A 112,293-nucleotide genomic window follows, 5' to 3' on the forward strand; every position below is an offset into this window, starting at 1 on the left:
GTCGTTGCCGCAACAAACCGCCGACGGGGGTGACGGCGACGTTGGCCGTGATCAGCATCAGCTTGTCGCCCACGGAAACCCCCAGGCTTTCGGCAAGGGATTGACCGAGCACGATGCCGAAGGAACCCGGGGTGAGATCGGTGAGTTTGCCGGCGACCATGTGTCGGCCGATATCGGTGACGGCATCTTCTTCTTTGGGTTCGATGCCGCGCACGATGGCGCCGGAGACGTTCGGCGGGGCGGAGAGCATGGCTTCGGCCTGGATGTAGGGGGCCGAGGCAACGACGTGCGGTTCGTGGGCAACGCGTTGTGCCAGACCCTGCCAGTCCTGCAGCGCCTGGCCGTTTTCGCTGATGGTGGCGTGGGCCGTCATGCCCAGGATGCGGTGACGCAATTCGTCCTGAAACCCGTTCATGACGGAAATCACCACGATCAGCGCGGTCACGCCCAGGGTGATACCGATAATGGACGTGGCCGAGATAAAGGAAACAAACCGGTTGCGGCGTTTGGCGCGGGTGTAGCGGAGGCCGATCAGCCACTCGAAGGATCGAAACATGAAGTCGTCCGAAATGATGAAGGGGGCAGAACAATCCCGCGCAGTTTAGCAGTCCCGCGTGGGATGTGGCCGTCCCGTTTTAGAAATGCCGCTCGGCGGGATACACTTTTTCCGCCGATCGGCTTATCCTAGGTAAAATACGGGCGCAGCGGGATTTTTTTGTTGCGTAACGGTAATCGGCGGATGCGGTGGTGCGTCTGCACGCGGCCAAAGTGCGAATCTGTTTTTCGAAACTTGTCTCAGGAGCTTTTGTTATGGATCAACGAATCACTGCTCGTCCTATGCTTCCTCGGTGGTTGATGGCGACCGCACTTGCTGCTGCTGCCGTGGCGACCGCGCCGTTTGCAATGGCGCAGGGCCACGTCGATACGCCGGATGTTCAGGTCATGTCTCCCTATATCAACACCGCCAAACCCGGGAGCAAGGACTATGTCCATGGCATGAGCATGGCCCAGGTGACCAAGCGGTTCGGCAAGCCGCAGAAAAAGCTGGCGCCCGTACCGGCCAAGGGGGACAAGTTGCATCCGCCGATCACGCGCTGGGTCTATCCGGAGTTCACCGTGTATTTCGAGCGCCATACGGCGCTGCATCTGGTGCGTCACCATCCGGTCCCCAAAAAATAATCCGGGCAAATCCCTCTGAGAAACAGCCCAGGGTTTTTCCCAGGGTTTTTCCCAGGGAATTGATCGGGGAATCGATCGGGGAATCGATCTCGGAAAGTACCCTGAGACTTCCGCGAGCCGTGCGGGTGTTTCGGAGCAGGAAGGCGCGTGGGCCGTGTTGTCGACGGGGTTTCTCTCTATATGAACCAGGAGTGATGTCATGACAGCCAATGTGGGAATGATTGATAAGGCCTTGCGGATTATCGTGGGCATCGTGCTGATCGCGCTGGCGGCCACGCACGTGATCGGCTGGTGGGGGTACATCGGTATCGTGCCGTTGCTGACCGGGCTGTTCAACTTCTGTCCGGCCTACCTGTTGATCGGTATGAACACCAAGGGCAAGGATACGCCCGCCGAATAAACCGGATTTTCTCCGTTTTTTCTTTTGGGGCGACGATTGACGAACATTGTGCGCATGCCGCTGGCCGGGTTCCGGTCGGCGGTTTTTTTATGGGCCCTGACGATCAGTGCGTCAGGATCTGCCGCAGACTACCAGTTTGCGGCGTTGCCGCTGGTGGTCGACGAGGCCAGCGGGCTGACCGCTTCCCTGCGTCATCCCGGCGTGTACTGGACCCATGACGACAACATCAACCTGCCGGCTTCCTCGCGGCGCAGCGATCCCCTGCTGTTCGCGATCGACGGGCAGGGTAACCTTAAGTCCACGCTGAACCTCGCGCCCGTCCGCCAACGGGATTGGGAGGCGATCACCAGTGGCGAGATCGACGGTCAGCCTACTTTGATCGTCGGGGATATCGGCGACAATCGGAACAGCTGGCCGGATTATCGCCTCTGGTTCGTGCCTGAGCCGGCGGTATTGGGCGGCACGCAGAACGCCGATCCCACGGCCCTGATCCGTTTCCGATACCCCGATCAGGTGCCGGCTCCGAAACGGCAGGGCGGATGGAGCGGCGGCCACGATGCCGAGTCGCTCGTTCTCGACAGTCAGGACAGGCAGCTCCTGCTGCTGACCAAGCGGGAACATCCGGCACGCTTCTTCACGATACCGCTGAGCGCGCGGCATCCGGTGACGAACGGCGAGCGGCTCAGCGTGCAGGATCGTCATACGCCAGTCGTGACTGCACGGTTCATCGGGTTTCTGCCCACGTTGCCCGCCCCGGATCTGTTGGCTTGGCTCTTCCATCCGGTGGTCGGTGCCTATGCCGATCAGCCCACCGACATGACCCTGAGTGACGATGGGCGTCTGCTGGCGGTGCTCACCTATGGCGCGGTGTATTTTTTCGAACGTAAACCGGGCATGGATTGGCAGGGGGCGCTCGCCAAACCTGTGGACAGCATCGGCCTGCCGCTGATCGATCAGTGGGAAGGGATCAGTTTCAGCCGGGATCAGCGGCAACTGTTGATCGTGCGCGAGGGGACGGGCGAACGGACCCTGATGCGGTTGGACGTGCCGACCACACTGCGTGCCCGGTAGTCCCCCGGACGGGGCGCTTCAGTGCGCGGCGATATTCCAGATGGCCAGCCCCACGGTGTACAGTCCGAAACCGGTGACGGCCGTGCCCGCGATCCAGCGAACCCACGGCTTGCGGGTGAAGGCGGAGAGCTGGGCGGCAAAAGCGCCCATCAGAAGCAGGTTCGGCAGGGTGCCCAGACCGAACCCCAGCATCAGCAGCGCACCCTGCGCGGCGCTGCCCGCCGAGAGTGCCCAGATCAGCACGCTGTAGACGAGGCCGCAGGGCAGCCAGCCCCAGACGAAGCCGAGCAGCAGCGCCTGCCGGGGGGAGCGGACGGGCATCAGTTTCCGGCCGAGGGGTTCGATGTGGCGCCACAGGCGCGAACCCACCCGCTCGATACGCGTCAGGCCGAACCACCAGCCACCGACGTAGAGGCCCATCAGCACCATGAACAGGCCGGCAACGATCAGCAGATAGAGCTGGGCGTGCTGCAGCGGGATGAGCGAAAGCCCGAACGCGCCGATGAGTCCGGCGATCGCCCCCGCCAGGGTGTAGGAAGTGATGCGGGCCAGATTGTAGGCGAGCAGATAGGGCATCAGCTGCCGCGCCGTCGCACGCTTGTCCGCCGGCAGGCCGAAGGTGAGGGCGCCGACGATGCCGCCGCACATGCCGATGCAATGTACGCCGCCGAAGAATCCGACCAACAAGGCCGCCCAGAAAGTCATGTCGTTTGGCATGCTATCCCCATGCGTGGAAACTGGATCGAACGCGCGATCGGGTACGGGTATCCTCAGACCGGCGCGCTTCCGGTATCGGTTCGACGTCTGGTCCGCGGGATCGTTCCTGTGACCGGCACGCTCCGGTACATCCCTGGGTGTCCTTGTGGATGGACTTGATTCTCCCGGGCGGTTCGCCAACACTGCCCGGCATGAACGACCGATCGCCCCACCCCGAGTCCCCATCGGACATCCCCAAGCCGCCCGAAGGGCCCGGGGCGCAGACGCCCGACCCGAAAAACCCCGAGGATGTTACCGCTTTTTTGCGGGCGCATCTCGATCAATTGCCCCTGAGCGATGTCCCCCGGCTGGCCCGGCGGCTGGCGGGATTCGAGCGGAGCCTGCGTGCGGGAGACGGCGGAAAGGGTCAACGTGACCCGGCGCATCCTGGTCGGAATGGTCCCGGCAAGGCAGGGCGAGCGCCCCGAACTCCGGATACCCTGGCGACGCTGGTGGATGCCTTCGAGGCGTCGGCCGCGCTGGTGACGGCGCGCCGGGGGCATGACCTGAAATTCGACTATCCGGACGATCTCCCCGTCAGCGGCGAACGCACGAAGATCATGGATCTGCTGCGCGCCCATCCGGTGGTGATCGTGGCCGGGGAAACCGGCTCGGGCAAGACCACGCAGTTGCCGAAGATGCTGCTGGAGCTGGGGTACGGCCTGCGCGGACAGGTCGGCCATACCCAGCCCCGGCGGATCGCGGCGCGCAACGTCGCCAGTCGTTTGGCCGAGGAGTTGGGTTCGGCGGGAGCGCAGGCCGTCGGCTACAAGGTGCGTTTCTCCGATCAGACGCAGCCGACGAGCCGGGTCGCCGTGATGACCGACGGCATCCTGCTGGCCGAGATCAATCGCGATCCCGATCTGCTGCGCTACGACGCCCTGATCATCGACGAGGCGCACGAACGCAGTCTGAACATCGACTTTCTGCTCGGGATCCTGCGTCAGTTGATCGAACGCCGGCCCGATTTCCGGCTGGTGATCACCTCCGCGACGATCGATACGGCCCGATTCGCACAGCATTTCGCCCGGCTCGACCCCGCCACGGGCAGCCTGCTGCCAGCGCCCGTCGTGCCGGTGTCGGGGCGCAGCTATCCGGTCGAGATCCGTTATCGGCCCCTGGATGCGTCCCGACAGGGCGACGACGCGGGTGACGGGGATGCGGCCGGGGAGGAACGCGATCTGCCGGCCGCCGTGGTGGCGGCGGTGGACGAACTGATCGTCGAGGGACTGGGCGATATCCTGGTGTTCCTGCCCGGCGAGCGCGAGATCCGCGATTGTGCCCAGCGACTTTCCCGGCACGGCCTGCGCCATACCGAGATCCTGCCGCTGTACGCCCGGCTGTCCACGGCGGAGCAGCAGCGGGTTTTCGCGCCGCACACGGGACGCCGGGTCGTGCTGACCACGAACGTGGCGGAAACCTCCCTGACCGTGCCGGGTATCCATTACGTGATCGACTCCGGTCTGGCGCGCATCGCCCGTTACAGCCCTCGTTCCCGGGTGCAGAAACTGGCGGTCGAGGCCATTTCCCAGGCCTCGGCCAAGCAGCGGGCCGGGCGCTGCGGGCGCATTGCGCCGGGGATTTGCATCCGCCTGTACGATGAGGCGGACTTCACCGGGCGACCGGCCTTCACCAATCCGGAAATCCTGCGTACCAATCTCGCTTCCGTGGTGTTGCGCCTGATCGACCTGAAGCTGGGCGAGCCGGAGCATTTCCCTTTCATCGAACCGCCCGATTCGCGCCAGCTGGCAGCGGCGCGGCGACTGCTGTTCGAGTTGCACGGGCTCGATGGCGAACAGCGCATTACGACACTGGGACGGCGTCTGGCACGGTTGCCCGTCGATCCCACGCTCGCTCGGATGGTGCTGGCGGCCCTGTCGCTGGGCGATGCCGTGGCCGTCGATACCCTGATCGTGGTGGCGTTCCTGTCGATCCAGGATCCGCGCGAGCGACCGGCCGATCATGCCCAGGCCGCCGATCAGGCGCAGCAGGCGTTTCGGGTGGCCGATTCGGATTTCGCCGCCGTGTTGTCCCTGTGGCATGCCTGGCATCAGGTGGTGCGGCACGAATCGCAACGCCAGCGCCGGGCATGGGCCAAGCGGCATTTCCTGTCCTACAATCGTCTGCTCGAATGGCACGATCTCTTCGGCCAACTGCGGCAGATCGTCGATGAGCTGAACCAGCGCGCGCTACCCGACGCGCAGCCCGTGCCGGGGCCCGGTGTCGAGCTTGCCGAGTCGGACAAGTCCGGCTGGCAGACCCGCCTCGACCAGTTGCACCAGGCGATTCTGCCCGGCCTGCTGGCCCAGATCGGCATGCGTGACGAGGCGCAGCGGGCGGATCGGACGGAGAAGGCCGACCAGCGCGGTCAGAAGAAACGCACGCCCACCGTGTATATCGGGGCAAACAACCGCCGTTTCATGCTGTTTCCCGGTTCCGGGGTCGCCAAGCTGTCGCCCAAGTGGGTCATGAGTGCCGAGATCGTCGAGACCACCCGTGTGTATGCGCGGATGGTCGCGGCGATCAACCCGCGCTGGATCGAGCCTCTGGCGGGGCATCTCACGACCCGGGAACACAGCGAGCCGCAATGGGATCAGCGCGGCGGACGCGTGATGGCTTTCGAGACCGTGAAGCTGTTCGGTCTGCCGATTGTCACCAAACGGCGGATCGACTTCGGACGGATCGATCCGCTGTTGGCGCGGGAGATCTTCATTCGTTCCGCGCTGGTGGAGGGTGCGTTCGAGAGTAATCTGCGCTTCTGGCGGGACAATCAGGCATTGATCTCCGAAATTCGTGAGCTGGAGGCGCGCACGCGGCGACCGGACCTGCTGATCGACGATCAGGTCATCTTCGATTTCTACGCCAGCCATCTGCCGGCGGACGTGCATGACACCGCCGGCCTCGTACGCTGGCTGAAGGAAGTGGGCCCCTCGCAACCGACCGCCCTGTGCATGACGCGCGACGACGTGCTCAAGCGCGAGCCCGACCAGCACGATCCCAAGGGCTTCCCCGACCGCCTGCAGATGGGCGCCTTCAGTCTGCCGCTGCATTACCACTTCGCGCCGGGCAGCGACGACGACGGGGTGACGTTGCGCCTGCCGCTGGCCGCCCTCAACCAGATCGACGCCGCACGGGCCAGTCATCTCATTCCCGGCTTGCGGCGGGAAAAGATCGAGGCGCTGATCCGTGGTCTGCCCAAGGCGGATCGGCGGCATTTCGTGCCCGCACCCGAGTTTGCGGCCGCCGTCAACGAACGGATTGCCGTGGAGCAGGGCGATCTGATCGGGCAGCTGGCGACGGAGTTGCATCGCATGACCGGGCATCGCGTCGATCCCGAACTGTTCGACGAACGCAAGCTGCTGTCACACCTGCGGATGCGGTTCGCGGTGGTCAACGATGCGGGCGAGGAGCTGGATGCCGACCGGGATCTGACGGTGCTGGTCGCTCGCCACCAGGCGGCGGCGCAACAGGCCTTTGCCCAGCGGACGCGCCACCGGCTGGAGCGTGACGACCTGACGGACTGGTCGCTGGGCGATCTGCCCGAGCAGCTCACCGTCGAGCAGCAGGGGGCGCAGTTGCAGGCCTACCCGGCGCTGGTCGATGCCGGGGATCACGTCCGCGTGGCGCTGCTTGACGACGCGGAGCGGGCGCTGGCGGCGCACCGGGCCGGCGTGACGCGGCTCCTGATGCTCGCCTTGCCGGAGCAGGTCCGGCACCTGATGCAATACCTCAAGCAGGAGCGGGCGCTCGATCCGGCGCGTCTGCAGTACAGTCAGTTGAGTCATCGCCGCCCGCTGCCGGAACAGGGGCTAGTCCTGCCGAATCGGCGGGATGTGGCCTTCGATACGGAAATCGTGGCCCGCGCGGTGGCCGGACTGGCCGTCGACGACCGTCCACCGGTTCGGGATGCGTCCGGGTTCGCCGAACGGGTCGAATGGCTCCGGCCGCGGCTGGATGAGGCGGTGCGCCAACTGGCCGAGCAGTTGCGCGGCCTGTTTGCCCAGCATCAGGCGCTGCGGGCCCGACTCAAGGGTCGGTTGCCGCTGTCGCAGATCGAGGCGGCGCGGGAGGTGGCAGAACAGTTCGATGCGCTGATCTATCCCGGATTCATCTGGTATACGCCCCAGAGCTTGTTCGGCCAGTTGCCCCGCTACCTGACGGCGGCGGAGAAGCGCCTGGAGAAGATCGACCGGCATCCCGAACGGGATCGGATGCTTCGGGTGCAGTTCATGCCATTGTGCAGCCGGGTCCTAGCGCGGATCGGTCAGTCGACGGACGATCCGGCCGAGTTCCTGGCCTTGTGCCGGTTGCAGGAGCAACTCGAGGAGTGGCGCGTCGCCACGTTCGCCCAGGAGTTGGCACGAAAGGGTGCACCGGCCGCGCCGGAGATCGAGCAGAGTCTGAAACGATTCTAGGCATGCAGTCGGGCGGGTGTCTGCTGGTATGATCGGGTGGCTTTCGGCCTGAAGAGTCGGTTCCATCCAGGGCGTTCGCGCAGGGCGCCGGGACACGAAAGGAAGGGGTAATACCATGAAAACGTTTGCGTGCACGCACTGTGGTCAGCCTGTCTTTTTCGAGAATGTCTATTGCGAATCCTGCAATAGTCCCTTGGGTTTCGATCCCGGTGATCAGACGCTCCGGGCATTCGAGATCCAGCCTGACGGTATCTGGCGGCCATTGGGGCCGGATGCCGATCGGCGTTACCGTCCGTGCCGCAATTACCATGAGGCGCAGGTCTGCAACTGGATGGTCCGGGATTCGGACGATACGGTCTACTGTCGGAGCTGTCGCTATACGGCGGTGATTCCGCAGCTCGATAGGCCCGAGAACCGACGGTACTGGTTCCTGCTGGAATCCGCAAAGCGTCGATTGATTTACGCGCTGGACCAACTGGGGTTGCCGATTCCGGGCCGGGACGAGGATCCACAGCGGGGGCTGGCCTTTCGATTCCTGGCCGATCAGCGTTCGGATCATCGCGTGGTCACCGGTCACGACGCGGGGTTGATCACCGTCAATATCGTCGAAGCGGACGATGCCGAACGTGAAGCGATCCGGACCCGGCTGAACGAACCCTATCGGACGCTGCTGGGGCACTTCCGGCATGAGATCGGCCACTTCTACTGGGAATTGCTGATTGCCGATGGCCCCCGTCTCGACGAGTTCCGGGCACTGTTCGGCGATGAGCGCGCGGATTACCAGGCTGCTTTGAACCGGTACTATCAGTCACCCCCACCGGAGGATTGGTCGCGTTCGTACATCAGTGCGTATGCGACGATGCACCCCTGGGAGGACTGGGCCGAAACCTGGGCGCATTACATGCATATCGTCGACGCGCTCGGCACGGCCCGGAATTGGGGCGTGCGTATTCATCGCGCGGCCGGCCGGTTCGATGACTGGGTGGATCTGGAAGGGGATGTCGGGGACTTCCGCACGGACATCATTCGTGTCTGGCTCCCTTTGAGTCAGTTTCTCAACAGCATGAACCGGAGCCTCGGGCAGAAGGACAGTTATCCCTTCGTGATCCCGGACGGCGTGATCCAGAAGCTGGTGTTCATCCATCAGGTGGTCCAGGATGCCCGCGAGACTGCCGGGTAGCCCTGAATGCGGACAGCACGCGTCGTCAGGCGGGACGACGGTAGCCGCCCCGAACGCCTGAGGGCGAGAGAACGCATTGCAGCAGATTGAGTTGTCGCGACCGGAACGCACCCGCGCAGGACAGCAGGTAGTAGCGCCACATCCGCTCGAACGTGTCGCCATACTCGGATCGGTATTTCGGCCAGGCTTGCGTGAAATTGTCGTGCCAGGCCATGAGCGTGCGATCGTAGTCGGTGCCGAAGTTATGCACGTCCTCGATCACGAACCGACCTTCCGTTGCTTCGGCAATCTGGCGGAACGACGGGGTCTCGCCGTTGGGAAAGATGTACTTGTCGATCCAGGGGTCGGGTGCGCTGTTCGAGCTGTCGCCGGTGATCGTATGAAGCAGGAACAGTCCGTCCGGCTTGAGGCAGCGGCGGGCCACATCCATGTAGCGGGCGTAGTTCTTGCGACCGACATGCTCGAACATGCCGACGGACACAATGTGATCGAAGGATTCGTGCAGATCCCGATAATCCTGCAGCCGGAATTCGACCGGCAGTCCGGCACACAGCCGCCGCCCGTATTCGGCCTGTTCCTTCGAGATGGTGACGCCGACGCAACTGACTCCATAACGTTCGGCAGCGAAGCGCATGAAGCTGCCCCAGCCGCAACCGATATCCAGGATGCGTTGACCCGGTTGGAGATCCAGCTTGCGACAGATCAGATCCAGCTTGGCTTCCTGGGCTTCGTCCAGCGTCGTCACGCCCGTCGCCCAGTAGCCGCAGGTATAGGTCATACGCGCGTCGAGCATGTCGCGATAGAAATCATTGCCCAGATCGTAGTGACGCTGACCGACGGCCCAGGCGCGCACCGGGCTCTGTCGGTTGAGGAGCCGTGCGGCGATCGCGTGCCGGATCAGCGACCAGGAGCGGCCTACGGCCGGATTCGTATCCAGGTGTGCCCGCATGACTCGCTCGATGAACTGGTCGACCGCAGGAATGTCGACCCAACCGGCCATGTAGCTTTCGCCCAGCCCCAGATTGCCGAAACCGAGAATCCGGCCGGGCGCCCGGGGATCCCGAATGTGCAGATCCCAGGGCCGCAGACCATTGATCCGGACGTCGGCCAGGGCCAGCAGGTCGGCGAGCATGGTCTGTACTCGTGACGAATCGCTGCGTGTCGTGTCTCGCCCGTTCGTGTCGTTCCGCTCACTATTCTCCATGGCGGACACCGATTGCTTTGCCATGCGCGCCCTCTCTTCGTGAAATTCGGGCGGTTCAGACCGGCAAAGTCCGGTACGCCCGATCACCGGCGAATTCGTCGATGCGATGGATGGTATCGATGGGTCGTCAGAACGTCCGGTATCCGGGTGAGCCGGCCGATCGTTTCGTCTGCTACCTATAGCGCGTTCCCGATCATCATGCAACCTATTGGTCGACTGGGGTTTTCGCAGTAATCCTCGCCGTCCGCCATGAGGTAACATGGCTCGATCGGATCACGAGGATGACATCGTGCATACGGAGGAAAGCTTTCAATGAACCTGGGTTCGCTCATCCGCCAGCGGGGCTTCGGGATCGCGTTCGCGCTGTTGGCGTTGCCCGCCGTCGCCCCTGCCGACGCGCCCTTGTCCACCTTGACTCGGGAGGCCCCCGCCATGACGCATGAGGTGCGTGCAGTACCCATTCCCCAGTCCGCTGCCGCGGCGCGATCCCTGGTTGCCTGGCCGGGACTGCCGGCAGCGGAGCAACCTGCCGTGAACGCGGCGGAGGCCCATGCCCGCAAAAACCCCCTGGCCGGGGGCGATCCACATACCCGCTGGCTGGATGCAGCTGGCAAGCCGTTATTCACCAATCGACTGATTCTGAGTCCGTCGCCGTACCTGCTCGAACATGCCCACAACCCCGTCGATTGGCACCCCTGGGGACCGGCCGCGCTGGCAGCCGCCAAGGCTCAGAACAAGCCGTTGTTCATTTCGATCGGCTATGCGAGCTGTCACTGGTGTCATGTCATGGCGCAGGAGAGCTTCGAGTCCCCCGACGTGGCGCGCGTGCTGAACCAGTCGTTCATCCCCGTGAAGGTCGATCGACAGCAGAACCCGGAGCTCGACAGTCGATACCAGATCGCGGTGGCCATCGTCGGCGGCGGCCAGACCGGTTGGCCCGCGAGCATCTATACCCTGCCCGATGGCCGACCGTTCTTCGCGACGCTCTATCAGCCAGAACCCCAGTTTCTTGCCACCCTGAATCAGGTCGCCAAGGTATGGGCGACGCGTCCTGCGGCCGTGGCGCAGGATGCCGACAAGCTCACCGGCCTGATGCGGCGTGTGCTGGATCAGCAGGCGCAGGCCCAGACACTGGATGCGTCCTTGATCGCACGAACGGCGCAGGATCTGATGCAGCAGATCGATCCGTTCGAGGGGGGCTTCGGCGATGGCGTGAAATTCCCCGATACCGCCCGCCTGATGTTCCTGCTGGACCAACTGGGCCATGGGACCTTGCCGCCCGACCAATTGGCGTCGCTGCGCGATAGTCTGAATTTGACCCTTGAGCACATGCGGCGCGGCGGTATCTACGATCAGCTGGGCGGTGGCTTTTTTCGATACAGCACGACCCCCGACTGGCGCGTGCCCCATTTCGAGAAGATGGCCTACGATCAGGCGGAGCTGGCCCGGACCTATCTGCGTGCCGGTCTGGTCCTTGGGCGGCACGACTACTGGCAGACGGCCGAGGATACGCTGGATTTCGTGTTGGCGCACATGCGCGCACCCGATGGCGGCTTCATCGCGGCCCTGGATGCCGACAGCGCCTTGCCGACGGGCTCGGCTGCGTCGATCGGCAACCAGGACGCCCCGGGCCCATTGCACGAAGGCGCGTTCTATACCTGGCGTCCGAGCGAGATCGAGGCGGTGCTTTCCCCGGCTGATGCGCGCCTGGCGATGGCCTACTGGCGGATCTCCCCGTCCGGGGATATCGAGGGCATGAGCGTGCCGCATCGTGCCAGCGCCGCGGATGAGGCGCTACTCGCCAAATTTCACCATCTGAGCCCGGCGGCGTTGTCGGAGAAAATGGCCACCCTTCGGGAACGGCTGAATCACATTCGGGCGCGTCGACCGGCCCCGCGCCAGGACGGCAATCGGATTGCCAGCTGGAATGGTCTGCTGATTCGGGCGCTGGCCGACGGGGGGCGGTTGTTGGGTCAGCCTCGGTTCGTTCATGCCGCCGCCGCGGCCGCGCGTTTCGTCGATCGCAAGATGCGCTTGCCGGATGGTGGCCTGGCGCACAGCTTCAACCGCGGGGTGGCGAGTGGTGTGGCCAATCTGGCCGATCATGCCGATTATGCGTTGGGCCTGATTGCACTGTATGACGCCACGGGGGATCGGACCTGGCTGAAGCAGGCGGAAGTCCAGGCCACCCGCATCCGGCAGAATTTCGCCGCCCCGGCCGGCGGATATGTCGACCAGCCAACGACGTCGTCCGCGGCGGGGGTGGTGCAGGATCTTCCCGTCCGTCCCTACGAGGACAGCCCGGAGCCCGCCGGCAATGTCCAGGCGTTGCGTCTGTTCATGGCACTGACCCGCCGCGGGAGCACCGCTGTGGATTCGGAACTGGCCGAGGGGCTTATTGCGGCGTTTTCGGGGCTCGTCGCCCGCGATCCGCAGGCATCGACGGGGATGCTGGCCGCATTGACCGGCGAGCGGATGGGCGCCATCGACACGCAGGCCTATGGGGCGCATGGCGGTTTTCATGCCCAGATCCATCGTCGGGATCGCGGGCAGTTCGATGTGGACCTGGTTTTCGCGCCGGGCTGGCATATCAATGCGCATGAAACCCGGGGCGATCTGATCGCCACCCGCTTGACGGCCGTATCCCCCCTGAAGCTGGCCCTGGTGGATTACCCGGTCGGCAAGACCATGCGGCTGGCATTCAGCGACGCGCCACTGAATCTCTATCTGGGCAAAACCCGGATCAGCGGCGTCGTTCCGCCGGATGCGCTGGCGTTCCCGCAGCGGGTTCGACTGGATTACCAGGCCTGCAACGACGAAATCTGTCTGGCACCGACTCAGGTGACGCTCTGGCTGCCGCCCGTGCACTGAGGTATATCTGTCTGAACGAGGCGGCTTTCGGCCGCAGGAGGGGGAGATGAGCAGGATTCGGGTATTCCGGGCGGCGATGACGTACGGCGCGTTGCCCCTGTTGGTCGTTTTCGTCGCCGGGGCGCATGCGGAGCAGGCCACCATCTACCAATGCAAGGACAAGAACGGGACAGTGGTCTTTTCAGGCACGCCCTGTAGTCCGGATGCCCAACCGCGCGTGATCGAGGCGCCGAACGCCGGAACCGGAGGTGCTTCGGCGCGGCAGGGGATCGACGATCTGGCCAAGCAGTACGATGCGCGCCAGGCGCAGGCCCGCAAGGAAGCGGCGGAAACCGCGCGTGCCGAGCGCGAAGCACGGGCGGCAGAAGCGGCGCAGGCTGATCGGGCTTCGCCGCCGCCCGTCATCCAGAACGATTATTACTATGGGTCTGGCTATGGCACTGGCTATGGCGGCTATCCGTTCCCGGGCGGGTATCCCGGTGTTGCGCGCGGTGGATTGGGCGGCTCGATCGACAGCAGGGGGCAATGGTCGGTTGGCGGTTACTGGGGGGATGGCTTTCCCCGCGGTGCGCACGACCGCGACCACGATCGGCGATCACCGGCGCCCCCCTATCGCCCACCGGAGAGCCCCGGTATCTCGGGCCGGTTTCCCGGGGGCATCCCGGGCATGCGTCAGTAACGCGCGAATCCGCGCAATCAGACCTCGGTCGGGGCGAAAGGGGCCAGCAGTGCCGCAAGGTCGGCGAGTTCCGGCGTGCCGTCGAGGGCGCGTTGCAGGTGCCGCCAGGTCAATGGCAGATCGTTCAGATAGCCGTGCTTGCCGTCGCGAAAACTCAGGCGCGCAAAAATCCCCAGCACCTTCAGGTGCCGCTGAACCGCCACCCAGGCGAAGTCTTTCCGAAATTCAACCAAGTTCCCAGTTTGACGCAGGGTATCGGGAAGAGCGGCCCAGAATCGCGCCTGCATGGTTTGAACCGTCTCTTCCGGCCAGTCGATGTAGCTGTCCCGCAGTAGGGAAACGAGGTCGTAGGCCAGCGGACCGCGGACCGCGTCCTGGAAGTCGATGACCGTCAGCCGGTCCGGCTGCACCATGAGATTCCGGCTGTGATAGTCGCGATGAACGAACACCTGGGGCATCGCGGTCAGGCGGTCGCAGATACGATTTCGAATAGCCGACCATTGCGTCAGCAATTCGTCCGATAGCACCTGCTGCTTGTAGTGTCGGAGATACCAGTCCGGGAGCAGGTCCATCTCCCGGGCCAGCCGAGCGGCATCGAAGCGCGGCAGACCGTCGGTATCGGCGCCCGCCAGTTCGGGCAACAGGTCGACGGCCGTCGCGAGTTTGCCGATAACCTGTTCGGCCGTCTGGCCATGGCGCCAGCGGAACAATGTCTCGTCGCCCAGGTCTTCCAGAAGTAGGAACCCCTCTGTCGTGTTCCGTCCATAGAGTGCGGGCACCGGGATGCCGATCCGTGTCAGCCGTTCCAGCACGTCGATGAACGGCAGGGTGTCCTCGCCGGGCGGTGGCGCATCCATGACAATGCGGGTCTCGCCGGTTTTCAGCCGAGTGCGCCAGTAGCGTCGCCCGCTGGCGTCACTGGAGACGAGCACCGGCGGCGTGTGTGCGTCCGGCAATGTCCGGGTAAGAAATTCGGCCAGGGCCGGATACCGGGGATCGTTGAGTAGGGCGGTTTGAGGCATGGTTTGGACGCGGTTCCTGAAGACAGGCCGCTAGCATACCGGTCTCCGTCCCGCGTGGGGAGATACGCGGCACAATCATCAGGAGCGTGCATGAAGCGGGTGTTGGGTATAAAATAACTAATACGCATATAAAATTTAGGAGGGGTTATGACGATCTTCAGACAGCTTTTTGATGATGCCACCTCGACATTCACCTATCTCATCGCCGACGAGCAAACAGGCTCGGCGCTGTTGATCGATCCGGTCCATGAGCAGTTCGACCGGGATCGGCTCGTGCTCGAGGAACTGGGGTTGACCTTGAAGTATGTGCTGGAAACCCATGTTCACGCGGATCACATTACCGGTGGCGGGCGGCTGCGGCACGAGCTCGGGGCCGAGTTCATCGTTGGCGCGGGCACGGGGTTGACCTGTGCCGACCGGCTGATCGCCGATGGCGAGACGCTCTCGATGGACGGAATCACGATCCAGGCCTTCGCGACACCGGGGCATACGGACGGGTGTACCAGTTATCTCTGGCAGGATCGTCTGTTCACGGGCGATACGATTCTGATCAATGCCTGCGGGCGTACGGATTTTCAGCAGGGTTCCGCGGAAAATCTTTATCGCAGTATCCACCGGTTGCTCGCACTGCCCGATGAAACACTGATCTATCCCGGCCATGACTACAACGGGCATCGTGTCAGCTGCGTGGGTCAGGAGAAGGCGATCAACCCCTACGTTGCGGGGATCGATCAACCGGCCTTCGTGGCGAAGATGGCGGCGCTGAACCTGCCCAAGCCGCGCCGGATCGACGTGGCCGTTCCGGCCAACAGCCTCTGTGGCGGAGCCGATGTGGCCCGCGGCGAAGGCGAGACGGAGACGGCGCCCGCCAAGGCATCCTGATTGGTGAATCCCCTGAACCCGTCCCCGTGGCGGGACGACGACGGGGTGTCGCGGATTCCCCCGGCTCGCTATTTGTTGCATGATGCGGGGCGATGTCGGAAGGAGTCCCCGATACCGGTCGGAAACCCGGGGGTCGGGTGAGCACCGATGGGCCGGAATGTCGGCCCGTTTTCTTTTTCAGACCGTCCCTGCGACGGTTTTTGCTTTTTGGATTGGGTGATGATTCGTCTGTTTGTCCTGTTCTTGGGGTTGCTGGTATTTCGGACGGGGCCTGCCGACATGCCGCCCGGCTGGCGGCCCGTGGCCGTTGCCGCCGGATGGTTCCTGGGGGTGGGGTTGCTGCTGGGGCTGAGCAGCGACACGGCGCAGACGGATTTGTCGGGTGCGCTGGGCGACAGCCTGCTGGACAGTGCGCTGGATCTCGTCGTGCTCGCCGCCTACTCCTTCCTGTGGGCGCAGTTGCGTCGCCATCCGTTGCGACTGCCCCAGATGCTGACGGCCCTGTTCGGTGCGCTGGGCATGTTGGGGCTGCCCTTTATTCCGCTGATGATGTGGATGCCCACCGACATGGCCGATCCGGCCAGTTTCGGTGCCTGGGGCTGGTTGATCATGGGGCTCTTCCTGTGGAATCTCGTGGTGGTGGGTCAGATCTATCGCCATACCCTCGGCCTGAGTGCCGGCGTCGGCGTACTCCTGGCACTGGGATATTTCGTGGTCAGCGCGGCGGTCTCCTTCGGGCTGTCCTATGCGTTTCCGGGTATCGACGGATGAGCCCTGCACAGGATGCAGTGTGCGGTGGATGAACAAGGGGATCGGGGCGACATGAAGAAAATTCACATTCTGGGTATCGCGGGCACCTTCATGGGGTCGTTGGCCCAATTGGCCCGCCAGATGGGGTACGCGGTCAGCGGGCGCGATCATGCGATCTACCCGCCGATGAGCGATCAGCTCGCGCAGGCCGGAATCCCGGTCGAAACCGATATGGACGCACCTCTGCCCGAAGATGCGGAAATCATCGTCGGTAACGTGATGCGCCGGGACATGCCGGTGATCGACCAGTTGCTGAGCGGCTTCTACCGTTATCGTTCCGGACCCCAATGGCTGGGGGAGGAACTGCTGCGGGATCGGTTCGTGCTGGCCGTGGCCGGGACGCACGGGAAAACGACGACCAGTGCCCTGCTGGCCTGGATTTTGGAGTCGGCCGGTATGGCACCCGGATTCCTGATCGGCGGGGTGCCGGCCAATTTCGGCGTGAGCGCTCGTCTGGGCGAGACGCCGTTTTTCGTCATCGAGGCGGATGAGTACGACACCGCATTTTTCGACAAGCGCTCGAAATTCCTGCATTACCGGCCGCGCGGGGTCATCCTGAACAATCTCGAGTTCGACCATGCCGATATCTTTCCGGACCTCGCGGCGATCGAGCGGCAGTTCGCGCATTTCCTGCGACTGGTGCCCAATCGGGGGCTGGTGGTGATGGCTGACGACACGCCGGCCCTGGAGCGGGTGGTGGCGCAGGGCTGCTGGTCCCCCATCGAGCGATTCGGTTCGGGAACATCGGCCGCCCCCTGGCGTGTCGATGGGCGGGGGATCTGGCTGGATGGCCAGCAGCTCGGCGATTTCCCGCCTAATATCTTGGGGCGACACAACCGGATGAACGCGTTGGCGGCGCTGGCGCTGGCCCGCTTTGCAGGCGTGCCGCCCGAGCAGGGCCTGGCGGCATTGGCGACGTTCACCGGTGTGGCGCGGCGGTTGCAGAATCGCGGCACCGAGGCGGGCGTGACCGTCTACGACGATTTCGCCCACCATCCGACGGCCATCATCGAGACGATCGCCGCCCTGCGCGAGCAATTGTCCGACCGTGCGGGGCAGGGCCGATTGATCGTGGTGGTGGATCCGCGTTCGAACACCATGCGCGCCGGCGTGCATGCCGAGGTGCTGGCGGACGCGCTCGAGGGCGCGGATCTCGTGGTGTTTCACAGCCCGGAGAATCTGCCATGGTCGCCATCGCACGCCCTGGCGGCACTGGGGGGGCGGGCTCGTTTCCCGTCGACGGTCGATGCAGTGTTGACGACCGTGATGTCGTTGATTCGACCGGGTGACGTGGTGCTGGTGATGAGCAACGGGAGTTTTGACGGGCTGCACCAGCGCCTGCTCGATGCGTTGGCGGCAACCGGGCCCGTTTGATAGGCGGCGGGTGAGCGACCCCGCGAGCGATAGACCGGAAAGAGAGGAGATTCTGTGCGCATGACCGAAACTCAGACCTTGCCGTTATTCCCTTTGCATACGGTATTGTTCCCCGAGGGTTATCTGCCGTTACGCATTTTCGAGACGCGTTATATCGACATGGTGCGGCAGAGTTTGCGAGAATCCCAACCCTTTGGCGTCGTGCTCCTGAAGCAGGGCGGCGAGGTGCTGCAGTGCGAAACGGATCTGGATACCACCGAATTCAATGCGCTGGGCACCATGGCCCGCATCGTGGATACCGATCTGGCCGCCGACGGCATGCTGCACATCGAGACGCGCGGACTGCGCCGTTTTCGGGTCGAGCGATTCTGGATGGCGCGCGATGGCCTGATCATGGGCGAGGTCGATCCCCTGTCGCCGGCCGTCGTTCCGGAGGCCGCGGTGGAGCAGCTTCCGCGCCTGACGGCATTTCTCGAGCGGATCATGAGCGATCGGGATCCACATCGTGCCGAGCCGCGGTTCGATGATCCCGTGTGGGTGATCTATCGACTGCTCGAACGACTGCCGATCAAGCTGGAGGATCGGCAACGCGTGCTGGCTACCGATCAGTTAGATCTGACGGTGCGCCATCTTTCTGCCATGATTTCCGCTTTGGAATGACGACCCAGGGTCGAATCTGGCCCGATACTGGAGATATTTGATGACCGTTCAAGAAGCAACTTTCGACACGATCGACAGCTTGATTACCCAAAACGAGATTTTGATCGTGGATTTCTGGGCGCCGTGGTGCGGTCCGTGTCAGTCATTCGCGCCGATTTTCGAACAGGCGGCGGAAGCCCACCCGGATGTTACCTTCGTCAAGGCGAATACCGAGGCGGAGCAGCAGCTGGCGGCCTATTTCCAGATTCGCTCGATTCCCACCCTGATGGTGTTCCGTCAGCAGATTCTGCTGTTCAACCAGGCCGGTGCCCTGCCGCGTCAGGCCTTGGATGAACTGATCGGCAAGGTCAAGGCGCTGGACATGGACGTCGTGCGCCAGGAGATCGCCAAGGCCGAGGCGGGCGATCAGGCCGCGCAATAACGATCTCAGGAAATCCGGTTCACGACGGGCCCGCGCCCGGTGACGATCGAGTGGCGCCCGTTATCGGACGGGGCCGGGATGTGTTCAGATGATTAGCGTACTTCTGCAAATGGCGGCAACGATCGCCATGGGCTTGTTGTGGCGACGTTTCGAGTTTGGTGGCTGGTCCGCCGAGCGCGCACGCGGCGCCCTGACGACGTCCGTATACTATTTCTTTCTGCCGGCGCTCGTGCTGGCGGTACTTTGGCGTGCCCCGCTGGGCGTAGATACCGTGAAGATCTCGTTGTCTGCGGCCACCGGGATATTGGTGTCGATGGCCGCCATGGTTCTGGTCGGGCGCATGATGACCCTGTCGCGCCCGTTGTTCGGCGCGCTGCTGCTCGCGGCCAGCTTCCCGAATGCGACCTACATGGGCCTGCCATTGCTCGCCAGCCTGTTCGGCGATCCGGGCAAGGCGATCGCGATCCAGTACGACCTCTTCGCCAGCACGCCGCTGTTGCTGTCCCTTGGTATCCTGCTGGCGGCGCGGTTCGGCAACCACAACGAGCAGATCCATCCGGTGAAATCCCTGTTGCGGGTGCCCCCGCTCTGGGCGGCGCTGCTGGGTTCTCTGCTGAATCTGACCGGCGTACCGCAGCCGGACTGGGCGGCGGCATTCCTGGATCGAATCGGCGGGGCCGTGGTGCCCATCATGCTCGTGGCGCTGGGGATGAGCCTGCGTCTGGCGACGCTGATGCCGCGGCATCTGCGCACGGTCAGTCCCGCATTGGCGATTCAGCTGCTTTTGATGCCCACCGCCGTGCTGGGGATGACCACGCTGCTGGGGCTCACCGGCGACCTGAAGATGGCGGTGGTCCTGGAAGGCGCGACGCCGGTGATGGTGCTCGGTCTGGTGCTCTGCGACCGATTCGGTCTGGATACCGAGGCCTATGCCACCACGGCGACCGCATCCACCCTTCTGGCCTTGGTGACCCTGCCGCTATGGCATTACCTGCTCGCATGACAAAATGAGCGGATACGGGGTGGGCGGCCCGCGGTGTCGCCGTGCCCAAGGCTTTAGTCAAATCGCGTATTGATGAGGATTTCACAGGCATGTTGATTGAACAAAACGCCGTTGTCAGGATGCGTTACGTTCTGACGGACGACGATGGGGCGGTGATTGACGATACCGCCGAACGCGGATTCGAATACATTCATGGTCATGGCAATCTGATCCCCGCCCTGGAGGCAGCTTTGGCCGGCAAGGCCGAGGGCGACCGACTCGAGGTGACCATCGAGCCGGAGGATGCTTATGGTCTTCATGACGAAACGGCTGTCCTGACGGTGCCGCGATCCCGCTTCGCGCCGGAGGTCGTGCTGGTTGAAGGCAACATGGTGGAAACCCTGGGGCCCGAGGGGCGCATCGAAATGATGATTCTCAAGATCGACGGCGACGAGATCACGGTCGATCTGAATCATCCGCTGGCGGGGTTGCGTCTGCATTTCGCCATCGAGGTGGGTCCGATACGCATGGGGCATCCGGATGAGATCAAGCATGGCCGCGTGCACCCCGGCGGTCACCATCTGATGGTGGGCGACTCGACCTACATGGGCGACTGGGAAGGGGACGAGGGCGGCCGTGGCTGAGGCGCCTTTGCCGCACATCCATCTGACCTTCGGTCGTGTGGCGTCGCGTTACGTCGACGTGCGCATGACCCTGCCGTCCAATCCGCAGGGGTGGCGGCTGAGTCTGCCTGCCTGGATCCCCGGCAGCTATCTGATCCGTGACTTCGCCAAGAATCTGGTGGGGATGGTTGCCGAAACGCGCGATGGTGCCCCGTTGCCCATCACGCCGCTCGATCAGCAGACCTGGCAGTTGCCGGGATGCGACGAGCCGGCAATCGTGACCTACGCCGTCTATTGCGCGGATTTTTCCGTGCGGACGGCGCATGCGGATAGCGATCATGTCTTTTTCAACGGCAGCAGTCTCTTCCTGCGCGCCCATGGGCTCGAACAGCAGTCACACCAACTGACACTGGATTTGTCGACGCTGCCGGACACCTGGCGGGTGGCGACGGCGATGCCTGCCGATCCGCAGGTCCCGGGCGGTTACCGTGCCGATGACTATGAGGCGCTGATCGACTATCCCTTCGAAATCGGCGAATTTGAGGAGGTTGCCTTCGAGGCGGGCGGCGTGCCGCATCGGATGGTGTTCTCCAATCCGCTGCCGGGCACGGATTTCGCGCGAATCGCCCGGGACGTCGCCCGAATTTGCGCCGTCGAGATCGATCTGTTCGATGGTGCACCGTTCGATGGGTATCTGTTCCTGGTGGCACTCGATGGGCAGGGCTTCGGCGGACTGGAGCACCGGGACTCCACCGCGCTGATTTTTCCCCGCGAGGATCTGCCGATGCGCGGCGAATCCGCGGTCAGCCCCGGCTACCAGCGGTTCCTGAGTCTCTGTGCGCACGAGTATTTCCATAGTTGGCACGTGAAGCGGATCCGTCCCGCCGCATTCGAGAACCTGCCGTTGGCTGGTCCCGCGCACACCCGTCTATTGTGGGTGTTCGAGGGCTTCACGAGTTACTTCGATGACTGGCTGGTGCGTCGGGCCGGCTTGATCGACGAGGCTCAATATCTGTCTGCCCTGGCCCAGACCGTCAATCGGGCGGTGCGCGGCAAGGGCTGGCAACGACAGACGCTCGAGGATTCCAGCTTTTATGCCTGGACTCGGTTCTACCAGCAGGATGAAAACGCGGTCAATGCGATCGTGAGCTACTACACTCGCGGCGCGATGGTGGCTCTGATGCTCGATCTGATCCTGCGCAAGGCGGGGCGTTCATTGGCGACGGTCATGCAGCGGCTCTGGCAGTCCCATGGCGCGGTGGGATTGCCGGAAGGCGCAGCCATCGAACGGCTGATCGAATCGGTGGGCGGTCTTCCGCTCGGCGAATTCTTTGCCGATGCCTTGCGGGGGACGGTACCCCTCGATTTCGTTCCGCTGCTTGCCGAGTTCGGTGTCCGCGCGGAGGCGGTGGCCGAGCCGCCGTTTTCCGTCGTCGATTTCGGCGCGGTCGTTGGGGGTGACGATCCTCGCGTGGCCCGTGTTCAGATTGTTTTCGAGGATCGTCCTGCCGCTCAGGCAGGATTGGCGGCGGGGGACGAGATCGTTGCGCTCGACGGCTATGCCATCAACGGCGCCGGATGGCAGAAGCGACTTGATCGCTATCGGGCGGGCGATTGGGTCTCGGTGACAGGCTTCCGTCAGGGGCGGCTCCGACAATGGCGCGTGTCGCTGGGCGCGTCGGTCCTGAATCAGTGGCGCCTGTCACCCTCTGCTGATTCCGGCACGGCAGCCGTCACACGCAGGTCGACCTGGTTAGCGGTGGCTGATCACGTCGTCGGGCGAGACGAATGATGGCGTATTCATCTGTGGCCCTGTCTCAGGGGGCGGATTCATTGATGGCATGGGCGGATGCGCAGGGCGGACGTGTGGTTTCGCTGGCCGAGGTCGATTCGACCAGTGATTATCTGCGTGCGTATTGGCCGACGTTTCAACGCGATGGCGCCGCCTGGGCCGTGTGCCTGGCCGATCGTCAGACGGCCGGTCGAGGTCGGCAGGGGCATGCCTGGCTGAGTGCACCCGGGGCGGGACTCTGGTGTTCGTTGGCGGTGCCGGTCGTTCCCCGGGTCGACATGGCAGGCGATGCCACGCCGCCCTTGAGCCTGGTCCTGGCCGCTGCCCTGATCGACGTGTTACGCGACGCCGGATTTCCCGTGATGTTGAAGTGGCCAAACGACCTGTGGCTTTCCGAGCGGAAGGTGGGTGGGCTGCTGATCGAGCAGTTGGGCGTCTCGCGGGCGCGGTATTGGTTGGCGGGTATCGGCATCAACTGGCAAGCGCCGGCCGCGCTGCCGCCGGACAAAACCGGTGGCAGCGTCGAGGCGGCGGGTCTGTTTGATGCGCTTCCGGCGATGGGCGTGCTTCCGAATGATTCAACCGGCTTGCGGGCCGAGTTGACCGACCGGCTCTGTCGACGCGCGCTGGAAACGATCCGGGCGCCGGATTGCTGGTCCGATTGGATGTGTCGTGCGGATACCTACAGTGTGCTGTCGGGGCGACGGGTGCAGGTGTGGCAGGACGGCTCGCCTCAGTCGAGCGGTTTCGCGGAACGCATCGAGCCGGACGGCACGCTGATGATTAATACCGATGCTGGCGCAACGCGCGTCGGCGGATCGGCTAGTGTGAGATTGCTCATTTGAAATGCTATGTGGACGCGGGGAACTCCCGGATCAAGTGGCGGGTCGGCCCCCAGGGCGACGTGCACACCCTGGACTGGGCGCAAGCCGAGGAATGGGCCACGCGACTGATGGACACCTTGGCTGCGGAGGGCGGGGTGCTCAAGCGGGTGGTCGTTGCTGCCGTCGCACCTCCGGCGCGTTGTGCGTTGATCAAATCCCAGCTGGCGGCGGCCTTGCCCGATGTTTCCGTGCAATGGCTGAGGAGCCGGGCCCGCTGTTGCGGCGTCCGGCTTGGCTATCCGGATCCGGGGCAGTTCGGTGTGGATCGGTTTTGCGCGCTGGTGGCAGCAAGGGCGCGGCATCCGGATCAGGCAGTGCTCGTGATCAATGCAGGTACGGCAGTGACCATGGACTATATGAATGCGTCGGGTGACCACGCCGGGGGCATGATCATGCCCTCAATGTATGCCATGGAAGTCGGGTTGACGGCGTTGGCCCCGAACTTGGGGCCGTTCTTTGCAGATGATCGGGCGTCTGGCACGGGGGGCGTGAAAAAGAAGGCGTCGAAAACTGCGAAACCCGATAACTCCGGGGAGGTCGGTTATCTGGCCGTCGATACGCATTCCGCGCTCGTGCTCGGGGCGAGATGGATGATGGCGGCCGCCGTCAATCAGATGGCCGCGGCACTCATGGAGGACGCATCGACGCCGGCGTTCCGTATTCTGATTGGCGGCGGCGGTGGGGATGACTTGCAGTCGATGCTGGGCATGCCGGCGATGCATGTGCCGGATCTGGTCCTCGAGGGTATTGTCCTCGCAGCACGACAACAGCGATAAAACAGGTTGCCAATCGATCGCGCCTGCGATTAGAATGCGCGCCCATTGCCGCTTTAGCTCAGTTGGTAGAGCAACCGCCTTGTAAGCGGTAGGTCGTCAGTTCGAATCCGACAAGCGGCACCAGATTGGGCATGCACGGCATGGCTAAGACGCAATTGGCACCAAAAGTGCAGATGATGTGGGTATTAGGTTGACACATCCACGCAACTCGGGAAAAATTGCGCGTTCTCGGTAGGGTACCCAAGCGGTCAACGGGAGCAGACTGTAAATCTGCCGGCTCAGCCTTCGAAGGTTCGAATCCTTCCCCTACCACCAATTTCGTCACAGCGGACCAGGTCCGGTGAGGCAAAAGGTTTGCGAGTGTAGTTCAATGGTAGAACCTCAGCCTTCCAAGCTGATGGCGTGGGTTCGATTCCCATCACTCGCTCCAAATTGAAAATTCGCTCATGTAGCTCAGCTGGTAGAGCACGTCCTTGGTAAGGACGAGGTCAGCGGTTCGATTCCGCTCATGAGCTCCAAATCCTTGGGCTGTTAACTTTGACTGGTGTTGGTGGAGGAAGTCATGGCAAAAGAGAAGTTTGAACGTACCAAACCACACGTGAACGTGGGTACGATTGGCCACGTGGATCACGGCAAGACGACGCTGACTGCGGCGATCACCAAGGTGATGGCGGAGACGTTTGGCGGCGGCTCGGCAATGGCTTTCGACCAGATCGACAAGGCGCCGGAAGAGAAGGCGCGTGGTATCACGATCTCCACCTCCCACGTTGAATACGAGTCCGCGACCCGTCACTACGCCCACGTTGACTGCCCGGGCCACGCTGACTATGTGAAGAACATGATCACCGGTGCCGCCCAGATGGACGGCGCGATCCTGGTTTGCTCCGCTGCTGACGGCCCGATGCCGCAGACCCGTGAGCACATCCTGCTGTCCCGTCAGGTCGGCGTACCCTACATCGTCGTGTTCCTGAACAAGGCCGACATGGTTGACGATCCGGAACTGCTGGAACTGGTCGAGATGGAAATCCGCGACCTGCTGAGCCAGTACGAATTCCCGGGCGACGACACCCCGATCATCACCGGTTCCGCCCTGAAGGCGCTGGAAGGCGACCAGAGCGAAATCGGCGCCCCGTCGGTCGTTCGTCTGGTCGAGGCGATGGACTCCTACATCCCCGAGCCGGAGCGTGCCGTTGACGGTACCTTCCTGATGCCGGTGGAAGACGTATTCTCCATCTCCGGCCGTGGCACCGTGGTGACCGGTCGTGTCGAGCGCGGCATCATCAAGGTAGGCGAAGAAATCGAAATCGTCGGTATCCGCGACACCCAGAAGACCACCGTGACCGGCGTCGAAATGTTCCGCAAGCTGCTCGACCAGGGCCAGGCTGGCGACAACGTCGGTATCCTCCTGCGCGGCACCAAGCGTGACGACGTCGAGCGTGGTCAGGTACTGTGCAAGCCGGGCAGCATCAAGCCGCACACCAAGTTCGAAGCTGAGGTGTACATCCTGAGCAAGGACGAAGGTGGTCGTCATACGCCGTTCTTCAACGGCTACCGTCCGCAGTTCTACTTCCGTACCACGGACGTGACCGGTTCCTGCGTGCTGCCGGAAGGTACCGAGATGGTCATGCCGGGCGACAACGTTGCGATGACGGTCAGCCTGATCGCTCCGATCGCGATGGAAGACGGTCTGCGTTTCGCGATTCGCGAAGGTGGCCGTACCGTCGGCGCCGGTGTCGTTTCCAAAATCATCGAGTAACAACGTCACCGTTGTCAAAAGGCGCGAAGTCGTGTAGACTTCGCGCTCTTTTTTCATCCGTGGTGAAAAAATTTTAGGTCAGTAGCTCAATTGGCAGAGCGACGGTCTCCAAAACCGTAGGTTGGGGGTTCGATTCCCTCCTGGCCTGCCATACATGCTGGCGGGTGGTCAAGTTATCAACCCGCTGGCGTTCAAGCAGTCGGTATCGATCACCAGGTCGATTCAATATGGGTCACAGCAATGTCGGAAAAAGCGGTAGAGCCGTCCTCGTCGTCAGGGTTGGAGTCGGTCAAGATCGGCCTCACGATTGTCCTGTTGATTGGGGGTGTGGCTGCGTTTTACCTCTTGGGTAAGGAGCCGTTGTTCGTGCGCGTCGCGGCCTTGGTTGCGGCATTGCTGATTGCGACCGGTGTGCTGTACACCACCAGTGTGGGCAAGACGATCTGGCAGTTCGCCTTCGACTCTCGTGTTGAAGTGCGCAAGATGGTCTGGCCTTCGCGTCAGGAAACAACGCAGACCACGCTGGTGGTCGTGCTGCTGATCGTGGTGATCGGTCTGTTTTTGTGGGGCGTGGATTCGCTTCTGGCCTGGATTGTTCGCAGTATTGCGGGCTGAGGAATGACTGATGGCGATGCGATGGTATGTCGTTCAAGCGTTTTCGCAATTTGAGAACAGCGTCAAGAAGGCCCTGGAAGAGCGCATCGAGCGCGAAGGGCTCCAGTCGCAGTTCGGTGAGATTCTGGTTCCATCCGAAGAGGTGGTTGAAGTTCGTGATGGTGTCAAGCGCAAGTCCGAGCGGAAGTTCTATCCCGGTTACGTGCTCGTTCAGATCGACATGACCGATGAGGCGTGGCACCTGGTGAATTCCGTGCCGCGCGTGCTGGGCTTCGTGGGTGATTCCGGCGGCAAGCCGACGCCGATCAGCAGTCGAGAGGCCGATGCGATCATGGCGCGTGTCAAGGACTCCACCGACAAGCCGAAGCCGAAGACGCTGTTCGATGTGGGTGAAATGGTTCGCGTCTGCGACGGCCCGTTCAACGACTTCACGGGCGTGGTTGAGGAAGTGAACTACGAAAAGAGTCGCCTGCACGTGGCGGTCAGTATTTTTGGGCGTTCGACTCCGGTCGAGCTCGGATTCGATCAGGTCGCCAAGACCTGAGTATTAAACATGGGGAGCCGGTTGGCCTGGTCCGCCGGCGCATGCACCCATTTGAGAGGTAGCTATGGCTAAGAAAGTTACAGGTTATATCAAGCTGCAGGTCAAGGCCGGTCAGGCCAACCCCTCGCCGCCAATCGGTCCGGCCCTCGGTCAGAAGGGCGTGAACATCATGGCGTTCTGTAAGGAATTCAATGCGGCGACGCAAACCCTCGAGCAGGGTGCGCCAATCCCCGTTGTGATCACCGTCTACGCCGACAAGTCGTTCACCTTCGTCATGAAGACGCCGCCGGTCAGCTTCCTGCTGAAGAAAACCGCTGGCATCAAATCCGGCAGTGCCGTGCCGAACAAGACCAAGGTGGGTCAGCTGACCCGTCAGCAGTTGGAAGATATCGCCAAGATCAAAGAGCCCGATTTGACGGCGAAGGATCTGGATGCCGCTGTGCGCACCATCGCAGGTAGCGCACGCAGCATGGGCTTGACCGTGGAGGGTGTGTAAATGGCTCGTTTAACCAAGCGTCAAAAGGCCATTGCGGCCAAGGTCAAGCCGAATCATGCCTATCCGGCTACCGAGGCTTTCGAGCTGCTGAAAGAAGTTTCCAGCGTGAAATTTGTCGAATCTGTTGACGTCGCCGTTCAGCTCGGCGTCGATCCGCGTCGCTCCGATCAAATGGTCCGTGGTGCGACCGTGCTGCCGCACGGTACTGGCAAGTCCGTGCGTGTCGCCGTATTCGCCCAGGGCGCCAATGCCGAAGCAGCGACCGCTGCCGGTGCCGATATCGTCGGGTTCGAAGATCTGGCAGCCGAAATCAAGCAGGGGCGTATGGACTTTGACGTCGTCATCGCATCACCTGATGCGATGCGTGTCGTCGGTCAGCTCGGCCAGGTGTTGGGTCCGCGCGGCCTGATGCCGAACCCGAAGGTGGGTACGGTTGCTGTCGACGTGGCCGGTGCCGTTCGCAACGCGAAAGCAGGTCAGGTCCGTTACCGCACGGAAAAGGGCGGCATCATCCACTGCACGATCGGCAAGGTGGATTTCACCCCCGAAAACCTGATCGGCAACCTGAACGCACTGCTGGCAGACCTGAACAAGGCCAAGCCGTCTGCTGCGAAGGGTATCTACATGCAGCGCGTTAGCGTGTCGAGCACGATGGGCCCCGGCCTGATGCTCGATATGAGCACCCTGTCTGCATAAATGAAGAATTGGCCCGCTTGTTTGCGGGCAACCGACTTTGGACTGCCGTCCGGCGCTTAGGCAAAGGAACGGTGGCGTCAAAGACCGTCGGCGTCAGACCTGATCTGACTTAAAACAAGAGCCGACGCAGACGGATCCAGTCCGCTAATTTTAGTCTGACTGACCGTACTTCCGGGCAACTCTTCGGAGTTGCATTTGGTCTTGGGGCTCTGGCCCCTTTTGCAACCGTTAGGAATGACACGTGGCACTGACAATTAATCAAAAGCAGTTGATTGTTGCTGAAGTGACCGAGGTCGCTGGCAAGGCTTTGTCGGCAATCGGCGCGGAGTACAGTGGTTTGACGGTCGCCCAGATGACAGCCATGCGTGTGAAGGCACGTGAAAGTGGTGTTTATCTGCGCGTCATCAAGAACACACTGGCCCGTCGTGCGATGGCCGAAACCAGCTTCGCCTGCATGTCCGAGGCCCTTACGGGCCCGTTGGTTCTGGCGTTTTCGATGGATGATCCCGGCGCAGCTGCACGGCTGATGAGTGATTTTTCCAAAGAGTACGCCAAGCTCGACATCAAGGTAATTGCCTTGGGCGGCAAACTCGTTCCTGTTTCTGAGATCTCACGCGTGGCGAGCCTGCCGACGCGGGAAGAGGCGCTGGCGCAACTTCTCTCCGTCATGCAGGCACCGGTCACCAAGCTGGCCCGTACCCTCAACGAGGTGCCGGGCAAGCTGGTGCGCACCGTCGCGGCCGTTCGCGATCAGAAGCAAGCAGCTTAATCTTTCTTTACACCCGTTTACAGGATTCAAAAAATGGCAATTTCAAAAGACGATATTCTCGACGCGATCTCCAACATGACCGTCATGGAAGTGGTTGATCTGATCTCCGCAATGGAAGAAAAGTTCGGCGTTTCCGCTGCTGCTGCCGTTGCAGTAGCCGCTGGCCCGGCTGCCGGCCCCGCTGCCGCTGCTGCGGAAGAAAAGACTGAATTCGACGTCGTCATGACCTCATTCGGCGCCAACAAGGTTGCCGTGATCAAGGCGGTTCGCGAACTGACCGGTCTGGGTCTGAAAGAAGCGAAGGACATGGTTGAAGGCGCGCCGGCAACCATCAAGGAAGGTGTTAGCCAAGCTGATGCCGACACCATGAAGAAGAAACTGGAAGAAGCAGGCGCTGCGGTCGAGATCAAGTGATTTTGACCAAGCGTTGAAGCTTGAGTTGGATTGGCTGGCAGCGAAGGCTGCTGGCCTTTCTTTGTTGGTTTTTTCTGAAGTGATTGTCCCGGCCGGATATTTGGACTGGCACTTCAGAAATGACCATGGGGCGATCGTCACGATTGCCTGAACTTTCCCCCGCTGAGCGTTCATGGGCGCAGCGCAATTCAGTTTGTTCCGACGAGGAAGGCAGATGAGCTATTCATTCACTGAAAAGAAGCGAATCCGCAAGGAATTCGGCAACCGTGCCGATATCCTACCGGTACCGTACCTGCTGGCAACACAGGTTGAGTCATATAAGTCGTTTTTGCAAGATGGCGTGCCTGCAAAAGCGCGGGCCAACGCAGGTTTGCATGCAGCGCTGAGCTCGGTCTTCCCGATTCGCAGCCATTCCGGCAACGCCGAAATCGCGTATGTGGATTATCACTTCGGTGAGCCTGCCTTCGACGTGCGCGAATGTCAGATCCGTGGTCTGAGCTATGGTGCGCCGCTGCGCGTCAAGCTGCGTCTGGTCATCTACGATCGCGACGCACCGGCCGGTTCCAAGGTTGTCAAGGACATTCGCGAACAGGACGTCTATCTCGGCGAGATCCCGTTGATGACCGAAAGCGGTACCTTCGTGATCAACGGCACCGAGCGGGTCATCGTTTCCCAATTGCACCGTTCCCCGGGCGTGTTCTTTGATCACGACAAGGGCAAGACCTCCAGCTCGAAGAAGATCCTGTTCTCCGCGCGCATCATTCCCTACCGCGGCTCCTGGTTGGATTTCGAATTCGACCAGAAGGACATCCTGTACGCGCGTATCGACCGTCGCCGGAAGATTCCTGCGTCGATCATCCTGCGTGCGCTGGGCTACACCAACGAGGAGATGCTGGACATCTTCTTCGACCACGACGAATTCCACGTGGATGCGGATGGCGGTCTGGCGCTCAAGCTGGTGGCCGATCGCCTGAAAGGTACCGATGCGGCCTTCGATATCGACATCAATGGCGAAAACCTGATCAAGACGGGCAAGCGCATCACCGCGCGCCACGTCCGCGAACTGGTGAAGGCTGAGATCGAGTCCCTCCCAGTGCCGATCGAGTTCATCCAGGGGCGGGTGCTCGCCAAGGATGTTGTCGACACGTCGACGGGTGAGTTGCTGGCACGCGCCAACGATGAACTGACGACCGAGCTCATCGTCAGTTTCGCGAAGGCCGGCGTCACCGAATTCAAGACCCTGTACTTCAACGATGTCGATCGCGGCCCGTTCATGTCGCTGACGCTGCGCGCCGATCCGTCGACCACCCCGCTGGAAGCGATGGTCGAGATCTACAAGATGATGCGTCCCGGCGAGCCGCCGACAAAGGACGCCGCTGAAGCGCTGTTCTACGGCCTGTTCTTCACCGAAGACCGTTACGACCTCTCCGACGTCGGTCGGATGAAGTTCAACCGTCGGATCGAGCGCGGCAGCGACGTCGGTAGCGGTGTGCTATACGACGCGAAGTACTTCGCGATGCTGGCCGAGTCGGGCAACGAAGTCGCTCAGTCTCTGTTGAAAGAGCAGGGCGATGTGTCCGATATCCTGGACGTCATGAAGACCCTCATCGACATCCGTAACGGCAACGGCAAGACCGACGACATCGACCACCTGGGCAACCGCCGGATCCGTTCCGTGGGTGAAATGACGGAAAACGTCTTCCGCATCGGTCTCGTCCGCGTCGAGCGCGCCGTCAAGGAGCGCCTGACCCAGGCCGAGTCCGAAGGCCTCGCGCCTCAGGATCTGATCAACGCCAAGCCGGTTGCGGCCGCGATCAAGGAGTTCTTCGGTTCCAGCCAGCTCTCCCAGTTCATGGACCAGAACAACCCGCTGTCCGAGATCACGCACAAGCGTCGTATTTCCGCACTGGGTCCGGGTGGTTTGACTCGCGAACGCGCTGGCTTCGAGGTGCGAGACGTACATACCACGCACTATGGCCGCGTCTGCCCGATCGAAACGCCGGAAGGTCCGAACATCGGTCTGATCAACTCCCTGGCAACCTATGCACGCACGAACAGCTACGGCTTCCTCGATACGCCGTACCGCAAGGTGACCGACGGTGTGGTTTCCTCCGAGGTCGACTGGTTGTCCGCCTACGAGGAAGAGAAGTACACCATTGCCCAGGCGAATGCGCCGCTGGACGAGGAAGGCCGTCTGCAGGGCGACCTGATCTCCGTGCGCCGCGCCGGTGAATTCATGCTCGCCAACCCGGCCGAGATCCAGTACATGGACGTCTCGCCGAAGCAGATCGTGTCCATCGCGGCCTCGATCATTCCGTTCCTGGAACACGATGACGCCAACCGCGCCCTGATGGGTTCGAACATGCAGCGTCAGGCCGTGCCGACCCTGCGTGCTGACAAGCCGTTGGTGGGCACCGGGATGGAACGCGTCGTGGCGACCGATTCCGGTTCCTGCGTGGTCGCTCGTCGTGGCGGCGTGGTGGACCGCGTCGACGCGTCCCGCGTTGTTGTCCGCGTCAATGCCGAGGAAGCGAGCCAGGGCGACGTCGGTGTGGATATCTACAACCTGACCAAGTACACCCGTTCGAACCAGAACACCTGCATCAACCAGACCCCGCTGGTGAAGGCCGGCGACGTGATTGCCAAGGGCGACGTGCTGGCCGACGGTCCGTCCGTCGACATGGGCGAACTGGCGCTGGGTCAGAACATCCTCTGTGCGTTCATGCCGTGGAACGGCTACAACTTCGAGGATTCGATCCTGCTGTCCGAACGTGTCGTGCGGGAAGATCGTCTCACCACGATCCACATCGAGGAACTCAACTGCGTCGCTCGTGATACCAAGCTGGGTGCCGAGGAAATCACCGCCGATATTCCGAATGTGGCTGAAAGCCTGCTGAACAAGCTCGACATGGCCGGTGTCGTCCACGTGGGTGCGGAAGTGCGTCCGGGCGACATCCTGGTCGGCAAGGTCACGCCGAAGGGTGAGACCCAGCTGACGCCGGAAGAGAAGCTGCTGCGCGCCATCTTCGGTGAGAAGGCCTCCGACGTGAAGGACACCTCCCTGCGCGTGCCGCCGGGGATGGAAGGTACTGTCATCGACGTCCGCGTGTTCACGCGGGATGGTATCGAGAAGGACAGCCGTGCGCGTGCCATCGAGGAAGCCGATCTCGAAGCCGTCCGCAAGGATCTCAAGGATCGCATGCGGATCATCGAAGACGACATCTTCGCTCGTGTGAAGACCCTGTTGGTCGGCCAGACGGCGGCCGGCGGTCCCGGCGTGAAGGCTGGCAGCAAGATCACTGCGGCCCAGCTGGAGAAACTGGAACCGGCAAAGTGGCTCGAAATCCGCGTGGATGACGAATCCGCTGCCCAGGCGATGGAAGAGTACGGTGCCCAGCTGGCCCAGGCGCATGCCGACATTGACAAGCGCTTCGAGGATAAGAAGAAGAAAATCCAGCAGGGCGACGACCTGGCACCGGGCGTGCTCAAGATGGTCAAGGTCTATGTGGCCGTCAAGCGTCGGATCCAGCCGGGCGACAAGCTCGCCGGCCGTCACGGGAACAAGGGTGTGGTCTCAATGATCGTCCCCGAGGAAGACATGCCGTACATGGAAAATGGTCAGCCGGTGGACATCTGTCTGAACCCGCTGGGCGTACCGTCGCGGATGAACATCGGTCAGATCCTCGAAACCCATCTGGGCTTCGCCGCTCGTGGCCTGGGTCTGAAGATCGAGGAGATGCTGAAACTCGAACGCGAAAAGGCACTGGTCGAGCTGCGTGCCTTCCTGGACAAGGTCTATAACCATAAGGGTGAAAAGCGCGTCGATCTCGATGCCCTGACCGACGACGAGATGATCGAACTGGGTCGTAACCTGAAGAAGGGCGTGCCCATGGCGACGCCGGTATTCGACGGCGCCGTCGAGGACGAAATCAAGCAGATGCTGGAACTCGCCGGCCTGCCGACGTCCGGCCAGGTGCAGCTGTATGACGGCCGCACCGGTGAGCCGTTCGAGCGGACCACGACGGTGGGCTACATGTACATGCTGAAGTTGAACCACCTCGTGGACGACAAGATGCACGCCCGTTCCACCGGTCCGTACTCCCTCGTTACCCAGCAGCCGCTGGGCGGCAAGGCGCAGTTCGGTGGTCAGCGTTTCGGGGAGATGGAAGTGTGGGCGCTGGAAGCCTATGGCGCAGCCTACACCCTTCAGGAAATGCTCACCGTCAAGTCCGACGACGTGAACGGCCGGAACAAGATGTACAAGAACATCGTCGACGGCGATCTGAAGATGGATGCGGGCATGCCCGAATCCTTCAACGTGTTGCTCAAGGAAATCCGTTCGCTCGCCATCAACATCGAACTGGAACAGGGCAAAGAATAATCACGGGCCGGGGTGGCAGCCCCGGCGGTCGCGTGTCCGTACTTTAAGGCAGGTAGTGCTTAATGAAAGAATTGCTCAATCTGATGAATCGCGAAGTGACCGACGAAGATTTCGATGGTATTCGTATCTCGTTGGCATCCCCGGAAATGATCCGCTCATGGTCGTATGGCGAGGTCAAGAAGCCGGAGACCATCAATTACCGGACCTTCAAGCCCGAGCGGGATGGTCTGTTCTGCGCGAAGATCTTCGGTCCCGTGCGGGACTACGAATGCTTGTGCGGCAAGTACAAGCGTCTGAAGCACCGTGGTGTCGTCTGCGAGAAATGCGGCGTCGAAGTGACTCTGTCCAAGGTGCGCCGCGAGCGCATGGGGCATATCGAGCTGGCGTGCCCTGTGGCACATATCTGGTATCTGAAGTCGCTGCCCTCGCGGATCGGCTTGCTGCTGGACATGACGCTGCGCGATATCGAGCGCGTTCTGTACTTCGAAGCCTTCATCATCACCGATCCCGGCATGACCCCGCTGAACAAGGGTGATCTGCTGACCGACGAGATGTATATCGACGCGCTCGAGCAGTATGGCGACGAATTCGAGGCCGACATGGGCGCCGAAGCCATCCAGAAGCTGTTGAAGGACATCGATCTCGATCAGCAGATTCTCGGCCTGCGCGACGAACTGGCCGAAACCGGTTCCGAAACCAAGATCAAGCGAATTTCCAAGCGCCTGAAGCTGTTGGAGGCTTTCAAGGAGTCCGGTAACCGTCCCGAGTGGATGGTGCTCACCCAGTTGCCGGTGCTGCCGCCGGATCTGCGTCCGCTGGTACCGCTCGATGGTGGCCGTTTCGCGACGTCGGATCTGAACGATCTGTACCGCCGTGTGATCAACCGGAACAACCGACTGAAGCGTCTGCTGGAAATCAACGCGCCGGACATCATCCTGCGCAACGAAAAGCGGATGCTGCAGGAGTCCGTCGACTCGCTGCTGGACAACGGCCGTCGCGGTCGTGCCGTCACCGGCACCAACAAGCGTCCGCTGAAATCCCTGGCCGACATGATCAAGGGCAAGCAGGGCCGCTTCCGTCAGAACCTGCTCGGTAAGCGGGTGGACTACTCCGGTCGTTCCGTGATCGTGGTTGGTCCCGCCCTGCGTCTGCACCAGTGCGGTCTGCCCAAGAAGATGGCGCTCGAGCTGTTCAAGCCGTTCATCTTCGGCAAGCTGCACCGTCGCGGCCTGGCGACCACGATCAAGGCTGCCAAGAAGCTCGTCGAGCGTGAAGGTCCGGAAGTCTGGGACGTTCTGGAAGAGGTGATTCGCGAACATCCGGTGCTGCTGAACCGTGCGCCGACCCTGCACCGTCTGGGTATCCAGGCGTTCGAGCCGATCCTCATCGAAGGTAAGGCGATTCAGCTGCACCCGCTGGTGTGTTCCGCGTACAACGCCGACTTCGACGGTGACCAGATGGCCGTTCACGTGCCGCTGTCCCTGGAAGCCCAGGCCGAAGCCCGTGCGCTGATGATGTCCACCAACAACGTACTGTCGCCCGCCAACGGCGACCCGGTGATCGTGCCGTCCCAGGATATCGTCCTCGGTATCTATTACATGACGCGCTCGAAGATCAACGGTCGTGGCGAAGGGATGGTGTTCGCGGATCTGGACGAAGTCCAGCGTGCGTACGACAACCATCAGGTCGAGCTGGGTGCGCAGATCAAGGTGCGCGTGAACGACTGGGTGCGGTTCGATGACGGCACGGCCGAGGCCAAGCGCCACATCGTCGAAACCACCGTCGGCCGCGCGTTGCTGTATCGCACCCTGCCGCAAGGCGTTCCGTTCGAGCAGATCAACAAGGACATGGGCAAGAAGGCCATTTCCGCGCTGCTGAACTATATCTACCGCAAGCTCGGCCTGAAGGACACCGTTCTCTTCGCCGACCAGTTGATGTACACCGGTTTCCGGTATGCGACGCGTTCCGGTATCTCGATCTGCTCCGATGACATGCTGGTGCCGCCGTCCAAGCCGACGGAGCTGGCCAAGGCCGAATCCGAGGTGAAGGAGATCCAGGATCAGTACGCTCAGGGTCTCGTGACCGAGAAGGAGCGCTACAACAAGGTCGTCGATATCTGGTCTCGCGCCAACGACGCGATCTCCCGCGCGATGATGGAGCAGCTCGGCAGCGAGCAGGTGGTCAACCGCGAAGGCGAAACCGTCAAGCAGAGTTCCTTCAACGCGATCTTCATGATGGCCGACTCCGGTGCGCGGGGTTCCGCTGCCCAGATCCGTCAGCTTGCGGGTATGCGCGGCCTGATGTCCAAGCCGGACGGCTCGATCATCGAAACGCCCATCACCGCAAACTTCCGTGAGGGTTTGAACGTACTCCAGTACTTCATCTCCACCCACGGTGCGCGTAAGGGTCTGGCCGATACGGCACTCAAGACCGCGAACTCCGGTTACCTGACCCGTCGTCTCGTCGACGTGGCCCAGGATCTCGTGATCACGATGGACGATTGCGGTACCACCGCACCGGGCATCAAGGTCACGGCGGTGATTGAAGGCGGTGACGTCGTGCAGGGTATCGGCGCGCGAATTCTGGGTCGTACCACGTCTCAGGACGTGCTGATGCCGGGTTCGGACGAAGTGCTGGTGCCGGCCAACACGGTTATCAACGAATTCATGGTATCCCGCATCGAGGATTCGGGTGTCGATGAGGTCTGGGTTCGCTCCACCATTTCCTGCGAAGCCCGTCACGGCATCTGCGCCATGTGCTATGGCCGGGATCTGGCGCGCGGCAACGTCGTCAACATCGGCGAATCCGTCGGCGTCATGGCGGCGCAGTCCATCGGTGAACCGGGTACCCAGCTCACCATGCGTACCTTCCACATCGGTGGTGCGGCATCGCGTTCCGCGGCGGCCAGTTCCGTTCAGAACAAGCAGCCGGGTACGGTGCGTCTGCACAACCTGAAGACGGTTGTGAACCGGGACAACGACCTCGTGGCCGTTACCCGTTCGGGCGAACTCGGCATGGTCGATGACCAGGGTCGTGAGCGCGAGCGGTATAAGGTTCCCTACGGCGCCGTGATTCGGGTGAAGGAAGGCGACAAGATCGCTCAGGGTACGACCCTGGCGACCTGGGATCCGCACACCCACCCCGTCGTGAGCGAGATGAAGGGCCAGGCACGCTTCTCCGATTTCGTGGACGGTCTGTCCGTGAAGTCGGAAACCGACGAAATCACCGGCTTGACTTCGCAGGTGGTCATCGATCCGAAGCACCGCAGCAGTTCCGCCGCCAAGGATCTGCGCCCGGCGATTGCGCTGGTGGACGACGACGGTCAGCCGATCTGCCTCGTTGGTACCGATATTCCGGCGTTCTACGTACTGCCGGCCGAAGCGATCATCGGTATCGAGGATGGCGCGACCGTCCAGGTGGGTGACGTCATCGCGCGTATCCCGCAGGAATCCTCCAAGACGCGCGACATCACCGGTGGTCTGCCGCGTGTTGCCGACCTGTTCGAAGCACGGAAACCCAAGGAGCCCGCGATTCTGGCCGAGTACACCGGTACGATCAGCTTCGGCAAGGAAACCAAGGGCAAGCAGCGTCTGGTCATCACCGACGAGCACGGCGAAGCCCATGAGGAACTGATTCCGAAGTATCGCGTGATCAACGTGTTCGAAGGCGAGCACGTAGCGCGCGGCGAAGTGATCGCCGACGGCGAGCTGACCCCGCACGATATCCTGCGCCTGCGCGGGGTACCGGATCTGGCGGCCTACATCATCAAGGAGATCCAGGACGTCTACCGCCTGCAGGGCGTCATGATCAACGACAAGCACATCGAGGTGATCGTTCGCCAGATGCTGCGCAAGGTCGAGATCACCGAACCCGGCGATTCCGGATATCTCCGTGGCGATCAGGTCGACAAGGCCCGACTCCTCGAGGAGAACCGTCAGCTGGAGCAGGCGGGCAAGTTCCCGGCGAAGTACGAGCCGATGCTGCTGGGTATCACCAAGGCATCGCTGGTAACCGAATCCTTCATCTCGGCGGCTTCGTTCCAGGAAACAACCCGCGTATTGACCGATTCGTCGACCCGGGGTGCGCGCGATGAACTGCGCGGCCTGAAGGAGAACGTCATTGTGGGTCGCCTGATCCCGGCGGGTACCGGTCTGGCGCATCATCAGGATCGCCGTCGTCGTCGCAACAGCACCCTTGAATCGGCGAATGCGCTGTTCATGGATGCCGATGCTCAGGACGCCGGCGTGGATGAAGGAGAAAGCGTGGCATGACCGTGATCTGTTCGAATTGACAGCATTACGGACACTGCTTTAGAATCACTGCCCTTTGCGACGGGTTCCAGCCCGTCGCGCTAGTTTTTGGTCGGAGAAGACATAACCATGGCTACTGTTAATCAGCTCGTGCGCAAGCCGCGCAAGCGACTGGTCGAAAAGACTAAAGTACCTGCACTCGAAGGCTGTCCGCAGCGTCGTGGTGTATGTACGCGTGTGTATACCACCACCCCGAAGAAGCCGAACTCTGCGCTACGTAAGGTAGCCCGTGTTCGCCTGACCTCCGGTTACGAAGTGACCGGTTACATCGGTGGTGAAGGCCACAACCTCCAGGAGCACTCCGTGGTCCTGATCCGTGGCGGTCGTGTCAAGGATTTGCCCGGTGTGCGTTATCACGTCGTCCGCGGCAGCCTGGATACCCAGGGTGTCGAGAAGCGCCGTCAGGGTCGCTCGAAGTATGGCGCTAAGCGTCCCAAAGCTAAATAAACGGTTGGATTAGAAATGCCTAGAAGAAGAGAAGTACCGAAGCGCGAGATTTTGCCTGACCCGAAATACGGCAATGTCACTGTCGCTAAGTTCATCAACATGATCATGTTGAGCGGGAAGAAGTCTGTCGCCGAGTCCATTCTGTACGGCGCGATGGCTATCGCTGAAGAAAAAGGCAAGGGTCACCCGGTCGAGCTCGTCGAGCGCGCCCTGGAGAACGTTGCACCGGCGGTTGAGGTTAAGTCCCGCCGAGTAGGCGGCGCCAACTACCAGGTGCCGGTCGAGGTTCGTGCCGTTCGCCGCTCGTCGCTGGCCATGCGCTGGCTGATTGATGCGGCCCGCAAGCGTGGTGAAAAAACCATGGCTGCAAAATTGGCAGGCGAGCTGATGGATGCGGCTGAAAGCCGTGGTTCAGCAGTCAAGAAGCGTGAAGATACACACCGTATGGCCGAAGCTAACAAAGCATTCGCCCATTTCCGCTGGTAATTTAAGAGGTAAAACCCTGTGGCCAGAACGACTCCGCTCGAGCGTTACCGCAATTTCGGCATCATGGCGCATATTGACGCCGGCAAGACGACCACGACCGAACGTATCCTGTTCTATACCGGCGTTTCCCACAAGATTGGTGAAGTGCATGATGGCGCAGCCACCATGGACTGGATGGAGCAGGAGCAGGAGCGTGGCATCACGATCACGTCCGCTGCGACAACCGCCTTCTGGGGTGGTATGGATCAGCAGTTCGAACCCCATCGCTTCAACATCATTGATACCCCCGGTCACGTGGACTTCACCATTGAAGTAGAACGTTCACTGCGTGTATTGGATGGTGCCGTGTTCGTCCTTTGTGCGGTCGGCGGCGTTCAGCCCCAGTCCGAAACCGTATGGCGTCAGGCCAACAAATACCATGTCCCGCGCTTGGCATTCGTCAACAAGATGGATCGTCAGGGTGCGGACTTCTACCGCGTGATGGACCAGCTGAAGAAGCGCCTGGGTGCCAACCCGGTCCCGGTTGTTCTGCCTATCGGTGCGGAAGACGGTTTCGAAGGCGTGATTGATCTGCTGCGCATGAAGGCCATCTACTGGAACACCGAAGACATGGGCATGACCTATGACGCGCGTGATATTCCGGCAGAGCTGGCTGACAAGGCGGCGACTTATCGCGAGCAGATGATGGAAGCGGCGGCAGAAGCCTCTGAAGAGTCCATGGAAAAGTACCTGGAAACAGGAGAGCTTTCCGATGACGAAATCAAGGAAGGTCTGCGTCTGCGTACGCTGCGCAACGAGATCATTCCGGCGCTCTGCGGTACGGCCTTCAAGAACAAGGGCGTGCAGAAGATGCTGGATGCGGTAATCGACTTCCTGCCGTCGCCGACCGAAGTTCCGGACATCAAGGGTGAGTTGCCCGATGGCACGGCATCCGCGCGTAAGACGGGTGATGATCAGCCGTTCTCGGCGCTGGCGTTCAAGATCATGACGGATCCTTTCGTGGGTTCTTTGACCTTCTTCCGCGTGTATTCCGGTGTTGTCAATGCCGGCGACTCGGTGTTGAACTCCACCAAAGATGGCAAGGAGCGCATCGGTCGTATTCTGCAGATGCATGCGAACTCCCGTGAGGAGATCAAGGAAGTTCGTGCGGGCGACATCGCCGCGGCTGTTGGCCTGAAGAACGTGATTACCGGGGATACGCTGTGCGACCCGAGTAACCCGATCGTCCTCGAGCGTATGGTGTTCCCGGAGCCTGTGATCTCCGTTGCCGTCGAGCCGAAGACCAAGGGTGACCAGGAAAAGATGGGTATGGCGCTGGGGCGTCTGGCTCAGGAAGATCCGTCATTCCGTGTCTTCACCGATGAAGAATCCGGTCAGACCATCATCGCCGGTATGGGTGAGCTTCACCTCGAGATCCTCGTTGACCGGATGCGTCGCGAGTTCAAGGTAGAGGCCAACATCGGCAAGCCCCAGGTGGCTTACCGTGAAACCATCCGCGGCACTGTGGAACAGGATGGCAAGTTCGTTCGTCAGTCCGGTGGTCGCGGCCAGTACGGTCACGTCAAGATTCGCATCGAACCCCTGGAAGAGGGCGGTGGATACGAGTTCGTCAACGCGATCGTCGGCGGTGTCGTTCCCCGAGAGTACATCCCGGCCGTGGACAAGGGTATCCAGGAGCAGATCAAGAACGGCGTCATTGCCGGCTTCCCAGTGCTTGATGTCAAGGTGACCCTGTTCGATGGTTCGTACCACGAGGTCGACTCGAACGAAATGGCGTTCAAGATCGCCGGCAGCATGGCCTTCAAGGAAGGTGCGGTTAAGGCGAGTCCGGTTCTGTTGGAGCCGATGATGAAGGTTGAGGTGGAAACCCCCGAAGATTATATGGGTGACGTCATCGGTGACTTGAACCGTCGTCGCGGCTTGATCCAGGGTATGGATGACACCTCCGGTGGTGGCAAGCAGATCAAGGCCGAAGTGCCGCTGTCCGAAATGTTCGGTTACGCAACCGATCTTCGCTCCGCGACCCAGGGCCGTGCGACCTACTCCATGGAGTTCGCCCGTTATGCCGAAGCGCCGAAGAACATTGCTGATGCGGTGATCAAGGGCTTGAACGCCTAATTTGGTTCAGTTGATTCTTTAACAGTTTTTTGAGGTTTTTATCATGGCAAAAGAGAAGTTTGAACGTACCAAACCACACGTGAACGTGGGTACGATTGGCCACGTGGATCACGGCAAGACGACGCTGACTGCGGCGATCACCAAGGTGATGGCGGAGACGTTTGGCGGCGGTTCGGCAATGGCTTTCGACCAGATCGACAAGGCGCCGGAAGAGAAGGCGCGTGGTATCACGATCTCCACCTCCCACGTTGAATACGAGTCCGCGACCCGTCACTACGCCCACGTTGACTGCCCGGGCCACGCCGACTACGTCAAGAACATGATCACCGGTGCCGCCCAGATGGACGGCGCGATCCTGGTATGCTCCGCTGCCGACGGCCCGATGCCGCAGACCCGTGAGCACATCCTGCTGTCCCGTCAGGTCGGCGTACCCTACATCGTCGTATTCCTGAACAAGGCCGACATGGTTGACGATCCGGAACTGCTGGAACTGGTCGAGATGGAAATCCGCGACCTGCTGAGCCAGTACGAATTCCCGGGCGACGACACCCCGATCATCACCGGTTCCGCCCTGAAGGCGCTGGAAGGCGACCAGAGCGAAATCGGCGCCCCGTCAGTCGTTCGTCTGGTCGAGGCGATGGACTCCTACATCCCCGAGCCGGAGCGTGCCGTTGACGGTACCTTCCTGATGCCGGTGGAAGACGTATTCTCCATCTCCGGTCGTGGCACCGTGGTGACCGGTCGTGTCGAGCGCGGCATCATCAAGGTGGGCGAGGAAATCGAAATCGTCGGTATCCGCGACACCCAGAAGACCACCGTGACCGGCGTCGAAATGTTCCGCAAGCTGCTCGACCAGGGTCAGGCTGGCGACAACGTCGGTATCCTCCTGCGCGGCACCAAGCGTGACGACGTCGAGCGTGGTCAGGTCCTGTGCAAGCCGGGCAGCATCAAGCCGCACACCAAGTTCGAAGCTGAGGTGTACATCCTGAGCAAGGACGAAGGTGGTCGTCATACGCCGTTCTTCAACGGCTACCGTCCGCAGTTCTACTTCCGTACCACGGACGTGACCGGTTCCTGCGTACTGCCGGAAGGCACCGAGATGGTCATGCCGGGCGACAACGTTGCGATGACGGTCAGCCTGATCGCGCCGATCGCGATGGAAGATGGTCTGCGTTTCGCGATTCGCGAAGGTGGCCGTACCGTCGGCGCCGGTGTCGTTTCCAAAATCATCGAGTAAAGATTCATGGCTTCACAAACTATCCGTATTCGTCTGAAGAGCTTCGATCACCGTTTGATCGACCGCTCTGCGGCTGAAATTGTAGAAACTGCCCGTCGCTCTGGCGCGCGGGTCAAGGGTCCCATTCCGTTGCCGAGCCGCAAGGAGCGTTTCACCGTTCTGGTTTCTCCGCACGTGAACAAGGATGCGCGTGACCAGTACGAGCTGCGTACCCACAAGCGTGTTCTGGACATCGTCGATCCGACCGATCGGACCGTCGATCTGCTGATGCAACTTGATCTGGCTGCCGGGGTGGATGTTCAGATTCGTCTGAATTGATCGGTTTCCAAATAGGGCTTTACGTCTTATTGGAATCCTGATAAATTAATGACCCTTTTCAGCCCGGTGCTGTTGCATCGGGCTGGTTTTTTAGGCGATCCGGTCAATCGTAATCGGCGCCTTGTATAAATCTAGAGGTATAACCATGTCATTAGGTGTTGTCGGTCGTAAGGTCGGCATGACCCGCGTATTTGACGATTCCGGCGTTTCCGTGCCGGTGACCGTCATCGAGGTCGAGCCGAATCGTGTGACTCAGGTCAAGACTCCTGAGGTGGATGGCTACACAGCCATTCAGGTAACTACGGGCGCTCGCCGTGCGAGTCGCGTCACCAAGGCGATGGCTGGGCATTATGCCAAGGCCGAGACCACGGCGGGTCGCCTGTCCACCGAATTCCGTCTGACGGATGAAGTTGCTGCTGGCTTCCAGCCGGGCGCAGAGATCACGGTTGCCATCTTCGATGGCGTGCCGATGGTCGACGTGGCCGGTCAGAGCAAGGGTAAGGGCTTCGCCGGTACGGTCAAGCGTCACAACTTCCGCACCCAGGACGCGACGCACGGTAACTCCCGTTCCCACCGTGTTCCTGGCTCCATCGGTCAAAACCAGACCCCGGGTCGCGTTTTCCCGGGCAAGAAGATGGCGGGTCACATGGGTGATGAGCGTGTGTCTTCCCTGGGTTTGAAGGTTGTGCGCGTCGATGTCGAGCGTGGCCTCATCCTGGTGAAGGGCGTCGTACCCGGCTCCACCGGCGGCGACGTCATCGTCCGTCCTTCCGTAAAGATTAAATCCTGAGGCGCGACATGGAACTACATGTAAAAGACGGCGCTGCGGTCAGCGTTTCAGAGCAAGTTTTTGACCGCTCATATAACGAAGGTCTGATTCATCAGGCGATTGTTGCTTTCATGGCCGGCTCTCGTGCCGGCACCAAGCGTCAGTTGACGCGCTCCGAGGTTTCCGGTGGCGGCAAAAAGCCCTGGAACCAGAAAGGTACCGGCCGCTCCCGTCACGGGACCACCCGCTCGCCGATCTGGCGTACCGGTGGCGTGACGTTTGCTGCGCGTCCGCGCAACTTCGAGCAGAAGATCAACCGCAAGGCCTATCGTGTTGCCATGGCTTCGATCTTCTCCGAGTTGATTCGCCAGGAGCGCTTGACGATCGTTGATGCGCTCTCCGTGTCTGCGCCCAAGACGCGCGAAGTCATTGCCCTGCTGAAGTCCGTGGGTGTGCCTGAGGGGCGCACGCTGCTGGTCACCGAGGCGTTTGACGAGCATTTGTTCCTTGGTTCTCGCAACGTGATTGAGCTGGGCTACCTGACGGCGTCGACCCTCGACCCCGTTAGCCTGGTTGGTGCCAATCACGTCGTGATGACCCGTGGTGCGTTGAAGATGGTTGAGGAGTGGTTGTCATGATGCAGGAAAAACTGTTCGACGTGCTTCGCGCGCCGCTGGTCACCGAAAAGACCGCGCGCGCCAACGAAGTGAACCAGTACGTATTCCGCGTGGCGACGACGGCAGACAAGGCCGAGATCAAGGCGGCCGTCGAGAAGCTGTTCGGCGTCAGCGTCAAGGCTGTGCAGGTCGCCAACGTGGCGGGCAAGACCCGTCGCTTCCGTGGCGTCCCCGGTCGTCGCGCTGACTGGAAAAAAGCCTACGTCACATTGGCTGAAGGCCAGGTCATCGACCTGGGTCAGGCAGGCTGAGAAGGGTAACTATCATGGCATTGAAAATCGCAAAACCAACTTCTCCCGGCCGCCGGGGTGTGATCGAAATCGATCGCTCTCACCTGTACAAGGGCGAGCCCTATGCGGCGCTGCTCGAGAAGAAGTCCAATACCGGCGGTCGTAACAACCTCGGTCGAATCACGACCCGCCACGTTGGCGGTGGTCACAAGCAGCATTACCGGATGGTCGATTTCAAGCGGACGAAGGATGGTGTACCTGCCACCGTCGAGCGCATTGAATACGATCCGAACCGTACCGCTCACATCGCACTGATCGTCTATGCGGATGGCGAGCGTTCCTACATCATCGCCCCGCGTGGCGTGGTCCCGGGGCAGGTCGTTCAGTCCGGTATCGATGCACCGATTCGTCCAGGCAACACCCTGCCGATTCGCAACATCCCGATCGGTAGCACGATCCATGCGGTCGAGCTTAAGCCGGGTAAGGGTGCGCAAATGGCCCGCAGTGCGGGCGCGTCCGTTCAACTGGTCGCGCGTGAGGGGGCCTATGCCACCGTGCGTCTGCGTTCCGGCGAAATGCGCAAGGTGCTCGGCGAGTGCCGCGCGACCCTGGGTGAAGTGAGCAACCACGAACACAGCCTGCGCTCTCTGGGTAAGGCCGGTGCCAAGCGTTGGCGCGGCATCCGCCCGACCGTTCGCGGTGTGGTCATGAACCCGGTCGACCACCCGCATGGTGGTGGTGAGGGTCGTACCTCCGGTGGTCGCCATCCGGTGACGCCGTGGGGCGTGCCGACCAAGGGCTACAAGACGCGTACCAACAAGCGTACGGACAAGTTCATTGTTCGTCGTCGTGCCAAGAAATAATTCAAGAGGGTAAACAAGGTGCCACGTTCACTTAAGAAAGGTCCATTCGTGGACCATCACTTGCTGAAAAAGGTGGAAGAGGCTGTCGCGGCCAATAACCGTCGGCCCATAAAGACCTGGTCCAGGCGCTCGATGATTCTGCCCGATTTCATCGGGTTGACCGTCGCCGTCCATAACGGTCGTCAGCACATTCCGGTATTGATCAACGAAAACATGGTCGGGCACAAGCTCGGCGAGTTCGCGCCCACCCGTACCTATCGGGGCCATGTCGCTGATAAGAAAGCGAAGCGCTAGGAGAAACACATATGCAAGCTACTGCACTACATCGCTATGCGCGTATTTCTCCGCAGAAGGCGCGTCTGGTTGCCGATCTGGTCCGTGGTCAAGGCGTGGCGCAAGCCATCGAAACCCTGGCCTTCAGCCCGAAGAAAGGCGCTGATCTGATCAAGAAAGTCCTCGAGTCTGCGATTGCTAACGCCGAGAACAACGAGGGTGCGGACGTCGATCGTCTGCACGTGTCTCAGATTATGGTGGACGAAGGTCCGGTACTGAAGCGTTTCCGCGCTCGTGCCAAGGGCCGCGGCGCGCGCATTCTCAAGCGCACCAGTCACATCAAAGTCACGGTTAGCGAGCGTTAAGGGGGAGTTATGGGTCAAAAAGTACATCCGGTAGGCTTCCGACTCGGGATCTCCTCTGATTGGAGCTCGCGTTGGTATGCCGACAGCAAATTGTTTCCGGTTCAGCTGAACCAGGACGTCCGCGCGCGCGGTTTCATCAAGGACAAGCTGAAGGAAGCTTCGGTGTCACGCATCCAGATCGAGCGTCCGGCTCGTTCAGCGTCCGTCACGATTCATACGGCACGTCCGGGTATCGTGATCGGCCGCAAGGGCGAGGATATCGAGCGTCTGCGCGGTGAAATCGCGCCGATGCTGGGCGTGGATCGCAATGCGGTCAAGTTGTCCGTCGAAGAAATCCGTAAGCCGGAACTCGATGCGCAACTGGTCGCCGAGTCCATCGCGCAACAGCTTGAGCGTCGGATCATGTTCCGTCGTGCCATGAAGCGTGCCGTACAGACCACCATGCGTCTGGGTGCCGGTGGCATCAAGGTGAACGTGTCCGGCCGTCTGGGCGGTGCCGAAATCGCACGTAACGAGTGGTATCGCGAAGGGCGCGTCCCGTTGCATACCCTGCGTGCCGAAATCGATTACGGTTTTGCCGAGGCCCAAACCACGTACGGCGTGATCGGCGTCAAGGTTTGGATTTTCAAAGGTGAAGTGTTTGGCGTCCCGGGTAGTCGTGACGGCAAAGCCGCTACAGCCTGAACCAAAAATAAGGTGAGTGGAGCTTAAGTTATGCTGCTGCCAAAACGTACAAAATTCCGCAAGCAGTTCAGGGGTAAAAACCGGGGCGTTGCGACGACGGGTAACAAAGTCAGCTTCGGCCAGTTTGGTCTGAAAGCGCTGGAGCGTGGTGAAATCACTTCTCGTCAGATCGAGTCTGCGCGTCGTGCGATTTCACGTCACGTCAAGCGGGGCGGAAAGATCTGGATCCGGATTTTCCCGGATACCCCCATCACCCAGAAACCGCTCGAGGTTCGTATGGGTAAGGGTAAGGGTAGTGTCGAATACTGGGTTGCCAAGATTCAGCCCGGCAAGATGCTCTATGAAATTGAAGGGGTCAACGAAATGGTTGCACGGGAGGCCTTCTCACTGGCTTCTGCCAAGCTGCCCATCAAGACGACCTTTGTAACACGGGTATTGATGTAATGAAGAAGATCACCCCAGAACTGCGTGAAAAAACGCCGGAAGCCTTGCGCGAAGAATTTCTTGCCATCAAGCAGGAGCAATTCAACCTGCGTATGCAAAAAGCTACGGGTCAGGAATCGAAATCTCATTTGATTCGCGCCGCTCGCAAGAATGTGGCACGGATCAAGACCGTTCTGACTGAGAAGGAGCAAGGCTGAGATGACAACCGTAGCTGAAGAAAAAGTAGTTCGTACCCGTGTGGGTCGCGTCACCAGTGACAAGATGGACAAGTCAATCACGGTTGCCATCGAGCGTCGCGTGAAGCATCCCCTGTACGGGAAGTTCATTACGAAGACCACCAAGCTGCATGTTCACGATGAAGAGAACATTTCCCGCATTGGTGATCGTGTAGAAATTCGCGAATCGCGTCCGATCTCCAAGACCAAATCCTGGATGTTGGTTCGTGTGATCGACCGCGCGTCCGTGTAAGGAGATTCGTTGTGATTCAGATGCAAACAATCCTGGACTCTGCTGACAACAGCGGCGCCAAAAAGGTTCAGTGTATCAAGGTGCTGGGCGGCTCACACCGTCGCTACGCCGGCATTGGCGACATCATCAAGGTATCCATCAAGGATGCCATTCCGCGTGGTCGCGTGAAAAAGGGTGATGTCTACAACGCGGTCGTCGTTCGCACTGCGAAAGGCGTTCGTCGCGCAGACGGTTCGCTGATCCGTTTCGACGGCAATGCCGCTGTTTTGTTGAACAACAAGCTTGAGCCGATCGGCACTCGTATTTTTGGCCCCGTGACCCGTGAGTTGCGTGGCGAGAAATTCATGAAGATCGTTTCGCTCGCGCCTGAAGTGATTTGAGGTAAGCGTCATGCGTAAGATTCGTCAGGGCGATGAAGTCGTCGTTATCGCCGGTAAAGACAAGGGTCGCCGGGGCACCGTGCTGCGTGTCGTCGATGGGGGCACACGTGTCGTCGTCGAGAACGTCAACAAGGTGAAGAAGCACCAGAAGCCGAACCCGATGGTCGGTCAAACTGGCGGCATTATCGAAATGGAGAAATCGGTTGATATTTCCAATGTAATGCTGTTTAATCCCGCCTCCGAAAAAGGCGACCGGGTCGGCTTCAAGCAGCTTGAAGACGGTACCAAGGTCCGGTTTTTTAAATCCAACGGCGAAGTCGTTGATACAAAGTAATAGGTTGAATTGAAATGGCTCGTCTTCAGGAATTCTATACCAACACATTGCAGGCTGAGTTGAAGAAGCAGCTTGAGCTTGACAATGTCATGGCCGTTCCGAAGCTGACCAAGATCACGTTGAACATGGGCTTGGGTGACTCGGCTCGTGACAAGAAAGTGATTGACAGTGCAGTGAACGAACTCGCCGCCATTACCGGCCAACAGCCGATTGTGACTTACGCACGTAAGTCCATTGCGGGTTTCAAGCTGCGCGAAGGGATGCCTCTGGGCGTCAAGGTCACCCTGAGAGGACGTACGATGTACGAATTCTTCGATCGGTTGATCCACATCTCCATCCCCCGTATCCGTGATTTCCGTGGCCTGAACCCCAAGTCGTTCGACGGTCGCGGCAATTACAGCATGGGTGTGAAGGAGCAAATCATGTTCCCCGAGATCGATTACGACAAGATTGATCAGATTCGGGGTATGGATATCACGATCACAACTACCGCGAAAACGGACGACCAGGCCCGGGCATTGCTCAACGGCTTTGGCTTCCCGTTCCGTCGGTAAGGAGCAGAAATGGCAAAGAAAAGTATGTTGAATCGGGAAGAACAGCGTCAGAAGCTGGCTGCCCGTTATGCCGCAAAACGCGCCCAGCTGCGCGCCATCCTGAGCGACGTCAATGCGGACTTCGACGACAAGATGAAGGCATCTGTCGAATTGAGCAAGTTGCCGCGGGACTCCTCGGTGTGCCGTCAGGTTCGCCGCTGTGCAATCACCGGCCGCCCGAAGGGTGTGTATCGCAAGTTTGCGCTGGGTCGTAACAAATTGCGTCAATTGGCCATGTCGGGTGAAATCCCGGGCCTGCGTAAAGCCAGCTGGTAACGGGGAATAGCCATGAGTATGAATGATCCTATTTCGGATATGCTGACCCGCATCCGTAACGCACAAGCTGCGCGCAAGTCTGAAGTCTCCATGCCGTCTTCCAAGTTCAAGGTCGCCATTGCCGGTGTCCTGAAGGAAGAGGGTTACATTGGGGACGTCAAGATTGTGGGCGATGCCAAGCCGACACTGACCATTTCTCTGAAGTATTTCCAGGGCAAGCCCGTTATCGACATGATCAAGCGCGTATCCAAGCCGGGTTACCGCGTCTTCAAGAGTGCGGATGAGATCCCCTCCGTGATCGGTGGTTTGGGTGTTGCGATCGTATCAACTTCCCGTGGTGTGATGCCTGACCGTGAAGCGCGTCGTCAGAACATCGGCGGTGAAATTGTCTGCTTTGTATCTTGATCCCGGGAGTGAATTATGAGTCGAGTTGCAAAAAAACCCGTCGCCATTCCCAAGGGTGTCGAGGTAAAGCTGGACGGGCTGTCCCTGTCCTTCAAAGGCCCCAAAGGTCAGATGATCCAGGAGATCCATCCCTCCGTTAAGGTTGAAGTGGCTGCCAACGAGCTACGCTTCGATACCGATTCGGAGCAGTATATCCCCATGGCCGGTACCATGCGTTCCCTGGCGCAGAACAACGTCCAGGGTGTGACCAGCGGTTTTGAGATCAAGCTGCAGTTGGTCGGGGTTGGTTACCGTGCGCAAATGCAGGGCACCACATTGAACCTCGCGCTGGGTTTCTCTCATCCGATCAACTTCCCTGTACCAGCCGGCATCACCATTGAGACGCCGAGCCAGACAGAGATCGTTGTCAAGGGTGCCGATCGTCAGAAGGTTGGTCAGGTTTCCGCCAATATTCGCGGGTTCCGTCCGCCTGAGCCGTACAAGGGCAAGGGTGTGAAGTACCTTGATGAGGTCATCTTCCGTAAAGAAGCGAAGAAGAAGTAAGGTATCGCTATGAACGAAAAAAACAGAAATCGTCTGCGGCGTGCTCGCCGTGCCCGTGCAAAGATCGCACGTCTGGGTGTTCATCGCCTGACGGTATATCGCACGGCCCAGCATACCTACGCTCAGATCTTTACACCGGACGGCGCCAATGTTGTTGCCTCCGTATCGACCCTGAACAAGGATTTCCTGCAGCCCGGTCAGAATGGCGGCAACGTCGAGGCCGCAAAGCGGGTCGGTGCAGCCATCGCTCAAGCAGCGATCGCCAAGGGCGTTACCCAGGTCGCCTTCGATCGCGCCGGCTTCATCTTTCATGGCCGTATCAAGGCCCTGGCCGAGTCCGCGCGTGAAGCCGGTCTGCAATTCTAAGGGGTTAAGCAATGAGTCGAAATTCTAACGAAGTATCCACCGACGGCCTGATCGAGAAATTGGTCGCCGTCAATCGTGTGGCCAAGGTCGTGAAGGGTGGTCGTATCTTCTCATTCACCGCGCTGACCGTTGTTGGCGATGGCGAAGGGCGGGTAGGCTACGGTTACGGTAAGGCTAAGGAAGTACCTGCGGCCATCCAGAAGGCGATGGATCGTGCCAAGCGCAGTATGGTCGAAGTGCCGCTGCGTGACGGTACGCTCTATTACCCGACCAATGGCGAGCATGGCGCAGCCAAGGTGTTCATGAAGCCCGCGTCCGAAGGTACGGGCGTCATTGCGGGGGGCGCGATGCGCGCTGTTTTCGAGGCTGCTGGCGTACGAAACGTACTCGCCAAGTGCATCGGTACCCGTAATCACATGAACGTGATCCGTGCGACCGTGAATGGCCTCAAGGGTATCAACTCGCCGGAAAGCATTGCCGCAAAGCGTGGCAAGCGGGTCGAGGAAATCATCGGAGCGCAGTCATGAGCAAGCAGCAAACGGTCCGTATCAAGCTGGTCCGTTCCACCATTGGTCGCTTGGCCGCGCACAAGGCGTGCGTCCGTGGATTGGGCCTGTCGCGTATGAATCAGGTTGTTGAGGTGATCGATACCCCCGAGAACCGGGGCATGATCAACAAGGTCAACTACCTGCTCGAAATTCAGGAATCAAAATAATGCGTCTGAATAATTTGTCGCCAGCTGATGGCAGTCGTAAGGAGCGTACCCGCGTCGGTCGCGGTGTCGGTTCCGGTCTCGGCAAGACCGCAGGTCGCGGTCACAAGGGTCAGAAGTCCCGCTCCGGCGGTTTCCACAAGACCGGCTTCGAAGGCGGTCAGATGCCCATCCAGCGTCGTCTGCCGAAAATCGGCTTCCGTTCGCTGCGCGCGCTGGAAACGGCCGAGATCCGTACCTCCGAGTTGAACCAGCTTGATGGTGTGGTCTCTCTCGAAACCCTGAAGGCAGCGGGTCTGATTCGTAACGATATCCGTTACGTGAAGATCATGCTCTCCGGTGAAGTGACCAAGGCTCTGGAAATCCAGGGTGTGCGAGTCAGCAAGGGTGCACGTAGCGCGATCCTCGCTGCAGGCGGTAAAGCGGAGTAATCTGTGTCACAAGCGAATGCAGGAATAGCCGCACTTGCCGGGGCCGGTCGTCTGACCGAGCTCCGGCAACGTATTTTCTTTGTCATCATGGTGCTGGTCGTTTATCGGATCGGTACGTTCATTCCCCTGCCGGGAATTGACATTGGTGTCATGCAATCGCTTTTCAGCCAGCACGCTGGCGGTATCCTGGGCATGATGAACATGTTCTCCGGCGGTGCGCTTTCCCGGATGTCCCTGTTTGCCCTCGGTGTCATGCCGTACATCTCCGCCTCCATCATCGTGCAGTTGCTTACCTCTGTGGTGCCGACACTTGAGCGCATCAAGAAGGAAGGCGAGGCGGGTCGACGCAAGATAACCCAGTACACACGATACGGCACCCTGGGGCTGGGCCTGGTCCAGGCACTGGGTGTATCGATAGCTCTCCAGGGGCAGTCGGTCGGCGGTGCTCCGCTCGTCTACTCGCCGGGGATCGGTTTTCTGTTCGTGGCAACGATGACTCTGGTCACCGGTACGATGCTTCTCGTCTGGCTAGGTGAGCAGATCACCGAACGCGGTGTGGGCAACGGGATTTCCCTGATCATTTTCGCCGGTATTGTTGCAGGTCTGCCGACGGCAATCGGTGGCACCGCCGAGTTGGTTCGGACCGGTGAATTGAGCGTGATTACCCTGTTGGTGCTGGCGGTGCTGATTCTCGCCGTGACGGCTTTCGTCGTATTCATTGAGCGTGGTCAGCGTCGCATCACGGTCAATTACGCCCGTCGTCAGCAGGGACGGGGTGCAGCGGGCTCACAAAGTTCGCATTTGCCACTCAAGCTGAACATGGCTGGCGTGATCCCGCCGATCTTTGCGTCCAGCATCATTCTGTTCCCGGCTACACTCGGTAATTGGTTGGGGCAGCAGGAAAACATGGCATGGCTGCGTAACCTGTCGACGGCACTGTCCCCGGGGCAGCCGTTGTATGTTGGCCTGTATGCAACCGCGATTATCTTTTTCTGCTTTTTCTATACGGCCTTGGTGTTCAATGCCCGAGAAACTGCAGATAACCTGAAGCGATCCGGTGCGTTCGTCCCAGGGATTCGACCCGGTGAGCATACTGCCCGCTATATCGACAAGGTGCTCACCCGCCTGACGTTCTGGGGCGCCTTGTATATCACGGCGGTCTGTTTGCTTCCTGAGTTCCTGATCCTGTATTGGAATGTGCCTTTCTATTTCGGTGGCACTTCCTTGCTGATTATTGTGGTTGTGCTGATGGACTTCATGGCGCAGGTCCAGTCCCATCTCGTTTCTCATCAGTACGATAGTTTGGTGCGTAAAGCACACTTCAAATCCGGTCTATAATTCCACGAAACAGCACTTGCGTTGTTCGTGAATTTGGTTTAATGTTTCGCGCTCATTTTTTAAGGTGATCTTCGATGGCACGTATAGCGGGAATTAACATTCCAGTGCAAAAGCACGTGGTAATTGCACTTACTTCCATTTATGGCATTGGCCCGACCCGTGCCAAAGGTATCTGTCAGGCTGCTGCGGTCGAGCCGACCCGTAAGGTTCGTGATCTTTCCGAATCTGAAGTCGAGGCTCTGCGTGCCGAAGTTGCCAAGTTCGTGGTTGAAGGCGACCTGCGTCGTGATGTCGCCATGAACATCAAGCGCCTGATGGATCTGGGTTGTTATCGTGGTCTGCGTCATCGTCGCGGGCTGCCTCTTCGCGGACAACGCACGCGAACTAATGCACGGACTCGTAAGGGTCCGCGTCGCCTGGTCAAGCGTTGATCCAGGCTTAATATTCTTCGATCATCGAGAGTAGGATAATTTAATGGCTAAATCGAATGCCCCTGCGCGCAAGAAAATCAAGCGCGTGGTTACGGATGCTGTTGCCCATGTGCATGCATCCTTCAACAACACGATCGTGACGATCACGGACCGTCAGGGTAATGCCCTGAGCTGGGCCACCTCGGGTGGCTCGGGTTTCCGTGGTTCACGCAAGTCCACGCCTTTTGCCGCACAGGTTGCGGCGGAGCGCGCCGGCGAAGCGGCCAAGGCCTATGGCGTCAAGAACATCGACGTCGAAATCAAGGGTCCCGGTCCGGGTCGCGAATCGACGATTCGTGCATTGAATGCCGTCGGTTTCAAGGTGGGCATGATCACTGACGTGACGCCCATTCCTCACAATGGCTGCCGGCCGCCGAAAAAGCGTCGCGTGTAAGGGGTTTTAGATCATGGCTCGTTATCTTGGTCCTAAGTGTAAGTTAAGTCGCCGCGAAGGCACTGACCTGTTCCTGAAATCCGGCGTCCGGTCTCATGAAGACAAGTGCCACCATGACCGTGCTCCTGGCCAGCATGGTGCCGCACGCAAGCAGAAGGTATCCGGTTACGGTACTCAGCTGCGCGAAAAGCAGAAGTTGCGTCGTATCTATGGCGTTCTGGAGCGTCAGTTCGCCAATTACTTCAAGAAGGCTTCTCAGCAGAAGGGTTCTACGGGTGAAAACCTCCTTCAGTTGCTTGAGTGCCGTCTGGACAACGTCGTCTACCGCATGGGGTTCGGCTCCACGCGTGCGGAAGCCCGCCAGATCGTGTCCCACCGCTGTGTGACCGTCAACGGCGTGGTCGTGAACATCCCGTCATTCCAGGTTTCTGCCAATGACGTGATCGCCGTTCGTGAATCCGCACGCAAGCAGCAGCGTATCAAGGACGCCATCGAGTTGGCTGCCCAGCGTCCGACCGTCGATTGGATCAGCGTCGATGCGGCCAAGATGGAAGGCGTCTTCAAGGCTGCGCCGGTTCGTGACGAACTGCCTGCCGAAATCAATGAATCACTCGTTGTCGAGTTGTATTCCAAGTAATATTTGCGAGGGTACGTCATGCAATTGGGTTCTACCGAACTGCTCAAGCCGCGATTGGTTGATGTCCAGGTTCTGGACGAAACGCGTGCGCGCGTCGTGCTGGAGCCGCTTGAGCGCGGTTTTGGCTATACGCTGGGTAATGCGCTCCGTCGTATCCTGCTGTCTTCCATCCCGGGCGTTGCGGTGACCGAGGCAGAAATCGAAGGCGTAGTTCACGAATACACCACGATCGAAGGTGTACACGAAGACGTCCTCGAGATCCTGTTGAATCTCAAGGGGCTGTCCGTCGTTCTGCACGGCCGTGATGAGGCGGTTCTGAGCATCAAGAAGACGGGTCCCGGTACGATTACCGCAGCGGATATCAAGACTGACCATGCCGTCGAGATCATCAATCCCGATCATCACATTGCGACCCTGAACGTACAGGGGGCACTCGCGATGACATTCAAGGTGCAGCGTGGCAAAGGCTATGTCCCTGCCAGCGCGCGTCGTGAAGAGTCGGGTGGTCAAATTGGCCGTCTGCTAGTGGATGCATCCTTCTCTCCTCTGCGTCGTGTCGCTTATTCGGTTGAGCGCGCGCGTGTGGAGCAGCGTACCGATCTGGATTCCCTGGTGCTCGATATCGAAACCAATGGTTCCATTTCTGCCGAGGATGCCATTCGTCATGCTGCAGGCATTCTGGTTGACCAGTTGTCTGTCTTCGTGGACCTGAAAGCGGAGAAATCCGAGCCGGTTCAAGAGCAGGCGCCGACCGTCGATCCGATTCTGTTGCGGCCGGTCGATGACTTGGAGCTGACGGTTCGTTCCGCCAACTGCCTGAAGGCCGAAAACATTTATTACATCGGTGACCTGATTCAGCGCACCGAAATTGAACTGCTCAAAACCCCGAACCTGGGCAAGAAATCCCTGACCGAAATCAAGGATGTCCTGGCGAAGCAGGGGTTGTCACTGGGACAGCGACTCGAAAGCTGGCCGCCGGCTGAGTTACAAAATCTGGCTGAGACCAAGATCTAAGCTACTTGAAATTTTTGGGGTATTTGAGATGCGTCACCGTCTTTCGGGCCGTCAGTTAGGCCGTAATTCCGATCAACGCAGTGCGTTGATGCGTTCTTTGACTAATTCCTTGATCGAGCACGAGCTGATCAAGACCACCCTGCCCAAGGCCAAGGAGCTCCGTCGTTTTGCCGAGCCCCTGATCACCCTGGCCAAGGAAGATTCCGTTCATGCTCGCCGTCTGGCGTTTGCCCGTACCCGTAACAAGGCTGTTGTTGGCAAGTTGTTCGGTGATTTGGGTCCGCGATTCCAATCCCGGGCCGGTGGTTATGTGCGCATCCTGAAGTGCGGCAACCGCCCGGGCGACAATGCGCCGATGGCCTATGTCGAATTCGTGGAGCGCGGCGAAGTATCTGCCTCCGAGTAATCTGCGTGCAGGCGTAAAAAAACCGGCCATTGGCCGGTTTTTTTGTTCTTACGCGCGCTGGTTCAGGCAATCGCCTGGTCGATCATGGTCACCATCGATGCCTCGACCGACGTGGCAATTTCCGCGAGTGTCTGATCGTCGCTTAATACGTTCAGAATGCTGGCCGGACTCATCATGGACACGATAATGCCGCCATCACGCTCATAAACAGCGATCCGGCAGGGAAGGGCGTTTGCGAGACTGATCTGGATGGTGAGCACTTCCTTGGCGCGTTTCGGGTTGCAGACCTCGAAGACGCGACAAGCCGGATCGAAGGGGATCCCTTTGCCCTCCAGCGTATTCTTGATGTCGTGCACATGAAGTACGCCGAAACCATTGGCCTTGACTGCCTCGGTCAGGCGCTGGCAGGTGGTCTCCAGGTCGTAAGGGCTTTTCTTCTCGATCAGCATGGGGTGCTCCTTCGGGTAGTAAGTGAGAGGTGGAATGATGGAACGCTTCTGTGAGGAAATAGTAAATGGGCGGATACATTCGGTTGTTATTTGTTGCCGCCTTTGTCAGACTCTATCAGCTAAGTAAAGTTTTATACATCAATCGGAGTTGCTCATGATCGTAGATCGTTTGAATCGTTCCTTCCATAAAACGGCCCTGGCGCTCGGTATCGCCTGCGCATCCTGGATGGGCGTCGCCGCAGCCGCCGATGACAGTGCTTCCGGAGCCGCCACGCCGCCACCCGCCGCCGCGCAGCAGGTGGCGCCTCAGTTGAGCCCCGAGCAGATGAAGCTGATGAACGAGTTCAAGGCCACGCATGAAGAAATTGGTGCTATCGAGCAGCAGCTGCAGGCGATCGAGGAGAAGGCCTACAAGAAGAATCCCCGTCTCGGGAAGGATCGCGATTCCCTGCGCGATGACATCAAGTCAGCCATGTCCGACAAGGACTACGATGCACAGGCCAAGTACGATGAGCTGAAGTCGATGGTCACTAAGATCCAGTCGATGCAGGATTCCGATCCCGAGAAAATGAAAGAAATCCAGAAATTCCGTGCTGGGCAGCAGGAGTTCGAACAGCGTCAAGAGCGTGCCTTCCAGGATCCCAAGATCCAGAAGAAGTCCGAGAAACTGCGCAATGATGTTCGTGCGGAAATGATCAAGGTCGATCCGAAGTCGAAGAAGCTGTTTGCCGATCTCGACAAGGACGAGCAGAAAATGCGCGACCTACAGCAGCAGGCGATGAAAATGCATGGCAACATGCAGAGCGCGCCAGCAGGCCAATAATTGAACGGCGTCATGCGCCTTGGCGCGTGAAGTGGACAGCCCGGCTTAGGCCGGGTTTTTTTGTGCCCTCACATTGCTGAATTATCAGTCCGCGTCCTGAAGGATAAGCTGTTCGCGCAGCTTCTGGATCTGGTCGCGGATCTGGGCGGCCTGTTCGAATTCGAGGTCGCGCGCGGCCTGGTACATCTCGGCCTCCAATCCCTTGATCGTGCGCAGGGTCTGTTCCGGTGACTGGTATGCGCCGCTGGTTTCGGCGACACCTCGTGTACGGGATTGACCGCGCGCGGCCGGTTTGGCGCCGGGGATGCGATCCTCGCCGGATTCCAGAATGTCCCGAATCCGCTTTGTGATACCCGTCGGCGTGATGCCCTGCTCGCGATTGAACTGCATCTGCTTTTCCCGGCGCCGCTCCGTTTCGTCAATCGCCTTGCGCATGGCATCGGTCACCCGGTCGGCATAAAGAATCGCCTTGCCATGCAGATTCCGCGCGGCCCGGCCGATGGTCTGGATCAACGAGCGTTCCGAACGAAGGAATCCTTCCTTGTCCGCGTCGAAAATGGCAACCAGGGACACCTCCGGGATATCCAGGCCTTCGCGCAGCAGGTTGATGCCGATGAGGGCGTCGAAATGCCCCAGCCGAAGATCGCGGATGATTTCGACGCGTTCCACCGTGTCGACGTCGGAGTGTAGATAGCGCACGCGTACGCCGTGCTCGGACAGATAGTCCGTGAGGTCTTCGGCCATGCGCTTGGTCAACGTCGTGATGAGGACGCGTTCCTCTTTCTCCGCGCGTTGGGTGATTTCCGACAGGACATCGTCCACCTGGCTGGCCACCGGGCGGATCTCGATCTCGGGATCGATGAGCCCCGTGGGGCGAACCACCTGTTCGACGACCTGGGCCGCGTGCGCGTCCTCGTAGGGGCCGGGGGTGGCGGATACGTGAATGGTCTGCGGCATCATCCGTTCGAACTCCGCGAACTGCAGCGGTCGATTGTCGAGGGCGGAGGGGAGTCGGAAACCGAAGTTCACGAGGGTTTCCTTGCGGGAGCGGTCCCCCTTGTACATGGCGCCGAGTTGGGGGACGGTCACGTGCGATTCGTCGATGACCAGCAGGGCGTCGGGCGGCAGGTAGTCGTACAGGCATGGGGGTGGTTCGCCGGGTGCCCGGCCCGACAGGTAGCGGGAGTAGTTCTCGATGCCGTTGCAGTAGCCGAGTTCGCGGATCATCTCGATGTCGAATCGGGTTCGTTGCGCCAACCGCTGGGCCTCGACGAGCTTGTTTTCCGCCTCGAGCACCTTGAGGCGATCGTCCAGTTCGGTCTTGATCAGTTCGACCGCCGTCAGCAGCTGGTCGCGCGGCGTCACATAGTGGGATGACGGATAGACCGTGTATCGTGGAATGCGTCGGCGCGTGGCCCCGGTCAGCGGATCGAACAGCGTGATCTGTTCGATCTCATTGTCGAACAGCTCGATCCGGACGCCCTCGTCATCCGATTCTGCGGGATGGATATCGATGACGTCGCCGCGAACCCGATAGGTGCCCCGGCGGAAGTCCATGTCGTTTCGGGTGTATTGCATTTCCGCCAGCCGGCGCAGAATCTGCCGCTGGTCCGCCTTCTCGCCGCGCACGAGATGCAGGATCATCTTCAGGTAGGCATTGGGGTCGCCGAGCCCGTAGATCGACGAGACCGTGGCGACGATAATGACGTCGCGGCGTTCGAGCAGTGCCTTGGTGGCGGAGAGTCGCATCTGTTCGATATGTTCGTTGACCGAGGCGTCCTTCTCGATGAAGGTGTCGGAGGCCGGGACATAGGCTTCCGGCTGATAGTAGTCGTAGTAGGAGACGAAGTATTCCACCGCATTCCGGGGGAAGAAGCCCTTGAGCTCGCCATACAGCTGGGCGGCGAGCGTCTTGTTGGGGGCGAGGACCAGGGCGGGGCGCTGCACGCGGTCGATGACGTTGGCGATCGTGAACGTCTTGCCCGAGCCGGTCACGCCCAGCAGCGTCTGTTGCGCCAGTCCATCGCTCAGCCCTTCGGTCAGTTGGGCGATGGCGGTGGGCTGGTCGCCGGCGGGTTGATAATCGGTAACGAGCTGGAAGTGCGACTCTTGCATTTGGTCGTCAGTATAGTGCATGGCGCATCGGCAATCTGATTCGATTGGCTTTTTATGCTAAATTGAACGGGTTGTGCGGCGGGCGGATCGATCCGGTATTGCGCGCAGCCCTGCGCCCCGGCTGTATTGAACATGCCGAGCGATGCGCATAATGGCCAATTTCAGAGCCTAATTTTCAGAATTTCCCAAGCATAAGGTTTCCATGACCCAAGAGACGGTAGTAGATCCGAACGCGGCCCTCGAGGCTGAGAAGTACGACAATCCGGTGGCCAGTCGCGAGTTCATTTTGCAGGTGTTGACCGAGCATGATGGCCCGCTGACGCTGAACCGGATGATCAGCCAGCTCGAGTACGATGGCGACGAGGAGCGTATCGAAGGGCTCACGCGACGGTTGCGGGCCATGGAGCGTGATGGCCAGGTGATCCGCAACCGCCGTGGCGGTTATGTGCCGGTCACCCAGACCGAGCTGGTTCGCGGCCGGGTCCTGGGTCATCGTGACGGCTTCGGTTTCCTGGTGCCCGACGATGGCGGCGATGATGTCTTCCTGTCGCCCCGTGTGATGCGCGCCCTGCTCAACGGCGACCGCGCCGTCGTCCAGGTGACGGGGGTCGATCGCCGGGGTCGCCGCGAGGGCAATCTCGTCGAGGTGATCGAACGAGCAAATGCCGAGATCGTCGGTCGCCTCGTGCTTGAGGCGGGGATTGCTTTCGTGGTCCCGGATCACGCGCGCATGACCCAGGATGTTCTGGTGCCGATGACCGACTTGAATGGTGCGCGGGACGGGCAGATCGTGCGCGTGGCCCTGGTCGAACAGCCGACCTTGCGCCACAAGCCGGTGGGCAAGATCGTCGAGGTGCTGGGCGATCACATGTCGCCCGGCATGGAGATCGATGTCGCCATCCGTTCCCATGGTATTCCGCACGAGTGGCCGGAAGCCGTACTGGAAGCGATCGACGGCATGAGCGATCAGGTCAGCGAGGCCGACAAGGTTGGCCGGATCGATCTGCGGCATCTGCCGCTCGTCACCATCGACGGCGCCGATTCCAAGGATTTCGACGATGCCGTGTACTGCCAGCCGACGGAAGCGGGTTTCCGGGTGCTGGTCGCGATCGCGGACGTCAGTCACTACGTGCGCGTCGGTACGGCACTCGACCGTGAAGGGTTCTGCCGGGCGACGTCCGTCTATTTCCCGGGCCGCGTCGTGCCGATGCTGCCGGAAATCCTGTCCAATGGCCTGTGCTCGCTGAATCCCGAAGTGGATCGGCTTTGCCTCTGTGCGGACATGCAGATCGATCGCGAGGGGCGGCTCGTCCAGTACCGGTTCTTCGAGGGCGTGATGCGCTCCGCGGCGCGACTAACTTACGACACCGTCGCCCAGATCCTGGTGACCCGTGACGAGGAAGCGCGCGGCGCCCACGCGCATCTGCTCGATCCGCTGGAATCCCTGTATGCGGTCTATCACGTGCTGCGCGCCCAGCGAGAGCAGCGGGGCGCCATCGATTTCGATACCGTCGAAACGCGCATCGTGTTTGGCGAAGGCCGCAAGATCGAGGCGATCGTGCCCTACGAGCGCAATGATGCCCACAAGATCATCGAGGAGTGCATGATCGCCGCGAACGTGGCGGCCGGACGTTTCGTCGCCGAGCAGAAGATTCCCGCCCTGTATCGCGTGCACGATCGGCCGACAGCGGAGAAGCTGACGGATCTGCGTGCCATGCTGGCCGAGAAGGGCCTGGGTTTGGGCGGCGGCGATGAACCGACGCCGCGCCATTTCAACGAGCTGTTGTCCGCTGCCCAGCTTCGCCCGGATTTCCCGATCATCCAGACCATGATCCTGCGCTCTCTGCGCCAGGCCGTCTACGCCCCGGAGAACCTCGGGCACTTCGGTTTGGCGCACGAGCACTATGCGCATTTCACCTCACCCATCCGCCGTTATCCGGATCTGATGGTGCACCGGGCGATCCGTCACGTGCTGAGAACCGGCGGTGCCGGGCGCTTCCCCTATTCGCACGACGAGATGGTGATCATTGGTGAGCACTGCTCCAACAACGAGCGCCGTGCCGACGAGGCGACGCGCGATGCGACCGATTGGCTCAAGTGCGAGTTCATGCTGGACAAGGTGGGTGAGGTCTATGCCGGACGCGTGTCTTCGGTATTGGGCTTTGGGCTGTTCATCGAGCTGAAGGAGTTCTTCGTCGAAGGGCTGCTGCACATTACGGCGCTGACCAAGGACTACTACCTGTTCGATCCTGTCACGCTGTCGCTGCGCGGTGAACGGACCGGGCGCGTCTATGCCCTGAACGACGAAATCCGCGTGCGGGTGGCGCGGGTGGACCTCGACGAACGCAAGATCGATTTCGTGTTGCCGGACGATGAGGAGGCCATGGAGGAGATTGAGGCGCAGGATGCCGATGTCGACGCGGAAACCGACGGCGATGGCGAGCAGGATCCGGCCAAGAAGAAGCGCAAGCCCCGCCGCCGCCGGCGCCGCAAGCCGGCTTCCGCAGACGGGGAAGGTGGATCGGACACGGAAGCCGGCAACGATGACGCGGGCGACTCGGCGTCCGATGTCGAGGCGCCGGAGAGCCGGCGCGATCCCGAATCGCACTGACCATGGCGGGCGGTAAACCTCGGCAGACGGCAGACTGGCTGGCCGGATTTCACGCCGTCGAAGCCGCGCTGCGGCACGATGGCGAGCGCGTGCAGGAAGTGATCTTCGAATTGGGGCGTCAGGACAAGCGCGCACAGCAGTTGCGGGAACTGGCCGCCGAGGTCGGGGTCGCCTACCGGGATGCGCCGGCGACCTATTTCGCCGAGCGGGTGCGGGCGGATCGCGAGCTGGGGCGCCATCAGGGCGTGCTGGCCAAGTATCTGCCGGCACCGGCCGGAGACGAGCACGATCTCCTCGCCTTGCTCGATGGGCTCCGGGAACCCGCGTTCCTGCTGGTGCTCGACGGTGTCACCGATCCGCATAACCTCGGCGCCTGCCTGCGCAGCGCCGAGGCGGCGGGGGTCCATGCGGTGATCGTCCCGCGCGATCGCGCCGTCGGTCTCACGCCCACCGTCCGCAAGGCCGCCTCTGGCGCGGCGGAGCGACTCCCCTTCATCCAGGTGACCAACCTGGCCCGGACGCTGGCCGCCTTGAAGGAGCGATTCATCTGGATCGTGGGTGCGGCGGGTGGTGGTATGGTGAGCTTGTACGAGTCCGACTTCGCCACCGAGTCCGTTGCGCTCGTGATGGGCAGCGAAGGCGAGGGCATGCGCCGCCTGACGCAGGAACACTGCGATCAGCTGATCTATATTCCCATGGCCGCCCCGGTCGAGAGTCTGAACGTCTCCGTAGCGGCGGCGGTCTGTCTGTTCGAGTTCCGCCGTCGTCGCGATGCGCCCGGGGTGCTATCGGAGCAGCCCCGAGTTCGCTAGAATAATCGGCTGTTTTATCATTTTGGTAGCGATGGCTTTTCGGCCGTCCCAAGTTTCATCCGCGGCGGCTTTCCGGCCGCCGCAAGGTGATCGTTGTTCAGGAGCGTTGTGCGATCATGATCCTTTCAGACCGGGTGCGCCGTGTGCGCCCATCCCCGACCCTCGCGGTCACGGCTAAAGCCGCTGAATTGCAGGCCCAGGGCCGCAATATCATCAGCCTCGGTGCCGGCGAGCCGGATTTCGACACGCCCGAGCACATTCGGGCGGCGGCGATCGCGGCCATCGATGCGGGGTTCACGCGATACACCGCCGTGGAGGGGATTCTGAGCCTGCGTCAGGCGATCGCCAAGCGCCTGCGCGAGGATCAGGGGCTGGAATACACCCCGGACGAAATCATCGTATCGACCGGCGGCAAGCAGAGCATCTACAACCTGTTTCAGGCCGTGCTGAATCCGGATGACGAGGTCATCGTCATTGCGCCCTACTGGGTCTCCTACCCGGATATGGTTCGTCTGGCGGGCGGCGAAGCCGTGATCGTCCTGGCGGGGCAGTCCCAGGGCTTCAAGGTGACGCCGGCGCAGCTGGCCTCGGCCATCACCGAAAAAACCCGCGTCATCGTGCTCAACAGCCCTTCAAACCCGACCGGTGTGGCCTATACCCGTGAGGATTGGCTGGCAATCGCCGAGGTGCTGCGGGCGCATCCCCGCGTGCTCATCGCCACCGACGACATGTACGAGAAAATCCTGTGGGCGGATGAGCCCTTCTCGAACATCGCCATGGTCGCGCCGGATCTGCTGCCACGCATCATGATCCTCAACGGCGTGAGCAAGGCCTACGCCATGACCGGTTGGCGCATCGGCTATGCGGCCGGTCCGGCGCCGATCATCAAGGCGATGAAGGTGATCCAGTCGCAGAGCACGTCCGGCGCCTGCTCGATTGCCCAGGTGGCCGCTCAGGAAGCGATCGAAGGCGACCAGTCTGACATCGCGCGCATGGTCAAGTCCTTCCAGGCGCGCCACGACTTCGTGGTGGCCCGGCTCAACGAGATTCCCGATGTGGTCTGCCTGCCGAGCCAGGGGGCCTTCTACAGCTTCCCGGACGTGAGTGGCGTGATCAAGCGGATGGGGTTGGCCGACGACGTGGCCCTCACCGAACTGCTGTTGGAACAGGGTGGCGTCGCCGTCGTACCGGGCACTGCGTTCGGTGCGCCCGGCCATGTGCGCCTGAGCTATGCCACGAGCATGGCGGATCTGGAAGAAGCCCTGCGGCGCATGGCCGAGGTCATGGGCGGCTGAGATGCCCTGTCGGCCTGAGCCGGTCCGCGCGCGGTACGGCCGGTTCGTGTCCGACAAACCCGAAGAACACGATAAGCCATGATGAGGATGCGCAATGGATGAGAATCGCAAGAAGGCCCTGACCGCCGCATTGACCCAGATCGAGCGGCAGTTCGGCAAGGGCGCCGTGATGCGGATGAACGATACGGCCGGCGTCGACGTCCCCGTGGTCAGCACGGGGTCGATCGCGCTGGACGCCGCACTTGGCATCGGCGGCCTGCCGCGGGGGCGGGTGATCGAGATCTATGGCCCGGAATCCTCGGGCAAGACGACCCTCACTCTGCAGGTCATCGCCCAGGCGCAGAAAACCGGCGGCGTCTGCGCCTTCGTGGATGCCGAGCATGCCCTGGACCCCACTTATGCCCAGAAGCTCGGCGTGAATGTCGATGATCTGCTGGTCAGTCAGCCGGATACCGGTGAGCAGGCGCTTGAAATTGCGGACATGCTCGTGCGTTCGGGCGCGGTCGACGTCGTGGTGATCGACTCGGTGGCCGCCCTGGTGCCCAAGGCCGAGATTGAGGGCGAGATGGGCGACTCCCACGTGGGTCTTCAGGCGCGACTGATGAGTCAGGCCCTGCGCAAGCTCACCGGCAACATCAAGCGCACCAACTGCATGGTGATCTTCATCAACCAGATCCGCATGAAGATCGGTGTCAGCTACGGCAGTCCGGAAACCACCACCGGCGGCAACGCCCTGAAGTTCTACTCGTCCGTCCGTCTGGACATCCGTCGTATCGGGGCGGTGAAGAAGGGCGAGGAGATCATCGGCAACCAGACGCGGATCAAGGTAGTCAAGAACAAGATGGCGCCGCCGTTCAAGGTCGTCGACGTCGATATCCTGTATGGCGAGGGTATTTCCCGCCTCATGGAGCTGATCGACATGGCCACCCAGCATGGTCTGATCCAGAAGGCGGGCGCCTGGTATTCCTGTGGCGACATCCGCCTCGGCCAGGGCAAGGATAACGCGCGTCAGTACTTCGTGGAGCACCCGGAGCTGGCCGACGAGATCGAGGCCAAGCTGCGCGCGCAGATGCATGCAACCGGCGGCTCGGGCCGCAATGCGCCCGCAAACGATGATGATCTGCCGCCCTCGGACGATTGATCGGGCGGATTGTCCGCGCTGATCGCCGCCACAGGTGTCGATGTATCGTAAAACCGGGGAGCCGGATGATCAGCGGCAGGCCGAGAAGATCGCTTTGGGCCTGCTGGCCCGCCGCGAACACAGCCGACTCGAATTGCAGACAAAGCTGCGTCAGCGCGGCTTCGAACGAAGCTGCATCGATCCGGTGCTCGATCGACTGGTCGAGCAGGGCTGGCAGTCCGATGTCCGTTATGCCGAAAGCTACCTGCGGATGCGGGTCGATCGGGGCTACGGCTTGGCTGCGATCGAGGCGGAGTTGCGCCAGCGTGGCGTCGATCCGTCGCTGATCCATCGCTCCGTGGCCGCAGCCGAAGTCGATTGGCTAGCCTGTGCACAGCGGCAGGTCCGCCGTCATTTCCAGATCCCGCCCGAAGATGCCGCCGAAAAGCTTCGGCGGTATCGGCATCTGCTGAACCGGGGGTTTTCTCCGGACGAGGCGAGTTCCGCCAGCGCAGCGTGGGCGGAGGATCCCGTCGATCCGACCTGAGCGCCGACCGACTTTCTCCCGTTCCCCGTTCCGTTTCCTGTCGATGCCGCCTGAGATCGTCGTCCCGGTGGATTCTTTCCGGCCGACTTTCCGTTAAACTCAGCAGCATTTGACATTCAATTTTTATCCGTGACACCCTTATGAAAACCACTGCCGAACTGCGTACCGCGTTTCTGGAATATTTCCATGCCCATGGCCATGAAATCGTGCCGTCCTCCTCCCTGATTCCTGCGCACGATCCGACCCTGCTGTTTACCAATGCCGGCATGGTTCAGTTCAAGGACGCGTTTCTGGGACTGGAGCAGCGGAGCAATCCGCGGGCCGTGTCCTGCCAGCGGTGCGTCCGGGCGGGCGGCAAGCACAACGATCTGGAGAACGTCGGCTACACGGCGCGCCATCACACCTTCTTCGAGATGCTGGGCAATTTCAGTTTCGGCGACTACTTCAAGGCCGAGGCGATCCGCTTCGGTTGGGAATTCCTGACCCAGACCCTCAAGCTGCCGACTGAGCGTCTGCTGGTTACGGTCTACCACACCGATGACGAGGCTTTTGCCCTGTGGCGGGACGAGATCGGCGTACCGGCCGATCGGGTGCTGCGCATCGGCGACAAGCCGTCGGGCGGCTCCGACAACTTCTGGCAGATGGGCGATACCGGCCCCTGCGGCCCGTGTACGGAGATTTTCTACGATCATGGTGCGCACATTCCGGGCGGCCCGCCGGGCTCGCCGGAGGAAGACGGCGATCGTTTCATCGAGATCTGGAACATCGTGTTCATGCAGTACGACCGTTCCTCGGACGGGCAACTGCATCCGCTGCCGAAACCGTCCGTGGACACCGGGATGGGTATCGAGCGACTGGCGGCGATCCTGCAGGGCGTGCACAGCAATTACGAGATCGATCTGTTCCGACATCTGATCGGCGCCGCCCAGGCGATCACGGGTGCGGCGGATGCTCAGTCGAGTTCCCTGAAGGTGCTGGCGGACCATATCCGCTCCTGCGCGTTTCTGATCGTGGACGGCGTGCGTCCCGGCAACGAGGGGCGCGACTATGTGCTCCGTCGGATCATCCGCCGTGCGGCGCGTCACGGGCACAAGCTGGGTGTCGACGAACCGTTCTTCTACCGTCTGGTGCAGCCGCTCGTTGCCGTGATGGGTGAGGCGTATCCGGAACTGACTGCCGTCCAGGAAGAGGTGGCGCGGGTGCTGCGCGTTGAGGAAGAGCGCTTCCTGCAAACATTGGCTTCGGGCATGCAGGTGCTGGACAGCGAACTGACGAATCTGCCCGCTAACGGAGAAATTCCGGGCGATGTGATCTTCAAGCTGTACGACACCCACGGCTTCCCGTTCGATCTGACGGCGGACATCGCTCGGGAGCGGGGCATGACCGTTGACGTGGCCGGCTTCGAGCACGCGATGGCGGAGCGGCGTGCCCAGTCGCGGGCGGCCAGCCAGTTCGCGCAGCATGTTCAGGCCGTCGAGGTCGCGAGCGCGACCTGTTTCGAAGGGTATGCCCAGGAGTCGGGCGAGGGCGAGGTGCAGGCCCTGGTCCATGACGGCGAGGCGGTGATGGCGTTGGAGGCCGGGCAGAGTGGCGCCCTGGTGCTGGATCGGACGCCGTTCTATGCGGAATCCGGCGGTCAGGTCGGCGATACCGGCGTGATCACGGTCGGTGGCGGTCGATTCGTGGTGACCGACACCCAGAAGCAGGGAACGAGTTTCCTGCACTACGGAGAGGTGATCGAAGGTCGCGTCGTGGTGGGTGATGCGGCGCGGGGCGAGGTCGATCACGAACGTCGGGCGGCCATCCGGCTCAACCATTCGGCGACGCACCTGTTGCATGCGGCCTTGCGCCAGGTGCTGGGCACCCATGTCCAGCAGAAAGGCTCGCGCGTCAGTGCGGAGTCTCTGCGCTTCGATTTCTCGCAACCGGAGCCGATTTCGTCCGAGCAACTGCGGGAAATTGAACGAATCGTGAATGCGCAGATCAGAGAGAACCATCCTGTCGAAACACGGGAAATGGCCATCGACGAGGCTCGGACCGCAGGTGCGATGGCCCTGTTCGGCGAAAAATACGGCGACGTCGTGCGCGTGGTCTCCATGGGGCCGTTCTCGATGGAACTGTGCGGCGGCATTCATGCGCGACGCGGCGGCGATATCGGTCTGTTCAAGATCGTCAGCGAGGGCGGCGTGGCGTCGGGTGTTCGCCGCATCGAGGCGGTCACCGGGGCGGCGGCGCTGGCCGTGCTTGAGGATACGGATGCGGCGCTGGCGGAGATCGCGGGCCTCGTGAAGGGATCACGGCAGGATGCGGTCAGCCGGGTGACCCAGATGATGGAGCGCAGCCGCCAGCTGGAGCGGGAGCTGGCCGAGATCAAGGGCAAGCTGGCCGCACAGGCGGGTGGTGACCTGGTCGCCCAGGCTGAATCCGTCGGCGATGCGAAGATTCTTGTGGCGGAGCTGCCGGGCGCAGATGTGCCGACGCTGCGCGATACCGTCGATCAGTTGAAGAACAAGCTCGGTCGCGCCGCCGTTCTGCTGGCCAGCGTGGAGGACGGCAAGGTGCGTCTGATTGCCGGCGTGAGCAAGGATCTGACCGGGACGATCAAGGCTGGTGATCTTGTCAACGTCGCGGCCGCGCCCGTCGGCGGCAAGGGGGGCGGTCGTCCCGATATGGCTCAGGCGGGTGGTACTCAGCCCGACCAGCTGTCGACCGCGCTAACGGATGCCGCGTCCTGGTTGCGACAGCAGTTGGCCTGATTCGCGCCGACCGGCGCTTGGTTCGCGCTGTTTCCGCTCCCCATGGCGCTCCTTGTGGGCGTGATGGGGTTTTTCATTGTCAGCGCGTGCAAATCGCGTTGAAATTGATTAGAATGCTCGGCTATTTTTTACGGGCTCGATACAAATTTGTCGATCGTCGCATCGAAGGACGAGGCGAAGAGGTGATCGGGTCGTTCTGAAATAATTGCAGGAAGGTCATGGCCTTAATCGTTCAAAAATATGGTGGGACTTCGGTCGGTAGCGTGGAACGGATCGGTGCGGTCGCGGATCGCGTGATTCGTGCGCGTCAGGCAGGCGACGATGTCGTTGTCGTGGTTTCGGCAATGAGCGGAGAAACCAACCGTTTGATCGATCTGGCCAAGCAAATCCAGGAGCGTCCCTGCGAGCGGGAACTGGATTCGCTGATCGCAACCGGCGAGCAGGTGACGACGGCGCTGCTGTCGATGGCGCTGCAGAAGCGCGGACAAAAGGCGCGTTCCTATACCGGCGCCCAGGTCAAGATCCTGACGGACAGCGCGTTCAACAAGGCGCGGATTCAGTCCATCGATACGCATGTCATCACCGACGATCTCAAGGCGGGTCGGGTAGTGGTGGTTGCCGGGTTTCAGGGCGTGAACGCCAACGGTGACATCACGACGCTCGGCCGGGGCGGTTCGGATACCTCCGCCGTAGCTCTCGCGGCAGCGCTGAACGCGGACGAGTGCCAGATCTACACCGATGTGGATGGGGTATACACCACCGATCCGCGGGTTGAACCGCGCGCGCGACGTCTTGATCAGATCACCTTCGAGGAGATGCTGGAAATGGCCAGCCTCGGGTCGAAGGTGCTGCAGATCCGTTCCGTGGAATTCGCGGGCAAATACAATGTTCCGTTGCGGGTGCTGTCGTCTTTTGCAGATGGCCCCGGCACGTTGATTACTTTGGAGGATGAGGTTGTGGAACAGGCGGTCATTTCAGGCATTGCCTTCAATCGTGACGAGGCTCAATTGACCGTGAACGGCGTACCGGACAGCCCGGGGGTCGCGTATTCGATCCTGGGTCCCGTGGCCGAGTCCAATATCGAAGTGGACATGGTGTTGCAGAACACCGGTCGCGACGGTACCACCGATTTCACGTTCACCGTTCAGCATGTCGACTACGAAAAGGCACTGGGTATCGTGCGCGAGCAGGCGGAAAAGCTCGGTGCGCGCGAGGTGTCCGGCAATACCAAGATCGTCAAGATCTCCCTGGTCGGCGTCGGCATGCGTTCCCATGCCGGCATCGCCGCCAAGATGTTCAAGGTGCTGGCCGACGAGCAGATCAATATCCGCATGATCTCGACATCGGAGATCAAGATTTCTGTCGTGGTGGACGACAAATATCTGGAACTGGCCGTGCGGAGTTTGCACGAGGCCTTTGAATTAGATGCACCAATCGCTTCGATCGGCTAGATTATCCTTACGATCGTCAAATAAATGAAATATTCAGATCTGTGCCCGAAGAAGCGGACGGTCTCGAAATAAGGAGTGTTGACTCATGTTGATTCTTACGCGTCGTATCGGTGAGGTTTTACGGGTTGGGGACGATGTGTCCATCACGGTTCTGGGCATCAAGGGCAATCAGGTCCGGATCGGGATCGATGCCCCCAAGGACGTTTCCGTGCACCGTGAAGAAATCTATCAGCGTATCAAGAGCGAAGGTCCGGGCGCCGAAGGTCAGATGCACCCGGCCACCCATGGCGATCACGGGGACGACTACTGACAGCACGCTCGGCGTGAACGAGATCAACGAAGCCGGCGATGAGTCGGCTTTTTTCTGCAAACGAAAGGGAATAATTAACGATGTCACCCTCACTGGTTAGCGCGCTCGATGTACTGTTCGTGCTGATGGGCGCTGCCATGGTCCTGGCCATGCATGCCGGATTCGCCTTTTTGGAAGTCGGTACCGTCCGCCGCAAGAATCAGGTCAACGCGCTGGTCAAGATCATGGCCGACTTCGCGGTTTCCACCATCGCCTATTTTTTCATCGGCTACACCGTCGCCTACCACATCGGCTTCTGGGATTCGGCCAGCCAACTCACGACCGAACATGGTTATCAGCTGGTCAAATTCTTCTTTCTGCTGACCTTCGCCGCCGCCATTCCCGCCATCATTTCCGGCGGTATCGCCGAGCGGGCACGCTTCTATCCGCAACTGGTGGCGACCTTCCTGATCGTCTCGTTTATTTATCCGTTCTACGAAGGGTTGTCCTGGAACAATAACTTCGGCTTTCAGGATTGGCTGACCCATACGTTTGGTGCCGGGTTCCACGACTTTGCCGGCTCCATGGTCGTGCACGGAATGGGGGGATGGATCGCCCTGGCCGCCGTCTGGCTGCTGGGTCCCCGCCACGGTCGCTATGGCCACAACGGCGAGATCTTCGCCCACCCGCCCTCGAATATTCCGTTCCTGGCGCTGGGTTCCTGGGTGCTGACGGTCGGCTGGTTCGGCTTCAACGTCATGTCCGCGCAGCACATCGATGGAATTTCCGGGCTTGTTGCCGTCAACTCACTGATGGCGATGGTCGGCGGTATTCTTGCCGCACTGGTTGTCGGACGGAATGACCCCGGTTTTCTGCATAACGGACCGTTGGCCGGTCTGGTTGCCGTCTGTGCAGGTTCGGATGTCATGCACCCCATGGGCGCCCTGGTCACCGGACTGGTTGCTGGCGCCCTGTTCGTCTGGCTGTTCACCTTCGTGCAAAACCGACTGAAGATTGACGACGTGCTCGGGGTGTGGTCACTGCATGGTGTATGCGGGGTCTGGGGGGCGATTGCGGCCGGTATCTTCGGGCTCAAGGCCCTGGGCGGACTGGGTGGCGTGAGCATGGGTGCTCAGCTGACCGGAACGGTCGTGGGTATCGGCATTGCGGTTCTGGCCGGTGCGGTGGTGTACGGACTCCTCAAGGCGTTTGTCGGTATCCGATTGACGGAAGAACAGGAGTACGAAGGGGCCGATCTCAGCATCCATCGTATTTCGGCTACCCCTAAATACGATCAGTAAGGCGGGCGGACCGGCCTGCAGCATTGCTTTGTGCGGGTCATCCCGCTAGAATGCAGCGCCTGTGGAGAAATGGCCGAGTGGCTGAAGGCGCACCCCTGCTAAGGGTGTATAGGGGAAACTCTATCGAGGGTTCGAATCCCTCTTTCTCCGCCATCCAATTCGAATTGTTCAACGTCATCAAGGGCGGCTCCATTGTGAGCCGCCCTTTTTGTCGCGCGGGGTTCGGTACGGCGATCGTCCCTTCTGCAGTGTGGGGCACTTTGATGGTTTTTGAACATCAGCGGGTTGTTGCTTCAGATCGCGCCTCGAAGACCCCCGCATAGCGGAACACCTCGCCGAACAGGGGGTGGGTCAACCGGAAGTCCATGCGGAATCGGACGTCATCGATGGCGGTTTCAACGATGGTGGTGTGTCCGAGTACCCAGTTTTCCGGAATCGTCAGTAGCCAGGGTCCGAGTTTCGCCACGAACCGTCTTCCCTGATAGCGCAGTACCCCATCGCGTACCGCCACGACCATCTCTAGACCCAGTACGGGATTGACGAACTCAATGAGCCGATTGCCGCCCGCGTGGATCCAATGGCTATTGAAGCGGCGGATCCGACCGTCGGGATAGGTGATGGTGCGCCGCCAGGACTGTCGTCCGCCCTCGATCTGCTTGTCGACGATGGTTGATAGCTGCTGCCCCGCTCGGTTGACCAGGGCGCCGAAGAGGCTGAGCAGACTGAGATAACCTTGCATGAATCCGGGGTAGGCGATATCCAGGTGACCCACGTCCCTAATCCGTCCGGAGCCGTAATGCGCTTTCAGTGCCGGCGGCAGGGCGTCCCAGTCCGCGCCCAGGGCTTGTTGCATCAATGACGTCATGATTGAGCTCCAATGAGGGGTTTGGCGACCATCAGGATGACGACGAGTACCATCGCGAGGAAGGCGGGCACGCCCAGCCAGAACCACCAGCGGGTGAGGCGCCAGTAGTCGTCTGGGAGCGGCAGTCCTTCGGCCAGTGCAGATTCGGACATCCGACGCATGCGGATCTGCAACCAGACCACGGGTAGCCAGCAACTGCCGGCCAACAGATACAGGCCGAGACTGACCGCCAGCCAGGGCGTGCTCCAGGGCAGGTGAACGAGATGGGCCATCCAGAGCCCGGTGATGGGTTGAATCAGCACTGTCGGGGTGGTGAAGAGCCAGTCTGCCAGAACGACATGACGGTTGGTCACCGCGATGTGCGCGATCTGGCCGCTGCGATCGGCCATCCACTTGTAGAAGGCACTGCCCAGTCCGGTGCCGAAGAGCAGCACCATGCTGAGCAGGTGGAGGGTTTTGAGCAGGGTGTAGGTCATGGATTTGCCTCTCCTTCCTGAACATCGGTCAACGCGTCTCGGGCGTCGGTAAAGAATCCCGCCGGCCAGGGCGCACGCGGTTTTCGCCCCAGAAACTGGGTCCAGGGCCCCGGGTCGCCGAGGTAGCCTGCCTGCAGCATGCGCAGATTGTCGGGGTGCAGCAGGGGGTTCAACCCACGGCCCAGGTAGGCCATGGTCAACGCGAACGGGTAAGGAATACGAAGCAGGCCGGTTGGTGGCAACCCCTGAGCCAGGCGCATCAACTGCAACCAGTCGGCGAAGGAGACCGTTTGCGGCCCCACCAGATCCAGCGTCCGCCGCGTGCTCGACACCGTCAGCCCTTGCACGAGGGTGTCTATGACATCGCTGATGTGCACCGGTTGCAGGTGCTGCTGTCCATCGTCCACGACGGGGAGGCGCGGCAGTCTGGTCAGGCGCAGGAACAGTTCGGCACTGGTGCCTCCTCGGCCATAGATCAGGGCGGGTCGCAGCACCAGCCAGTCCAGATCCAGGCTGCGCAGCGCGTCGTCCGCAGTCCGCTTGCTTCGGTGGTAAGCGGAAAAGGCCGACTCGTTCGCGCCCAGTGCAGAGATATGTACCACGCGACGCACACCCGCCCAGGTACAGGCCTGGAACAGGGCGATCGGCGCCTGCGCATGCAGCGTGGCGAATCGCTGCTGCCTGTCTTGCGCGATGATGCCCACGGCATTGACGACGGCGTCGACCGATTCGAGCAGGGACATCCAGGCTTCCGGGGTGGTCATCCGGGAAACATCGAAGCCATGGCGGCGGGATACCGGTACGATTCGGTGACCTGCCGCCTGCATCACTGCGACAAGATTCCGACCGATAAAGCCGCTGGCGCCTGTCAGCAGCACGTTCATGGCCGCTCTACCGGATTGGCGGGAATCCGTTCGAACCGGCCCAGTCGCTTGCCGACCAGATGCAAAACCCATAGCAGCCCACCCAGGCAGGCGATCAACCCCAACCGCAGGTTGTCGATGGGGTCGCGCCAGGGCGAGAGCAGATCCATCGTGAGGACGAGCAGCAGGGGCGCGAGTACCAGCATGACCTTGGCATAGCGCACCCAGAACAGGACGGCCTGGTCGTCGGGGCAGATGCGGCCCAGGAGGCGCATCAGCGGCTCGGAGAGCACAAACAGTACCGCGAGACTGATGGCCAGACTCGTGAGGACCTCGGCTAGCAAGAGAAGAAGATGATCCATGGCAAAGCTCCTATTCGGTTAAGGGCTCTGCCAGATTGGCGAATCGTGGTGCTGCAAACCTCCCGTCCGATCAACTCGGAACAGATTCCGACTCCGGAATGATCGGATCGGAATGAATCAGACGTCCCATCTCGGGGGATCAGCGACCTGCCGGATGATGGCCGGCGATCTTGCGGTATTGGCCCGGCGTCATGCCTTCGATTTCCCGGAATGCCTCGTAGAAATTCGATTGCGAACTGAACCCGACGCTCAGCCCGATCGACAGCACCGAAGCCGTCGGCTCGGTCAGAAGGAGGGATTTCGCGGCCGCAACGCGTTGCTCGCGCAGATAGCGGGAAAATCCCTTGCCCAGACGGGTGTTCATCAATTCCGAAAGCTGGTGGGCCGTCAGACCCAGCTGTTGCGCCAGGGTGCCGAGGCTGAGACTGCTGTCCGTGTACAGCTGTTCGGTGTCCATGAGATCGCGAAGTCCCTGGAGGGACCGGTCGCAATCGACCTGTGTGAGTGTCGTCTTGGCATAAACGGCCTGGCTGACTTCACTGACCGCCTCGGGCAACTCAGGCCGGAGGCCGAGTGCGAGCTGCACAAGGAGAAAGGCCAGTCCGATCGCGATGGCATACAGATCGAAGAACAGCTTGCCTGGCAGCAGGGTCGGCTTGAGCCCGAGCAGCGAAACCACGAGCGCAATGAGGAACACGGCGCCCAGCAGCATCAGTTCGAGTCGGAACCGGGACCGCGCCTGACGCAGACCGTAGAGTCGGAATCCCAGCCAAAGCAGATAACCGGCCCCAATCAGAAAAGCCAGGGGCAGAGCCAGTGTGCTAGGTAGCCAGGGCGCCAGCGCGATGGGCACGAGATGCCCGAGGAGCAGCGGTTGGCTCGTTGCAGGCGGCTGCGGGCGAAGTATCGTCTGGCTGAACAGGAAAAAGGCCGGCGCCACGGTGAAGAGGAGTATCTGGTAGAGGCCGCTCGTCACCCAGGGCTGATCGAACTGCAGCCACAAAAAATTCATGACCTGCAATCCGCCCAGCGCGAAGAGCAGTAGCCAGCCCATGGCGATCGGCAGCCCATGATTCGGGTAGTGGCTCCGCCGGAAATGCGTGATGGCCAGAGCCAGCGCACTGAACAGCGAATATCCGCAGAGCAGTGCCGCCAGAGCGGTGAGGGTGGTTGCCATTTCTATCCCCGAACGAGCCGAGCAAGACCTCAGGGTACGTGTTCCCGGCATGCATTGGATGTAAGGGCAGCGATCTTGTCCTGGAACGGGATCTCCTGCGGTGGTGAGCCGGATTTTGTGGGGAATTGGCTGAAGGTGCAACTTCCAGGGGGGGTGTGAGCCTGGGGCGGATCAGGTTGAGATGCCGATACGCATTTCCCTAGGAAGTCATTTCCCTGGGAAGTCTTGGAGAGCGTCGTTGTGGCGATGCATCTCGTCCCAATCCGCACACAAAACTCGCCGAAATTCGCTGGAGCCCGTATTCTTCCGGTGTCGTCGCCTTCCGGGGCGGTGCTGTGTTGGAGGAATTATGGTTATAGCTCGTTCGAACGGTCGCGCGGTTTCGTTGATGATTTGCGCGCTTCTTCTGGTTGTCGGCACGCGTGCCCAGGCCGACGAGTCGCTGGCCGACAAGGCGGCCGGGGTGGCCGAAAAGGTCGGCGGGGCCATCGAGAAAGGCGCCAAGGCTGCCGCCCATGGCATCGATCATGGCGCGCGCGCTGCGGCGCACGGGGTGGAGCATGGCGTCAAGGCGGCGGCACATGGCGTCGAACGCGGTGCGGAGGCCACGGCCGATGCCGCCCACAAGGTCGCGGACAAGGTGGGTGGGGCGTCCGAGTCCTCCGCGCCGCCGCCCGAGTCGCATCCGGATCACTAGAATCCGTGTTTTGAACAGGTTGCTCGCGGTCGTCTCCGAGTCGAGTCAGCCGTGGGTGGATGGCATGTTGGCTTGCCCGATCGTTCTGATCGATGACCGGAAGTGATCGGACCTCGTTCTGGCCCGATACTGGTCCTGATACTGACCTTGCGCATGGAGGTGCTCCTTGTTCCCGATTCCCGAAGCCACACGTATCGCGGTGCAGATTGCGTTGGTGTCCCTGGCGTCCTATTGGGCCGGGTTCCACTTCACCCATCTCTTCCATGAAGCCTCAGCCAGTATCGGCGGGCTCTGGTCCATGATTTCCGGAATAGTCGTGCTGCAGGCGACGCGGCGCGAAACCTGGTCGTCGGCGTCTCTTCGGGTGCTGGGTACCTTCATCGGCGCCGTCATCAGCGCGCTCTATCTCGGTGTGCTGCCGTTCAGCCCCTGGGGCATGGCATTGTCGATTCTGGCCACCGTGATCCTCTGCCAGCTGTTTCGCATTCCCGATCATGCCCGCCTGGCCGCCATCACCGTGGCGGTGATCATGGTGATCTCCAGTCTGCATCCGGATCTCAATCCCCTGCAGAATTCGGCGTTGCGATTCAGCGAGTCGTTCCTGGGTACCGCGATGGCGGTGCTGGCGATTCTATTCTGGCCATCGGGCGGACTGCCTGCGCGGCCCGCCGAGCCGGCCTCCGGGGAGTAGGCTGGCCTGTCCGCATCCGGGCTGCCTCGAGACCATTTCTGTGCGGCCGGGCCCCTTCGACCGCACTGATCACCGTTCAATGACGCAATTTTCCGACACAGAGGATTTTGGATATGGCTGATCTCATCCGATTCGCGATGATGAATTTCACCCTGACGCTGCTGATTTTCGGGTTGATCGCCTCGGCAATGGCATTGTTGCGCGCGCCGCGTCCCTGGACGCCGGCGGTGGTCATTGAGGCCCTGTTCGCGTACTTCCTGCTGTTCTCGATTGCGATTTCCAACTTCTACAATTTCGGGGCGCACGTGTTTTTCGGCGATGTGGCGGCGCGCATGATCGGCTGGGCGCAGAGCCCCTTTCAGGCTGAGGTCGGTTATGCCAGTCTGGGGTTCGCGGTGGTCGGGCTGCTGGCCTTTTTCCGTCGAACCGAGTTGCGCATTGCGGCGATCGTGGGCCCGGCCTGCTTTCTCTGGGGTGCGGCCGTCGGACACGTGCTGGATATCCTCAGAACGCACAACATGGCGCCGGGCAACGCCGGAGTCATCCTGTATACGGACGTGCTGATCCCTTTGCTGGGTTTTCTCCTGCTGTGGTTGCAGCATCGTCATGGGGCCAGGGCCGTGACCGTAACGAACGGCGGATGACTTTCGAATGGCGCCCCTGAGGGGCGACGCTAACCGAGCGAATCGGTGGAGGGCGCGGGATCATGAGCAATCACGGATCGTTCTCGGGTAATCCGAAAACGGAATGGCTGGTCGATGAGTCCGCTAAGAACCGTGAGGAGATGAATGCGGTAATCGAGCGGCATCAGTGGTTGGGCGGGGCGATAATGTCATCCGGGGGGCGAGGTCATGATTATCCAGGAGCGCATCACCGCGCAGATGACAGGCGATTTCGTCGTGTTCCTGATCGGGATGCGGATCAATCGACTGTGGAAGATTCACCGCTGGCTGCCCGTCGTGCAGGCCATGCCGAAGATGTTGCGTGAACTGTACCAGCGGCCCGACAGCGGTCTGCTGGGTCATGAGATGTGGTTTGGCCGGACGACGATCATGGTGCAGTACTGGCGTTCGACCGAACAGCTGGTGACCTATGCGAAGGACCGGGCGTCGAGCCACCTGCCGGCCTGGCGTGCCTTCAACCAGGCCGTCGGCACGAATGGCGACGTGGGTATCTGGCATGAGACCTACCGGATTTCCCCGGGCAGTTACGAAAACATCTACGTGAACATGCCGCCGTTCGGTCTGGGGCGGATTGGCAAACGCGTCTCCGCGGCTGGGCGCATGACCTCGGCCGCGGGACGATTCGCCGCCGATGCGCGGGAAGAGGATGTGTCCTGAATCGCGGTTGCGACTGATCTGAGCGCGCGCGGCGGCGCCTGTCTTGGGTTTGGGCGGCTTGATGCGACCCGAGCGCCTGTCTCGGCAAGCGTATCCGGGCCGGCTTCCAAGTAGCAATCTGTCCGTGACCGGTATAAGCAGTCTGAATTGCGCAGGTGCTCAACTTGGTGCAGTGTGGGTCGATACAAGCTTGGATGCCGATATCGCCGGAAAAACAATCGGGCATCGGATTCGATGCCAGCCGGACAAGGGTTTATCCGGCAATGACGGGCGGTTCTCGTCGCCAACCTCCGTCGGAGCCGAAGAGGAGTAAGGGTTGGATATGTCCAGACGGTGTGCGTTGCCGACCAGTCGCTGGGTCCTGGGGCTGGTCTTCGTTTTGTTTCTCGCACCCGTGGCTCTGGCCAGCCCGCCTCCTGAGGTCTTTACCTTTGGTGTTGCGCCGCAACAATCGCCGAGCAAATTGGCTGGGTTGTGGGGGCCCTTGCTCAGGGAAATCAGTCACGAGACGGGCGTTGTCCTGCAGTTCAAGACGGCCGCGAGCGTGGAGATTTTCGAGAAGCGACTATTGAATGGCGACTACGACATCGCCTACATGAATCCGTACCACTATCTCGAAGTCCACAGGAAGCTGGGTTATCAGCCTGTCGTACGGGCTCGGGATCGGATGCTTACAGGCATCGTGGTCACGCGCCGGGATGCGCCCTACCGGAAGCTGGCCGATCTGTCCGGTCAAGTGTTGGCCTTCCCCGCACCAACCGCTTTTGCGGCGACGATTCTGATTCAGGCCGAGCTCGCCCGTCAGCATGTTGCGATCACGCCCAAATACGTTTCCTCGCACGATTCCGTCTATCTGGATGTCGCACAGGGGCTGTTCCCCGCCGGAGGGGGAATCATGCGGACATTCAATGCCCTGGATCCGCATGTGCGGGATGATCTGAGGGTGATCTACGAAACCCGGGGCTATACCCCGCATGCCATCGCGGCATCGCCGCGGGTGCCGGCCGACGTCGTTGCCAAGCTCCAGGCGGCTTTCGAGGCGCTCGGCAAGAATCCCCAGGGCCGGGATTTGCTGGCGCCCCTGCGGATTGAGGGTTGGGTGGCGGCGAAGGATTCTGACTGGAACGATGTGCGTGATCTCTGCAAAACGCTCATCATCAAGCCGGTGGATCCGTGAAGATGTTTCCAAAGATCCGCGCATTTGTGCTCAATAATCGGTAAAGGAACGTTGCTGTCTTGTCATTTCGACTGAAAACCATTCTGGGTATCGGCCTGATTGAGGCTCTGCTGCTTGCGGCCCTGATCTATACGGTTTTGGGCTATCTGCACAGTTCGAACGAGCGCCAGCTGGTGCACCGTGCCGAATCCGAGGCCACGCTCGTGGCGACCATGGCCAAGAATCCCGTCCTCAGCAGCGATCTGGCAGCGTTGCAGTCGCTGACCCAGGAAGTCTTGGTGAATCACGATATCGTATTCGTGCGCATTCTTGATGCCCGGGGAGCGGTGTTGGCGCAACTGGGCGGTCTGGACGCGTTGTCTCGCCCCTTTCATCCTGACCGGCGGGTGGCCGATGTGCAGGATGACATTTTCGATGTGGCGGAGCCCATCGAGGTCGACGACATTGCCTATGGGCGGGTCGAGTTGGGCGTGAATGTGCAGAGTCTGCTCGATTCCGAGGCGGAGGCACTCCATGTCAGCCTGCTGATTGCGGCTGTCGGCATGGTGCTGGTGCTGCTGTTTTCCCTGGTGCTCGGGCTTTATCTGACCCGACAACTCACGGCACTGAAACTGGGTGCCCGGGCGATCGCCAAGGGCAAGCTCGGCTACCAGATCCCCGTGCAGGGACGGGACGAATTGACGGATACGGCGCATGCCTTCAACCGGATGTCTAAGGATCTGGCCGAGGCATCCGGCCGTCGTGAAGCGGTCTTGAGGACGGCGCTCGATTGCATCATGACGGCGGACGGACGGGGGGTGATCACGGAGTTCAATCCGGCCGCCGAAATCGTGTTCGGTTACCCCCGGGAACAGGTCGTGAACCGGGTCTCTCTGGACGCGTTATTCCCGCCGCGTCTGGGTCGACTGTTCCAGCGCATCGTGCGTCATTATCAGCGGACGGGGCGATTCCGGTTTGCGCGCCGCCGGTTCGAACTGGAAGGGCGCCGATCTAATGGCGAAGTATTCCCGGCCGAAGTCGCCATCACGTTGACCCGATTGGGCGGTGATGCCTTGTTCACCGTCTATCTGCGGGACATCACCGAACGGCGAGCGGTCGAGGACACGGTCCGCACGCTCTCTCGTGCCGTCGAGCAAAGCCCCGTTTCCGTCGTGCTCACGGATCTCGAAGGCAATATCGAGTTCGTGAATGCGAAGCTGCTGGCCGTGTCGGGCTATGACGCCGAGGAGGTCATCGGCCGCAATCCGCGGATGTTCCAGTCCGGGCAGACGGATCTTGCGGTCTACCAGGAGCTGTGGGGGCGTCTGCTCGCTGGTGAGGAATGGACGGGCGAACTCGTCAATCGCAAGAAAAACGGCGAGCTGTATTGGGAGCAGGCGTCGATCTCCGCCGTGCGTGATGCGAATGGGCGTCCGGCCCACTATCTGGCCGTCAAGGAGGACATCAGCGAGCGCAAGCGGATCGAGGCGGCCCTGCAGCGGAGCGAGGCGCAGTTCCGCCGCTTTTTCGAACAAAACTCGTCCGTCATGCTGCTGGTCGAGCCCGATTTCGGGACGATCGTGGCGGCGAACGAACAGGCGGCCAAATACTATGGCTATCCGCTGGTCTATCTCACCGGCCTGAGTGTCAGCAATCTGACCGCCTCCAGTCCGGATCAGCCCAACGAACTGCGCGGCCAGCTGATCAACGAGCACGAGTCGCCGCTGTTGGCCCGGCATCGGCTGTCGAGTGGCGAGGTGCGTGATGTCGAAATCCGCTCAACGCCGTTTGTCAGCGAAGGCCGGTCACTGCTGTTTTCCATCGTGCATGACGTGACGGAACGGATACAGGCAGAGCGGGCACTGATGGAGGCCGAGAGCCGGCTTCGGATCTTCATTGAACGATTCCCGGGCGGCGTGCTGGTGGAAAGTGCCGAGCGTCGTGTAGTGCTGGCCAATCAGGGGTTCTGCGACCTGTTCACCCTGAGCAAGTCGCCGGTCGATCTCTTGGGTGGCAGTTGCCGGATCTGTATGCGTCAGGTCGGTGCGCATGCTGCGTTGCCCGGTCAGTTCCAGAAACAGACCGAGACCTTGGTCGAAGGCGGTCAGCCGCAGCTGGCGCAGGAAATCCAGTTGCGCGATGGGCGGGTCGTTTCACGCGACTATGTCCCGATTCGTCGGGATGACGAGTTGATGGGGCATATCTGGCTTTTCCGGGACATTACCCAGCAGAAACGGGCCGAGGAAAAGTTGCAGCAGGCGGCGAACGTGTTCACGCATGCGCGTGAAGGCATCATGATCACCGATCTGAATGGCAATATCCTCGAGGTGAACGAGACCTTTACCCGCATCACGGGGTATTCCCGCGCGGAGGCGTTGGGCAAGAACCATCGCTTCCTCAGTTCCGGTCGACAGGAACCCGAATTCTTCGCGGCGTTGCGGCGCGAACTGATCGATAAGGGATACTGGCATGGCGAGGTGTGGAACCGTCGAAAGAACGGCGAAGTCTATGTAGCGGTGTTGACCGTCAGTACGGTCTGCGATGCCGACGGTGTGCCGCGTCAGTACGTGGCGCTGTTCTCCGACGTGACGGCCCAGAAGGAGCGCCATCAGAAGCAACTGGAGCACATTGCACATTACGATGCGTTGACGGGACTGATCAATCGTTCCCTGCTGACCGATCGACTCCAGCAGGCCATGGTTCAGACGCAGATCCAGGGTTCGGCCATTGCGGTGATCATGATCGATCTGGACGATTTCAAGCAGATCAACGAAACCGAAGGGCACGCCGCGGGCGACCATGTTCTCCTCACCATCGCGGACCGGCTGAAACGGCATTTGGGCGAAGGAGACTCGCTTGCCCGGTTGGGGGGTGACGAGTTTGTCGCCGTGCTGACGCATTTGCCCGATATGGAGGCGCGCGCGGCGCTACTGGGCGATCTGCTGTCGGAAGTCGCTGCCCCGATCCTGGATGGCGAACGGTCGTTCCAGGTTTCCGCCAGTCTGGGCGTAACGTTCTATCCTCAGCCGGAGAATGTGGATGCGGAGCAGCTGCTGCGCCAGTCCGATCAGGCCATGTATCAGGCCAAGCTCTCGGGCAAGAATCGCTATTACCTGTTCGATCCCGACGAGGATCGCAACATTCGCGGTCATTTCGAAACCCTGGAGCGGATACGTCTGGGGATCGCGCAAAACGAATTCGAGCTCTTCTACCAGCCCAAGGTGAACATGCGCACCGGACAGATCGTCGGCATGGAGGCGCTCATCCGCTGGCGGCATCCGGAGCATGGTCTGCTCGCCCCCTCGTCGTTCCTGCCGATCATCGAAGATTCGCCCCTGGAGATCGACATGGGTGATTGGGTGCTCGATGCCGCATTGGCCCAGATGGCCGCTTGGCAAAAATCGGGATATACGTTCACGGTCAGTATTAACGTCGGCGGACGGCAACTGCTGCAACCGGATTTCGTGAGCTCGTTGCAGGCCACCTTGGCAAACTATCCGGAAATCCGGCCCAACCTGCTCGAACTCGAGATCCTGGAAAGCAGTGCGCTCGAGGATGCCGTGCAAGTCTCGCACGTCATAAACCAGTGCCGGACCTTCGGCGTCGAATTCGCCCTCGACGATTTCGGGACGGGGTATTCGTCGCTGGCCTATCTCAAGTATCTCTCCGCGACGACGCTCAAGATCGATCAAAGCTTTATCCGTAACATGCTCCAGGACCCGAACGATCTGGCGATCGTGGAGGGCGTGCTTGGCTTGGCGACGGCATTCCGCCGGACCGTGATCGCCGAGGGCGTCGAAACCGTCGCCCACGGACAGATGCTGCTTCGACTCGGTTGCGAACTGGGCCAGGGATATGGCATTGCCCGCCCGATGCCGGGGCGCGAGGTCGATGGCTGGATCGCCGGCTGGCGGGCCGATCCCCTATGGCTGGAACTGGAGCCGGTACCGCGATCCGACCTGCCCCTGCTGTTCGCCATCGTCGACCACAATGCCTGGGTGCACGCCATCGAGCGGCATCTTCGCGGCGAGGTCGACGAACCGCTCATGCTGGGCGAGCACGAATGTCGGTTTGGACAGTGGTTGCACGGGGCTGGGCTGAGTCGTTATGGATCAAACCCGTCTTTTGCGGCGATCGATTCCTTGCATCATCGCATTCACGAGCAGGCGAGCGAGCTGGTGCATGTGCTTTCCCGGCAGGACGATGCATCGGCGCAGGCAGGATTGGCCGAACTGCAGCGACTGAGCAGGGAACTGCTTGCCCGGCTGGACGAACTGTTGCGGACCCGCGCGGACTGAGTCGATCTCCCGCTGCCTCGCGCCACGCGAAACGAATGGTGAAATAACCCGATTCCGCTCGCCGATTTTTTGCCGGATAATCGCCCGATAATGGGTGGGGTTTTTCCCTTTTGCCCGCGATTTCAGGTGTCCCATGTCCGATCTCGATTCCGACCAACCCCTCGTCTATCGCCATGGCCGGGGTAGCGACGCGGCCCATCGCCGCGATGCCGCGCTCTATGCCCGCCTGCTGGAGGACCACGCCGCGTTGAAACGCGAGAGCGAGCCGTTGCCGAATGGGATTCGTGCCTGGACGACCAGCGAGAACCCCGAACTGGTGCGGGTGCTGCAGGCGCATGTGACGGGCATGGAGGAACGCTTCGCCCAAGGACGGGCGATCCGTTCCTGGGATCCGCTGTTCAGCGCCCTGTTCGAGTATCGCGATGCCCTGACCGTGACGTATCGGAATCTGCCCGACGGCGTGGAAACGGTCATGACCGCCGATGATCCCAAACTCGTGGAACTGATCCAGTGCAACGACGTGACCCTGCATCAGTTCGTGCGGCACGGTGCGGAGGCATCGAAACATCGCAGCCCCGTGCCGGATTGGGTGCTGGCGGCCTATGGCGAGGCGCCGCCGGGCGACTAGGCCGCGCGACGGCGGTCCGTGCCGGTGGCCGTCGGTATCAGTCCGGGGTGGATGTCGTGCCGGACGCATCCCGAGATGCATTCCGGGAGTCGTTCATGGCGGCGCAGCCGTATTCCCGATACATCCGTTGCTGCTCGGTTTCGATCCAGGCCTTGATTTCGGCGTTGAGTGCGTCGGCGCGCTTGCCCGTGCTCTCGATCGGCGGGCCGAACACGACGTGGATGGTGCCGGGGCGCTTGAGGAACTGGCCCTTGCGCCACAGGCAGCCGCTGTCGACGGCGACCGGGTAGACGGGCACCTTGGCCTGCACGGCCAGCATCGCGGCACCGATCTTGTAGTCCGGTTCGGCGTCCGGCGGCAGGCGGGTGCCTTCGGGGAAGATGATGACATCCCGCCCTTCCGCCAGGGCGTCCTTGCCCTGCTTGAGAATCTGTTTCAGGGCCTGCGTGCCCGCCTTGCGGTCGATGGCGATCGGCCGGATGGCCTTCAGGCCCGCGCCGAAAATCGGCACCCAGAGCAGTTCCTTTTTCAGCACGAAAGAGGCCAGATACAGTTCCGTGGGCAGGAACATGGTCTCCCAGGTCGACTGGTGCTTCGAGACGATCAGCCGGCCGGGCGGCGGACCGCCGGGCTCGGGCAGGCGATCGAATCCTTCGACTTCCCATCGGATGCCGAGGATGTGCCGGGTCAGCCACAGTACGCTGCGGCCGTAACCGAAGAGGATCACGTACCGGCGCTTGAAGGGAATCAGATTGCCGACCAGCAGGATCGGGACGAACGACGTCAGCGAGAGGATCGACAGGATCTGGAAGAGGGTCGAGCGCAGCGCGACCATCAGGGTGTCGAACAGGCGATACAGGGGTCCGGTCCGTTTCATCCCCGTCCTCGTCACCCGTTGAGCTGCGCCAGGTCGGCGATGCCGAGGAACAGCGCGCCGATGCGCTGTAGCAGCACCAGACGGTTGCGTTGCAGTGCCGGGTCGTCCGCCATCACCATGACGCCGTCGAAGAAGGCGTCCACGGGATCGCGCAGGGCGGCCAGGGCCGTGAGCGCGCCGTCGTAGTCGCTCTTCGCCATGATCGCGCCGATCTGCGGCGTGATCTCCGTGAGCATGTCGAACAGGGTGCGTTCCGCGGGTTCGACCAGCAGGGCCGCGTCGATGGCGCCGTCGGGCATCTGATCCTGCTTTTTCAGGATGTTCTGGATGCGCTTGTTGGCGGCGGCCAGCGCCTCGGCTTCCGGCAGGGTCAGGAAGTGGTTGACGGCGATCATCCGCTGTTCGAAGTCCAGCGGACGGGTGCAGCCCACGGCCGCCACGGCGGCAAACACGTCCGCACGGATGCCGCGGTCCAGGCTGTAGCGATGCTGGCGCTCGGTGATGAATTCGAAGACCGACAGAACATGCTCGGGTGCTTCGGGAATCGCCGGAACCAGTCCCTTGGCGGCCTCTTCCAGCAGGGCCTTGAGATCCAGGTCCAGGTTCTGCTCGACCAGGATGCGCAAGACGCCGAGGGCGGCGCGGCGCAGGGCGAAGGGATCCTTCGCGCCCGTCGGCGCCTGGCCGATGGCGAAGATGCCGACCAGCGTATCGAGCCGGTCCGCCAGAGCCACGGCCTGGGCCACGTCGCCGGCCGGCAGGGCGTCGCCCGCCCGACGCGGCAGGTAGTAGTCGTCCAGCGCCTGGGCCACGGGCGCCGGTTCGCCGTCATGGGCTGCGAGATAACGGCCCATGATGCCCTGAAGTTCCGGGAATTCGCCGACCATCTGGCTTTGCAGGTCGCACTTGCACAGGCGGGCGGCGCGGCGTGCCAGGGCCTTGTCGGCGCCGATCCGTTCGGCGATGTGGGCGGCGAGCTGCTCGACGCGCAGGGTCTTGTCGAACAAGGTGCCCATCCGCTGTTGGAATACCACGGTCTTGAGCGCGTCGAGATGGGATTCGAGCCGGTGTTTGCGATCCTCGTTCCAGAAAAACAGGGCATCGGAGAAGCGCGGGCGGATCACCCGCTCGTTGCCTGCCCGCACGGCGGCAGGGTCGCGGCTGTCGATGTTGGCGATGGTGATGAACCAGGGCAGCAGGCGGTTCTGGTCATCGACCAGCGGGAAGTACTTCTGGTTGTCCTGCATGGTGGAGATCAGGGCTTCGTGTGGGACTTCCAGGAACGATTCCTCGAAGCGCCCGGCGACGGCCACCGGCCATTCGACGAGCGCGGTGACCTCATCGAGCAGATCCGGATCGATGCGCGCCCGGCCGCCGAGGTCGGCAGCGGTGGTTTCGATCTGCCGCTGGATGCGTGCGCGTCGTTCGTCGAAATCGGCCAGCACATGGCCCTTGTTCTCCAGAATCGCGGCGTAATGCGCCGGTTGATCGATCACCAGGGCGGCGGGGTGGTGGAAGCGGTGGCCGTAGGTTTCCCGGCCAGTCTTCAGACCCATGATTTCGATGTCGACCACCGCCGGGCCGTGCAGGGCCACGACCCAGTGCACGGGGCGGATGAACTCGGCCGTCCCCGAGCCCCAGCGCATCCGCTTGGGCGTGGGCAGTTTCGCGAGCGCCCGCTCGATCGCGGCGGGAATGATCTCGGCGGCCGGGCGGCCGGGCTGGGTGTGCCGGTACACGAGCCAGCTGCCCTTGTCGGTGTCGAGCCGGGCAAGATCGCCGACCTCGACGCCGCAGGACTTGGCGAAGCCGAGCAGCGCCTTGGTGGGGTTGCCGTCGGCGTCGAAGGCGGAGGCGACGGCCGGTCCGCGCCGTTCGACATCCTGGGCCGGTGTCGACTGGCCCAGATCGGTGACCAGTACCGCCATGCGGCGGGGCGCGGCATAGGCGTGATGACCGCCGAAGGGCAGTCCGGCCTCGGTGAACCCGGCCAGCAGTTCCTCGGTCAGTGCGGCGCTGAGTCGGCCCAGGGCCTTCGGCGGCAGTTCCTCGGTACCGAGTTCAAATAAAAAATCTGCAGATTCGCTCATCGAAAATTCCGTGGAGTCTGTCGGGTGAAATGGGTTCAGGCTATGTCCGTGGTCGCGGCATTGCGGACGAGCATGGGGAAGCCCAGCTGTTCGCGGCTGGCGTAGTATTTTTCGGCCACGCCCCGGGCGAGCGTGCGTACCCGCAGGATGAAGCGCTGGCGCTCGGTCACGGAAATGGCGCGCCGCGCGTCGAGCAGGTTGAAGGCATGCGAGGCCTTGAGTACCTGCTCGTAGGCGGGCAGGGGCAGGCCCAGCTCGACCAGCCGCAGCGATTCCTTCTCCGCCTGGTCGAACAGGCCGAACAGGAAGGCGGTGTCCGCCTGCTCGAAGTTGTAGGTCGACTGCTCGACCTCATTCTGATGGTAGACGTCGCCATAGGTGATGATGCCCGCCTCGCTGCGCGACCAGACGAGGTCGTAGACGCTCTGCACGCCCTGCATGTACATGGCCAGGCGCTCCAGTCCGTAGGTGATTTCGCCGGACACCGGGCGGCAGTCCAGTCCACCGACCTGCTGGAAATAGGTGAACTGGGTGACTTCCATGCCGTTGAGCCAGACCTCCCAGCCCAGGCCCCAGGCGCCGAGGGTCGGGGATTCCCAGTTGTCCTCCACGAAGCGGATGTCGTGGGTGAGCGGGTCGAAGCCGAGCAGGGCCAGGGAATCGAGATACAGCTGCTGGATATTGTCCGGCGACGGCTTCAGCAGCACCTGGAACTGGTAATAGTGCTGCAGGCGGTTCGGGTTTTCGCCGTAGCGACCGTCGGTGGGGCGGCGTGACGGCTGCACGTAGGCTGCGCGCCAGGGCTCCGGTCCGATGGACCGCAGGAAGGTGGCGGGATGGAAGGTGCCTGCGCCGACTTCCAGATCGAGCGGCTGGAGCAGGGCGCATCCCTGCTCGGCCCAGAATTGGGAAAGTGCCAGGATTAGTCCCTGGAAGGTCGTCAGATCGTGGTTGGCTGGCATGACACACTCATCGGCTGGAAAGCAAATAGCGGCAAGTATACTGCAGCGATCGTCCGCCCGTCAGTGCCCGGGATGATCGGAATCGGCGCGATCCGCTGCGGTTTGCTGGCGCTGTGCCGTTCAGCCGTGTTAATTTCACGCTCCACAGAATCCATACAGGCAATCGCCGTGGCATCCGGCGGGATCGGTCGAGGTACCCGATTCCGTGCTGTGTCGGCCACGCCCGCGCACAACCCCGGCCACGCCCGCGCACAACCAAGTCGAGATCCCGAATGACACAGTCAGTTGAACATATCAGCCAAGCCATCGCCCGCGCGGTCGAGCGGCAGGATCTGACCCGCGACGAGATGCGTGTCGTGATGCGCCAGATCATGTCGGGCGGCGCGACGCCGGTTCAGGTGGCCGGGTTCATGGTGGCGCTGCGCATGAAGGGCGAGACGGTGGACGAGATCACCGCCGCCGCCGAGGTCATGCGCGAGCTGGCCGTCGGCGTTCAGGTCGATGTGCCGCATCTCGTGGACATCGTCGGTACCGGCGGGGACGGATCGGCCCTGTTCAACGTCTCCACGGCTGCCAGTTTCGTGGTGGCCGCAGCCGGCGGTCACGTGGCCAAGCATGGCAACCGCTCGATCACGAGCCGATCCGGAAGCGCGGACATGCTGGAGACGGCGGGCGTGAAGCTGGACGTGTCGAGCGCCTGCGTCGCCGACTGCGTGCGCGAACTGGGTATCGGTTTCATGTTCGCGCCGCAGCATCACGGTTCCATGCGCCATGCCGCCGTGCCGCGCAAGGAGCTGGGCGTGCGGACGCTGTTCAACGTGCTCGGCCCGCTGACGAATCCGGCCGGTGCGCCGGCGATGCTGATGGGCGTTTATGCCGAACATTGGCTGGAACCCCTCGCGGCCGTCATGAAGGCGCTGGGCGCCCGGCATGTGCTGGTCGTCCACAGTCATGACGGGTTGGACGAGATCAGTCTGGCCGAGGCGACCGAGGTGGCCGAATTGAACCGCGGCGAGATCACCCGGTATCGCATCAGCCCGGAGCAGTTCGGTCTCAATCGTCAGCCGCTGGCGTCGATGGTCGTCGATGGTCCGGCGCAGAGCGTGGCCCTGATTCGCGCGGCACTCGGTGGCGAGCCGGGTCCGGTGGCGGATATGATTGCCCTGAACGCTGGCGCCGCCATCTACTGTGCGGATCTCAAGTCCACGCTGGCCGACGGTGTGGCGCGTGCGCAGGCGGTGCTTGCCTCCGGCGCCGCCCTGCAGCGCCTCGACGCGCTGGTCGCCAAGACGCAGTCCTGCGTAGCCTGATGTGGGTTTACCTGATGAACCCAATTCGTTGACCCCTATCCTAATGACCCTTATCTAATGAACCAGGCACCCGATATTCTGCAGAAAATTCTCAACCGCAAGGTCGAGGAAGTCGCCCAGCGCTCAGTGTTGCGCTCCCTGGACGACATGCGCGCTGCCGCCCAGGCCGTCGGTCAGGAGGGCGGTGCACCCCGAGGATTCGTGGCTGCCTTGCGCCGCCGGGTCGATCAGGGCCTGCCGGCCGTGATCGCCGAGGTCAAGAAGGCCTCGCCCAGCAAGGGGGTGCTGCGGGCGGACTTCGATCCGGCGGCGATCGCCGCGAGTTACGCCGAGGGCGGCGCTGCCTGTCTGTCGGTGCTGACCGATCACGATTTCTTCCAGGGGCACGAGGACTACCTGCAGCAGGCGCGCGCCGCCTGCGCCCTGCCGGTTCTGCGCAAGGATTTCATGATCGATCCGTGGCAGGTCTACGAGGCCCGTGTGTTGGGTGCCGATTGCATCCTGCTGATCGTCGCCGCCCTGACGGACGAGCGGATGCAGGAACTCTACACGGTGGCACGGTCGCTCGGGATGGACGTGCTCGTCGAGGTGCATGACCGTGCCGAACTCGAACGGGCCCTGGCGCTCGGTGCGGAGATGGTCGGCATCAACAATCGCAACCTGCGCACCTTCGAGGTGTCGCTCGACACGACGCTCGAACTGCTGCCGCTGATTCCGGCAGATCGCCTGATCGTGACCGAAAGCGGGATTCTGTCGCGACAGGACGTGGCGGTGATGCGCGCTGCGGACGTACACACTTTTCTGGTCGGCGAGGCATTCATGCGCGCCGAGGATCCGGGGCGTGCGCTGCACGCGCTGTTTAGCGAGGATACGGTATGAAAGCACGGGTGAAATGGGTCGAAGGCATGGCCTTCATGGCCGAGGCAGACAGCGGGCATGGCATCATGCTCGACGGCTCGCCGGAAATCGGCGGGCGCAATCTGGGCGCGCGGCCCATGGAGATGGTGCTCATGGGGCTGGGTGGCTGCACGGCCATCGACGTCATGGTGATCCTCGGCAAGCAGCGCCAGCCGGTTGAGGACTGCTGGATCGAGCTCGAGGCCGATCGTGCCGAGGTGGCCGCGCCGAAGGTCTTCACGAAGATCCATCTGCACTATGTCGTGAAGGGGCAAGGGCTCGATCCCAAGCAGGTCGAGCGGGCGGTCAAGCTGTCCGCCGACAAGTACTGCTCCGTGTCGGCGATGCTCAAGAGCACGGTCGAGATCACCTACGATTTCGAGGTCCGGGACTAACCCTGACCCTACGCTTCTTGACCCCACTCTTCTTCCGATGCCTCAGCGGGGGTACGGGGCGTTCCCGGGAACTTGCGGGGACTCCGCCCATGGATACGCTTGGGCAGTCTCTTGTGGGTAGTCGCTTGGGGTGCCTCCGGAGTTAACTTCGGAGTTAACTCCGGGGTTGATTTCGGGTTGATTTCGGGTTGATTTCGGGGTCGTCAGGCCAGTGCCCGGGCGATCAATTCCACCGGGTGGCGCACGGCCACGCCCAGTCCTGCCGCCAGGTGCGTGGCGCAGCCGATGTTCGCCGAGACCACGCAGTCCGGTTTCAGTCGTTCGATTTCTTCTAATTTCGGTGCGCGCAGCGCCTCGGCCTGATCGGGGTACATCAGCACATGCATGCCTGCCGCACCGCAGCAACGGTCGTTGGTGGCCAGCGGCACGGGCGTCAGGTCCGGAATCCGGCGAAGCAGACGTTCGGTACTGCCGGGTTGCTTGAGGACGCGGGTCTGGCTGCAGGGCAGGTGGATACCCGCCCGGATCGCGAGCGGATTCAGCGGCGGCCAGTCGGCGTCGGGGAGGTTGGCCAGATAGTCGGTGATCTCGACGACGGGGGCGGCCTGCGGTTCCCGTTGTAGTTCGGCTGTGCAGGCCGTGCCGATCACGACGATCGCCGTCAGGTCCGGGTCGGAAAACACCTGGCGGTTCTCGGCGCGCAATCGGGTCGCTGTGGCGAGATCACCGCCGTGCTGATGCATGGCGCCGCAACATGCCTGACCCTCGGGAATCTCGACGATATGCCCCAGCGCTTGCAGGACCCGGATACCGGCTCGGACGGCATCGCTGTTCAGTGCTTCGCCGGTGCAGCCGATGAACAGTCCCACGCGTCTGGCGGATCTCCCGGTCTCATTGGTCTTGTGTGTCGCGGGTCGGTGCGCAGCGGGATGAAAGCGTTTGGGCAGCTGCCGGGGCAGGGCGCGACCCCATGGGCCGCCGAGGGTTCGTAGCGCACCGCCGAGCCCCAGACGCTGAAGAATCCTGAGCAGCGACCCCAGCCGACCCATCATCCGGCGCCGGCTGAGAACCCGGTTCCTGAGCGCGGTCCAGATGCGTCGGGCGGCTTTGGGCAGGGCGGCTTCATCGACGGTCGTCGTATCGGGTGTCCTCTGGGTCGTCATGTCAGCGGTGAAATCGCCGGCCGCCAGGGCCGTACGCAAATGATCCATGAGCGATCCGTAGGCTACCCGAGACGGGCAGACCGATTCACAGGCCAGGCAGCTCAGGCAGCGATCGAGATGATCGACGACGGTCGCGTCGGCGGCGAGCTGTCCGCTCGACAGGCCCAGTGCCAGGCTGATCCGTCCACGGGGACCGTCGGCCTCGTTCTGCGTCAGGCCGAAGGTGGGGCAATGGGGAACGCAGATACCGCACATGACGCAATCGAGTGCCTGCTGGCGAATGCGGGATTGTCGGTTCGATGCGGTCGAATCGGGTGGTGGGGCGGCAGTCTGGGGGGCGCGCAAAGGGCTTTCTGGCTTCATTCCGGTATCAAAGCACGGCGACGCCTCAGGGGCAAGCCGCTGAAGCGTGAGGAAATGTTGTCAAAAAAGATTTGCAATGCGAATGTATTAGTGTATTCTAATACCGTTAATTGCTAATTTCTTTGGTGGTTCTTGTTGCCGGCCCTGTGCCGGCTCTTTTTTTGCCCGCAGGTTAGTGAACCCGGCAGGCTTTTCCGGTCCGGTGCTACGGACGAATGCCCGACGGATTTGTCTCGGATGATTGAATTGGCACTTGTCAGGCGTGGGATGTTTCGCTAGAATCGCCGCCTCTTTGAATCAATGCAATATTCTGCTTCTTTGGGAGCTATATAAATGAAAACTTTTTCCGCCAAGTCGGCTGAAGTCAAACGCGACTGGTTCGTGATCGACGCTTCGGGCAAGACCCTCGGCCGTCTCGCGACCGAAGTGGCTCGTCGTCTGCGTGGCAAGCACAAGGCAGAGTACACCCCGCACGTTGACACCGGCGACTACATCATCATCGTGAACGCGAAGGATGTGAAGGTCACGGGCAACAAGGCACAAGACAAGGTCTACCATTTCCATACCGGTTTCATCGGTAACATGCGGCACTTCACCTTCGAGAAGATGATCGAGCGTGCGCCTGAGCGTGTGATCGAACTGGCGGTTAAAGGCATGCTGCCGAAAAACCCGCTGGGTCGTGACATGTTCCGCAAGCTCAAAGTGTACGCGGGTAGCGAACATAACCACGCGGCGCAGCAACCCAAGCCGCTCGAGATCTGATCGGAGAATCATCAATCATGGCAGTGACCCAAAATTACGGCACCGGTCGTCGCAAAACGTCTTCGGCCCGGGTATTCCTTCGTCCTGGCAGTGGCGCCATTACCATCAACGGCAAGACGATCGAAGATTTCTTCGGTCGTGAAACCGCCCGCATGATCGTGCGCCAGCCTCTGGAACTGCTGGAAGTTTCGGATCGCTTCGACGTCTTCGTGACCGTTCAGGGCGGTGGCCCCAGCGGCCAGTCCGGCGCCATCCGTCATGGCCTGACCCGTGCCCTGATTGAGTTCGACGAGAGCTATCGCGGCAAGCTGCGTACCGCCGGTTTCGTGACCCGCGACGCGCGTGAAGTCGAACGTAAGAAGATCGGTCTGCGCAAAGCACGCCGCGCGGTTCAGTTCTCCAAGCGTTAATCCACGCTTGGCGGATATCCGCCAGACCGTCGAAAAACCCGCCTGCCGGCTTGGCATGGCGGGTTTTTTCTTTGGGTGTTTCTCCCGATCCCGAAAGAGCCGTGGCTCTTGAGGCAATGGGCGTGTGCGGTGGCTTCGAGTGATCCGTTCTCCGCTCCCCATGGTTTTGATCTTGCCCAGGCATCGCGCAGCCTCGGGCCAGAAATACCCGAGACAGGACAGCCATGTGCGCACCCCGATGCTAGGACGGGGCGAGGCGAATAGCGAGGCGAATAGGGTTGCAAGGCCGCGCTGCGGACGAAGTGTTCACTGCGCGGGCCTGGTCATGAAAAAAGCCCCGGAGACTGCCGATCAATGCGGGAGCCTGCGGGGCGGGTGATGGCCTGATATCGGCCTGATATCAGGGGTTGGCGGGATTAGCCGCGGCCTGGGGCCAGCAGATGGGCGATGGTCGGGATCTGAGTGGCAAAGACGTAGGCGGTACCGACCGCGATCAGGGCGATGATGATGAACGGTATCCAGCCGGCGAATCGCGGGTTCGGATTCCGGATGTGCTGATCTGCCTGGAGGCGCTTTTTGCCGGTGATCATGGCCTGGACCAATGGGTCGTGCTTCCTGAACTGATAGAAGGCGATGGCCGCCAGATGCAGGCCGATCAAGGCCAGCAGGATGTTGAAGTTCAGGTGGTGGATTTCCGTCAGCAACCCGCTGGTCTTGCTGGATACGTACTGACTGAGGGGGGCAGAGGTATACAGCTCGTCGTGCGCGAACAGACCGGTGATGACCTGTATGAGCAAGGACAACAGCATGGCGAGTACCGACAGGGCACCCAGCGGGTTGTGACCGAGGAAAACGCTCTTGCCGGGTTCCTTGAGATAGGCCCGAATCTGGTCCGGGCCTTTCACGAACTGGCGAAACCGGGCCGTGTCGCTGCCGAAAAATCCCCAGAGGATCCGGAACACCAGCAGGCCGATCATGGCGAAGCCGATATCCATATGCCAGTCGAGGTTATCGATGCTGTCCCATACCTCGGCGGTGTACCACAGGGCGATTACGCCCAGTACCAGCAGCCAGTGGACGATGCGCACGGGAAGATCCCACACGCGGACCCGGGTCGTTAGGGGAGGATTGGGTTCGGACATGCTGAATGCTCCTGGGGTGGGAGGGCCTGCCGACTCCGGTCAGGCCGATCGGGGTTACTGGCCCATCAATTGCTCAAGAATAGCCGGGTTTTCCAGCGTGGACACATCACCCTGGGGCAGTTCCCCCTTGGCGATGCCTCGAAGCAGTCGACGCATGATCTTGCCGGAACGGGTCTTGGGCAGGTTGTCGCCGAACCGGATTTCGTCCGGTTTGGCGATCGGACCGATCTGCTCGGCCACCCAGTCGCGCAGGGTCTTGATCATGGCTTCGGCATCGGCGCCCTGGGGGCGTTCGCCCTTGCAGACGACGAACGCGACGACGGCTTCGCCCTTGATGTCGTGCGGTCTGCCCACCACGGCGGCTTCCGCGACTGCGGGGTGTGCCACGAGGGCGGATTCGATTTCCATGGTCCCCAGGCGGTGTCCGGAAACGTTGAGCACGTCGTCGATGCGACCCATGATCCAGAAATAGCCATCATCGTCGCGACGCGCCGAGTCGCCGGCGAGGTAGTAGCCCTTGAGCGTTTCGGGGAAATAGCTGCGCTGGAAGCGGGCGTCATCGCCCCAGACGGTACGGATCATCGAGGGCCAGGGGCGCTTGATCACGAGATTGCCGCCCTGATTGGGGCCGATCGGTGCGCCGTCGTCATCGACGATATCCGCCATGATGCCGGGCAGCGGCAAGGTGCAGGAGCCGGGTTTGGTGGGAATGGCGCCCGGCAGGGGGGCGATCATGTGCGCGCCGGTTTCGGTCTGCCACCAGGTGTCGGCGATGGGGCAGCGCTCGCCGCCGATCACGCGGTGGTACCACATCCAGGCCTCGGGGTTGATGGGTTCGCCGACCGTGCCGAGCAGGCGCAGGCTGCTGAGATCGTACTGCTTCGGGACTTCGTCACCGAGTTTCATCAGGGCGCGGATGGCAGTGGGGGCGGTATAGAACACCGATACCTTGTGGTCTTGAACCATGCGCCAGAACCGGCCGCCGTCGGGATAGGAAGGGACGCCCTCGAAGATCACCTGGGTGACGCCCAGCGCCAGCGGACCATAGGTGACGTAGCTGTGCCCGGTAATCCAGCCCACGTCGGCGGTACACCAGTAGACGTCGTCGTCCTTGAGGTCGAACACCCAGGCGTTGGTCAGGATCGCGTTCAGCAGGTAACCGCCGGTCGAGTGCTGGACACCCTTCGGCTTGCCGGTGGAGCCGGAGGTGTAGAGCAGGAACAGGGGGTGTTCCGATTCGACGCTCACGGGTTCGCAGGTCGTTGGCTGGTCGGCTGTCAACTGCGACCAGAGTACGTCCCGACCGTCGACGATGGTCGCCGAGTCGTTGCCAAGCCGCTCCAGCATAACGACACGTTCCACGCTCGGGCAGCCGTGTTCGATCGCCTTGTCGACCGCTGTCTTGAGAGGGACGGCCCGTCCGCCACGCATCCCGCCGTCGGCGGTGATCACGAGCTTGGCGCCGGTGTCGTTGATCCGGTCACGCAGTGCTTCTGCGGAAAAGCCACCGAATACCACCGAGTGAATGGCACCGATTCGGGCGCAGGCGAGCATGGCCACGCTCGCTTCCGGAATCATCGGCAGGTAGATGATGACGCGGTCGCCCTTGGTGATGCCGAGGCTCTTCAGGCCATTGGCCATCTGCGCCACCTGATCGTGCAGCTGCTGGTAGCTGATGGTGCGCACGCTGCCGTCGTCGGCTTCGGCGATGATCGCCGTCTTCTTCGCCTTGGCGGGCAGGTGTCGGTCGATGCAGTTGACCGAGGCATTGAGCTTGCCATCGCCGAACCAGCGATAGTGCGGCGCCTTCGACTCGTCAAGTACCGTCTGGAAGGGTTGGTCCCAGGTCAGCCACTCGCGGGCCTGGCGCGCCCAGAATCCCTCGTAATCGGATGTCGCTTCGGCGACCAGCGCGTCGTAGGCGGCACGGGAGCCGATGCGCGCCTTCGCGGCGAAATCGGGATTCGGCGGGAAGACCCGGTTTTCCGTTAGAATCGATTCGAGATTGTGCATGGTTATTTCCTCGAGTGTTTTGGCACTCTGCTGCGTCGTTCGCCAGGTGCGCCGGCCCAAGGGGCCTGGTTCGATAAGTGATGTCAAACCGCGTATGGTGCCAAATGCGGCCCGGCTTGACCATAGGCGGCCTGCACAATAGGGAGGCAAAATGCCCCGAATTGGCTCAATGAACGTTCTGGTAACCCAATACGCATCATGAATTCCGACACAGGTTCTCTTTCCGTGGTTCCGACGATGGATGCCCGACGCCTGGCCGAGTTGCTGGATGAAACGGTTCGCCAACCGGATCACGCCATACCGGTGATGATCTGGGGGGCACCGGGTATCGGCAAGTCCGATCTCGTTCGGCAGGCCGCCGAGCGACAGGGGGTGCCGCTGATCGATCTCAGGCTCTCGCAACTGGAGCCGACCGATCTGCGCGGAATTCCCCTGCATGAGGCGGGGCGGGTGCGTTGGGTGCCACCGGAAGAGTTGCCGGATGCCCAACGCGACGGCATGTCGGGCGTGCTCTTTCTGGACGAGATCAATGCCGCACCGCCGGCCGTCGCTGCCAGTGCCTATCAGTTGATCCTCGATCGGCGACTGGGAACCTATCACCTACCTGCCGGCTGGACGATTCTCGCGGCGGGCAACCGCCTGGATGATCGAGGCATCACCTATGCGATGCCGGCACCGCTGGCGAATCGATTCATGCACGTCACATTGACGCCCGATGTCGAGGCATGGCTGGACTGGGCCGCGCGCCGCGATGTTCATGATCTGCTGCGGGATTTCCTGGCGGCCGAACCGGACTGGCTGGTCCGGTTTTCGCCGGACCCCGAGGTGACGGCGTTCCCCAGCCCGCGCAGCTGGGCATTCGTCGATCGGGTGCTCAAGCGCCGCCCCTTCATCGATGCGACCACTTTCACCCATGTTGCCGCCTGCGTGGGGCGGGCTGCGGCAGAGGCGTTTGCCGACCATGCCGGTCGGCAGACGCCGGTGGCCGATTGGGCCAATGCCCCGGAAATCCTGCGCGATCTTCGGGATCTGCCGGCTCAGATCGATGCGGTTCGGCGTATCCGCGAAGCGGTTGGCCAGCAGCGGATCGATCTGGGACAGGCCTTGGTGCTGGCGACGGAGCTCCCCGACGACGCGCTCAGCTTCGGGCTGATCGAGCAGCTGCATGAATTGGCGGGCGATCGTCTGTTCGACGAGCCGGCCTTTTCGGTCTGGGTGGCGCGGCGCGGTGCGACCTCCGGCTTCCCGCTCCGGGAAGATCATGACGCCGACGCCTGATGCCGCGCGCTGGCAACGCGTGCGTCAGGATCTGATGCATCGCTGGCCCGCCTTGATCCGATCGTTGCCCGAACAAATTCAGATCGTGCGGGATGGTGGGGCGATCGGACTCACCGACGGTTCGGTCGTGATGCGGGCCGATTGGCTGGGGCGCGTCGAGCGATCCGAGCTGGTCCGTGCCGCACTGCATCTGGCGGGCCATGCCGCTCTGGGGCATCGACCCTGGCGTCAGCATCCCTCTGTGAGAGATGCGCGGCTGGATGGCGCCGTGCGTCGCTTTCTCTCGGCACTGGGGATCGATTCGGACGAAGCCGACTGGTCCGGGGATCATCATGGCTCCTGGCCCGGTGTGCCGGTGCGTGCCCCGGGGGAAACCTGGGCCGCCCGGGGCGAGTCCGCTTCGGCGCGACAGAGCGATCCGGGCGGGGCTTCGTCAGCGCCGTCAACCGAGCGGGCGTCTTCGGCTGAACGGCGTCAGGACGAGCGAGTTGAGGTGGATGAGCCGACGTTCGATGCCCACCGATCGGGCGCGGCGGGCGATCTCAGGGCCCAACGGGTAATGGGCCGGGCGTCGGCACGTATATCGCCGGGCCATCGGCAGACTGACTGGCGGGCGTTGCTGCGTCTTTGGCTGGTGCAGCGAAGCCATCGCCGGTGGCAGTTCGATCGCCCGGCGCGTCGGCGTGTCGAACCCTTCATTCTGCCGCGTCTGTCGGGGCGGCAACTGCGGGTAGCGGTGGCTCTGGATATCAGTGGATCCATCGACCCGCGGTGGTTCGCGCAGTTCTTCCGTGAAATCGAGGCCTTGCGGGGGTTGCTGCCGCTGCAGTTGCGCCTGTTGACCTGCGATAACCGTATCCATCTTGATCGCGCCTTGCAGGGGGCGGCGGTTCTGCCGCCTATCACGGGCGGCGGCGGGACGGATTTCCGACCGGTATTCGCTCGCCTGGCCGGGGATGCTGCACTGGATGCGCTGATCTATTGCACGGACCTCATCGGGGACTATCCGGCCACTATACCGCCGTTTCCTGTGTTCTGGCTGGTGCCGGAAGTCGTTCGAACGGCGGCTGCTCGGCCACCCGATCCGCCGTTTGGGCGCGTCCTGATGATGCGGGAGGCGGCGGCATCATGACCGATCACACCCTGTTGCCCGAAGAGACCCGCCAACTGATCGAGGAGTTCGTCGCCGCGCTTTGGTTGGAGGAGGGGCTGGCACACAATACGCAGATCGCCTATCGGACGGATCTGCGTCTGGCTGCCGTGCAGTTGGCCAGGACGGAGGGGGTATCGCTGCTCTCGGCCGGTCCCGAGCAATTGCTTCGGTTGCTCGGGGCGCGGCTGGGTGATGGTCAGTCGCCGCGTTCCGTCGCGCGGTTGCGCTCGGCCCTGAAGCGGTTCTACGCTTGGTTGCATCGTCAGCAACGCATCGCGCAGGATCCGACGACGGGGCTGGTCGCGCCGCGGCTGCCGCGCGCATTGCCCGGCGCCCTTTCCGAATCGGATGTGGAGCGACTGCTGTTGGCGCCGGATGTTACCGAACCGCTGGGTTTGCGGGATCGGGCCATGCTGGAGCTGCTGTACGCCACCGGTCTGCGGGTTTCGGAACTGATCGGCCTGAGTTTCGGTCAGATCAATCTGGTGCAGGGCGTAGTCCGGGTGACCGGCAAGGGCAACAAGGAACGGCTGGTGCCCGTCGGGGATGAGGCACTGGCTTGGCTGGGGCAATATCTTCAGTTGGCGCGCCCCGTTCTGCTGAAGCGCCGCGAGTCGCCGCTGGTCTTCGTGACGGAGCGGGGTGATGGGATGACGCGACAGGCGTTCTGGTACGTCATCAAGCGTCACGCGGCGTCGGCCGGCCTTCCGCGGTTGCCGTCGCCGCACACCTTGCGTCATGCTTTTGCCACGCATTTGCTGAATCACGGCGCCGACTTGCGGGTGCTGCAGATGTTGCTCGGTCATTCGGATCTGTCGACGACGCAGATTTACACCCACGTCGCGACGGCGCGGCTGAAGGCGCTGCACGCCAAGCATCACCCGCGGGGATGACCAGGGCGAAGGTGGCCGGGGAAATCACGGACGACGGTTATTGGGCCGAGGCATGCCGATCAGGCGTGTCCGGTCCGTGTTTATGTCGATTGGGTTGTTTGAATTTTTGTTTGTTTTGGTTGTTTATTTTTTATTCGTTCTATCGAGAGTGTCCTTTCATGAAGTTTTATCGTTCCCTGGTCCGTGCCGCCCTTGCCGCGTCCGTGGTGGGTCTTTCCACGCAAATGGCGTTGCAGGCCGCACAGGCTGATTCGGCGGCCGACGTACAGGCCATCCGCAAGCAGCTGACCCAGTACATGCCCAATCTGCCCATCGACAGCGTGACGCCGACACCCGTTGCCGGCATCTATCAGGTGATCTCCAAGGGGCAGATCGCCTATGTGACGGCCGACGGCCGCTATCTGTTCGCCGGCAACCTGCTTGATCTTAAGGAGCAGGTGAACCTCACCGGCCGTGTGCGCAACCTGCAAAATCTCGCACTCTTGAAAACGGTACCGGCCGACCACAAGATGATCTATGCCGCGGAGGGCAAGAAGAAAAGCACGATCTGGGTGCTGACCGATCCGACCTGTCCGTTCTGCGAAAAGCTGCATGGCGAGATTCCTGCGCTGCAGAAGGCCGGTATCGAAGTACAGACGATCCTGACGCCGCGTGATGGAAAGGATTCCCAGGGCTATGTCGAGTCGTCGCAGATCATGTGCGGGCATCAGCAGAAATCTGATCTGAGTGCGGCCATGGCGCATCAGGCGCTCAGTGGGCCGGCCTGCAAGAATGCCGTGATCGATGCGAACATGAAGCTGGCCGAGGCGCTCGGTATGAGTGGTACGCCCTATATCGTCATGCCCGACGGCAGTTCCGTTCCGGGATATCGTCCCGCCCGCGACCTGATCCCAGCGATCATGCAGGCCCAGTCAGATTCGTCGGGGAACTGAAAAGCATCGCCCCCGGTGACGAACCGTCCCGGGGGCGATGGATGTCGATCCTGTGATCGGGCGGCTTCAGGCCGCCCGATCGGTTTCGGCGGTCAGTTCTTGTTTTCCGGGATCTTGTTCGCGGCCAGAGTGGCATTGAGTACCTGTTTGGCGTCGGCTGCCTCGGTGGTCAACCCCAGCTTGTCATAGGCTGAAATGAGAATTTTCAGGGCCGGAATGGTAGCGACCGAACCGTTGAAATCGGTCAGCGCCGTTTGGGCGCGGTTGGCGGCCGCCAGCCAGGCGCCACGCCGCATGTAGTATTTGGCCACGTAGATTTCATGCTCGGCCAGGTAGTTGCGGATCTTGACCAGTCGCACGCTGGCGTCGGTGGTGTATCGGCTGTCCGGGAAGCGCTTGACCAGTTCGGAGAAGGCCTGGAAGGCATTTTTCAGGATGCTCTGATCCCGGTACGCCAGATCGGGCTTGGCAATCCGGTTGAGGAGCGAGTCGCCCCGATCCATGTTGGCCAGCCCTTTCAGGTACAGGGCGTAGTCGACGTTCTTGCCCTGGGGGTGCAGCTGGATGTAGCGATCGGCGGCAGCGATGGCCGAGTCGGGTTCGTCGTACTTGTAGTAGGCGTAGGCGACTTCCAGTTGTGCCTGCTCGGTATAGGCGCCGAACGGGTAGCGGCCTTCGAGGGTTTCGAATTTCTTGATGGCCGTCCCGTAGTCGGCTTCGTGCATGGCCTGAGTCGCTTCGTCGTAAAGCTGGGCGGCGGAGATGGTCGGATCCGAGAGATCGACCTTGTCCGAGTCGTCCTTGGAGAACCAGGAGCAGCCGCTGACCAGAACGATGCTGCCGGCGAGGACCAAGCCACTGATCAGTTTTGAGGTGCGGAACACTTGATGCCAGTGGGTGTGGGCAGACATACTGAATGGAAATCCTGAAATAGAAATTATGCGGTCGGTATAGAATTCAAGCGCCTTATGTTCGCAGATTCAAACCGATAAACCAAGCGATAAACCGAAGCGAAAAAAGCCGGTCGATTCCCCTATTTTTCCGATGAGCCGATCGTGCTGATGCGATCCGTCCGTCGGTTCACTTTTGGACACGATATGCATCTTGAAGAATCCCTGATCATCCCGGATCACTGCGCGGGTCAGCGGCTGGATCAGGCGCTGGCCCAGTGTTGGCCGGACTTTTCGCGCAGCCGCATCCAGGACTGGATCAAGTCCGGCGACATTCTGGTCGATGGCGAGGCCGCGCGCAGCCGTGCCCAGGTGCTGGGCGGGGAGACGGTCGTCCTGCAGACCGAGATCGAGGACGAGGTGTCTGCCGTACCGCAGGATATCCCGCTGGACATCTTGTACGAGGACGATGCGATCATCGTGCTGAACAAATCACCGGACATCGTCGTTCATCCCGCGGCAGGCAACCCGGACGGCACACTCGTCAACGCGCTGCTGTTTCATGACCCGGCGCTGGCCGCCGTGCCCCGGGCCGGCATCGTGCACCGTCTGGACAAGCAGACGTCCGGCGTGATGGTCGTCGCCAAGACCCTCGCCGCGCACAAGACCCTGGTGGCCAATCTCGCCGCGCGCAAGATCCGCCGCGAATACGATACGGTGGTCATGGGGCATGTCGTGGCCGGCGGGACGGTCGACAAGCCCATCGGCCGGCATCCGCGGGATCGTCAGCGGCAGGCGGTGGTCACCATGGGCAAGCCGGCCGTGACACATTATCGGGTGCTGCAGCAGTACGGCGAGCAGACCTGGCTTCGGGTCCAGCTGGAAACCGGCCGAACGCACCAGATCCGGGTTCATATGGCGCATATCCGCTATCCGGTCATCGGCGATCCGGTGTATGGCGGACGGCTCCGGCTGCCCCATCGGGCATCGACGGCGCTCGTCGATATCCTGCGGAATTTCGAACGTCAGGCCCTGCATGCCCGATTCCTGACCCTGGAGCATCCGGTCAGCGGCGAGGTCATGCGCTTCGAGGCACCGCTGCCCGACGACATGCTCGAACTGCTGGAACTCCTGACCGAACATCGGGATCGCATGCAGCACGGTTCGACGCAGGTAGACGACGATCCGGACGAGGCCGAGGTCATCTATGTCCGTGACGACGACTGACGATGCATTGATTCGGGTGGACTGGCCGGCCCCGTCGGGGGTGCAGGCCTGGGTGACGACCCGGCATGGCGGGGTCAGCGCCATGCCCTTCGATTGCTTGAACCTGGCCACCCATGTCGGCGATGATCCGTCTTCCGTCGAGGAAAACCGGCGTCGACTGCGGCGTCTGGCCCATCTGCCGGCCGAACCGCGCTGGTTGAATCAGGTGCATGGCACCGAGGTGGCGACCGGCGATGCGTCAACCTGTCTGCCCGATGCGGATGCCAGTTACACCGATGCGGCGAATGTGGTGCTCGCCATCCTGACGGCCGATTGTCTGCCCGTGACCTTCTGCAGTGACGATGGACGTGAACTGGCCGTGGCCCATGCTGGCTGGCGGGGGTTGGCGGCCGGGGTGCTGGGCGCGACGGTCGCCCGGTTTTCCGCGTCGCCCGAGTCGATCATGGCCTGGCTGGGGCCGGCCATCGGCCCACAGGCCTTCGAAGTGGGCGAGGAGGTCCGATCGACCTTCGTTGCCGCCAATCCGGAAGATGCCGTCGGATTCGTCGCGGGAGTCCGTCCCGGCAAATATCAGGCCGACCTGTTTGCGCTGGCCCGTTTGAGCCTACGCCGGGCGGGCGTGCAGCGGGTTTTTGGCGGCGGCATCTGCACCTTCAACGAAGCGGAAACGTACTATTCCTATCGTCGGGATGCGGGGCGCACCGGACGGATGGCGACCCTGATCTGGCGCACGGATGCGGACTGAACCGATCGGGTGACCGAAGATACGAGCGATGATTGAGGAGAGCGAGGCCATGCCCGAGAATTACCCAGAGAACAAGCCAGAGCATAAACAAGAGAAGAAGATGAACGATAAATGGTTGATTTTGACCCTGGTCGGCGCAGACCAGCCAGGGATCGTCGCGAACCTGACCCGGATCCTGTTCGGTGCCGGGGCCGAGTTGGGCGAGGCGGCAATGCTTCGGCTCGGCAACCAGTTCGCCATCATGCTGATGGTGCGCGGTGCTGGTTCGCCGGAGACGGTGATGGGGCTGCTCGAATCCGTCCGAGCGCAATTCGATCTGAAACTGCATATCGACGAAACCGACGCCGCGCTGCATGAGCAGCGTGATCCCGACGTATTGGTGACCGTGCATGGCGCCGACCGCGCGGGCATCGTGGCGGAAGTGACGGGCGCATTGGTCGAGGCGGGCTTCAATATCCTCGATCTGCGTTCGGACGTCGGCGGCTCGACGACTTCACCGATCTATATCATGCAGATCGAAGGTGAAGCCCGGCAGGGCATCGAGGCGATCGAGCAGGCCGTGGCGGCACTGAACCAACAGGGACTCTCGGTGCGGGTCGTTCCGCTCGATACGGTGCGGGGTTGAGCGTGGCGACTCTCGATATTCTCACCTACCCCGACGAGCGGCTGAAAACCGCCTGCGAGCCCGTGGATCAGTTCGATCCGGCCCTGCGCGAATTCATCGAACACCTTCAGGAAACCTGTTCCGGGGGGCCGGGGGCGGTCGGCATTGCGGCACCCCAGGTGGGCGAATTGCGCCGTATCTGCATCGTCGATGCGACCCGGGCCAAGCGGCCGGTCGAAAATCACGGCCCGCTCGTGCTCATCAATCCGGAGATCACCGCCTGGGACGGCTTCGCCGTTGGCCGGGAAGGCTGTCTCTCCGTGCCGGACTACACCGGCAAGGTGATCCGCGCCGAACGGATCGAGCTGAAGGCGCAGGATCCCTTCGGCAAGCCGCTCAGTTTTTCGATGAAGGGTTTCGAGGCCCGCATCGCGCAACATGAAGTGGATCACCTCGACGGTATCCTCTTTCTGGATCGTCTGGTCAGTCGCCACGCCGATCTGCAATTGCGCAAGAAGTAGTCGCTTTTTGATCTGAAAAAAATCTGACATGGAATCAACATGTTCCTGTCACCTGATTGCGGCATAAATGTCACGGGAGAATCCATGGGAGTGACCGTGCCATGCCGCAAGCCAATCAGCCGTTCATCTATCGCAGCATCTTCATTTCCGATGTGCATCTGGGTACCAAGGACGCGCGGGTGGAATACCTGCTGGATTTCCTCGCGCATGTCCGGTGCGAGCATCTCTTCCTTGATGGCGACATTTTCGACATCTGGAAGATGAAGACCAATCGTTGGCACTGGCCCCTGCTCAATACCCAGCTGCTGCAGAAATTCATGGAACTGGCGTCGGCGGGCACGCGGGTGATCTATGTGCCGGGTAATCACGACGAATTCTTCCGCGACTATCTCGGTTCCGAGATCGGTGGGGTACAGATCCACCGCGAATACCGGCACACGCTGGCCGACGGGCGTCGGGCGCTGATTCTGCACGGTGACGAGTTCGATGGCGTGGTACGCCACAGTCGGCTGCTCAAGTGGATCGGCAATGCCGGATACGAGGTGCTGATGTGGGCGAACCGGGCGAGCTTCCGGGTTCGTCGCTGGCTGGGTAAGGGGTACTGGTCGCTTTCACTGGCCATCAAGCAGCAGGTGCCCAACGCGCGCATTTATATCGAGAAGTTCGAGCAGGCGGCGATTCGCCATGCCCGCGAACAGGCCGTCGACGTGATCGTCTGCGGACACATCCATCATGCCAATCTGCGCGAAGAGCAGGGCGTGACCTACGCCAACTCCGGAGACTGGGTCGAGCATTGCACGGCGATCGTCGAACACATGGACGGTACGCTGGAACTCGTGAATTGGGTGAAGGAAAGCGCCGAGCGTCTCGATGGCCGTCAGGCCGTCACTGTGCCCCCTCTTCCCGCGCCGGTTCTGGAGCAGCAGTCAGCCCACGCCAAATCCCTGCATTCGTGATCGACCGGCCGGGTCGCGTGCTGCGAGATATCCTCAGGCGAAAGGCAGTCGATCGCGCAGGGCGTTGACCCATTCCGTCATGATCAGGGCCGGTGCCGGCATCGGCGGCTCCATGAAATTCACGACGAAGCGGTCGTCGTATTCCGTGACGCCGATGGATCTCGGACGCACGGCCATCACCTGCGGGTTCGGCAGTTTCATGCCGAAGCAAAACACGATGTTCTGGGCCGCACGAATGCCTTCGCCAATCTCGCCGCCCGGCAGTTGCGCCGTATGCTGGTAATGATCGAACAGGCCGATGAAGGCTGCCGTCGGGTCGGTTTCGATAATCCGTTTCAGTCGTGCCATGATCTCTTCCGTGTTCGTGGCGCTCGTCTCGTGTCTGGCAATCTCGGTTTCGTACACGGGATAGGTGTCGTTGAAACGGGTTTCCTGCATCGCGGGCTCCGGGCAAGTTTCGCTGCGTCAAAAGCGCGCTATTTAAGCACGGTTGCTAACGATTTTCCGGACAAATTAATCATGCGGTTTACTTCCATGTCCGATTCGTCACGATCCGCTATGGCGTCTCGCTGAATAAATCTATGACGAAATATGGGGTTTCCGGCTTGAATTCGGGTGCAGCGGCGCCATATCTGCGGGAAGATTAACGAGTTTCGAGAGGTTGTCTCATGCGGATGGATAAATTGACGGCCAAGTTCCAGATGGCGTTGGCCGATGCGCAGTCCCTGGCGGTCGGGCGAGATCATCAGTTCATCGAGCCGGTGCACGTGCTGGCGGCGCTGCTGGATCAGGAAGGCAGCACGGTGCGTCATCTTCTGGCGCAGTCGGACGTCAATGTCGGATTGCTGCGTTCCCAGATGGGCGAGATGCTGGATCAGATACCATCCGTTTCCGGCGGTGCGGCGGGCGAAGTCCACATCTCCAATGACCTGTCCCGACTGCTCAATGTCACCGACAAATTGGCACAGACCCGCAAGGACCAGTACATCTCCAGCGAGTTGTTCGTGCTGGCCGTGGTCGAGGACAAGAGTGCGCTGGGCGAACTGTTGCGCAAGGCGGGCGCGAGCAAGGGGGCCTTGAATCAGGCGATCGATTCCGTGCGTGGCGGCCAGTCCGTCAACGATCCCAACGCCGAGGAATCCCGTCAGGCGCTGGAGAAATACAGCATCGATCTGACCGAGCGTGCGGAGCAGGGCAAGCTCGATCCGGTCATCGGGCGGGACGAGGAAATTCGTCGTGCCATTCAGGTGCTCCAGCGGCGCACCAAGAACAACCCGGTGCTCATCGGCGAGCCGGGCGTGGGCAAGACGGCGATTGTCGAAGGCCTGGCCCAGCGGATCGTCAATGGCGAGGTGCCGGAGAATCTCAAGAACAAGCGCGTGCTCTCCCTCGACATGGGGGCGCTGCTGGCGGGCGCCAAGTTCCGGGGGGATTTCGAGGAACGGCTCAAGGGCGTGCTGAACGACGTGGCCAAGCAGGAAGGTCGGGTCATTCTGTTCATCGACGAAATCCACACCATGGTCGGTGCCGGCAAGGCCGATGGTGCAATGGACGCGGGCAACATGCTGAAGCCGGCCCTGGCGCGTGGCGAGCTGCATTGCATCGGCGCCACCACCCTGGACGAATATCGCCAGTACATCGAGAAGGATGCGGCGCTGGAGCGGCGCTTCCAGAAGGTGCTCGTGGACGAACCCAGCGTGGAGGACACCATCGCCATCCTGCGTGGCCTGAAGGAACGCTACGAGGTGCATCACGGGGTCGATATCACCGACCCGGCGATCGTGGCGGCGGCGACCCTGTCCCATCGCTACATCACCGATCGGCAATTGCCCGACAAGGCCATCGACCTGATCGACGAGGCGGCGAGCCGCCTGCGGATGGAGATCGACTCCAAGCCGGAGGAGATGGATCGCCTGGAGCGGCGCCTGATCCAGCTCAAGATCGAGCAGGTCGCGCTGAAGAAGGAGTCCGACGAGGCGAGCAAGAAGCGTCTGGCCGATCTCGAGGAGCAGATCGAACGCCTGGAGCGCGAATACGCCGATCTCGAGGAGATCTGGAAGGCCGAGAAGCTGAGTGTGGAAGGCAGCGCCAAGATCAAGGAGCAACTGGATCACGCGCGGGTCGATTTCGAAACCGCGCGTCGGGCGGGCGATCTGGCCCGCATGTCCGAACTGCAGTACGGCCGGATTCCCGAATTGGAGCGGCAGTTGCAGCAGGCGCAGTCAGCCGAATCGAATGCCGACGCCCAGGCGCCGCAGCTGTTGCGCAACAAGGTCGGCGAGGAAGAGATCGCCGAAGTCGTGGCACGGGCGACCGGGATCCCGGTGGCCAAGATGCTGGAAGGCGAGAAGGACAAACTGCTGCGCATGGAAGAGGCCTTGGGTGCGCGGGTTGTCGGTCAGAGCGAGGCGGTGGCCGCGGTCGCCGATGCCATCCGCCGTTCGCGGGCGGGTCTTTCCGACCCGAACCGTCCGAATGGCTCGTTCCTGTTCCTCGGGCCGACCGGGGTGGGTAAAACCGAACTCACCAAGGCCCTGGCGTCGTTCCTGTTCGATACGGAAGAGGCCATGGTGCGGATCGACATGAGCGAATTCATGGAGAAGCATTCCGTGGCGCGCCTGATCGGGGCGCCGCCGGGCTACGTCGGTTACGAGGAAGGCGGTTATCTGACCGAGGCCGTGCGCCGCAAGCCCTATTCGGTGATCCTGCTCGACGAGGTCGAGAAGGCGCACCCGGACGTCTTCAACGTGCTGTTGCAGGTGCTGGACGACGGTCGACTCACGGATGGGCAGGGACGTACGGTCGATTTCCGCAACACGGTGATCGTCATGACCTCGAATCTCGGATCCCATGCCATTCAGGAAATGGCCGGGAACGATGACTACGAGGCCATGAAATCCGCAGTAATGGAAGTCGTCGGTGGTCACTTCCGGCCCGAGTTCATCAACCGGATCGACGAGGTGGTGGTGTTCCATCCGCTGGGCCGCGAGCAGATTCGCAAGATCGTGGATATCCAGATCGACTTCCTGCGCAAGCGTCTGGCCGAGCGGGATCTCCGCGTGGATCTGTCCACGGATGCACTGGATCTCCTCGGCGAATCCGGGTTCGATCCGGTGTATGGCGCACGTCCCCTCAAGCGGGCAATCCAGCAGAAGTTGGAAAATGCGCTGGCGCAGGCGATCCTCAAGGGCGCGTTCGGCCCGGGCGACACGATCCAGGTCGATGTCGCGGATGGACAACTGGTGCTGAAGCACTGATCGATCGGTATCGCGATGCCCTGAACAGAACAGCCGCAGGTTTTGCCCGCGGCTGTTTTTTTGTTCGTCCTCTCGACGGGGTCAGTGACGACGATTCATCCGGCGGATTTCCTGAACCAGTTGCGGCTGCGGCTTGCGAATCGGGCCGACCATGTCGGCCAGCGTCTGGCGGTCGAGGACGGCCAGAAAAGCCTGCAGCGCTTCGTGGAGCGTCCACTCCAGCTGGCAGTTGCCCTGGATGGGGCAGGTGTTGTCCGGGCCGAAGCAGGCTGCCATCTGCCAGCTGCCTTCCATCGTCCGGACGACCTGCCCGATATTGATGGCGAGTCCGTCCGCACCTAGGCGAAGTCCGCCGCCACGTCCGCGCTGGGCCTGGATGAAGCCTTGATCCGTCAGGCGCGTGACGACCTTCATCAGGTGATTGTGGGAGATCCGATAGAAGTCCGCGATTTCGCGGATGGTGACCAGGCGCAGCGATTCATCGGTGGCCTTCTCGGCACGTTGTGCCTCTCTCGCCAGGAAAATGAGCACCCTTAAGGCATAGTCCGTTTGTTGATTGAGTTGCATGTTTCGCTGATTCCATTTTGGACGGGGCGGATTGCATCGGTCGACGTGCCGTGCGGTCTGTACGATCCGCCGGGGCCCAATCTAGCAGATTGTGAGGTCATTCGCCTTGGCGCCAATAAAAGACGTATGTAACATGCATCAATAAATGGTCCTTGGTTCATGGCTCAGGAGGGGGGAGTGGGATGCAACGACATGCGATTCTGATACCACGTTCACGCGAACATCATCGAAGCTTGCGTCTTGCGCGCGATTTGCAGCGCGCAGAGCTTGATGCGGCATATGGTCAGCGACAGATCCGGGCGGCGGCGGACGATCTTCGCAGGCATTTTTCGGAAGAGGAAAAAACCTTTGCCGTCTGGGTGACTGAATTGCCGGATTCGCACACAGTCCTGTCCTTGCTGGACCGCATGCATCGCGAGCACCGAAGCCTGATAGCCATCATCGATGTGCTCTGTGCGGATGCACCCGATTTCGAGCCAGGAGCCGGCTCCTTGTCTCGACGATTGGCATACCACACGTTCGGACAGCTGCTGGCAGAGCATATCGCCTTTGAGGAGCGTAGCCTCTTCCCGGCATTGCAGGACTGCTGCTTGATGGCGGTGTCGGAAATGCCTGCCGGGGTACGTCCCGGGGTACGTCCCGGGGTACGTCCCGGGGTACGTCCCGGGGTACGTCATTCATGAATCGATTCGCGTTTCTCTCCGTGGGTTTCCGCCCCTGGTTTATTTCCCTGCTGGTTGCCGGCCTGTGCCTGTTTGGGGTTTGGGGTTGGGTGTGGTTTGCCCTGGGTACTGGGCGCGGGTTGGGCCTGCCCTTGGCAATCGGTACCGTGGTGAGCGACTGGCGATGGCATGCCCATGAGATGATTTTCGGACTGGGGGTGGCACTGCTGTCGGGATTTCTGCTCACGGCCGTGCGGAACTGGACTGGCGTGCGCCTGCTGTCGTCGCGTGCGCTGCTGGCCATGGTCGCGCTATGGTGGAGTGCGCGTCTGCTGCTATTGCTGTCGGGGATGAGCGGTTGGGCCGGGTTTACCCTCTCTGCGGCCGTGCCGCTCTGGGTGGCGATCGTGATTCTTCGTCCCATTCTGCAGGCGCGCCAATGGCGCAATCTGATTTTCCCGGTTGTCCTGATCACCCTGTCGCTACTCGACTGCTTGTTCCGAGCTGAAATGCATGCGTCCGATTTTCGTTCGGGGGTTGCCTGGGCCGGGTTGTGGCCGCTGGTGGCGGTGGTCCTCTTCATGGCGCAACGGGTCATCCCGTCGTTTACAGGGAATTTCATTGGCCGGCGTGATCTGGACCTTGGTCAGCCTTTGGCTATCGTGTTCGGTGGCGGACCATTTCTCCTGCTGTTGTTGGGTCTCCTGCCGTTTTTCGTCGCGAGGACGGTGTTGTTGCCGCTCGGGGCCGTGATGCTGGTTCTGTTCGGTGCTCATGCTCTGGGTCATTGGTGGGATCGGCGCGTGTTGCGGGAGCCCATGCTGGCGGTTCTGTTTGTCGGTTTTCTGCTGGTTCTGAGCGGGGTGCTCATCCTGGCCATCGCCCAGTCCCCGACCTTGCCGGTAGCGTGGCGTGCTCAGTGGGTGGATGGAGGAATCCATGCCCTGGGTCTCGGGGTCATGGGCGTGTTCGGGCCGGGAATGATGTTGCGTGTCAGCGCTGGCCATACGGGGCGGGCGATTCGGATGCCCCGTGTGTTGCGTGCCGCATTTATCGTCGCCGTTCTACTCTGGGGCGTGCGCACGGCAACGCTCGGAATCGGTCTGCATCCAGGGTGGCTGGCGTTGTCTGCCTGGGGGATGGCCGGGGTCTATCTCGCGCTGCTGCTGTCGATCGGTCCATGGCTGGTCCGTCCCCGCGTCGATGAATGAATGGCGGCGATCCCGGTGGCGGAAGAGCCGTGTCAGATGGGAATCTCATTCATCGAATGCCCATCCTCGAATACCCGCCGGCAAATTCTGGCACAATAGCCGGGATGCGGGTTCCACGTGGGATGTGGTCCGCCCAACCACCGTGCGGCAGCCGATGCCGGTGCGGCCGAAATGGAATCTACTGTGAGCGATTTTCGACAACGGTTCATACGATTTGCGCTGGATCACGACGCGCTGAAATTTGGTCAATTCACCTTGAAGTCCGGGCGGCAGAGTCCGTATTTCTTCAATGCCGGGGCATTTTCCACGGGCGAGGCGCTGGGCGCGATCGGGAATTTCTATGCGGACGCGATTCTGGCGGCGGGCATCGAATTCGACGTGCTGTTCGGACCCGCCTACAAGGGGATTCCCCTGGCGGCGGCCACGGCCATCGCATTGGCCGAGCGCACCGGCAAGCCGATTCCCTGGGTGTTCAACCGCAAGGAGGCCAAGGATCACGGCGAGGGCGGCAATCTCGTGGGTGCGCCGTTGGCAGGCCGGGTATTGATCGTCGATGACGTGATTACGGCCGGAACCGCCATCCGGGAGTCGTTGCAGCTGATTGCGGCGGCCGGTGCACAGGCGGTGGGGGTTTCCGTGATGATGGATCGTCAGGAACGCGGCCAGTCCGATCTCTCGGCCATCGGCGAACTGCGGCGCGACTACGATCTGGCCGTAATCAACATTGCCAGCCTGGACGATCTGATCGCGTTTTGTGCGGATCGCGCCGATCTGGCGGAATCCCGGGGACGCATGGAGGCCTATCGGGCGGAGTATGGCGTGCGTGCCGACTAGTGTGTCGAGCAGGGCAGGGGCGGCCATGAAAATCAGCCATCCCTCCCAATAAGATTTGCCAATAAAAAAGCCCCGCAAAGCGGGGCTTTTTTGCTGCCGGTGTCGGCAAGGCGCCGGACGATCAGGCGCTGGCGGACAGAGCCTTGATGCGGCCCACCAGGGTGGACTTGCGGCGTGCAGCGGTGTTCTTCGCCAGAATACCCTTGTTGACCATGCTGTCGATCACAGGCTGGGCGCTCTTGTAGGCGGCCTGTGCTTGTTCAACGCTCCCGGAGGCGACAGCCTTGAGAACTTTCTTGTATTCGGTACGAACGCGGGAACGTAATGCCACGTTGCGCTGACGGGCTTGTTCCGCCTGACGAACGCGCTTTTTGGCTTGTGCGGTATTTGCCACGGATCAAACTCCTCGATCTTCAT

113 protein-coding genes and 6 tRNA genes (1 of these 119 running past the window's edge) are annotated in these 112,293 nt (G+C 61.5%); 98 read left to right on the forward strand and 21 right to left on the reverse strand.

Annotated features, from left to right (window positions below):
• Positions 1–556, reverse strand: partial view of a lipoprotein-releasing ABC transporter permease subunit gene (locus A9404_RS10360; RefSeq protein WP_066101164.1) — the 5' portion only. The gene continues 692 nt to the left of window position 1, outside the view; only the first 556 of its 1,248 coding nucleotides appear in the window; the start codon lies at positions 554–556; its stop codon lies beyond the left edge, outside the window.
• Positions 557–810: 254 nt separating this feature from the next.
• On the opposite strand from A9404_RS10360, the gene A9404_RS10365 reads away from it, so the two are divergent.
• The 3 genes from A9404_RS10365 to A9404_RS10375 all read left to right on the forward strand — a co-directional run bounded on the left by A9404_RS10365 (position 811) and on the right by A9404_RS10375 (position 2,650).
• Positions 811–1,179 carry a hypothetical protein gene (locus A9404_RS10365; protein WP_156521311.1) on the forward strand — a complete coding sequence of 123 codons (369 nt, stop codon included), beginning with the start codon at positions 811–813 and terminating at the stop codon, positions 1,177–1,179.
• Positions 1,180–1,378: 199 nt separating this feature from the next.
• Positions 1,379–1,579, forward strand: a complete 201-nt coding sequence (locus tag A9404_RS10370) for a YgaP family membrane protein (RefSeq protein WP_066101170.1) — start codon at positions 1,379–1,381, stop codon at positions 1,577–1,579.
• A gap of 36 nt (positions 1,580–1,615) precedes the next feature.
• The gene (locus A9404_RS10375; RefSeq protein ID WP_156521312.1) at positions 1,616–2,650 is read left to right on the forward strand and encodes a hypothetical protein; all 1,035 of its coding nucleotides are present in this window, start codon (positions 1,616–1,618) and stop codon (positions 2,648–2,650) included.
• Between the two features lie 18 nt (positions 2,651–2,668).
• Here A9404_RS10375 and A9404_RS10380 read toward each other — a convergent pair whose 3' ends face one another.
• The gene (locus tag A9404_RS10380) at positions 2,669–3,367 is read right to left on the reverse strand and encodes a sulfite exporter TauE/SafE family protein (RefSeq protein WP_066101176.1); all 699 of its coding nucleotides are present in this window, start codon (positions 3,365–3,367) and stop codon (positions 2,669–2,671) included.
• A 149-nt stretch (positions 3,368–3,516) separates the two neighbouring features.
• Between A9404_RS10380 and hrpA the strand changes: the two genes are divergently transcribed.
• A complete protein-coding gene (hrpA, locus tag A9404_RS10385) occupies positions 3,517–7,821 on the forward strand; it encodes an ATP-dependent RNA helicase HrpA (protein ID WP_082922912.1) in 4,305 nt (1,434 codons plus the stop codon).
• 115 nt (positions 7,822–7,936) lie between these two features.
• Positions 7,937–9,001: a zinc-binding metallopeptidase family protein gene (locus A9404_RS10390; protein WP_066101182.1), complete on the forward strand. Its 1,065-nt coding sequence runs from the start codon at positions 7,937–7,939 to the stop codon at positions 8,999–9,001.
• A 25-nt stretch (positions 9,002–9,026) separates the two neighbouring features.
• On the opposite strand, the gene cfa is transcribed toward A9404_RS10390, so the two are convergent.
• Positions 9,027–10,229, reverse strand: a complete 1,203-nt coding sequence (cfa, locus tag A9404_RS10395) for a cyclopropane fatty acyl phospholipid synthase (protein ID WP_066101185.1) — start codon at positions 10,227–10,229, stop codon at positions 9,027–9,029.
• A gap of 288 nt (positions 10,230–10,517) precedes the next feature.
• Here cfa and A9404_RS10400 point away from each other — a divergent pair, with 288 nt between their 5' ends.
• Together A9404_RS10400 and A9404_RS10405 are read left to right on the forward strand one after the other, a co-directional pair.
• Positions 10,518–13,076 (forward strand): thioredoxin domain-containing protein, encoded by a 2,559-nt coding sequence (locus A9404_RS10400; protein WP_066101191.1) that lies wholly within the window; start codon positions 10,518–10,520, stop codon positions 13,074–13,076.
• A 46-nt stretch (positions 13,077–13,122) separates the two neighbouring features.
• On the forward strand, positions 13,123–13,755 hold the full coding sequence (locus A9404_RS10405) for a DUF4124 domain-containing protein (protein WP_066101194.1): 633 nt from the start codon (positions 13,123–13,125) through the stop codon (positions 13,753–13,755).
• A 17-nt stretch (positions 13,756–13,772) separates the two neighbouring features.
• Here A9404_RS10405 and A9404_RS10410 read toward each other — a convergent pair whose 3' ends face one another.
• Positions 13,773–14,777, reverse strand: coding sequence for an aminoglycoside phosphotransferase family protein (locus A9404_RS10410; RefSeq protein WP_066101197.1), 1,005 nt, complete (start codon positions 14,775–14,777; stop codon positions 13,773–13,775).
• A 147-nt stretch (positions 14,778–14,924) separates the two neighbouring features.
• Between A9404_RS10410 and A9404_RS10415 the strand changes: the two genes are divergently transcribed.
• The 55 genes from A9404_RS10415 to rplQ all read left to right on the forward strand — a co-directional run bounded on the left by A9404_RS10415 (position 14,925) and on the right by rplQ (position 55,640).
• The gene (locus A9404_RS10415) at positions 14,925–15,659 is read left to right on the forward strand and encodes an MBL fold metallo-hydrolase (RefSeq protein WP_197490337.1); all 735 of its coding nucleotides are present in this window, start codon (positions 14,925–14,927) and stop codon (positions 15,657–15,659) included.
• Between the two features lie 219 nt (positions 15,660–15,878).
• Positions 15,879–16,430 (forward strand): hypothetical protein, encoded by a 552-nt coding sequence (locus A9404_RS10420; protein ID WP_066101199.1) that lies wholly within the window; start codon positions 15,879–15,881, stop codon positions 16,428–16,430.
• Positions 16,431–16,481: 51 nt separating this feature from the next.
• On the forward strand, positions 16,482–17,843 hold the full coding sequence (gene mpl, locus A9404_RS10425) for a UDP-N-acetylmuramate:L-alanyl-gamma-D-glutamyl-meso-diaminopimelate ligase (RefSeq protein WP_066103242.1): 1,362 nt from the start codon (positions 16,482–16,484) through the stop codon (positions 17,841–17,843).
• Positions 17,844–17,903: 60 nt separating this feature from the next.
• Positions 17,904–18,503: an LON peptidase substrate-binding domain-containing protein gene (locus tag A9404_RS10430; protein WP_066101202.1), complete on the forward strand. Its 600-nt coding sequence runs from the start codon at positions 17,904–17,906 to the stop codon at positions 18,501–18,503.
• 40 nt (positions 18,504–18,543) lie between these two features.
• Positions 18,544–18,924, forward strand: a complete 381-nt coding sequence (gene trxA / locus A9404_RS10435; protein WP_066101204.1) for a thioredoxin — start codon at positions 18,544–18,546, stop codon at positions 18,922–18,924.
• A gap of 88 nt (positions 18,925–19,012) precedes the next feature.
• Complete coding sequence (locus A9404_RS10440) at positions 19,013–19,927, forward strand: AEC family transporter (RefSeq protein ID WP_066101206.1); 915 nt, start codon at positions 19,013–19,015, stop codon at positions 19,925–19,927.
• An 89-nt stretch (positions 19,928–20,016) separates the two neighbouring features.
• Positions 20,017–20,550, forward strand: a complete 534-nt coding sequence (locus A9404_RS10445; RefSeq protein WP_066101209.1) for an FKBP-type peptidyl-prolyl cis-trans isomerase — start codon at positions 20,017–20,019, stop codon at positions 20,548–20,550.
• Positions 20,543–22,321, forward strand: coding sequence for a M61 family metallopeptidase (locus tag A9404_RS10450; protein WP_082922913.1), 1,779 nt, complete (start codon positions 20,543–20,545; stop codon positions 22,319–22,321). The genes A9404_RS10445 and A9404_RS10450 overlap by 8 nt, the downstream gene beginning before the upstream one ends.
• A 44-nt stretch (positions 22,322–22,365) precedes the next feature.
• Positions 22,366–23,166, forward strand: coding sequence for a biotin--[acetyl-CoA-carboxylase] ligase (locus A9404_RS10455; RefSeq protein ID WP_197490338.1), 801 nt, complete (start codon positions 22,366–22,368; stop codon positions 23,164–23,166).
• Positions 23,167–23,174: 8 nt separating this feature from the next.
• A complete protein-coding gene (locus A9404_RS10460) occupies positions 23,175–23,981 on the forward strand; it encodes a type III pantothenate kinase (RefSeq protein WP_066101213.1) in 807 nt (268 codons plus the stop codon).
• A gap of 47 nt (positions 23,982–24,028) precedes the next feature.
• Positions 24,029–24,104 (forward strand) — tRNA-Thr (locus tag A9404_RS10465).
• Between the two features lie 107 nt (positions 24,105–24,211).
• Positions 24,212–24,296: transfer RNA gene (locus A9404_RS10470), tRNA-Tyr, on the forward strand.
• 41 nt (positions 24,297–24,337) lie between these two features.
• A tRNA-Gly gene (locus A9404_RS10475) sits at positions 24,338–24,411 on the forward strand.
• Between the two features lie 12 nt (positions 24,412–24,423).
• Positions 24,424–24,499: transfer RNA gene (locus A9404_RS10480), tRNA-Thr, on the forward strand.
• Between the two features lie 44 nt (positions 24,500–24,543).
• Entirely contained in the window at positions 24,544–25,737 is a 1,194-nt protein-coding gene (tuf, locus tag A9404_RS10485; RefSeq protein WP_066101216.1) for an elongation factor Tu, read from the forward strand.
• 75 nt (positions 25,738–25,812) lie between these two features.
• Positions 25,813–25,888, forward strand: a tRNA-Trp gene (locus tag A9404_RS10490).
• A gap of 89 nt (positions 25,889–25,977) precedes the next feature.
• Entirely contained in the window at positions 25,978–26,352 is a 375-nt protein-coding gene (secE, locus tag A9404_RS10495) for a preprotein translocase subunit SecE (RefSeq protein ID WP_066101219.1), read from the forward strand.
• A gap of 10 nt (positions 26,353–26,362) precedes the next feature.
• The gene (nusG, locus tag A9404_RS10500) at positions 26,363–26,896 is read left to right on the forward strand and encodes a transcription termination/antitermination protein NusG (RefSeq protein ID WP_066101222.1); all 534 of its coding nucleotides are present in this window, start codon (positions 26,363–26,365) and stop codon (positions 26,894–26,896) included.
• Positions 26,897–26,960: 64 nt separating this feature from the next.
• Positions 26,961–27,392 (forward strand): 50S ribosomal protein L11, encoded by a 432-nt coding sequence (rplK, locus tag A9404_RS10505; RefSeq protein WP_066101227.1) that lies wholly within the window; start codon positions 26,961–26,963, stop codon positions 27,390–27,392.
• The gene (rplA, locus tag A9404_RS10510) at positions 27,393–28,088 is read left to right on the forward strand and encodes a 50S ribosomal protein L1 (protein ID WP_066101230.1); all 696 of its coding nucleotides are present in this window, start codon (positions 27,393–27,395) and stop codon (positions 28,086–28,088) included.
• A 241-nt stretch (positions 28,089–28,329) separates the two neighbouring features.
• Positions 28,330–28,857: a 50S ribosomal protein L10 gene (gene rplJ / locus A9404_RS10515; protein ID WP_066101233.1), complete on the forward strand. Its 528-nt coding sequence runs from the start codon at positions 28,330–28,332 to the stop codon at positions 28,855–28,857.
• Positions 28,858–28,890: 33 nt separating this feature from the next.
• Entirely contained in the window at positions 28,891–29,271 is a 381-nt protein-coding gene (rplL, locus tag A9404_RS10520) for a 50S ribosomal protein L7/L12 (RefSeq protein ID WP_066101236.1), read from the forward strand.
• 214 nt (positions 29,272–29,485) lie between these two features.
• Positions 29,486–33,652: a DNA-directed RNA polymerase subunit beta gene (gene rpoB / locus A9404_RS10525; protein WP_066101240.1), complete on the forward strand. Its 4,167-nt coding sequence runs from the start codon at positions 29,486–29,488 to the stop codon at positions 33,650–33,652.
• A gap of 62 nt (positions 33,653–33,714) precedes the next feature.
• Positions 33,715–37,923 (forward strand): DNA-directed RNA polymerase subunit beta', encoded by a 4,209-nt coding sequence (rpoC, locus tag A9404_RS10530; RefSeq protein WP_066101243.1) that lies wholly within the window; start codon positions 33,715–33,717, stop codon positions 37,921–37,923.
• 108 nt (positions 37,924–38,031) lie between these two features.
• Positions 38,032–38,409: a 30S ribosomal protein S12 gene (gene rpsL / locus A9404_RS10535; RefSeq protein ID WP_066101246.1), complete on the forward strand. Its 378-nt coding sequence runs from the start codon at positions 38,032–38,034 to the stop codon at positions 38,407–38,409.
• A gap of 15 nt (positions 38,410–38,424) precedes the next feature.
• Positions 38,425–38,895 carry a 30S ribosomal protein S7 gene (rpsG, locus tag A9404_RS10540; RefSeq protein ID WP_066101249.1) on the forward strand — a complete coding sequence of 157 codons (471 nt, stop codon included), beginning with the start codon at positions 38,425–38,427 and terminating at the stop codon, positions 38,893–38,895.
• 18 nt (positions 38,896–38,913) lie between these two features.
• Positions 38,914–41,013 (forward strand): elongation factor G, encoded by a 2,100-nt coding sequence (gene fusA, locus A9404_RS10545; RefSeq protein ID WP_066101252.1) that lies wholly within the window; start codon positions 38,914–38,916, stop codon positions 41,011–41,013.
• 43 nt (positions 41,014–41,056) lie between these two features.
• Positions 41,057–42,250: an elongation factor Tu gene (gene tuf / locus A9404_RS10550; protein WP_066101216.1), complete on the forward strand. Its 1,194-nt coding sequence runs from the start codon at positions 41,057–41,059 to the stop codon at positions 42,248–42,250.
• 6 nt (positions 42,251–42,256) lie between these two features.
• Positions 42,257–42,568 carry a 30S ribosomal protein S10 gene (gene rpsJ, locus A9404_RS10555; RefSeq protein WP_066101255.1) on the forward strand — a complete coding sequence of 104 codons (312 nt, stop codon included), beginning with the start codon at positions 42,257–42,259 and terminating at the stop codon, positions 42,566–42,568.
• Between the two features lie 145 nt (positions 42,569–42,713).
• Positions 42,714–43,358, forward strand: coding sequence for a 50S ribosomal protein L3 (gene rplC / locus A9404_RS10560; protein ID WP_066101258.1), 645 nt, complete (start codon positions 42,714–42,716; stop codon positions 43,356–43,358).
• Between the two features lie 8 nt (positions 43,359–43,366).
• Entirely contained in the window at positions 43,367–43,975 is a 609-nt protein-coding gene (rplD, locus tag A9404_RS10565; protein ID WP_066101260.1) for a 50S ribosomal protein L4, read from the forward strand.
• The gene (gene rplW, locus A9404_RS10570; protein WP_197490495.1) at positions 43,975–44,265 is read left to right on the forward strand and encodes a 50S ribosomal protein L23; all 291 of its coding nucleotides are present in this window, start codon (positions 43,975–43,977) and stop codon (positions 44,263–44,265) included. The genes rplD and rplW overlap by 1 nt, the downstream gene beginning before the upstream one ends.
• Positions 44,266–44,279: 14 nt before the next feature.
• The gene (gene rplB / locus A9404_RS10575; RefSeq protein ID WP_066101267.1) at positions 44,280–45,107 is read left to right on the forward strand and encodes a 50S ribosomal protein L2; all 828 of its coding nucleotides are present in this window, start codon (positions 44,280–44,282) and stop codon (positions 45,105–45,107) included.
• A gap of 18 nt (positions 45,108–45,125) precedes the next feature.
• Positions 45,126–45,401: a 30S ribosomal protein S19 gene (gene rpsS, locus A9404_RS10580; RefSeq protein WP_066101270.1), complete on the forward strand. Its 276-nt coding sequence runs from the start codon at positions 45,126–45,128 to the stop codon at positions 45,399–45,401.
• An 11-nt stretch (positions 45,402–45,412) separates the two neighbouring features.
• Entirely contained in the window at positions 45,413–45,745 is a 333-nt protein-coding gene (gene rplV, locus A9404_RS10585; protein ID WP_066101274.1) for a 50S ribosomal protein L22, read from the forward strand.
• A 9-nt stretch (positions 45,746–45,754) separates the two neighbouring features.
• Positions 45,755–46,429, forward strand: coding sequence for a 30S ribosomal protein S3 (gene rpsC / locus A9404_RS10590; RefSeq protein WP_066101278.1), 675 nt, complete (start codon positions 45,755–45,757; stop codon positions 46,427–46,429).
• Between the two features lie 30 nt (positions 46,430–46,459).
• On the forward strand, positions 46,460–46,873 hold the full coding sequence (rplP, locus tag A9404_RS10595) for a 50S ribosomal protein L16 (RefSeq protein ID WP_066101281.1): 414 nt from the start codon (positions 46,460–46,462) through the stop codon (positions 46,871–46,873).
• Positions 46,873–47,070 (forward strand): 50S ribosomal protein L29, encoded by a 198-nt coding sequence (gene rpmC, locus A9404_RS10600; RefSeq protein WP_066101284.1) that lies wholly within the window; start codon positions 46,873–46,875, stop codon positions 47,068–47,070. Before rplP ends, rpmC begins: the two co-directional genes overlap by 1 nt.
• A 1-nt stretch (position 47,071) precedes the next feature.
• On the forward strand, positions 47,072–47,341 hold the full coding sequence (rpsQ, locus tag A9404_RS10605) for a 30S ribosomal protein S17 (RefSeq protein WP_066101286.1): 270 nt from the start codon (positions 47,072–47,074) through the stop codon (positions 47,339–47,341).
• 11 nt (positions 47,342–47,352) lie between these two features.
• On the forward strand, positions 47,353–47,721 hold the full coding sequence (gene rplN, locus A9404_RS10610; protein ID WP_066101289.1) for a 50S ribosomal protein L14: 369 nt from the start codon (positions 47,353–47,355) through the stop codon (positions 47,719–47,721).
• Positions 47,722–47,731: 10 nt separating this feature from the next.
• Positions 47,732–48,055, forward strand: a complete 324-nt coding sequence (gene rplX, locus A9404_RS10615) for a 50S ribosomal protein L24 (RefSeq protein ID WP_066101293.1) — start codon at positions 47,732–47,734, stop codon at positions 48,053–48,055.
• Between the two features lie 14 nt (positions 48,056–48,069).
• Positions 48,070–48,609 (forward strand): 50S ribosomal protein L5, encoded by a 540-nt coding sequence (gene rplE / locus A9404_RS10620; RefSeq protein WP_066101296.1) that lies wholly within the window; start codon positions 48,070–48,072, stop codon positions 48,607–48,609.
• A gap of 9 nt (positions 48,610–48,618) precedes the next feature.
• On the forward strand, positions 48,619–48,924 hold the full coding sequence (gene rpsN, locus A9404_RS10625) for a 30S ribosomal protein S14 (RefSeq protein WP_066101299.1): 306 nt from the start codon (positions 48,619–48,621) through the stop codon (positions 48,922–48,924).
• 12 nt (positions 48,925–48,936) lie between these two features.
• Entirely contained in the window at positions 48,937–49,329 is a 393-nt protein-coding gene (gene rpsH, locus A9404_RS10630; protein ID WP_066101302.1) for a 30S ribosomal protein S8, read from the forward strand.
• 15 nt (positions 49,330–49,344) lie between these two features.
• Complete coding sequence (gene rplF / locus A9404_RS10635; RefSeq protein WP_066101305.1) at positions 49,345–49,872, forward strand: 50S ribosomal protein L6; 528 nt, start codon at positions 49,345–49,347, stop codon at positions 49,870–49,872.
• A 9-nt stretch (positions 49,873–49,881) separates the two neighbouring features.
• Positions 49,882–50,238 (forward strand): 50S ribosomal protein L18, encoded by a 357-nt coding sequence (gene rplR / locus A9404_RS10640; protein WP_066101308.1) that lies wholly within the window; start codon positions 49,882–49,884, stop codon positions 50,236–50,238.
• Between the two features lie 11 nt (positions 50,239–50,249).
• Positions 50,250–50,765: a 30S ribosomal protein S5 gene (gene rpsE / locus A9404_RS10645; protein WP_066101311.1), complete on the forward strand. Its 516-nt coding sequence runs from the start codon at positions 50,250–50,252 to the stop codon at positions 50,763–50,765.
• On the forward strand, positions 50,762–50,953 hold the full coding sequence (gene rpmD / locus A9404_RS10650) for a 50S ribosomal protein L30 (protein WP_066101314.1): 192 nt from the start codon (positions 50,762–50,764) through the stop codon (positions 50,951–50,953). The genes rpsE and rpmD overlap by 4 nt, the downstream gene beginning before the upstream one ends.
• Positions 50,953–51,381, forward strand: coding sequence for a 50S ribosomal protein L15 (gene rplO, locus A9404_RS10655; RefSeq protein WP_066101317.1), 429 nt, complete (start codon positions 50,953–50,955; stop codon positions 51,379–51,381). The genes rpmD and rplO overlap by 1 nt, the downstream gene beginning before the upstream one ends.
• Positions 51,382–51,384: 3 nt before the next feature.
• Positions 51,385–52,719 carry a preprotein translocase subunit SecY gene (secY, locus tag A9404_RS10660; RefSeq protein ID WP_066101319.1) on the forward strand — a complete coding sequence of 445 codons (1,335 nt, stop codon included), beginning with the start codon at positions 51,385–51,387 and terminating at the stop codon, positions 52,717–52,719.
• 74 nt (positions 52,720–52,793) lie between these two features.
• Entirely contained in the window at positions 52,794–53,150 is a 357-nt protein-coding gene (gene rpsM, locus A9404_RS10665; RefSeq protein WP_066101324.1) for a 30S ribosomal protein S13, read from the forward strand.
• A 43-nt stretch (positions 53,151–53,193) separates the two neighbouring features.
• Entirely contained in the window at positions 53,194–53,583 is a 390-nt protein-coding gene (rpsK, locus tag A9404_RS10670; protein WP_066101326.1) for a 30S ribosomal protein S11, read from the forward strand.
• Positions 53,584–53,596: 13 nt separating this feature from the next.
• A complete protein-coding gene (gene rpsD, locus A9404_RS10675; RefSeq protein ID WP_066101328.1) occupies positions 53,597–54,220 on the forward strand; it encodes a 30S ribosomal protein S4 in 624 nt (207 codons plus the stop codon).
• 18 nt (positions 54,221–54,238) lie between these two features.
• Positions 54,239–55,234 (forward strand): DNA-directed RNA polymerase subunit alpha, encoded by a 996-nt coding sequence (locus tag A9404_RS10680; protein WP_066101332.1) that lies wholly within the window; start codon positions 54,239–54,241, stop codon positions 55,232–55,234.
• Between the two features lie 28 nt (positions 55,235–55,262).
• Positions 55,263–55,640: a 50S ribosomal protein L17 gene (rplQ, locus tag A9404_RS10685; RefSeq protein WP_066101335.1), complete on the forward strand. Its 378-nt coding sequence runs from the start codon at positions 55,263–55,265 to the stop codon at positions 55,638–55,640.
• A 62-nt stretch (positions 55,641–55,702) separates the two neighbouring features.
• On the opposite strand, the gene A9404_RS10690 is transcribed toward rplQ, so the two are convergent.
• Positions 55,703–56,089: a DUF302 domain-containing protein gene (locus tag A9404_RS10690; RefSeq protein WP_066101338.1), complete on the reverse strand. Its 387-nt coding sequence runs from the start codon at positions 56,087–56,089 to the stop codon at positions 55,703–55,705.
• A gap of 154 nt (positions 56,090–56,243) precedes the next feature.
• Between A9404_RS10690 and A9404_RS10695 the strand changes: the two genes are divergently transcribed.
• A complete protein-coding gene (locus A9404_RS10695; RefSeq protein ID WP_066101341.1) occupies positions 56,244–56,912 on the forward strand; it encodes a hypothetical protein in 669 nt (222 codons plus the stop codon).
• 84 nt (positions 56,913–56,996) lie between these two features.
• Here the strand turns inward: A9404_RS10695 and uvrB are convergent, their stop codons facing one another.
• A complete protein-coding gene (gene uvrB / locus A9404_RS10700) occupies positions 56,997–59,027 on the reverse strand; it encodes an excinuclease ABC subunit UvrB (RefSeq protein WP_082923040.1) in 2,031 nt (676 codons plus the stop codon).
• Between the two features lie 202 nt (positions 59,028–59,229).
• On the opposite strand from uvrB, the gene rnr reads away from it, so the two are divergent.
• The 10 genes from rnr to A9404_RS10750 all read left to right on the forward strand — a co-directional run bounded on the left by rnr (position 59,230) and on the right by A9404_RS10750 (position 71,362).
• Positions 59,230–61,638: a ribonuclease R gene (gene rnr / locus A9404_RS10705; protein WP_082922916.1), complete on the forward strand. Its 2,409-nt coding sequence runs from the start codon at positions 59,230–59,232 to the stop codon at positions 61,636–61,638.
• 2 nt (positions 61,639–61,640) lie between these two features.
• On the forward strand, positions 61,641–62,450 hold the full coding sequence (gene rlmB / locus A9404_RS10710) for a 23S rRNA (guanosine(2251)-2'-O)-methyltransferase RlmB (RefSeq protein ID WP_066101345.1): 810 nt from the start codon (positions 61,641–61,643) through the stop codon (positions 62,448–62,450).
• Positions 62,451–62,566: 116 nt separating this feature from the next.
• A complete protein-coding gene (locus A9404_RS10715) occupies positions 62,567–63,745 on the forward strand; it encodes a pyridoxal phosphate-dependent aminotransferase (RefSeq protein WP_066101347.1) in 1,179 nt (392 codons plus the stop codon).
• A 94-nt stretch (positions 63,746–63,839) separates the two neighbouring features.
• Entirely contained in the window at positions 63,840–64,886 is a 1,047-nt protein-coding gene (gene recA, locus A9404_RS10720; RefSeq protein WP_066101350.1) for a recombinase RecA, read from the forward strand.
• A gap of 40 nt (positions 64,887–64,926) precedes the next feature.
• The gene (locus A9404_RS10725; protein ID WP_066101352.1) at positions 64,927–65,412 is read left to right on the forward strand and encodes a regulatory protein RecX; all 486 of its coding nucleotides are present in this window, start codon (positions 64,927–64,929) and stop codon (positions 65,410–65,412) included.
• A gap of 140 nt (positions 65,413–65,552) precedes the next feature.
• Positions 65,553–68,168: an alanine--tRNA ligase gene (gene alaS / locus A9404_RS10730; RefSeq protein WP_066101355.1), complete on the forward strand. Its 2,616-nt coding sequence runs from the start codon at positions 65,553–65,555 to the stop codon at positions 68,166–68,168.
• 218 nt (positions 68,169–68,386) lie between these two features.
• The gene (locus A9404_RS10735) at positions 68,387–69,619 is read left to right on the forward strand and encodes an aspartate kinase (protein WP_066101358.1); all 1,233 of its coding nucleotides are present in this window, start codon (positions 68,387–68,389) and stop codon (positions 69,617–69,619) included.
• Positions 69,620–69,704: 85 nt separating this feature from the next.
• A complete protein-coding gene (csrA, locus tag A9404_RS10740; RefSeq protein WP_066101361.1) occupies positions 69,705–69,929 on the forward strand; it encodes a carbon storage regulator CsrA in 225 nt (74 codons plus the stop codon).
• A gap of 80 nt (positions 69,930–70,009) precedes the next feature.
• Complete coding sequence (locus A9404_RS10745) at positions 70,010–71,209, forward strand: ammonium transporter (protein ID WP_066101364.1); 1,200 nt, start codon at positions 70,010–70,012, stop codon at positions 71,207–71,209.
• Between the two features lie 63 nt (positions 71,210–71,272).
• Positions 71,273–71,362: transfer RNA gene (locus A9404_RS10750), tRNA-Ser, on the forward strand.
• A gap of 124 nt (positions 71,363–71,486) precedes the next feature.
• Here the strand turns inward: A9404_RS10750 and A9404_RS10755 are convergent.
• The 5 genes from A9404_RS10755 to A9404_RS10775 all read right to left on the reverse strand — a co-directional run bounded on the left by A9404_RS10755 (position 71,487) and on the right by A9404_RS10775 (position 74,952).
• Entirely contained in the window at positions 71,487–72,074 is a 588-nt protein-coding gene (locus A9404_RS10755; protein WP_066101367.1) for a DUF4166 domain-containing protein, read from the reverse strand.
• On the reverse strand, positions 72,071–72,550 hold the full coding sequence (locus A9404_RS10760) for a DUF2269 family protein (RefSeq protein ID WP_066101370.1): 480 nt from the start codon (positions 72,548–72,550) through the stop codon (positions 72,071–72,073). Before A9404_RS10760 ends, A9404_RS10755 begins: the two co-directional genes overlap by 4 nt.
• Positions 72,547–73,434, reverse strand: coding sequence for an NAD-dependent epimerase/dehydratase family protein (locus A9404_RS10765; RefSeq protein ID WP_066101373.1), 888 nt, complete (start codon positions 73,432–73,434; stop codon positions 72,547–72,549). The genes A9404_RS10760 and A9404_RS10765 overlap by 4 nt, the downstream gene beginning before the upstream one ends.
• On the reverse strand, positions 73,431–73,775 hold the full coding sequence (locus A9404_RS10770) for a hypothetical protein (protein ID WP_066101376.1): 345 nt from the start codon (positions 73,773–73,775) through the stop codon (positions 73,431–73,433). The genes A9404_RS10765 and A9404_RS10770 overlap by 4 nt, the downstream gene beginning before the upstream one ends.
• Positions 73,776–73,914: 139 nt before the next feature.
• Positions 73,915–74,952: an AraC family transcriptional regulator gene (locus A9404_RS10775; RefSeq protein WP_066101380.1), complete on the reverse strand. Its 1,038-nt coding sequence runs from the start codon at positions 74,950–74,952 to the stop codon at positions 73,915–73,917.
• Between the two features lie 388 nt (positions 74,953–75,340).
• Here A9404_RS10775 and A9404_RS10780 point away from each other — a divergent pair, with 388 nt between their 5' ends.
• The 7 genes from A9404_RS10780 (at position 75,341) to A9404_RS10810 (ending at position 83,762) form a co-directional block, all read left to right on the forward strand.
• Positions 75,341–75,649 (forward strand): hypothetical protein, encoded by a 309-nt coding sequence (locus tag A9404_RS10780; protein WP_066101383.1) that lies wholly within the window; start codon positions 75,341–75,343, stop codon positions 75,647–75,649.
• A gap of 166 nt (positions 75,650–75,815) precedes the next feature.
• On the forward strand, positions 75,816–76,340 hold the full coding sequence (locus A9404_RS10785; RefSeq protein WP_231880903.1) for an FUSC family protein: 525 nt from the start codon (positions 75,816–75,818) through the stop codon (positions 76,338–76,340).
• A 113-nt stretch (positions 76,341–76,453) separates the two neighbouring features.
• Positions 76,454–76,984, forward strand: a complete 531-nt coding sequence (locus A9404_RS10790; protein WP_066101386.1) for a DUF6790 family protein — start codon at positions 76,454–76,456, stop codon at positions 76,982–76,984.
• A gap of 207 nt (positions 76,985–77,191) precedes the next feature.
• Positions 77,192–77,680, forward strand: a complete 489-nt coding sequence (locus A9404_RS10795; RefSeq protein ID WP_066101390.1) for a DUF4188 domain-containing protein — start codon at positions 77,192–77,194, stop codon at positions 77,678–77,680.
• A gap of 322 nt (positions 77,681–78,002) precedes the next feature.
• Positions 78,003–78,857, forward strand: coding sequence for a phosphate/phosphite/phosphonate ABC transporter substrate-binding protein (locus tag A9404_RS10800; protein WP_066101392.1), 855 nt, complete (start codon positions 78,003–78,005; stop codon positions 78,855–78,857).
• A 59-nt stretch (positions 78,858–78,916) separates the two neighbouring features.
• Positions 78,917–83,134 carry a PAS domain S-box protein gene (locus A9404_RS13215; protein WP_082922917.1) on the forward strand — a complete coding sequence of 1,406 codons (4,218 nt, stop codon included), beginning with the start codon at positions 78,917–78,919 and terminating at the stop codon, positions 83,132–83,134.
• 133 nt (positions 83,135–83,267) lie between these two features.
• Complete coding sequence (locus A9404_RS10810) at positions 83,268–83,762, forward strand: hypothetical protein (RefSeq protein ID WP_066101394.1); 495 nt, start codon at positions 83,268–83,270, stop codon at positions 83,760–83,762.
• Between the two features lie 37 nt (positions 83,763–83,799).
• Here the strand turns inward: A9404_RS10810 and A9404_RS10815 are convergent, their stop codons facing one another.
• The 3 genes from A9404_RS10815 to glyQ are packed head-to-tail and all read right to left on the reverse strand — an operon-like array spanning position 83,800 to position 87,691.
• The gene (locus A9404_RS10815; RefSeq protein WP_066101397.1) at positions 83,800–84,639 is read right to left on the reverse strand and encodes a lysophospholipid acyltransferase family protein; all 840 of its coding nucleotides are present in this window, start codon (positions 84,637–84,639) and stop codon (positions 83,800–83,802) included.
• 11 nt (positions 84,640–84,650) lie between these two features.
• Complete coding sequence (gene glyS / locus A9404_RS10820; RefSeq protein WP_066101400.1) at positions 84,651–86,729, reverse strand: glycine--tRNA ligase subunit beta; 2,079 nt, start codon at positions 86,727–86,729, stop codon at positions 84,651–84,653.
• Positions 86,730–86,764: 35 nt separating this feature from the next.
• Positions 86,765–87,691: a glycine--tRNA ligase subunit alpha gene (glyQ, locus tag A9404_RS10825; protein WP_066101404.1), complete on the reverse strand. Its 927-nt coding sequence runs from the start codon at positions 87,689–87,691 to the stop codon at positions 86,765–86,767.
• A gap of 272 nt (positions 87,692–87,963) precedes the next feature.
• Here glyQ and trpD point away from each other — a divergent pair, with 272 nt between their 5' ends.
• The 3 genes from trpD to A9404_RS10840 are packed head-to-tail and all read left to right on the forward strand — an operon-like array spanning position 87,964 to position 90,293.
• Positions 87,964–89,001 (forward strand): anthranilate phosphoribosyltransferase, encoded by a 1,038-nt coding sequence (trpD, locus tag A9404_RS10830; protein WP_066101406.1) that lies wholly within the window; start codon positions 87,964–87,966, stop codon positions 88,999–89,001.
• Positions 89,002–89,058: 57 nt separating this feature from the next.
• Entirely contained in the window at positions 89,059–89,880 is an 822-nt protein-coding gene (gene trpC / locus A9404_RS10835; RefSeq protein ID WP_066101409.1) for an indole-3-glycerol phosphate synthase TrpC, read from the forward strand.
• Entirely contained in the window at positions 89,877–90,293 is a 417-nt protein-coding gene (locus A9404_RS10840; protein ID WP_066101412.1) for an OsmC family protein, read from the forward strand. Before trpC ends, A9404_RS10840 begins: the two co-directional genes overlap by 4 nt.
• Before the next feature lie 203 nt (positions 90,294–90,496).
• Here A9404_RS10840 and A9404_RS10845 read toward each other — a convergent pair whose 3' ends face one another.
• Positions 90,497–91,819 (reverse strand): (Fe-S)-binding protein, encoded by a 1,323-nt coding sequence (locus tag A9404_RS10845; RefSeq protein ID WP_082922918.1) that lies wholly within the window; start codon positions 91,817–91,819, stop codon positions 90,497–90,499.
• Positions 91,820–92,152: 333 nt separating this feature from the next.
• On the opposite strand from A9404_RS10845, the gene rplM reads away from it, so the two are divergent.
• Positions 92,153–92,581 (forward strand): 50S ribosomal protein L13, encoded by a 429-nt coding sequence (rplM, locus tag A9404_RS10850; RefSeq protein ID WP_066101418.1) that lies wholly within the window; start codon positions 92,153–92,155, stop codon positions 92,579–92,581.
• A gap of 17 nt (positions 92,582–92,598) precedes the next feature.
• The gene (gene rpsI / locus A9404_RS10855; RefSeq protein ID WP_066101422.1) at positions 92,599–92,991 is read left to right on the forward strand and encodes a 30S ribosomal protein S9; all 393 of its coding nucleotides are present in this window, start codon (positions 92,599–92,601) and stop codon (positions 92,989–92,991) included.
• A 416-nt stretch (positions 92,992–93,407) separates the two neighbouring features.
• Here rpsI and A9404_RS10860 read toward each other — a convergent pair whose 3' ends face one another.
• Complete coding sequence (locus A9404_RS10860) at positions 93,408–94,133, reverse strand: cytochrome b/b6 domain-containing protein (RefSeq protein ID WP_066101426.1); 726 nt, start codon at positions 94,131–94,133, stop codon at positions 93,408–93,410.
• 54 nt (positions 94,134–94,187) lie between these two features.
• Positions 94,188–96,146 (reverse strand): acetate--CoA ligase, encoded by a 1,959-nt coding sequence (gene acs / locus A9404_RS10865; protein ID WP_066101429.1) that lies wholly within the window; start codon positions 96,144–96,146, stop codon positions 94,188–94,190.
• 198 nt (positions 96,147–96,344) lie between these two features.
• On the opposite strand from acs, the gene A9404_RS13545 reads away from it, so the two are divergent.
• The 4 genes from A9404_RS13545 to A9404_RS10885 all read left to right on the forward strand — a co-directional run bounded on the left by A9404_RS13545 (position 96,345) and on the right by A9404_RS10885 (position 100,402).
• Complete coding sequence (locus tag A9404_RS13545) at positions 96,345–97,424, forward strand: AAA family ATPase (RefSeq protein ID WP_066101432.1); 1,080 nt, start codon at positions 96,345–96,347, stop codon at positions 97,422–97,424.
• Positions 97,408–98,556 carry a VWA-like domain-containing protein gene (locus tag A9404_RS10875; protein ID WP_066101434.1) on the forward strand — a complete coding sequence of 383 codons (1,149 nt, stop codon included), beginning with the start codon at positions 97,408–97,410 and terminating at the stop codon, positions 98,554–98,556. The genes A9404_RS13545 and A9404_RS10875 overlap by 17 nt, the downstream gene beginning before the upstream one ends.
• Positions 98,553–99,470, forward strand: coding sequence for a site-specific tyrosine recombinase XerD (gene xerD / locus A9404_RS10880; protein ID WP_066101436.1), 918 nt, complete (start codon positions 98,553–98,555; stop codon positions 99,468–99,470). Before A9404_RS10875 ends, xerD begins: the two co-directional genes overlap by 4 nt.
• A gap of 158 nt (positions 99,471–99,628) precedes the next feature.
• Positions 99,629–100,402, forward strand: coding sequence for a DsbC family protein (locus A9404_RS10885; RefSeq protein WP_066101439.1), 774 nt, complete (start codon positions 99,629–99,631; stop codon positions 100,400–100,402).
• A gap of 92 nt (positions 100,403–100,494) precedes the next feature.
• Here the strand turns inward: A9404_RS10885 and A9404_RS10890 are convergent, their stop codons facing one another.
• On the reverse strand, positions 100,495–101,313 hold the full coding sequence (locus A9404_RS10890; RefSeq protein WP_066101442.1) for an outer membrane protein assembly factor BamD: 819 nt from the start codon (positions 101,311–101,313) through the stop codon (positions 100,495–100,497).
• Between the two features lie 186 nt (positions 101,314–101,499).
• Between A9404_RS10890 and rluD the strand changes: the two genes are divergently transcribed.
• The 5 genes from rluD to A9404_RS10915 all read left to right on the forward strand — a co-directional run bounded on the left by rluD (position 101,500) and on the right by A9404_RS10915 (position 105,345).
• Positions 101,500–102,519 carry a 23S rRNA pseudouridine(1911/1915/1917) synthase RluD gene (rluD, locus tag A9404_RS10895; RefSeq protein WP_066101445.1) on the forward strand — a complete coding sequence of 340 codons (1,020 nt, stop codon included), beginning with the start codon at positions 101,500–101,502 and terminating at the stop codon, positions 102,517–102,519.
• Positions 102,500–103,264: a peptidoglycan editing factor PgeF gene (gene pgeF, locus A9404_RS10900; RefSeq protein ID WP_066101448.1), complete on the forward strand. Its 765-nt coding sequence runs from the start codon at positions 102,500–102,502 to the stop codon at positions 103,262–103,264. The genes rluD and pgeF overlap by 20 nt, the downstream gene beginning before the upstream one ends.
• 100 nt (positions 103,265–103,364) lie before the next feature.
• Positions 103,365–103,889 carry a glycine cleavage system protein R gene (locus tag A9404_RS10905; protein WP_066103251.1) on the forward strand — a complete coding sequence of 175 codons (525 nt, stop codon included), beginning with the start codon at positions 103,365–103,367 and terminating at the stop codon, positions 103,887–103,889.
• Positions 103,890–103,891: 2 nt separating this feature from the next.
• A complete protein-coding gene (gene def, locus A9404_RS10910) occupies positions 103,892–104,389 on the forward strand; it encodes a peptide deformylase (protein WP_066103255.1) in 498 nt (165 codons plus the stop codon).
• Positions 104,390–104,490: 101 nt separating this feature from the next.
• Positions 104,491–105,345, forward strand: coding sequence for a UDP-2,3-diacylglucosamine diphosphatase (locus tag A9404_RS10915; protein ID WP_066101451.1), 855 nt, complete (start codon positions 104,491–104,493; stop codon positions 105,343–105,345).
• Positions 105,346–105,378: 33 nt separating this feature from the next.
• Here A9404_RS10915 and A9404_RS10920 read toward each other — a convergent pair whose 3' ends face one another.
• Positions 105,379–105,783 carry a DUF6858 family protein gene (locus A9404_RS10920; protein WP_066101453.1) on the reverse strand — a complete coding sequence of 135 codons (405 nt, stop codon included), beginning with the start codon at positions 105,781–105,783 and terminating at the stop codon, positions 105,379–105,381.
• Positions 105,784–106,013: 230 nt separating this feature from the next.
• Between A9404_RS10920 and clpB the strand changes: the two genes are divergently transcribed.
• The gene (gene clpB, locus A9404_RS10925) at positions 106,014–108,602 is read left to right on the forward strand and encodes an ATP-dependent chaperone ClpB (protein WP_066101456.1); all 2,589 of its coding nucleotides are present in this window, start codon (positions 106,014–106,016) and stop codon (positions 108,600–108,602) included.
• 81 nt (positions 108,603–108,683) lie between these two features.
• Here the strand turns inward: clpB and A9404_RS10930 are convergent, their stop codons facing one another.
• The gene (locus tag A9404_RS10930; protein WP_066101459.1) at positions 108,684–109,169 is read right to left on the reverse strand and encodes an RrF2 family transcriptional regulator; all 486 of its coding nucleotides are present in this window, start codon (positions 109,167–109,169) and stop codon (positions 108,684–108,686) included.
• A 182-nt stretch (positions 109,170–109,351) separates the two neighbouring features.
• Between A9404_RS10930 and A9404_RS13220 the strand changes: the two genes are divergently transcribed.
• From A9404_RS13220 to pyrE, 3 genes are all read left to right on the forward strand, one after another.
• On the forward strand, positions 109,352–109,852 hold the full coding sequence (locus A9404_RS13220; protein ID WP_082922921.1) for a hemerythrin domain-containing protein: 501 nt from the start codon (positions 109,352–109,354) through the stop codon (positions 109,850–109,852).
• Positions 109,849–111,042, forward strand: a complete 1,194-nt coding sequence (locus A9404_RS10940) for an NnrS family protein (RefSeq protein ID WP_066101470.1) — start codon at positions 109,849–109,851, stop codon at positions 111,040–111,042. Before A9404_RS13220 ends, A9404_RS10940 begins: the two co-directional genes overlap by 4 nt.
• Positions 111,043–111,225: 183 nt before the next feature.
• Positions 111,226–111,876, forward strand: a complete 651-nt coding sequence (gene pyrE, locus A9404_RS10945; protein ID WP_156521313.1) for an orotate phosphoribosyltransferase — start codon at positions 111,226–111,228, stop codon at positions 111,874–111,876.
• Between the two features lie 121 nt (positions 111,877–111,997).
• On the opposite strand, the gene rpsT is transcribed toward pyrE, so the two are convergent.
• The gene (gene rpsT, locus A9404_RS10950; RefSeq protein WP_066101473.1) at positions 111,998–112,270 is read right to left on the reverse strand and encodes a 30S ribosomal protein S20; all 273 of its coding nucleotides are present in this window, start codon (positions 112,268–112,270) and stop codon (positions 111,998–112,000) included.
• Positions 112,271–112,293: the final 23 nt, after the last annotated feature.

Origin of the sequence: Halothiobacillus diazotrophicus (assembly GCF_001663815.1) — a bacterium.
Taxonomy (GTDB): domain Bacteria; phylum Pseudomonadota; class Gammaproteobacteria; order Halothiobacillales; family Halothiobacillaceae; genus Halothiobacillus; species Halothiobacillus diazotrophicus.

Excerpts from the sequence above, each read along its gene's own strand:
- A9404_RS10365 (WP_156521311.1), top strand. The coding sequence starts at position 811 with ATGGATCAACGAATCACTGCTCGTCCTATGCTTCCTCGGTGGTTGATG.
- A9404_RS10370 (WP_066101170.1), top strand. The coding sequence starts at position 1,379 with ATGACAGCCAATGTGGGAATGATTGATAAGGCCTTGCGGATTATCGTG.
- A9404_RS10380 (WP_066101176.1), bottom strand. The coding sequence starts at position 3,367 with ATGCCAAACGACATGACTTTCTGGGCGGCCTTGTTGGTCGGATTCTTC.
- hrpA (WP_082922912.1), top strand. The coding sequence starts at position 3,517 with ATGGACTTGATTCTCCCGGGCGGTTCGCCAACACTGCCCGGCATGAAC.
- A9404_RS10390 (WP_066101182.1), top strand. The coding sequence starts at position 7,937 with ATGAAAACGTTTGCGTGCACGCACTGTGGTCAGCCTGTCTTTTTCGAG.
- cfa (WP_066101185.1), bottom strand. The coding sequence starts at position 10,229 with ATGGCAAAGCAATCGGTGTCCGCCATGGAGAATAGTGAGCGGAACGAC.
- A9404_RS10400 (WP_066101191.1), top strand. The coding sequence starts at position 10,518 with ATGAACCTGGGTTCGCTCATCCGCCAGCGGGGCTTCGGGATCGCGTTC.
- A9404_RS10405 (WP_066101194.1), top strand. The coding sequence starts at position 13,123 with ATGAGCAGGATTCGGGTATTCCGGGCGGCGATGACGTACGGCGCGTTG.
- A9404_RS10410 (WP_066101197.1), bottom strand. The coding sequence starts at position 14,777 with ATGCCTCAAACCGCCCTACTCAACGATCCCCGGTATCCGGCCCTGGCC.
- A9404_RS10415 (WP_197490337.1), top strand. The coding sequence starts at position 14,925 with ATGACGATCTTCAGACAGCTTTTTGATGATGCCACCTCGACATTCACC.
- A9404_RS10420 (WP_066101199.1), top strand. The coding sequence starts at position 15,879 with ATGATTCGTCTGTTTGTCCTGTTCTTGGGGTTGCTGGTATTTCGGACG.
- mpl (WP_066103242.1), top strand. The coding sequence starts at position 16,482 with ATGAAGAAAATTCACATTCTGGGTATCGCGGGCACCTTCATGGGGTCG.
- A9404_RS10430 (WP_066101202.1), top strand. The coding sequence starts at position 17,904 with ATGACCGAAACTCAGACCTTGCCGTTATTCCCTTTGCATACGGTATTG.
- trxA (WP_066101204.1), top strand. The coding sequence starts at position 18,544 with ATGACCGTTCAAGAAGCAACTTTCGACACGATCGACAGCTTGATTACC.
- A9404_RS10440 (WP_066101206.1), top strand. The coding sequence starts at position 19,013 with ATGATTAGCGTACTTCTGCAAATGGCGGCAACGATCGCCATGGGCTTG.
- A9404_RS10445 (WP_066101209.1), top strand. The coding sequence starts at position 20,017 with ATGTTGATTGAACAAAACGCCGTTGTCAGGATGCGTTACGTTCTGACG.
- A9404_RS10455 (WP_197490338.1), top strand. The coding sequence starts at position 22,366 with ATGGCATGGGCGGATGCGCAGGGCGGACGTGTGGTTTCGCTGGCCGAG.
- tuf (WP_066101216.1), top strand. The coding sequence starts at position 24,544 with ATGGCAAAAGAGAAGTTTGAACGTACCAAACCACACGTGAACGTGGGT.
- secE (WP_066101219.1), top strand. The coding sequence starts at position 25,978 with ATGTCGGAAAAAGCGGTAGAGCCGTCCTCGTCGTCAGGGTTGGAGTCG.
- nusG (WP_066101222.1), top strand. The coding sequence starts at position 26,363 with ATGGCGATGCGATGGTATGTCGTTCAAGCGTTTTCGCAATTTGAGAAC.
- rplK (WP_066101227.1), top strand. The coding sequence starts at position 26,961 with ATGGCTAAGAAAGTTACAGGTTATATCAAGCTGCAGGTCAAGGCCGGT.
- rplA (WP_066101230.1), top strand. The coding sequence starts at position 27,393 with ATGGCTCGTTTAACCAAGCGTCAAAAGGCCATTGCGGCCAAGGTCAAG.
- rplL (WP_066101236.1), top strand. The coding sequence starts at position 28,891 with ATGGCAATTTCAAAAGACGATATTCTCGACGCGATCTCCAACATGACC.
- rpoB (WP_066101240.1), top strand. The coding sequence starts at position 29,486 with ATGAGCTATTCATTCACTGAAAAGAAGCGAATCCGCAAGGAATTCGGC.
- rpoC (WP_066101243.1), top strand. The coding sequence starts at position 33,715 with ATGAAAGAATTGCTCAATCTGATGAATCGCGAAGTGACCGACGAAGAT.
- rpsL (WP_066101246.1), top strand. The coding sequence starts at position 38,032 with ATGGCTACTGTTAATCAGCTCGTGCGCAAGCCGCGCAAGCGACTGGTC.
- rpsG (WP_066101249.1), top strand. The coding sequence starts at position 38,425 with ATGCCTAGAAGAAGAGAAGTACCGAAGCGCGAGATTTTGCCTGACCCG.
- tuf (WP_066101216.1), top strand. The coding sequence starts at position 41,057 with ATGGCAAAAGAGAAGTTTGAACGTACCAAACCACACGTGAACGTGGGT.
- rpsJ (WP_066101255.1), top strand. The coding sequence starts at position 42,257 with ATGGCTTCACAAACTATCCGTATTCGTCTGAAGAGCTTCGATCACCGT.
- rplC (WP_066101258.1), top strand. The coding sequence starts at position 42,714 with ATGTCATTAGGTGTTGTCGGTCGTAAGGTCGGCATGACCCGCGTATTT.
- rplD (WP_066101260.1), top strand. The coding sequence starts at position 43,367 with ATGGAACTACATGTAAAAGACGGCGCTGCGGTCAGCGTTTCAGAGCAA.
- rplW (WP_197490495.1), top strand. The coding sequence starts at position 43,975 with ATGCAGGAAAAACTGTTCGACGTGCTTCGCGCGCCGCTGGTCACCGAA.
- rplB (WP_066101267.1), top strand. The coding sequence starts at position 44,280 with ATGGCATTGAAAATCGCAAAACCAACTTCTCCCGGCCGCCGGGGTGTG.
- rplV (WP_066101274.1), top strand. The coding sequence starts at position 45,413 with ATGCAAGCTACTGCACTACATCGCTATGCGCGTATTTCTCCGCAGAAG.
- rpsC (WP_066101278.1), top strand. The coding sequence starts at position 45,755 with ATGGGTCAAAAAGTACATCCGGTAGGCTTCCGACTCGGGATCTCCTCT.
- rplP (WP_066101281.1), top strand. The coding sequence starts at position 46,460 with ATGCTGCTGCCAAAACGTACAAAATTCCGCAAGCAGTTCAGGGGTAAA.
- rpmC (WP_066101284.1), top strand. The coding sequence starts at position 46,873 with ATGAAGAAGATCACCCCAGAACTGCGTGAAAAAACGCCGGAAGCCTTG.
- rpsQ (WP_066101286.1), top strand. The coding sequence starts at position 47,072 with ATGACAACCGTAGCTGAAGAAAAAGTAGTTCGTACCCGTGTGGGTCGC.
- rplX (WP_066101293.1), top strand. The coding sequence starts at position 47,732 with ATGCGTAAGATTCGTCAGGGCGATGAAGTCGTCGTTATCGCCGGTAAA.
- rplE (WP_066101296.1), top strand. The coding sequence starts at position 48,070 with ATGGCTCGTCTTCAGGAATTCTATACCAACACATTGCAGGCTGAGTTG.
- rpsN (WP_066101299.1), top strand. The coding sequence starts at position 48,619 with ATGGCAAAGAAAAGTATGTTGAATCGGGAAGAACAGCGTCAGAAGCTG.
- rpsH (WP_066101302.1), top strand. The coding sequence starts at position 48,937 with ATGAGTATGAATGATCCTATTTCGGATATGCTGACCCGCATCCGTAAC.
- rplF (WP_066101305.1), top strand. The coding sequence starts at position 49,345 with ATGAGTCGAGTTGCAAAAAAACCCGTCGCCATTCCCAAGGGTGTCGAG.
- rplR (WP_066101308.1), top strand. The coding sequence starts at position 49,882 with ATGAACGAAAAAAACAGAAATCGTCTGCGGCGTGCTCGCCGTGCCCGT.
- rpsE (WP_066101311.1), top strand. The coding sequence starts at position 50,250 with ATGAGTCGAAATTCTAACGAAGTATCCACCGACGGCCTGATCGAGAAA.
- rpmD (WP_066101314.1), top strand. The coding sequence starts at position 50,762 with ATGAGCAAGCAGCAAACGGTCCGTATCAAGCTGGTCCGTTCCACCATT.
- rplO (WP_066101317.1), top strand. The coding sequence starts at position 50,953 with ATGCGTCTGAATAATTTGTCGCCAGCTGATGGCAGTCGTAAGGAGCGT.
- rpsM (WP_066101324.1), top strand. The coding sequence starts at position 52,794 with ATGGCACGTATAGCGGGAATTAACATTCCAGTGCAAAAGCACGTGGTA.
- rpsK (WP_066101326.1), top strand. The coding sequence starts at position 53,194 with ATGGCTAAATCGAATGCCCCTGCGCGCAAGAAAATCAAGCGCGTGGTT.
- rpsD (WP_066101328.1), top strand. The coding sequence starts at position 53,597 with ATGGCTCGTTATCTTGGTCCTAAGTGTAAGTTAAGTCGCCGCGAAGGC.
- A9404_RS10680 (WP_066101332.1), top strand. The coding sequence starts at position 54,239 with ATGCAATTGGGTTCTACCGAACTGCTCAAGCCGCGATTGGTTGATGTC.
- rplQ (WP_066101335.1), top strand. The coding sequence starts at position 55,263 with ATGCGTCACCGTCTTTCGGGCCGTCAGTTAGGCCGTAATTCCGATCAA.
- A9404_RS10690 (WP_066101338.1), bottom strand. The coding sequence starts at position 56,089 with ATGCTGATCGAGAAGAAAAGCCCTTACGACCTGGAGACCACCTGCCAG.
- A9404_RS10695 (WP_066101341.1), top strand. The coding sequence starts at position 56,244 with ATGATCGTAGATCGTTTGAATCGTTCCTTCCATAAAACGGCCCTGGCG.
- uvrB (WP_082923040.1), bottom strand. The coding sequence starts at position 59,027 with ATGCAAGAGTCGCACTTCCAGCTCGTTACCGATTATCAACCCGCCGGC.
- rnr (WP_082922916.1), top strand. The coding sequence starts at position 59,230 with ATGACCCAAGAGACGGTAGTAGATCCGAACGCGGCCCTCGAGGCTGAG.
- rlmB (WP_066101345.1), top strand. The coding sequence starts at position 61,641 with ATGGCGGGCGGTAAACCTCGGCAGACGGCAGACTGGCTGGCCGGATTT.
- A9404_RS10715 (WP_066101347.1), top strand. The coding sequence starts at position 62,567 with ATGATCCTTTCAGACCGGGTGCGCCGTGTGCGCCCATCCCCGACCCTC.
- recA (WP_066101350.1), top strand. The coding sequence starts at position 63,840 with ATGGATGAGAATCGCAAGAAGGCCCTGACCGCCGCATTGACCCAGATC.
- A9404_RS10725 (WP_066101352.1), top strand. The coding sequence starts at position 64,927 with ATGTATCGTAAAACCGGGGAGCCGGATGATCAGCGGCAGGCCGAGAAG.
- alaS (WP_066101355.1), top strand. The coding sequence starts at position 65,553 with ATGAAAACCACTGCCGAACTGCGTACCGCGTTTCTGGAATATTTCCAT.
- A9404_RS10735 (WP_066101358.1), top strand. The coding sequence starts at position 68,387 with ATGGCCTTAATCGTTCAAAAATATGGTGGGACTTCGGTCGGTAGCGTG.
- csrA (WP_066101361.1), top strand. The coding sequence starts at position 69,705 with ATGTTGATTCTTACGCGTCGTATCGGTGAGGTTTTACGGGTTGGGGAC.
- A9404_RS10745 (WP_066101364.1), top strand. The coding sequence starts at position 70,010 with ATGTCACCCTCACTGGTTAGCGCGCTCGATGTACTGTTCGTGCTGATG.
- A9404_RS10755 (WP_066101367.1), bottom strand. The coding sequence starts at position 72,074 with ATGACGTCATTGATGCAACAAGCCCTGGGCGCGGACTGGGACGCCCTG.
- A9404_RS10760 (WP_066101370.1), bottom strand. The coding sequence starts at position 72,550 with ATGACCTACACCCTGCTCAAAACCCTCCACCTGCTCAGCATGGTGCTG.
- A9404_RS10765 (WP_066101373.1), bottom strand. The coding sequence starts at position 73,434 with ATGAACGTGCTGCTGACAGGCGCCAGCGGCTTTATCGGTCGGAATCTT.
- A9404_RS10770 (WP_066101376.1), bottom strand. The coding sequence starts at position 73,775 with ATGGATCATCTTCTTCTCTTGCTAGCCGAGGTCCTCACGAGTCTGGCC.
- A9404_RS10775 (WP_066101380.1), bottom strand. The coding sequence starts at position 74,952 with ATGGCAACCACCCTCACCGCTCTGGCGGCACTGCTCTGCGGATATTCG.
- A9404_RS10780 (WP_066101383.1), top strand. The coding sequence starts at position 75,341 with ATGATTTGCGCGCTTCTTCTGGTTGTCGGCACGCGTGCCCAGGCCGAC.
- A9404_RS10790 (WP_066101386.1), top strand. The coding sequence starts at position 76,454 with ATGGCTGATCTCATCCGATTCGCGATGATGAATTTCACCCTGACGCTG.
- A9404_RS10795 (WP_066101390.1), top strand. The coding sequence starts at position 77,192 with ATGATTATCCAGGAGCGCATCACCGCGCAGATGACAGGCGATTTCGTC.
- A9404_RS10800 (WP_066101392.1), top strand. The coding sequence starts at position 78,003 with ATGTCCAGACGGTGTGCGTTGCCGACCAGTCGCTGGGTCCTGGGGCTG.
- A9404_RS10810 (WP_066101394.1), top strand. The coding sequence starts at position 83,268 with ATGTCCGATCTCGATTCCGACCAACCCCTCGTCTATCGCCATGGCCGG.
- A9404_RS10815 (WP_066101397.1), bottom strand. The coding sequence starts at position 84,639 with ATGAAACGGACCGGACCCCTGTATCGCCTGTTCGACACCCTGATGGTC.
- glyS (WP_066101400.1), bottom strand. The coding sequence starts at position 86,729 with ATGAGCGAATCTGCAGATTTTTTATTTGAACTCGGTACCGAGGAACTG.
- glyQ (WP_066101404.1), bottom strand. The coding sequence starts at position 87,691 with ATGCCAGCCAACCACGATCTGACGACCTTCCAGGGACTAATCCTGGCA.
- trpD (WP_066101406.1), top strand. The coding sequence starts at position 87,964 with ATGACACAGTCAGTTGAACATATCAGCCAAGCCATCGCCCGCGCGGTC.
- trpC (WP_066101409.1), top strand. The coding sequence starts at position 89,059 with ATGAACCAGGCACCCGATATTCTGCAGAAAATTCTCAACCGCAAGGTC.
- A9404_RS10840 (WP_066101412.1), top strand. The coding sequence starts at position 89,877 with ATGAAAGCACGGGTGAAATGGGTCGAAGGCATGGCCTTCATGGCCGAG.
- A9404_RS10845 (WP_082922918.1), bottom strand. The coding sequence starts at position 91,819 with ATGAAGCCAGAAAGCCCTTTGCGCGCCCCCCAGACTGCCGCCCCACCA.
- rplM (WP_066101418.1), top strand. The coding sequence starts at position 92,153 with ATGAAAACTTTTTCCGCCAAGTCGGCTGAAGTCAAACGCGACTGGTTC.
- rpsI (WP_066101422.1), top strand. The coding sequence starts at position 92,599 with ATGGCAGTGACCCAAAATTACGGCACCGGTCGTCGCAAAACGTCTTCG.
- A9404_RS10860 (WP_066101426.1), bottom strand. The coding sequence starts at position 94,133 with ATGTCCGAACCCAATCCTCCCCTAACGACCCGGGTCCGCGTGTGGGAT.
- acs (WP_066101429.1), bottom strand. The coding sequence starts at position 96,146 with ATGCACAATCTCGAATCGATTCTAACGGAAAACCGGGTCTTCCCGCCG.
- A9404_RS13545 (WP_066101432.1), top strand. The coding sequence starts at position 96,345 with ATGAATTCCGACACAGGTTCTCTTTCCGTGGTTCCGACGATGGATGCC.
- A9404_RS10875 (WP_066101434.1), top strand. The coding sequence starts at position 97,408 with ATGACGCCGACGCCTGATGCCGCGCGCTGGCAACGCGTGCGTCAGGAT.
- xerD (WP_066101436.1), top strand. The coding sequence starts at position 98,553 with ATGACCGATCACACCCTGTTGCCCGAAGAGACCCGCCAACTGATCGAG.
- A9404_RS10885 (WP_066101439.1), top strand. The coding sequence starts at position 99,629 with ATGAAGTTTTATCGTTCCCTGGTCCGTGCCGCCCTTGCCGCGTCCGTG.
- A9404_RS10890 (WP_066101442.1), bottom strand. The coding sequence starts at position 101,313 with ATGTCTGCCCACACCCACTGGCATCAAGTGTTCCGCACCTCAAAACTG.
- rluD (WP_066101445.1), top strand. The coding sequence starts at position 101,500 with ATGCATCTTGAAGAATCCCTGATCATCCCGGATCACTGCGCGGGTCAG.
- pgeF (WP_066101448.1), top strand. The coding sequence starts at position 102,500 with ATGTCCGTGACGACGACTGACGATGCATTGATTCGGGTGGACTGGCCG.
- A9404_RS10905 (WP_066103251.1), top strand. The coding sequence starts at position 103,365 with ATGAACGATAAATGGTTGATTTTGACCCTGGTCGGCGCAGACCAGCCA.
- A9404_RS10915 (WP_066101451.1), top strand. The coding sequence starts at position 104,491 with ATGCCGCAAGCCAATCAGCCGTTCATCTATCGCAGCATCTTCATTTCC.
- A9404_RS10920 (WP_066101453.1), bottom strand. The coding sequence starts at position 105,783 with ATGCAGGAAACCCGTTTCAACGACACCTATCCCGTGTACGAAACCGAG.
- clpB (WP_066101456.1), top strand. The coding sequence starts at position 106,014 with ATGCGGATGGATAAATTGACGGCCAAGTTCCAGATGGCGTTGGCCGAT.
- A9404_RS10930 (WP_066101459.1), bottom strand. The coding sequence starts at position 109,169 with ATGCAACTCAATCAACAAACGGACTATGCCTTAAGGGTGCTCATTTTC.
- A9404_RS13220 (WP_082922921.1), top strand. The coding sequence starts at position 109,352 with ATGCAACGACATGCGATTCTGATACCACGTTCACGCGAACATCATCGA.
- A9404_RS10940 (WP_066101470.1), top strand. The coding sequence starts at position 109,849 with ATGAATCGATTCGCGTTTCTCTCCGTGGGTTTCCGCCCCTGGTTTATT.